118 protein-coding genes, 3 tRNA genes and 1 pseudogene are annotated in these 106,890 nt (G+C 65.6%); 47 read left to right on the top strand and 75 right to left on the bottom strand.

Annotated elements, in window-relative coordinates:
- Positions 1-45 precede the first annotated feature (45 nt).
- Both ACSBP4_RS05820 and ACSBP4_RS05815 read left to right on the top strand, forming a co-directional pair.
- On the top strand, positions 46-891 hold the full coding sequence (locus ACSBP4_RS05820) for a phosphatase PAP2 family protein (RefSeq protein WP_435551623.1): 846 nt from the start codon (positions 46-48) through the stop codon (positions 889-891).
- A 142-nt stretch (positions 892-1,033) separates the two neighbouring features.
- Positions 1,034-2,203, top strand: coding sequence for an ion channel (locus tag ACSBP4_RS05815; RefSeq protein WP_435551622.1), 1,170 nt, complete (start codon positions 1,034-1,036; stop codon positions 2,201-2,203).
- On the opposite strand, the gene ACSBP4_RS05810 is transcribed toward ACSBP4_RS05815, so the two are convergent.
- Positions 2,167-3,174 (bottom strand): AIR synthase family protein, encoded by a 1,008-nt coding sequence (locus ACSBP4_RS05810; RefSeq protein WP_435551621.1) that lies wholly within the window; start codon positions 3,172-3,174, stop codon positions 2,167-2,169. The genes ACSBP4_RS05815 and ACSBP4_RS05810 overlap by 37 nt on opposite strands.
- A gap of 209 nt (positions 3,175-3,383) precedes the next feature.
- Entirely contained in the window at positions 3,384-4,070 is a 687-nt protein-coding gene (locus ACSBP4_RS05805; protein WP_435551620.1) for a helix-turn-helix domain-containing protein, read from the bottom strand.
- Between the two features lie 122 nt (positions 4,071-4,192).
- Here ACSBP4_RS05805 and ACSBP4_RS05800 point away from each other — a divergent pair, with 122 nt between their 5' ends.
- The gene (locus ACSBP4_RS05800; RefSeq protein ID WP_435551619.1) at positions 4,193-4,987 is read left to right on the top strand and encodes an alpha/beta fold hydrolase; all 795 of its coding nucleotides are present in this window, start codon (positions 4,193-4,195) and stop codon (positions 4,985-4,987) included.
- Positions 4,988-5,042: 55 nt separating this feature from the next.
- On the opposite strand, the gene ACSBP4_RS05795 is transcribed toward ACSBP4_RS05800, so the two are convergent.
- The 3 genes from ACSBP4_RS05795 to ACSBP4_RS05785 form a co-directional block, all read right to left on the bottom strand.
- Entirely contained in the window at positions 5,043-6,044 is a 1,002-nt protein-coding gene (locus tag ACSBP4_RS05795; protein WP_435551618.1) for a TIGR04024 family LLM class F420-dependent oxidoreductase, read from the bottom strand.
- Between the two features lie 131 nt (positions 6,045-6,175).
- A complete protein-coding gene (locus tag ACSBP4_RS05790) occupies positions 6,176-6,862 on the bottom strand; it encodes a ferritin-like domain-containing protein (RefSeq protein WP_435551617.1) in 687 nt (228 codons plus the stop codon).
- A 292-nt stretch (positions 6,863-7,154) separates the two neighbouring features.
- The gene (locus tag ACSBP4_RS05785) at positions 7,155-7,931 is read right to left on the bottom strand and encodes an SDR family NAD(P)-dependent oxidoreductase (protein WP_006649717.1); all 777 of its coding nucleotides are present in this window, start codon (positions 7,929-7,931) and stop codon (positions 7,155-7,157) included.
- Between the two features lie 268 nt (positions 7,932-8,199).
- On the opposite strand from ACSBP4_RS05785, the gene ACSBP4_RS05780 reads away from it, so the two are divergent.
- From ACSBP4_RS05780 to ACSBP4_RS05765, 4 genes are all read left to right on the top strand, one after another.
- Positions 8,200-8,931, top strand: a complete 732-nt coding sequence (locus tag ACSBP4_RS05780) for an HAD family hydrolase (protein WP_049966098.1) — start codon at positions 8,200-8,202, stop codon at positions 8,929-8,931.
- 274 nt (positions 8,932-9,205) lie between these two features.
- The gene (locus ACSBP4_RS05775; protein ID WP_435551616.1) at positions 9,206-10,267 is read left to right on the top strand and encodes a phosphotransferase family protein; all 1,062 of its coding nucleotides are present in this window, start codon (positions 9,206-9,208) and stop codon (positions 10,265-10,267) included.
- A 302-nt stretch (positions 10,268-10,569) separates the two neighbouring features.
- The gene (locus ACSBP4_RS05770; protein WP_373631935.1) at positions 10,570-12,522 is read left to right on the top strand and encodes a 3-hydroxyacyl-CoA dehydrogenase/enoyl-CoA hydratase family protein; all 1,953 of its coding nucleotides are present in this window, start codon (positions 10,570-10,572) and stop codon (positions 12,520-12,522) included.
- Position 12,523: 1 nt separating this feature from the next.
- Positions 12,524-12,979 carry a PaaI family thioesterase gene (locus ACSBP4_RS05765; protein ID WP_006649721.1) on the top strand — a complete coding sequence of 152 codons (456 nt, stop codon included), beginning with the start codon at positions 12,524-12,526 and terminating at the stop codon, positions 12,977-12,979.
- Positions 12,980-13,093: 114 nt separating this feature from the next.
- Here the strand turns inward: ACSBP4_RS05765 and ACSBP4_RS05760 are convergent, their stop codons facing one another.
- The 3 genes from ACSBP4_RS05760 to ACSBP4_RS05750 all read right to left on the bottom strand — a co-directional run bounded on the left by ACSBP4_RS05760 (position 13,094) and on the right by ACSBP4_RS05750 (position 17,536).
- Positions 13,094-13,615 (bottom strand): Lrp/AsnC family transcriptional regulator, encoded by a 522-nt coding sequence (locus ACSBP4_RS05760; protein WP_049966095.1) that lies wholly within the window; start codon positions 13,613-13,615, stop codon positions 13,094-13,096.
- Between the two features lie 30 nt (positions 13,616-13,645).
- Positions 13,646-14,500 (bottom strand): alpha/beta fold hydrolase, encoded by an 855-nt coding sequence (locus ACSBP4_RS05755; RefSeq protein WP_435551615.1) that lies wholly within the window; start codon positions 14,498-14,500, stop codon positions 13,646-13,648.
- Positions 14,501-14,713: 213 nt separating this feature from the next.
- A complete protein-coding gene (locus ACSBP4_RS05750; RefSeq protein WP_435551614.1) occupies positions 14,714-17,536 on the bottom strand; it encodes an ATP-dependent helicase in 2,823 nt (940 codons plus the stop codon).
- A 165-nt stretch (positions 17,537-17,701) separates the two neighbouring features.
- Here ACSBP4_RS05750 and ACSBP4_RS05745 point away from each other — a divergent pair, with 165 nt between their 5' ends.
- Positions 17,702-19,054 (top strand): hypothetical protein, encoded by a 1,353-nt coding sequence (locus tag ACSBP4_RS05745; protein ID WP_435551613.1) that lies wholly within the window; start codon positions 17,702-17,704, stop codon positions 19,052-19,054.
- 59 nt (positions 19,055-19,113) lie between these two features.
- Here ACSBP4_RS05745 and ACSBP4_RS05740 read toward each other — a convergent pair whose 3' ends face one another.
- Positions 19,114-19,389 carry a HalOD1 output domain-containing protein gene (locus tag ACSBP4_RS05740; protein ID WP_373631931.1) on the bottom strand — a complete coding sequence of 92 codons (276 nt, stop codon included), beginning with the start codon at positions 19,387-19,389 and terminating at the stop codon, positions 19,114-19,116.
- 356 nt (positions 19,390-19,745) lie between these two features.
- Positions 19,746-20,168, bottom strand: a complete 423-nt coding sequence (locus ACSBP4_RS05735) for an archaellin/type IV pilin N-terminal domain-containing protein (protein ID WP_435551651.1) — start codon at positions 20,166-20,168, stop codon at positions 19,746-19,748.
- 560 nt (positions 20,169-20,728) lie between these two features.
- Between ACSBP4_RS05735 and ACSBP4_RS05730 the strand changes: the two genes are divergently transcribed.
- The 3 genes from ACSBP4_RS05730 to ACSBP4_RS05720 all read left to right on the top strand — a co-directional run bounded on the left by ACSBP4_RS05730 (position 20,729) and on the right by ACSBP4_RS05720 (position 22,240).
- Positions 20,729-20,917: a hypothetical protein gene (locus tag ACSBP4_RS05730; RefSeq protein ID WP_006649727.1), complete on the top strand. Its 189-nt coding sequence runs from the start codon at positions 20,729-20,731 to the stop codon at positions 20,915-20,917.
- 441 nt (positions 20,918-21,358) lie between these two features.
- Positions 21,359-21,775, top strand: coding sequence for a type IV pilin (locus ACSBP4_RS05725; protein WP_006649728.1), 417 nt, complete (start codon positions 21,359-21,361; stop codon positions 21,773-21,775).
- A gap of 3 nt (positions 21,776-21,778) precedes the next feature.
- On the top strand, positions 21,779-22,240 hold the full coding sequence (locus tag ACSBP4_RS05720) for a type IV pilin (RefSeq protein WP_435551612.1): 462 nt from the start codon (positions 21,779-21,781) through the stop codon (positions 22,238-22,240).
- A gap of 921 nt (positions 22,241-23,161) precedes the next feature.
- Here ACSBP4_RS05720 and ACSBP4_RS05715 read toward each other — a convergent pair.
- The 5 genes from ACSBP4_RS05715 to ACSBP4_RS05695 all read right to left on the bottom strand — a co-directional run bounded on the left by ACSBP4_RS05715 (position 23,162) and on the right by ACSBP4_RS05695 (position 26,217).
- A complete protein-coding gene (locus ACSBP4_RS05715; RefSeq protein WP_435551611.1) occupies positions 23,162-23,440 on the bottom strand; it encodes a DUF7563 family protein in 279 nt (92 codons plus the stop codon).
- Between the two features lie 109 nt (positions 23,441-23,549).
- Positions 23,550-23,620 (bottom strand) — tRNA-Pro (locus ACSBP4_RS05710).
- Positions 23,621-23,693: 73 nt separating this feature from the next.
- Positions 23,694-24,602 carry an RNA-guided pseudouridylation complex pseudouridine synthase subunit Cbf5 gene (locus tag ACSBP4_RS05705; protein WP_435551610.1) on the bottom strand — a complete coding sequence of 303 codons (909 nt, stop codon included), beginning with the start codon at positions 24,600-24,602 and terminating at the stop codon, positions 23,694-23,696.
- A complete protein-coding gene (cmk, locus tag ACSBP4_RS05700; protein ID WP_006179983.1) occupies positions 24,599-25,177 on the bottom strand; it encodes a (d)CMP kinase in 579 nt (192 codons plus the stop codon). Before cmk ends, ACSBP4_RS05705 begins: the two co-directional genes overlap by 4 nt.
- Before the next feature lie 101 nt (positions 25,178-25,278).
- Complete coding sequence (locus ACSBP4_RS05695) at positions 25,279-26,217, bottom strand: DUF106 domain-containing protein (RefSeq protein WP_435551609.1); 939 nt, start codon at positions 26,215-26,217, stop codon at positions 25,279-25,281.
- A gap of 210 nt (positions 26,218-26,427) precedes the next feature.
- Here ACSBP4_RS05695 and ACSBP4_RS05690 point away from each other — a divergent pair, with 210 nt between their 5' ends.
- The gene (locus tag ACSBP4_RS05690) at positions 26,428-27,948 is read left to right on the top strand and encodes a DUF7289 family protein (RefSeq protein WP_435551608.1); all 1,521 of its coding nucleotides are present in this window, start codon (positions 26,428-26,430) and stop codon (positions 27,946-27,948) included.
- A gap of 13 nt (positions 27,949-27,961) precedes the next feature.
- Here the strand turns inward: ACSBP4_RS05690 and ACSBP4_RS05685 are convergent, their stop codons facing one another.
- A complete protein-coding gene (locus ACSBP4_RS05685; RefSeq protein WP_049966087.1) occupies positions 27,962-28,597 on the bottom strand; it encodes an adenylate kinase in 636 nt (211 codons plus the stop codon).
- Between the two features lie 59 nt (positions 28,598-28,656).
- On the opposite strand from ACSBP4_RS05685, the gene ACSBP4_RS05680 reads away from it, so the two are divergent.
- The 4 genes from ACSBP4_RS05680 (at position 28,657) to ACSBP4_RS05665 (ending at position 33,390) form a co-directional block, all read left to right on the top strand.
- Positions 28,657-29,097 carry a hypothetical protein gene (locus tag ACSBP4_RS05680; RefSeq protein WP_435551607.1) on the top strand — a complete coding sequence of 147 codons (441 nt, stop codon included), beginning with the start codon at positions 28,657-28,659 and terminating at the stop codon, positions 29,095-29,097.
- A 327-nt stretch (positions 29,098-29,424) separates the two neighbouring features.
- The gene (gene coxB, locus ACSBP4_RS05675; protein ID WP_435551606.1) at positions 29,425-30,408 is read left to right on the top strand and encodes a cytochrome c oxidase subunit II; all 984 of its coding nucleotides are present in this window, start codon (positions 29,425-29,427) and stop codon (positions 30,406-30,408) included.
- Positions 30,408-32,888: a cbb3-type cytochrome c oxidase subunit I gene (locus tag ACSBP4_RS05670; RefSeq protein WP_006651036.1), complete on the top strand. Its 2,481-nt coding sequence runs from the start codon at positions 30,408-30,410 to the stop codon at positions 32,886-32,888. Before coxB ends, ACSBP4_RS05670 begins: the two co-directional genes overlap by 1 nt.
- A 157-nt stretch (positions 32,889-33,045) precedes the next feature.
- Positions 33,046-33,390 (top strand): 2Fe-2S iron-sulfur cluster-binding protein, encoded by a 345-nt coding sequence (locus ACSBP4_RS05665; protein WP_373631921.1) that lies wholly within the window; start codon positions 33,046-33,048, stop codon positions 33,388-33,390.
- A 30-nt stretch (positions 33,391-33,420) separates the two neighbouring features.
- Here ACSBP4_RS05665 and ACSBP4_RS05660 read toward each other — a convergent pair.
- From ACSBP4_RS05660 to ACSBP4_RS05650, 3 genes and pseudogenes are all read right to left on the bottom strand, one after another.
- Positions 33,421-35,033 (bottom strand): annotated as a pseudogene (locus tag ACSBP4_RS05660) (S8 family serine peptidase).
- 69 nt (positions 35,034-35,102) lie between these two features.
- Positions 35,103-35,387 (bottom strand): DUF7410 domain-containing protein, encoded by a 285-nt coding sequence (locus ACSBP4_RS05655; RefSeq protein ID WP_435551605.1) that lies wholly within the window; start codon positions 35,385-35,387, stop codon positions 35,103-35,105.
- A gap of 98 nt (positions 35,388-35,485) precedes the next feature.
- Positions 35,486-36,886, bottom strand: coding sequence for a hypothetical protein (locus ACSBP4_RS05650; protein WP_049906016.1), 1,401 nt, complete (start codon positions 36,884-36,886; stop codon positions 35,486-35,488).
- 148 nt (positions 36,887-37,034) lie between these two features.
- Here ACSBP4_RS05650 and ACSBP4_RS05645 point away from each other — a divergent pair, with 148 nt between their 5' ends.
- Entirely contained in the window at positions 37,035-37,301 is a 267-nt protein-coding gene (locus ACSBP4_RS05645; RefSeq protein WP_006179994.1) for a cytochrome C oxidase subunit IV family protein, read from the top strand.
- Positions 37,302-37,971: 670 nt separating this feature from the next.
- Here the strand turns inward: ACSBP4_RS05645 and secY are convergent.
- The 25 genes from secY to ACSBP4_RS05520 are packed head-to-tail and all read right to left on the bottom strand — an operon-like array spanning position 37,972 to position 52,386.
- On the bottom strand, positions 37,972-39,432 hold the full coding sequence (secY, locus tag ACSBP4_RS05640) for a preprotein translocase subunit SecY (RefSeq protein ID WP_015298766.1): 1,461 nt from the start codon (positions 39,430-39,432) through the stop codon (positions 37,972-37,974).
- 3 nt (positions 39,433-39,435) lie between these two features.
- A complete protein-coding gene (locus tag ACSBP4_RS05635) occupies positions 39,436-39,915 on the bottom strand; it encodes an uL15m family ribosomal protein (RefSeq protein WP_435551604.1) in 480 nt (159 codons plus the stop codon).
- A 2-nt stretch (positions 39,916-39,917) separates the two neighbouring features.
- Positions 39,918-40,385, bottom strand: coding sequence for a 50S ribosomal protein L30 (locus tag ACSBP4_RS05630; RefSeq protein ID WP_006179997.1), 468 nt, complete (start codon positions 40,383-40,385; stop codon positions 39,918-39,920).
- Positions 40,385-41,041 carry a 30S ribosomal protein S5 gene (locus ACSBP4_RS05625; RefSeq protein WP_006179999.1) on the bottom strand — a complete coding sequence of 219 codons (657 nt, stop codon included), beginning with the start codon at positions 41,039-41,041 and terminating at the stop codon, positions 40,385-40,387. Before ACSBP4_RS05625 ends, ACSBP4_RS05630 begins: the two co-directional genes overlap by 1 nt.
- On the bottom strand, positions 41,038-41,586 hold the full coding sequence (locus ACSBP4_RS05620; RefSeq protein ID WP_006180000.1) for a 50S ribosomal protein L18: 549 nt from the start codon (positions 41,584-41,586) through the stop codon (positions 41,038-41,040). The genes ACSBP4_RS05625 and ACSBP4_RS05620 overlap by 4 nt, the downstream gene beginning before the upstream one ends.
- Positions 41,586-42,035, bottom strand: a complete 450-nt coding sequence (locus tag ACSBP4_RS05615) for a 50S ribosomal protein L19e (protein ID WP_006651029.1) — start codon at positions 42,033-42,035, stop codon at positions 41,586-41,588. Before ACSBP4_RS05615 ends, ACSBP4_RS05620 begins: the two co-directional genes overlap by 1 nt.
- A complete protein-coding gene (locus ACSBP4_RS05610; protein ID WP_006651028.1) occupies positions 42,028-42,738 on the bottom strand; it encodes a 50S ribosomal protein L32e in 711 nt (236 codons plus the stop codon). Before ACSBP4_RS05610 ends, ACSBP4_RS05615 begins: the two co-directional genes overlap by 8 nt.
- 3 nt (positions 42,739-42,741) lie before the next feature.
- Positions 42,742-43,275: a 50S ribosomal protein L6 gene (locus ACSBP4_RS05605; protein WP_006651027.1), complete on the bottom strand. Its 534-nt coding sequence runs from the start codon at positions 43,273-43,275 to the stop codon at positions 42,742-42,744.
- A gap of 2 nt (positions 43,276-43,277) precedes the next feature.
- A complete protein-coding gene (locus ACSBP4_RS05600) occupies positions 43,278-43,670 on the bottom strand; it encodes a 30S ribosomal protein S8 (protein WP_006180007.1) in 393 nt (130 codons plus the stop codon).
- Position 43,671: 1 nt separating this feature from the next.
- Positions 43,672-43,860, bottom strand: coding sequence for a 30S ribosomal protein S14 (locus ACSBP4_RS05595; protein ID WP_006651026.1), 189 nt, complete (start codon positions 43,858-43,860; stop codon positions 43,672-43,674).
- A complete protein-coding gene (locus tag ACSBP4_RS05590; protein WP_006180009.1) occupies positions 43,853-44,386 on the bottom strand; it encodes a 50S ribosomal protein L5 in 534 nt (177 codons plus the stop codon). The genes ACSBP4_RS05595 and ACSBP4_RS05590 overlap by 8 nt, the downstream gene beginning before the upstream one ends.
- Entirely contained in the window at positions 44,383-45,081 is a 699-nt protein-coding gene (locus ACSBP4_RS05585) for a 30S ribosomal protein S4e (protein WP_006651025.1), read from the bottom strand. The genes ACSBP4_RS05590 and ACSBP4_RS05585 overlap by 4 nt, the downstream gene beginning before the upstream one ends.
- A complete protein-coding gene (gene rplX, locus ACSBP4_RS05580) occupies positions 45,078-45,434 on the bottom strand; it encodes a 50S ribosomal protein L24 (protein ID WP_006651024.1) in 357 nt (118 codons plus the stop codon). Before rplX ends, ACSBP4_RS05585 begins: the two co-directional genes overlap by 4 nt.
- Positions 45,435-45,436: 2 nt before the next feature.
- Positions 45,437-45,835, bottom strand: coding sequence for a 50S ribosomal protein L14 (locus tag ACSBP4_RS05575; protein ID WP_006180012.1), 399 nt, complete (start codon positions 45,833-45,835; stop codon positions 45,437-45,439).
- Positions 45,835-46,269 (bottom strand): 30S ribosomal protein S17, encoded by a 435-nt coding sequence (locus ACSBP4_RS05570; protein WP_006180013.1) that lies wholly within the window; start codon positions 46,267-46,269, stop codon positions 45,835-45,837. Before ACSBP4_RS05570 ends, ACSBP4_RS05575 begins: the two co-directional genes overlap by 1 nt.
- Positions 46,260-46,667: a ribonuclease P protein component 1 gene (locus ACSBP4_RS05565; protein ID WP_435551603.1), complete on the bottom strand. Its 408-nt coding sequence runs from the start codon at positions 46,665-46,667 to the stop codon at positions 46,260-46,262. Before ACSBP4_RS05565 ends, ACSBP4_RS05570 begins: the two co-directional genes overlap by 10 nt.
- Positions 46,668-46,677: 10 nt before the next feature.
- Positions 46,678-46,902: a 50S ribosomal protein L29 gene (gene rpmC / locus ACSBP4_RS05560; RefSeq protein ID WP_006651022.1), complete on the bottom strand. Its 225-nt coding sequence runs from the start codon at positions 46,900-46,902 to the stop codon at positions 46,678-46,680.
- Positions 46,902-47,849: a 30S ribosomal protein S3 gene (locus ACSBP4_RS05555; RefSeq protein ID WP_435551602.1), complete on the bottom strand. Its 948-nt coding sequence runs from the start codon at positions 47,847-47,849 to the stop codon at positions 46,902-46,904. The genes rpmC and ACSBP4_RS05555 overlap by 1 nt, the downstream gene beginning before the upstream one ends.
- Positions 47,849-48,328 (bottom strand): 50S ribosomal protein L22, encoded by a 480-nt coding sequence (locus tag ACSBP4_RS05550; RefSeq protein ID WP_006651020.1) that lies wholly within the window; start codon positions 48,326-48,328, stop codon positions 47,849-47,851. The genes ACSBP4_RS05555 and ACSBP4_RS05550 overlap by 1 nt, the downstream gene beginning before the upstream one ends.
- A gap of 7 nt (positions 48,329-48,335) precedes the next feature.
- On the bottom strand, positions 48,336-48,758 hold the full coding sequence (locus ACSBP4_RS05545; RefSeq protein ID WP_006180018.1) for a 30S ribosomal protein S19: 423 nt from the start codon (positions 48,756-48,758) through the stop codon (positions 48,336-48,338).
- Positions 48,755-49,477 (bottom strand): 50S ribosomal protein L2, encoded by a 723-nt coding sequence (locus tag ACSBP4_RS05540; protein WP_006651019.1) that lies wholly within the window; start codon positions 49,475-49,477, stop codon positions 48,755-48,757. The genes ACSBP4_RS05545 and ACSBP4_RS05540 overlap by 4 nt, the downstream gene beginning before the upstream one ends.
- Before the next feature lie 2 nt (positions 49,478-49,479).
- Positions 49,480-49,734 (bottom strand): 50S ribosomal protein L23, encoded by a 255-nt coding sequence (locus ACSBP4_RS05535; RefSeq protein WP_006651018.1) that lies wholly within the window; start codon positions 49,732-49,734, stop codon positions 49,480-49,482.
- Positions 49,731-50,483 carry a 50S ribosomal protein L4 gene (gene rpl4p / locus ACSBP4_RS05530; protein WP_049966078.1) on the bottom strand — a complete coding sequence of 251 codons (753 nt, stop codon included), beginning with the start codon at positions 50,481-50,483 and terminating at the stop codon, positions 49,731-49,733. Before rpl4p ends, ACSBP4_RS05535 begins: the two co-directional genes overlap by 4 nt.
- Positions 50,484-50,486: 3 nt before the next feature.
- Entirely contained in the window at positions 50,487-51,506 is a 1,020-nt protein-coding gene (locus tag ACSBP4_RS05525) for a 50S ribosomal protein L3 (RefSeq protein WP_006651017.1), read from the bottom strand.
- Positions 51,507-51,510: 4 nt separating this feature from the next.
- Entirely contained in the window at positions 51,511-52,386 is an 876-nt protein-coding gene (locus ACSBP4_RS05520; RefSeq protein WP_006651016.1) for a putative RNA uridine N3 methyltransferase, read from the bottom strand.
- 312 nt (positions 52,387-52,698) lie between these two features.
- On the opposite strand from ACSBP4_RS05520, the gene ACSBP4_RS05515 reads away from it, so the two are divergent.
- Positions 52,699-52,769, top strand: a tRNA-Gly gene (locus tag ACSBP4_RS05515).
- Between the two features lie 405 nt (positions 52,770-53,174).
- Here the strand turns inward: ACSBP4_RS05515 and ACSBP4_RS05510 are convergent.
- Positions 53,175-53,618 carry a DUF4112 domain-containing protein gene (locus tag ACSBP4_RS05510; protein WP_049966077.1) on the bottom strand — a complete coding sequence of 148 codons (444 nt, stop codon included), beginning with the start codon at positions 53,616-53,618 and terminating at the stop codon, positions 53,175-53,177.
- Positions 53,619-54,053: 435 nt separating this feature from the next.
- On the opposite strand from ACSBP4_RS05510, the gene ACSBP4_RS05505 reads away from it, so the two are divergent.
- The 4 genes from ACSBP4_RS05505 (at position 54,054) to ACSBP4_RS05490 (ending at position 56,524) form a co-directional block, all read left to right on the top strand.
- Positions 54,054-54,407 (top strand): HalOD1 output domain-containing protein, encoded by a 354-nt coding sequence (locus ACSBP4_RS05505; RefSeq protein WP_006651014.1) that lies wholly within the window; start codon positions 54,054-54,056, stop codon positions 54,405-54,407.
- 168 nt (positions 54,408-54,575) lie between these two features.
- Positions 54,576-54,890, top strand: coding sequence for an MTH1187 family thiamine-binding protein (locus ACSBP4_RS05500; protein ID WP_049966076.1), 315 nt, complete (start codon positions 54,576-54,578; stop codon positions 54,888-54,890).
- Positions 54,891-55,016: 126 nt separating this feature from the next.
- Positions 55,017-55,949 carry a methenyltetrahydromethanopterin cyclohydrolase gene (mch, locus tag ACSBP4_RS05495; protein ID WP_435551601.1) on the top strand — a complete coding sequence of 311 codons (933 nt, stop codon included), beginning with the start codon at positions 55,017-55,019 and terminating at the stop codon, positions 55,947-55,949.
- Positions 55,950-55,951: 2 nt separating this feature from the next.
- The gene (locus ACSBP4_RS05490; RefSeq protein WP_435551600.1) at positions 55,952-56,524 is read left to right on the top strand and encodes a hypothetical protein; all 573 of its coding nucleotides are present in this window, start codon (positions 55,952-55,954) and stop codon (positions 56,522-56,524) included.
- A gap of 17 nt (positions 56,525-56,541) precedes the next feature.
- Here the strand turns inward: ACSBP4_RS05490 and ACSBP4_RS05485 are convergent, their stop codons facing one another.
- The 5 genes from ACSBP4_RS05485 to ACSBP4_RS05465 all read right to left on the bottom strand — a co-directional run bounded on the left by ACSBP4_RS05485 (position 56,542) and on the right by ACSBP4_RS05465 (position 62,068).
- Positions 56,542-57,879 carry a glutamate-5-semialdehyde dehydrogenase gene (locus ACSBP4_RS05485; protein ID WP_435551599.1) on the bottom strand — a complete coding sequence of 446 codons (1,338 nt, stop codon included), beginning with the start codon at positions 57,877-57,879 and terminating at the stop codon, positions 56,542-56,544.
- On the bottom strand, positions 57,872-58,705 hold the full coding sequence (proB, locus tag ACSBP4_RS05480; protein ID WP_006651009.1) for a glutamate 5-kinase: 834 nt from the start codon (positions 58,703-58,705) through the stop codon (positions 57,872-57,874). Before proB ends, ACSBP4_RS05485 begins: the two co-directional genes overlap by 8 nt.
- On the bottom strand, positions 58,698-59,486 hold the full coding sequence (gene proC / locus ACSBP4_RS05475) for a pyrroline-5-carboxylate reductase (RefSeq protein ID WP_084813338.1): 789 nt from the start codon (positions 59,484-59,486) through the stop codon (positions 58,698-58,700). Before proC ends, proB begins: the two co-directional genes overlap by 8 nt.
- A 107-nt stretch (positions 59,487-59,593) precedes the next feature.
- Positions 59,594-60,289: a TMEM165/GDT1 family protein gene (locus tag ACSBP4_RS05470; RefSeq protein WP_435551598.1), complete on the bottom strand. Its 696-nt coding sequence runs from the start codon at positions 60,287-60,289 to the stop codon at positions 59,594-59,596.
- A 177-nt stretch (positions 60,290-60,466) separates the two neighbouring features.
- Positions 60,467-62,068, bottom strand: a complete 1,602-nt coding sequence (locus ACSBP4_RS05465) for a GTPBP1 family GTP-binding protein (RefSeq protein ID WP_049966071.1) — start codon at positions 62,066-62,068, stop codon at positions 60,467-60,469.
- Positions 62,069-62,214: 146 nt separating this feature from the next.
- Here ACSBP4_RS05465 and ACSBP4_RS05460 point away from each other — a divergent pair, with 146 nt between their 5' ends.
- Together ACSBP4_RS05460 and ACSBP4_RS05455 are read left to right on the top strand one after the other, a co-directional pair.
- Complete coding sequence (locus ACSBP4_RS05460) at positions 62,215-62,394, top strand: hypothetical protein (protein WP_015298763.1); 180 nt, start codon at positions 62,215-62,217, stop codon at positions 62,392-62,394.
- A gap of 2 nt (positions 62,395-62,396) precedes the next feature.
- On the top strand, positions 62,397-62,654 hold the full coding sequence (locus tag ACSBP4_RS05455; protein WP_435551597.1) for a hypothetical protein: 258 nt from the start codon (positions 62,397-62,399) through the stop codon (positions 62,652-62,654).
- A gap of 200 nt (positions 62,655-62,854) precedes the next feature.
- Here ACSBP4_RS05455 and ACSBP4_RS05450 read toward each other — a convergent pair whose 3' ends face one another.
- From ACSBP4_RS05450 to pyrF, 3 genes are all read right to left on the bottom strand, one after another.
- Positions 62,855-63,250: a PIN domain-containing protein gene (locus ACSBP4_RS05450; protein WP_049966894.1), complete on the bottom strand. Its 396-nt coding sequence runs from the start codon at positions 63,248-63,250 to the stop codon at positions 62,855-62,857.
- On the bottom strand, positions 63,247-63,444 hold the full coding sequence (locus ACSBP4_RS05445; RefSeq protein ID WP_076782722.1) for a DUF7557 family protein: 198 nt from the start codon (positions 63,442-63,444) through the stop codon (positions 63,247-63,249). Before ACSBP4_RS05445 ends, ACSBP4_RS05450 begins: the two co-directional genes overlap by 4 nt.
- Positions 63,445-63,564: 120 nt before the next feature.
- Positions 63,565-64,365: an orotidine-5'-phosphate decarboxylase gene (gene pyrF, locus ACSBP4_RS05440; RefSeq protein WP_435551596.1), complete on the bottom strand. Its 801-nt coding sequence runs from the start codon at positions 64,363-64,365 to the stop codon at positions 63,565-63,567.
- A 157-nt stretch (positions 64,366-64,522) separates the two neighbouring features.
- On the opposite strand from pyrF, the gene ACSBP4_RS05435 reads away from it, so the two are divergent.
- The gene (locus ACSBP4_RS05435; RefSeq protein ID WP_049966068.1) at positions 64,523-64,804 is read left to right on the top strand and encodes a hypothetical protein; all 282 of its coding nucleotides are present in this window, start codon (positions 64,523-64,525) and stop codon (positions 64,802-64,804) included.
- A 103-nt stretch (positions 64,805-64,907) separates the two neighbouring features.
- On the opposite strand, the gene ACSBP4_RS05430 is transcribed toward ACSBP4_RS05435, so the two are convergent.
- Both ACSBP4_RS05430 and ACSBP4_RS05425 read right to left on the bottom strand, forming a co-directional pair.
- Positions 64,908-65,327, bottom strand: a complete 420-nt coding sequence (locus ACSBP4_RS05430) for a VOC family protein (RefSeq protein ID WP_435551595.1) — start codon at positions 65,325-65,327, stop codon at positions 64,908-64,910.
- Positions 65,328-65,416: 89 nt separating this feature from the next.
- The gene (locus ACSBP4_RS05425) at positions 65,417-66,463 is read right to left on the bottom strand and encodes an NAD(P)/FAD-dependent oxidoreductase (RefSeq protein WP_435551594.1); all 1,047 of its coding nucleotides are present in this window, start codon (positions 66,461-66,463) and stop codon (positions 65,417-65,419) included.
- Between the two features lie 169 nt (positions 66,464-66,632).
- Between ACSBP4_RS05425 and ACSBP4_RS05420 the strand changes: the two genes are divergently transcribed.
- Positions 66,633-67,007: a winged helix-turn-helix transcriptional regulator gene (locus tag ACSBP4_RS05420; RefSeq protein ID WP_006650976.1), complete on the top strand. Its 375-nt coding sequence runs from the start codon at positions 66,633-66,635 to the stop codon at positions 67,005-67,007.
- 163 nt (positions 67,008-67,170) lie between these two features.
- Entirely contained in the window at positions 67,171-68,589 is a 1,419-nt protein-coding gene (locus tag ACSBP4_RS05415; protein ID WP_435551593.1) for an FAD-dependent oxidoreductase, read from the top strand.
- A 75-nt stretch (positions 68,590-68,664) separates the two neighbouring features.
- Here ACSBP4_RS05415 and ACSBP4_RS05410 read toward each other — a convergent pair whose 3' ends face one another.
- From ACSBP4_RS05410 to ACSBP4_RS05400, 3 genes are all read right to left on the bottom strand, one after another.
- Entirely contained in the window at positions 68,665-69,348 is a 684-nt protein-coding gene (locus ACSBP4_RS05410) for a haloacid dehalogenase type II (RefSeq protein WP_435551592.1), read from the bottom strand.
- Positions 69,349-69,505: 157 nt separating this feature from the next.
- Positions 69,506-70,462 (bottom strand): AI-2E family transporter, encoded by a 957-nt coding sequence (locus ACSBP4_RS05405; protein ID WP_435551650.1) that lies wholly within the window; start codon positions 70,460-70,462, stop codon positions 69,506-69,508.
- Positions 70,463-70,702: 240 nt separating this feature from the next.
- Positions 70,703-71,503: a class I SAM-dependent methyltransferase gene (locus tag ACSBP4_RS05400; RefSeq protein WP_435551591.1), complete on the bottom strand. Its 801-nt coding sequence runs from the start codon at positions 71,501-71,503 to the stop codon at positions 70,703-70,705.
- Positions 71,504-71,606: 103 nt separating this feature from the next.
- Here ACSBP4_RS05400 and ACSBP4_RS05395 point away from each other — a divergent pair, with 103 nt between their 5' ends.
- The 4 genes from ACSBP4_RS05395 to ACSBP4_RS05380 all read left to right on the top strand — a co-directional run bounded on the left by ACSBP4_RS05395 (position 71,607) and on the right by ACSBP4_RS05380 (position 73,777).
- Positions 71,607-72,299: an SDR family NAD(P)-dependent oxidoreductase gene (locus ACSBP4_RS05395; protein WP_435551590.1), complete on the top strand. Its 693-nt coding sequence runs from the start codon at positions 71,607-71,609 to the stop codon at positions 72,297-72,299.
- A 55-nt stretch (positions 72,300-72,354) separates the two neighbouring features.
- On the top strand, positions 72,355-72,723 hold the full coding sequence (locus ACSBP4_RS05390; protein WP_006650970.1) for a methylglyoxal synthase: 369 nt from the start codon (positions 72,355-72,357) through the stop codon (positions 72,721-72,723).
- Between the two features lie 113 nt (positions 72,724-72,836).
- Entirely contained in the window at positions 72,837-73,496 is a 660-nt protein-coding gene (locus ACSBP4_RS05385) for an HAD family hydrolase (protein ID WP_049966059.1), read from the top strand.
- Between the two features lie 77 nt (positions 73,497-73,573).
- On the top strand, positions 73,574-73,777 hold the full coding sequence (locus ACSBP4_RS05380; RefSeq protein WP_049966058.1) for a hypothetical protein: 204 nt from the start codon (positions 73,574-73,576) through the stop codon (positions 73,775-73,777).
- 9 nt (positions 73,778-73,786) lie between these two features.
- Here the strand turns inward: ACSBP4_RS05380 and ACSBP4_RS05375 are convergent, their stop codons facing one another.
- The 3 genes from ACSBP4_RS05375 to ACSBP4_RS05365 form a co-directional block, all read right to left on the bottom strand.
- Positions 73,787-74,191, bottom strand: coding sequence for a hypothetical protein (locus ACSBP4_RS05375; RefSeq protein ID WP_049966057.1), 405 nt, complete (start codon positions 74,189-74,191; stop codon positions 73,787-73,789).
- A gap of 143 nt (positions 74,192-74,334) precedes the next feature.
- Positions 74,335-74,796, bottom strand: a complete 462-nt coding sequence (locus ACSBP4_RS05370; RefSeq protein WP_435551589.1) for a DUF2240 family protein — start codon at positions 74,794-74,796, stop codon at positions 74,335-74,337.
- 75 nt (positions 74,797-74,871) lie between these two features.
- The gene (locus ACSBP4_RS05365) at positions 74,872-75,513 is read right to left on the bottom strand and encodes a hypothetical protein (protein WP_006650966.1); all 642 of its coding nucleotides are present in this window, start codon (positions 75,511-75,513) and stop codon (positions 74,872-74,874) included.
- A gap of 356 nt (positions 75,514-75,869) precedes the next feature.
- Between ACSBP4_RS05365 and ACSBP4_RS05360 the strand changes: the two genes are divergently transcribed.
- Together ACSBP4_RS05360 and ACSBP4_RS05355 are read left to right on the top strand one after the other, a co-directional pair.
- Complete coding sequence (locus tag ACSBP4_RS05360) at positions 75,870-76,235, top strand: DUF7344 domain-containing protein (RefSeq protein ID WP_049966054.1); 366 nt, start codon at positions 75,870-75,872, stop codon at positions 76,233-76,235.
- Between the two features lie 94 nt (positions 76,236-76,329).
- Complete coding sequence (locus tag ACSBP4_RS05355) at positions 76,330-77,253, top strand: DMT family transporter (protein WP_435551588.1); 924 nt, start codon at positions 76,330-76,332, stop codon at positions 77,251-77,253.
- 7 nt (positions 77,254-77,260) lie between these two features.
- Here the strand turns inward: ACSBP4_RS05355 and ACSBP4_RS05350 are convergent, their stop codons facing one another.
- Entirely contained in the window at positions 77,261-77,536 is a 276-nt protein-coding gene (locus tag ACSBP4_RS05350) for a hypothetical protein (protein ID WP_006650963.1), read from the bottom strand.
- 196 nt (positions 77,537-77,732) lie between these two features.
- On the opposite strand from ACSBP4_RS05350, the gene ACSBP4_RS05345 reads away from it, so the two are divergent.
- The 8 genes from ACSBP4_RS05345 (at position 77,733) to ACSBP4_RS05310 (ending at position 88,062) form a co-directional block, all read left to right on the top strand.
- On the top strand, positions 77,733-78,383 hold the full coding sequence (locus tag ACSBP4_RS05345) for a DUF7310 family coiled-coil domain-containing protein (RefSeq protein WP_435551587.1): 651 nt from the start codon (positions 77,733-77,735) through the stop codon (positions 78,381-78,383).
- A complete protein-coding gene (locus ACSBP4_RS05340; RefSeq protein ID WP_435551586.1) occupies positions 78,380-78,844 on the top strand; it encodes a DUF7311 family protein in 465 nt (154 codons plus the stop codon). The genes ACSBP4_RS05345 and ACSBP4_RS05340 overlap by 4 nt, the downstream gene beginning before the upstream one ends.
- A gap of 31 nt (positions 78,845-78,875) precedes the next feature.
- The gene (locus ACSBP4_RS05335) at positions 78,876-80,819 is read left to right on the top strand and encodes an ATPase, T2SS/T4P/T4SS family (RefSeq protein ID WP_435551585.1); all 1,944 of its coding nucleotides are present in this window, start codon (positions 78,876-78,878) and stop codon (positions 80,817-80,819) included.
- 7 nt (positions 80,820-80,826) lie between these two features.
- Entirely contained in the window at positions 80,827-82,539 is a 1,713-nt protein-coding gene (locus ACSBP4_RS05330; protein WP_435551584.1) for a secretion system protein, read from the top strand.
- Positions 82,540-82,622: 83 nt separating this feature from the next.
- Positions 82,623-83,516, top strand: a complete 894-nt coding sequence (locus ACSBP4_RS05325) for a DUF7283 family protein (protein WP_435551583.1) — start codon at positions 82,623-82,625, stop codon at positions 83,514-83,516.
- The gene (locus ACSBP4_RS05320; protein WP_435551582.1) at positions 83,494-83,970 is read left to right on the top strand and encodes a DUF7285 family protein; all 477 of its coding nucleotides are present in this window, start codon (positions 83,494-83,496) and stop codon (positions 83,968-83,970) included. Before ACSBP4_RS05325 ends, ACSBP4_RS05320 begins: the two co-directional genes overlap by 23 nt.
- Positions 83,967-85,016, top strand: a complete 1,050-nt coding sequence (locus ACSBP4_RS05315) for a DUF7284 family protein (RefSeq protein ID WP_233274348.1) — start codon at positions 83,967-83,969, stop codon at positions 85,014-85,016. The genes ACSBP4_RS05320 and ACSBP4_RS05315 overlap by 4 nt, the downstream gene beginning before the upstream one ends.
- 1 nt (position 85,017) lies before the next feature.
- On the top strand, positions 85,018-88,062 hold the full coding sequence (locus ACSBP4_RS05310) for a DUF7286 family protein (protein ID WP_435551581.1): 3,045 nt from the start codon (positions 85,018-85,020) through the stop codon (positions 88,060-88,062).
- Here ACSBP4_RS05310 and ACSBP4_RS05305 read toward each other — a convergent pair.
- Positions 88,059-89,270, bottom strand: coding sequence for a PQQ-binding-like beta-propeller repeat protein (locus ACSBP4_RS05305; RefSeq protein WP_435551580.1), 1,212 nt, complete (start codon positions 89,268-89,270; stop codon positions 88,059-88,061). The genes ACSBP4_RS05310 and ACSBP4_RS05305 overlap by 4 nt on opposite strands.
- A 201-nt stretch (positions 89,271-89,471) precedes the next feature.
- Between ACSBP4_RS05305 and ACSBP4_RS05300 the strand changes: the two genes are divergently transcribed.
- Positions 89,472-90,761 carry a DUF7125 family protein gene (locus tag ACSBP4_RS05300; protein ID WP_435551579.1) on the top strand — a complete coding sequence of 430 codons (1,290 nt, stop codon included), beginning with the start codon at positions 89,472-89,474 and terminating at the stop codon, positions 90,759-90,761.
- Between the two features lie 44 nt (positions 90,762-90,805).
- On the opposite strand, the gene ACSBP4_RS05295 is transcribed toward ACSBP4_RS05300, so the two are convergent.
- The 8 genes from ACSBP4_RS05295 to ACSBP4_RS05260 all read right to left on the bottom strand — a co-directional run bounded on the left by ACSBP4_RS05295 (position 90,806) and on the right by ACSBP4_RS05260 (position 99,693).
- A complete protein-coding gene (locus ACSBP4_RS05295) occupies positions 90,806-91,528 on the bottom strand; it encodes a MinD/ParA family ATP-binding protein (protein ID WP_435551578.1) in 723 nt (240 codons plus the stop codon).
- Positions 91,525-91,887: a hypothetical protein gene (locus tag ACSBP4_RS05290; protein WP_435551577.1), complete on the bottom strand. Its 363-nt coding sequence runs from the start codon at positions 91,885-91,887 to the stop codon at positions 91,525-91,527. The genes ACSBP4_RS05295 and ACSBP4_RS05290 overlap by 4 nt, the downstream gene beginning before the upstream one ends.
- Positions 91,888-91,971: 84 nt before the next feature.
- Positions 91,972-92,721, bottom strand: coding sequence for a protein sorting system archaetidylserine decarboxylase (locus tag ACSBP4_RS05285; RefSeq protein ID WP_435551576.1), 750 nt, complete (start codon positions 92,719-92,721; stop codon positions 91,972-91,974).
- Between the two features lie 77 nt (positions 92,722-92,798).
- Positions 92,799-95,633: a DEAD/DEAH box helicase gene (locus ACSBP4_RS05280; RefSeq protein ID WP_435551575.1), complete on the bottom strand. Its 2,835-nt coding sequence runs from the start codon at positions 95,631-95,633 to the stop codon at positions 92,799-92,801.
- A 73-nt stretch (positions 95,634-95,706) separates the two neighbouring features.
- The gene (locus ACSBP4_RS05275) at positions 95,707-96,351 is read right to left on the bottom strand and encodes a hypothetical protein (protein WP_435551574.1); all 645 of its coding nucleotides are present in this window, start codon (positions 96,349-96,351) and stop codon (positions 95,707-95,709) included.
- 78 nt (positions 96,352-96,429) lie between these two features.
- Complete coding sequence (locus ACSBP4_RS05270; protein ID WP_435551573.1) at positions 96,430-97,662, bottom strand: ABC transporter permease; 1,233 nt, start codon at positions 97,660-97,662, stop codon at positions 96,430-96,432.
- Positions 97,659-98,942 carry an ABC transporter permease gene (locus ACSBP4_RS05265; protein WP_435551572.1) on the bottom strand — a complete coding sequence of 428 codons (1,284 nt, stop codon included), beginning with the start codon at positions 98,940-98,942 and terminating at the stop codon, positions 97,659-97,661. Before ACSBP4_RS05265 ends, ACSBP4_RS05270 begins: the two co-directional genes overlap by 4 nt.
- A complete protein-coding gene (locus ACSBP4_RS05260; RefSeq protein WP_435551571.1) occupies positions 98,932-99,693 on the bottom strand; it encodes an ABC transporter ATP-binding protein in 762 nt (253 codons plus the stop codon). Before ACSBP4_RS05260 ends, ACSBP4_RS05265 begins: the two co-directional genes overlap by 11 nt.
- Before the next feature lie 582 nt (positions 99,694-100,275).
- Here ACSBP4_RS05260 and ACSBP4_RS05255 point away from each other — a divergent pair.
- Positions 100,276-100,854, top strand: a complete 579-nt coding sequence (locus ACSBP4_RS05255) for a FixH family protein (protein ID WP_435551570.1) — start codon at positions 100,276-100,278, stop codon at positions 100,852-100,854.
- Between the two features lie 354 nt (positions 100,855-101,208).
- On the opposite strand, the gene ACSBP4_RS05250 is transcribed toward ACSBP4_RS05255, so the two are convergent.
- Positions 101,209-101,282, bottom strand: a tRNA-Tyr gene (locus ACSBP4_RS05250).
- Between the two features lie 126 nt (positions 101,283-101,408).
- On the opposite strand from ACSBP4_RS05250, the gene ACSBP4_RS05245 reads away from it, so the two are divergent.
- The 3 genes from ACSBP4_RS05245 to ftsZ all read left to right on the top strand — a co-directional run bounded on the left by ACSBP4_RS05245 (position 101,409) and on the right by ftsZ (position 103,560).
- Positions 101,409-101,993, top strand: coding sequence for a double zinc ribbon domain-containing protein (locus tag ACSBP4_RS05245; protein WP_435551569.1), 585 nt, complete (start codon positions 101,409-101,411; stop codon positions 101,991-101,993).
- 197 nt (positions 101,994-102,190) lie between these two features.
- Complete coding sequence (locus ACSBP4_RS05240; RefSeq protein ID WP_006180079.1) at positions 102,191-102,370, top strand: ribbon-helix-helix domain-containing protein; 180 nt, start codon at positions 102,191-102,193, stop codon at positions 102,368-102,370.
- Between the two features lie 2 nt (positions 102,371-102,372).
- Positions 102,373-103,560, top strand: coding sequence for a cell division protein FtsZ (gene ftsZ / locus ACSBP4_RS05235; RefSeq protein WP_006180080.1), 1,188 nt, complete (start codon positions 102,373-102,375; stop codon positions 103,558-103,560).
- Positions 103,561-103,749: 189 nt separating this feature from the next.
- Here ftsZ and ncsA read toward each other — a convergent pair whose 3' ends face one another.
- Together ncsA and ACSBP4_RS05225 are read right to left on the bottom strand one after the other, a co-directional pair.
- Entirely contained in the window at positions 103,750-104,709 is a 960-nt protein-coding gene (gene ncsA / locus ACSBP4_RS05230; RefSeq protein ID WP_435551568.1) for a tRNA 2-thiolation protein NcsA, read from the bottom strand.
- Between the two features lie 156 nt (positions 104,710-104,865).
- On the bottom strand, positions 104,866-105,585 hold the full coding sequence (locus ACSBP4_RS05225) for an alpha/beta fold hydrolase (RefSeq protein ID WP_435551567.1): 720 nt from the start codon (positions 105,583-105,585) through the stop codon (positions 104,866-104,868).
- Between the two features lie 155 nt (positions 105,586-105,740).
- Here ACSBP4_RS05225 and ACSBP4_RS05220 point away from each other — a divergent pair, with 155 nt between their 5' ends.
- Positions 105,741-106,406, top strand: coding sequence for a DUF7095 family protein (locus ACSBP4_RS05220; protein WP_435551566.1), 666 nt, complete (start codon positions 105,741-105,743; stop codon positions 106,404-106,406).
- A 6-nt stretch (positions 106,407-106,412) separates the two neighbouring features.
- On the opposite strand, the gene ACSBP4_RS05215 is transcribed toward ACSBP4_RS05220, so the two are convergent.
- Positions 106,413-106,778 carry a DUF7344 domain-containing protein gene (locus ACSBP4_RS05215; RefSeq protein ID WP_435551565.1) on the bottom strand — a complete coding sequence of 122 codons (366 nt, stop codon included), beginning with the start codon at positions 106,776-106,778 and terminating at the stop codon, positions 106,413-106,415.
- Between the last annotated feature and the right edge of the window lie 112 nt (positions 106,779-106,890).

Below are 106,890 nucleotides of genomic sequence, written 5' to 3'. Positions count from 1 at the left end.
TCGAAACGAACGTTTAGGTAGCCGACGCGTCACGTGCCAGCCGAGATGCGACTCGAGGCCCAGAGCGAAGCGATACGCGGCGTCGTCCCGAACGAGTACGCGGAGCTCGTCGTCTTCGTGACCGAACTCGGCGGGACGACCGCGCTCATGGTTTTGCTCGCCGTGCTGTTCTGGTGTGTCGATCGCCGCCGCAGCGCGCTCGTGATCAGCTACGCGGTGGCCGGACTGGCGCTGTTGCTCTCGCTCAAGGCGCTGTTTGCCCTCCCCAGACCGCCGGCCGACGTCATGCCGATCCCCCTCGAGGGCGAGCGCGAGGGCTACGGCTTTCCGAGCGGGCACGCCTTCGCTGCGGCGGTCGTCTACGGCGGCCTCGTCTCGGCGTACGACCGGGCGGGTGACCCGCGGGCGCTGGCGGCCGCCGCGGCGCTTGTCGCCCTCGTCTCGCTCTCGCGGGTCGTCCTGGGGGTCCACTATCTGGGTGACGTGATCGTCGGCGCGGCGCTCGGGGTCGCCTTCGTCGCCGCCATGGACCGGGTCACGCGCGGCGATCCAACGATCGGGTTCGCGATCGCGCTCGCCCTCTCGGCGCCCGCGTTCGTCATCGCCGGCGGACGGGAAGACGCCCTGCTCGGTCTCGGGGGCGCGCTCGGCGGGCTGCTGGGCTCGCGGCGACTGTCCGCCCTGCCGGCGCTGCGCTCCCGACTCGAGGCGGCCGTCGTCCTCGTCGTCGGCGTCGGGTTCGTCGCGCTCGTTCGGGGACTCGAGTCCATCGTCACGACGGTCGAACCGCTGTTGGTCGTCCTGTACGCGATCCTGGTCGCTGGCATCTTTCTCGTACCGGCCGCCGTGGGGCAACTCGAGATCGGCCCGCTCGAGTCGACGCGGTCGTGAATCGATCCCGTTCGGGATCGGCGTCCGCGGGACGTTCGTACTGTCGGCAGGCAGTCACTACGACGTCGGTCGCGAACTCGCCCACGTCTCCGGTGTGCCGGGACCGACGGGGATTTACCGCCGGTGCGAGCGTAGGAGCAGTATGCTCGAGGCGTTTCATCCGCGTCGGCCCGGCGGCCGCGTCGCGATCGTGATCGTCACCGTAATCGCACTCACGTCGATCGCAACCGGAATCGGTGCGATTCTCACCCGACCGGCCCTCGAGGGTGGCGGCTCGCTCGCCGATCTCCAGACCGCGGCGGAGTTCAGCGGGACCGTCGTCGGCTTCGCGTTGCTCGTCACCGTCTGGGGAATGCGCCGTGGCTACCGGGTGGCGTATCTCGTTGCCGTGGGCCTCGTCTTTCTCTCCGGGGCACATGGCGTCGCCCAGTTCCGGGCGCTCTCTCTCCCGCTCGTACTCCTCTCGATCGGCGGGCTCGTCGTTCTCGTAACGGCGAGCCGACGGTTCACGCGTGCGAGCCACCTCAACGCGACCCAGGTCGGCGCGCTGCTTGCAATCGTCGGCGTCTGCTGCTACGGAACGGCCGGTGCGTACGCGCTCCGAAGCGGGTTCGACGGGGTCGAGGGCGTCGTCGACGCGGTGTATTTCACCGTCGTGACGGCGAGTACGGTCGGCTACGGCGACGTCCACGCGAGAACCGAGGCGGCGCGGCTGTTCGCCGTCTCGCTGGTCGTCCTCGGTCCGGCGACGCTCGCGGCCACGGCCGGCAGTCTGCTCGGTCCCGCGGTCGAGGCGCGTCTCGCGCGGGCCGGCCGACGCGCGACGAGGCGCGGGAATCGAGCGGTCGGTGACGATCACGACGGGTGGCTCCACGACGGATCGCGGGTCGTCGTCTTCGGGGCCGGCGAGACGATTCGGCCCGTGATCGCGGCGCTCGCCGGACGGGCATCGATCACGGTCGTGACCGACGAAGAGTCGACCGCGGTGCTACCTGACGGTGTCGAGTCGATCGACGGCGACCCGACTGCGGAGCGGACGCTCGAGCGCGCCGCCCTCGACACCTGCAACGCGGTCCTCGTCGGAGCCGGGACGCGAGATCAGACGCGGCTGGTGGCGGCCGCCCGGTCGGTGACGGACGCGCGAATCGTGGCGCTCGCCGACGGTAGGACGGTCGAATCGCTCGAGCGGGCCGGTGCGGACGTCGTCGTCGACCCCGAAGCCCTGGTGGTCGAGGCGACGCTCGGCGCGCTGTCGGACCGCGGCGGGAACGGGAGTCAGTCGTCCGCGTCGGCCCGCTCCCAGAGCGGGTAGAGGTCGTCCTCGATCGGCCCGGTGATCGGCTCGCCGTCGAGGACGAGTGCCGGGTCGCCCCCCTCGAGTCCCCGCACCGTGCCGATTTCGGCGGCCTCGATTCCCGCGTCCGAAAGCGCCTCGAGACGGTCGTCGACGGCGTCGCCGGGAACGGTCGCGACCAGCGCGCCGGAGCCGAAGATCCGCAGCGGGTCGACCCCGGCCGCCTCGCACAGCGTCGCGGTCGCCTCGCGGACCGGTACTGCCTCGCGGTCGACCTCGAGGCGGACCTCGGAGGCGCGGGCCACCTCGAGCAGGCCGGCCGCGACCCCGCCCTCAGTGGGGTCGTGCATCGCCGTCGCGTCCGCGCGGACGAGCCGGGCCTCGGGGGCGACGCTGATCTCGTCGAGGAACGACTCGGCGCGCTCGCGCGTCTCGGGATCGATCCCGAGGTCGTCGCCGAAGTCGGCCGCGAGGACGGCCGAGCCCTCGAGGCCCGCCGCCTTGGTCAGGATCACCGCGTCGCCGGGCTCGGCCCCGCCGGTCGGGACGAACCGATCCGTCGCCCCCATCGCCGTCAGCGAGAGCAGCGGCCGCTCGAGCTGGTCGACGTACTCCGAGTGGCCGCCGACGATCGACGCGCCGATCTCGCCGGCGGCGGCGTGGAGGTCGTCGGCGATCCCCTCGAGGAGGGAGCCGTCGGCACTGCCGTCGGCGTCGCTCGGGAGCAAGACGACGGCGGTCAGCCAGCGCGGGTCCGCGCCGGAGACGGCCACGTCGTTCGAGGCGACGTAGACGGCGAGCGTGCCGACCGCCGAGGCGGCCAGCGAGATCGGGTCGGAGCTGACCACGAGCGTCCCCTCGCCGTCGGGCCAGTCGATCGCGGCGGCGTCCTCGCCGTCCGCGGGCCCCTGTAGCACCGTCTCGTCGGCCGTCTCCGTCCGCTCGAAGACGTGCGCGAGCAGGTCGTCCGGACTCACCTTGCCGGGCATAGCAGGAACTGGGAGGATGCACGGTTTGTAGCTGTCGGAGCGGCCACCGTTCGAGAGGGATCGACGGGAGGCCGGCGCGATCCGGTTCTCGGCAGTGTCCGTTTCGACCACGGATTTCCGGTGCGTACCGACGGCGATGCTACCGGAACGGGAGTCCCGTCGCTCTGCCGGGCAGCGCCTCGAGCAGCGGGGAGCGATTCAGCCGTCCGCTACTCGGGAAGCGGTGGCCACGTCGTCGCGACCGTCTCCTCGATGAGATGCGTTTGAGCGCGGCGAAGCCGCTCCGATACCGACGACGCCGAGATCCCTAATTCCGTCCCGATCGCATCCAAGGACGTCCGGCGAGGAACGTCGAAATAGCCCATCTCGTAGGCCGTTCTGAGTGCCTCACGTTGGCGATCGGAGAGGCCGTCGCCGGGCGGCTCTGACGCCCCGTCGTGAGTGAGACGGCGCAATCGAAACCCCGCGTTTCGTTGCCAGAACGACGAGAACTCGTCGAACGCCGCTCGGGTGGCGAACCACCCCGACTGGCGCCACCCGTCGGCGGTCACTTCGATCCGTTCGATGGTTGCTTCGGCGGTGGCAAGCGCCTCGAGTCCGGCGAGGTCGTCGATGTGATCGCCGAGTTGTTCCGCCAGACTGAGCGCTGGCGTCGCCTGATATCGTCGCGTGGAGCCGGCCGTTCCGATCGCTGCCCACTCGTCGACGTCCTCGGCGTCGGTCAAGGCCGCCTCGACCGCCGTCCGTGAACCGCCCGTCACAGTGACGATAAACAGCGGCCGCTCGCCGTGGTTGAACTGCAGCCTGAGAACGATCTTCGCCTCGGGCGCTGCTCTCGCAACCCCGACGAGCGGAAGCGCATCGCAGTGGATGTCGAACTCCGCGACGAGACCCATACCGCGTCGTTTCCCGCCGTGCAAATGGACGTGTCGAAAAGCGGTCGCATCCCCTCGCCTATTTAAAAGCCCCCATCACTGAGAGAACCGCTTAGCTCGGTCCGCCTCGAACGCAGTGTCGCATGCAGACGACACAGTCCGACGCTGGCATCGAGGTAACGTACGAGCGCCACGGTGACGGCCCGCCGCTGATCCTCCTTCACGGCGGAATGGCCCCTCAGGAATACTGGCAGCCGGTCGTTCCACACCTGGACGGATACGCCGCGATCGTCCCGCAACGCCCGGGGTTCGGGACGTGTCTCGACGATCGAACCGAGACCAGCGCCGACGAGGTACTGGCCCGAGAGGTCGAATACGTACGAACGCTCGTCGACGCACTCGAGGAGGAGCCGGTCCTCTTCGGTCACTCCTACGGCGCACTCACCGCGATCGAAACCGCGACGAAAGCGGCGGTCGCGGCAGTCGTCGCGTATGAACCGGCGATCCTTCCCGACGACTACCGCGCGGACGCCGACCTCGCGGACCGGATGCAGACGCTCATCGACGCGGGGAACCGACGTGAGGCGGTGAAGCGGTACGTCGAACAGGTCCTCCACCCCGACGGGATCGACGACCTCGACGCGTGGCTCGCGGAGTGGCCGGTCTGGCCGGCGTGTACGGACCTCGCCGAGGAGGTCGTCCGGATGAACCGCGCCGTCGAGCGATACCGCCTTCCGAGCAGTCTGGACGTTGCCGCCCCCGTACTCGTCTTGACCGGCACCGACGGCCCCGGGTTTCTCCGAGAGAGCGCCCGCGCGACCCACGATGCGATCCCACACAGCCGCCTCGTCGAGTTCGACGGTGTGAGCCACAGTGGCCCCGCCGAGGCCCCGGACGTAATCGCTGCAGAAATCGACTCCTTCCTGCGGACGCGATAGCAGTTCGCAGCCGACGCAGCTCCGAGGGGAGCCGAAACCCCGTTTCGGAACCGGTTCAGTTCTCGGGCGCGACCGCTTTCATCGTCTCGCGGACCTGTTCCTCGTCGGCCCCGCGCGGGAAGCTGACCGCGATGGCGTCGAGGCCGTCGACGTCCTCGTAGCGCTCGAGTTGCTCGCGGGCGGTCTCGGGGCTGCCGGCCGCACAGAGGTCGTCGAGGATGTTCTCGTCGACCAGCTCGAGGGCGTGTTCGCGGTCGCCGTCCTGCCACGAATCGTAGATCTCGGTGGCCTCGTCGTAGCCCTGTCGCTCGAGGGCGTCGCGGTAGAAGGTACCCATGCCGCCGACGTAGAACCCGATGTGCTGGCGGGCCAGCGCACGGGCTTCCTCGGGGTCCTCGAGCGCGCAGGCGGTGACGCCGGCGGTGACCTGGACGTCGTCGGGGTCGCGGTCGCCCAGATCGGCCCCGCGTTCGATGTCCGCGATGCGCTCTTCCATCCCGTCGGGAGTGAGCATGATGCCGTGCCAGCCGTCGGCGAACCGGCCCGCGAGTTCGACGGCTTTCGGTCCCATCCCCGTCACCTCGATCGGGGGCGAGGTTTCCGGTGGCTCACACCGCAGCCGGAACCCCGAGAGGTCGAACTCGTCGCCGTCGTAGTCGACCGTCTCGCCGGAGAGGACCTGCCGGACGATCTCGACCGTCTCGCGGGTGCGCTTGAGCGGGTTGCCGAACTCGACGCCGTGCCAGTTCTCGATCACGACGGGGCCGCTCGGACCGAGCCCGAGCCGGAACCGGCCCTCGGAGAGTTCCTGCAGCGTCGCCGCCGTCTGGCCGAGCAGGGCCGGCGATCGCGAGTAGGTGTTGAGGATGCTCGAGCCGATATCGATCTCCTCGGTGCGTTCGGCCATCGCCGAGAGGACGGTCACGCCGTCCCGACCCCACGTCTCGGGGAGCCACGCGCAGTCGTAGCCGCCGTCCTCGGCGGTCCGTGCGTAGTCGACGATCGAGTCGATCGTCGGCTGTGCAGCGACCGGAAGGTGGACATCTCTGTCTGTCATCGTTGTCCACAGACGAAACCGTCCCTTTTGGGTGTATGGGAACCGGCGGCGTGGGGACGGCCGTTTACGCGTCGCCGAGGCGGTCGTCCCCGGGCCGGATAAAACCGGGCCGCAAGCGTCGCGTTCGCGCGCTATTCGACGATGAACCCGCTGGCCAACTCCAGGACTTCCGAGCGAGACCGGGGCTGGTCGAAGGCCATCGGGAACCCGATCTCGCCGCTCAGCTCCCGCAGGTAGGAGGCGTGTCGCGCCTCGACGCTGTGGATGCTCAGCGCCGGCGGAATCAGTGCCGCGTTCTCGATCGACGGCGCGGCGCCCGCGTAGGCCGAGACGCCGATGTCCTCGAGCGCGGCGGCGGTGGCGACGAACTCGGCGGGGTCCCGTACGGCCGTTCCGAAGTCGAACTCCGGACTCGAGACGGGATCGCCGCCGAGCGCTTCGATCGTCTCGGCCAGCGTCTCCACGTGCGTGATCTCGTGATCCCGAACGACTCGGAGGCGATTGACGACCGGTGCCCCCTCCGGTCCCAACTGCTCGAGGGCGGCCTCGTCGATGTTCCGGATGCCGCGGGTGTAAAACACCGCTTCGAGGTACTCGAGCGTAAGCGCGTAGTTCAGGATCGCGATGTCGTTTTCGAACTCGTCCGGCACCGCCTCGGGCGGTTCATTGACGGGGTCGTCGGCTGTTTCGTTCGATTCGTTGTGATAGTCGTCGCCGCCCGCCGCCGCACTGCCGGCAGCGCCGGTGGCCAATACGCCTGCGAGTCCGCCGAGGACGGGTCGACGACCGAGGTCGAACCGATCCGAATTGTCTGTCATTAGTGGGTAGTACCCGATCGATCAACTCTCGAGACGCCGCTAAATAGCGAGTAATCGTTTCCGCGTCTAACGTGGAGTTCCGACAGTCGACCTTTCTTGCTTCGGTCACCCTACCCGTATAATGGTGGCGGTACACGAACCGGTCCGTCTCGGACTGAAGAAACCGCTCGTTTTCCGAGACGTGTCGTCGAAAACGCGTGTCCGTCCGCGGGTGAAGACCCCGCGTTCGGCGGTCGTCCGCGGGGCGACCACCGATCGAACGGCCCGGTCTCCGGCGTGCGCGCGTCGCCGGCTACACGTCGTGGTCTTCTTCGATCTGCGGGACGCCCTGGGCCGTGATCGTCTCACCGACGATGTACGACGAGGCCGGACTGGCGAGGAACTGGGTGAGGTCGGCGATCTCCTCGACGGTGCCGATCCGCCGTGCGACGTCCGTGCGGTCGATATCGTCCGCGGAGACGCCCATCTGGCTCTCGACGCCGGGCGTGGCGACGAAGCCGGGCGCGATACAGTTGACCCGAACGTCGTCGTCGGCCCACTCGTAGGACAGCGTCGTCGTGAGGTTGATGACCGCGGCCTTGGCCGCGCCGTAGGGGCTCATCAGCGGTGAACCGCGCTGGCCCGCGACGCTGGCGAGGTTGATCACCGCACCGCCGCCGTCCTTGAGATGCTCCGCGGCGGCGTGGGTGCAGTGATAGGTGCCATTGATGTTGATGTCGACGATCGTCTCCCAGCCGTTCGGGGAGATGTCGTCGAAGCCGGCCATAAAGGAGGCCCCGGCGTTGTTGACCAGCACGTCGAGTCCGCCGAACTCCTCGACGGTGGCCTCGACGAGCGCCTCGACGGCCTCGCGGTCGGTCACGTCGCACTCGACGGCCAGCGCCCGCCCGGGACTGTCGCTCTCGTTGATCCCCTCGGCGACCGGATCGACGTTGTCCTGTTCGCGCGAGCAGACGACCACGTCGACGCCGTCCGCGGCGAACCGCTCGGCGATCGACTTCCCGATCCCGCTCGAGGACCCGGTAATGATGGCGACGTCGCCGTCGACGCTGAATCGGTCGGTACTCATACGCGATCACCGGCGACTGCGTGCGTGTTGGTTTCCATTGTTAGCTCCAACTGGCTATTTGCAGTAACTGTTAATAAAGATGGGTATGAATACCGTACCGTTAAGTGAATGCGAATCACCTGCACACATACTCATCCGACGGCGATCGGTCACCGACCGTCGCCGGGACCCAACCCATGAGAGGAACCACGCGAGCGAGCGGCGGATTCGACCAGACGAGTACGGAGACGGACGAGAGCGAACCGACCGACGGCCAGGGGGCGCGCCGATGAGCAGTGATGGAGCCGATGGCGCGGCTGCCCGAACGGACTCCGAGTGGGAGGCCGTCTTCTGGGACATCGGCGGCGTCATCCTCGGGCTCGAGTCGGTACAGGGCGCCCACGCCGAGTTCGTCGCGCAGCTCTGTGACCGCTACGACCTCGAGACAACCGTCGAGGAGGCCGTCGAGACGTGGCGGACGACCGTGGGCGACTACTTCCGCGAACGCGACGGCACCGAGTTCCGGTCCGCACGCGAGGGCTATCACCGCGCCGTCGCGGCCATCGTCGGCGAGGAGGTCCCCCGCGAGGAATGGGAGCCCCTGTTCGAGGAGATCGTCGCGGCGTCGATCGAGCCGGTGCCGGGAGCCGTCGAGGCGATCGAACGGCTGGCCGAGCGGGACCTCCACGTCGGCGTCGTCAGCGACGTCGACGACGCCGAGGGAAAACGGATGCTCGAGCGGTTCGGCGTCCGCGAACACTTCGACTCGATCACCACCTCCGAGGAGGTCGGCTACACCAAACCCGACCCGGCCATGTTCGAGACGGCCATCGAGAAAGCCGGCGTCGCCCCCGAGCGGTCGCTGATGATCGGTGACCGCTACGATCACGACGTGAAAGGAGCCGACGAGAGCGGCCTGCACGGCGTCGCCTTCGGTGCCGAGGACGGCCCCGCGGTCTCCTATCGGATCGAATCGCCCGAGGAAATCCTCGAAATCGTCGACGGGACACGAGACGGGTAGCGTTCTCGAGCGGCGTATCGATTCGAAACATCGGGCAGGACGTTCCCGACGGTCGCCCCGCCCGGTTCGGACTCGGTTGCCACCGCGTCGTCCGCGAGTCGGTATGTTGCATGGTAACTTCCATCCCGCAAACATTGTAAAAGAGAGTTCGTGGCGTAACTATTTTCGTAAAGGGGGAGATATAGTAGCACACGACAATGCCCACTGCAAAGCGAACCGCCACGAACGACACCGTATCGGCCCGCGACGACGGCCATAGCACCCACCGGTTCCCATGAGCGAGAACTACTACGAACGCCTCGTCGACGAGGACGCGCTGGTCGCGTATCTGGGGGAACACCTCGGCGAGGTCGACGAGTACGACATCGCCCGTCATCAGGAGGGCCACTCCAACGAGACGCTGTTCGTCACCTGGGGCGACCGGGAACTGGTCATCCGCCGGCCGCCGCCGGGCGAGACCGCCGATACGGCCCACGACGTCATTCGCGAATATCGAGTGACAAACGCGGTCGCCGACACCGACGTCCCGGTACCGACGCCGGTGCTTGCCTGTGAGGACCACGACGTCATCGGCAGCGACTTCTACGTGATGGAGCAACTCGAGGGCGACGTCCTCCGGGAGGACGAGCCGGAGCGGTTCGCCGACCCCGATCACCGTGAGCGCGTCGGCGAGGAACTCGTCGACACGCTCGCGACGATCCACGACCTCGACTACGAAGCGATCGGCCTCGAGGAGTTCGGCCGCCCCGAGGGGTACACGCAGCGACAGGTCGACCGCTGGGGTAAACAGCTCTCGTGGGCGTTCGAAGTGACCGAAGACGAACGCGAGGTTCCCGACCTCCACGAGGTCGGCGACTGGCTCCGCGATAACGTGCCCGACGAACACCCACACACGCTCGTCCACGGCGACTACAAGCTCGACAACGTGATGTTCGGGCCGGGGACGCCGCCGGAACTGATCGGCGTCTTCGACTGGGAGATGGCCACGCTGGGCGATCCTCGGGCGGACCTCGGCTGGATGCTGTCGTACTGGCGCGACGCGAAGGATCCCGATCCCGAACTCCCGGAACTGGTCACCCGGTTCATGGAACGGGAGGGGTATCCGACCCGCCGCGAACTGGTCGACCGCTGGGAATCGCGGACCGGCTACGAGTTCGAACACGAGCGGTTCTACCGCGCGCTCGCGGTGTACAAACTCGCGGGCCTCGGCGAGATGTTCTTCCGGCGTTACCTCGAGGGCAACAGCGACGACCCGATGTACCCGTTGATGGAAGACCGCGTGCCGGCACTGGCCGCGCGGGCCAAACGGATCATAGAGGGCGACGAACCGCTGTAGGCTCGCGTCGTCGGGCGGTTTTCTTCGGACGGAACACGCGTTCAGCGGTCGCGATAGCCATCGGACACTGCCGGCACGCCACCACGACGTCGGTCGGCCGGTCCGCGCGAAACGTCGACGCCGCGGAACGGGCGCGTGCGAGCCGGCCGGTCGACCCGTCCGCTCGGCCGCTCCCCGACCGCCGTTACCGACGGTCGCGATGAACGCGAATCGACGTACGTGATGTGCAACGGCCGACAACGGGCTTAACATTGCTAATTCGGTTCGGTGGTATTAAGACGGTTCCCGGCAATGGAACGACCATGTCACTGGACAGCATCGACCGCGTGGCAGTACTCGGCGCGGGGAACATGGGGCACGGAATCACCGAAGTGACCGCGATGGCCGGCTACGATGTCACGATGCGTGACATCAAAGACGAGTTCATCGAGGACGGCTACGAGTCGATCAAGTGGAGCGTCGAGAAACTCGAGGAAAAGGAGATGCTCGAGGACTCCGCCGAAGAGGTCCTCGGCCGGATCGACACGACGACGGACTTAGAGGAGGCCGTCTCCGACGCCGATCTCGTCATTGAGGCCGCGCCCGAGGACCTGGACCTGAAACACGACATCTTCACCGACCTCGAGGAGTACACCAGCGGCGATACGCTGCTGGCGACCAACACCTCGAGCCTGCCGATCTCCGACATCGCGGAGGCCGTCGATTCCTCGGAGCGCGTACTCGGCCTGCACTTTTTCAACCCGCCGGTCAAGATGGACCTCGTCGAGGTCATCTACGGCGAGGACACCAGCGACGAGGCGGCGGAAGCCGGCTACGAGTGGGTCGAGTCGATCGACAAGACGCCGATCTACGTCCGCAAGGACGTCCGCGGCTTCGTCGTCAACACGATCGTCGGCCCCTTCGGTGGCGAACCCGCGTTCATGGTTTCGAACGACGAGGCGACGATCCGCGAGGCCGACGCGACGATGGTCCACGAGCGGGGCTATCCGATGGGGCCGTTCGAACTCGGCGACCTCACCGGTATCGACGTCGGCTACCACGTCCGCAAGGAGGGCGACAGCCCGATCCCGCCGATCACCGAAGAGAAAGTCGAGGCCGGTGACCTCGGCCAGAAGACCGGCAAGGGCTTCTACGACTACGAGGACGGCGACGGCGCCGACTACGAGCCCGAGGACGCGGGCGACTTCGACTGGCTCCGCGTCGAGGCCCGCATGATCAACCGCGCGGCCTTCCTCGTCGGCGAGGACGTCGCAACCCCCGAGGAGGTCGACACCGGCGTCCAGCTCGGGCTCGGCTTCCCCGAGGGTATCTGCCGACGCGCCGACAAGATCGGCCTCGATACGGTCCTCGAGAAGCTCGAGACCCTCTACGAGGAGACGGGCGAGGACCGCTTCGAGCCCCACCCGTACCTCGAGCAACTCGTCGCGGAGGGCAAGACCGGCGAGGAAGCCGGCGCGGGCTTTTACAGCTACGACGACGACAGCCTCGGTCCCTACCACGACCTGAACTACGACCTCGAGGACGGCGTCCTCTCCGTCGAACTCGACCGGCCCTCGCGGATGAACGCGCTCTCGGACGACCTGCTCGCCGAGATCGACGACCTGTTCTCGAACGTCGACACCGACGAAGTCCGCTGTGCGACCATCGAGGGCGCGGGCGATCAGGCGTTCTGTGCCGGCGCGGACGTCTCCGGCTTCAGCGACGCCGACCCGACCGACCTGATGGACGTCACGCCGGCCTTCGAGACGGTCAACGACTTCGAACGGCCCGTGCTGGCGAAGATCGACGGCTTCTGTCTCGGCGGCGGCCTCGAACTCGCGCTGGCCTGTGACCTGCGGGTCGCGACCGAGCGCTCCTCGTTCGGCGCACCCGAGATCAACCTCGGCCTGATCCCCGGCGGCGGCGGTACCCAGCGACTCACCCGCGTCCTCGGCGAGACCCGCGCGAAGGAACTGGTCTTCCGGGGCAACCACATCGACGCCGACCGCGCCGAGGAGTGGGGCCTGATCAACCGCTCGGTCGAGCGCGAGGACTTCGACGACACCGTCTCCGAGTTCGTCGACGACCTGGCCGGCGGCCCGCCGATCGCCCTCAAGATCGCCAAGAAGGTCATGAACGAGGGCGAGGACGCAAGCATCGCGGCCGCCGTCGCCATGGAGAGCCAGGGCTTTGGCCTGCTTTCCAGCACCGAGGACGTCCTCGAGGGCACCGCGGCGTTCGCCGAGGACCGCGAGCCCGAGTTCGAGGGCAAGTGACATGACCGACGGACCGGACGACCCGTCTGCGTGGCCCGAATGGGACTCGTTCGTCCAGAGCCACGGCTACCTGTCGTGGCTCGACATCGGGGTCGACTACCTCGAGGACGGGCGCGCGGTTCTCGTCATCGAGCAGAACGAGGACTTCGAGAACCCCATCGGTACCGACGGGCCGGATCCGGTTCACGGCGGCATCGTCGCGACGCTGATCGATACCTCGAGCGCGTTCGCGCTGCGGAGTACGTTCGAGAACCCCAGTGAGTCCCATCTGACGACGACCGATCTCAACGTCTCGTATCTGCGGCCGGCGACCGGTGACCTCCGCGCCGAGGCAGAGGTCCTCCGGGTCGGCGGTTCGACCGGCGTCACGGACGTGACGGTGACGGGCGACGACGGCGAGGCCGCCGTCGGCCGCACCACCTATCGGCTCTTCCGGGACGGTATCGACAGCGAATAACGCGTCTCAAGCGGCCGTGTCCCGACTCCCGGAGCCGTCGTGGTTCCGGCCGTCGAGACCACTCGTGGGTTCGATTTTCCGCGTGTCGACGGACCGTCGCTGTGAAAGCGAATATCAGTCGCTACGATCCTCGCCCAGTTCCTCGTAGATCCGCGGATCGGTCTGGAACTTGAGGACGTTGTGGATCGCCGAGTTACGAATGTTGGCGATGACTGCGCCGTGTTCGGAGTAGCAGTCGTGGATCCACTGGGACACCTCCTGTCGGTCGCGGAACATCATGATCGTCTTCCACTGGTACTCCCCGTCCGAGAGGAAGAAAAACAGGGTGTGTTTGTCCTGCTTGATGTACTCCATCGCGTCGCGCCAGTACTCGTCGAAGTGTTCGGGATTGAACTTGAACTCGAACAGCGCAAAAATGTAGTACTCCTCGTTGGGGATGATCGCCTCGCGAAAGACGCCCTCGTCGCGCATCCGCCGGATCGACTCGCTGACGGTGACGTGAGAGACGTCGATATCGTACTCCGATTCCAGTACCTGTGTCAGTTCGCGCGAGGACAACTGCGGATCTGCCGAGAGTTCGCTCAGGATCGCGATATCGCGGTCCTTGAACTCCCAGTTCGGTGGGTCGCCGCTCATGTTACCGTGAGTTTCGTTGCGGACATGATTTTATGGTTCCGCTCCCGCGAGGAACTCGCGGAGCCGCTCGGCGTACGCATCCGATCGGTCCTCGGGGACCCAGTGGTAGGCCGCCGACAGCGGCGCGAGTTCGGCGTCGTCGATGTCACCGGCCAGTCGATCGGCGTAGCTGTAGGGCTGCATCACGTCGTCTTCGCCCCACAGCAACAGCGTCTCGGCGTCGATCGCCCCGTAGTCGATCTCGGTCGTGTGGTTCGTGTTCGTTGCAACGGCGTTGCGGACCAGCGACAGGTGGCCCTCGTCGGTCAGCCACGGCGCTTTCATGCCCGCAACGAACTCGGGGTCGGCCTCGCCGTAGGCCCCCTCGACGAACGCCGCGTCGAGGCGGCCCTCGAGTTCATCGCGGTCGATGTCGGCGGTCGCGGGCAGGCCCAGATTCGAGACGAACTCGACGGGCCAGGAGTCATAGCAGACGGCGTTCGAGAGGACGAGCTGATCGACGATCCCGGGGTTGTGCGCGGCGAAACGCAGCGCAACGCCGCCGCCGATGTCGTGGGCGACCAGCGCGATCTTCTCGAGACCGAGATCGTCGAGCAGGGCCTCGAGGACGCCCTCCTGGGCGCGGATCGAGCGGTCGAAGCCGTCGCGCATCGCGGAGTTGCCGTAGCCGGCCATATCGAGCGCGATCGTCCGGCGGTCCTCGGCGACCGGCGGGACGACGTCACGCCAGAGATACGACCAGGTCGGGATGCCGTGGACGAAGACGACCGGCGGTTCGTCGGCGTCGGCGGGACCGGCCTCGTGATAGGCGATCTCGAGGTCGTGGTCGTCGACCGAGACGGTCGTGGCCGACTGTTCGTCGGCCCAGGTCTCGTGGTCGACCATCTACCGATCACCCGGTGTCGCCGTTCGGTTGGGGTCGCGGACCGGCTCAGTACTCCCAGCGCCGCCTCGTATGGCAGAGACTCGCATTATCATTGGTGGCATGCCACCAATTCAGTTTCCAAGATAAAGTCAGTTTGGGAGCAGACTACCGCTGTTAACTCGATCGCCGAACGACGGCGGGGACGCGGTTCCATCGACCGTCCGGGCGGATCGCTACTCGTCGTCCGACCCGGCGGTAATTCCCGCCAGCGACTCCTCGCCGATCTCCTCGAGGACCCGCTCGTGAAACGACTGGAGGGCCGCGCTCTCGTCCTCGGCGAGGACGACGTCGCTGGCCGAGAGCGTGGCCAGCCCGAACGCCCGCGGAGTCGGCGAGTCGAGTAGCTGGCGGGTGATCTCGAGCTCGCCCGCGTCGATCGCCGCGACGATGTCTTCGATTTCGTCGACGTTGAGTTTGTCCGCCAAGATCTCGCGGTAGGTCTCCTCGATGACCGCAAAGTCCTCGAGATCCTCGGCGAAGCCAAGCAGCATCTCGCTGGAGACCTGCTGTTCGCTCGCCGACTTCTCGTAGCCCTTGTAGCGTTTGAGGATCATCAGCGCGCGGGTCGCGTTGATCCGGAAGTACCGCTGGAGCAGGTCGGTCCCCGACAGCGAGGCCCGGAGATCGTCCCGGACCTGGTCGGCCTCGAGGTCGGCGAGGATCCCCTCGAGGTCGACCTTGCGGTTGAGCGGCATCGAGAGGACGAAGCCGTTGTCCGCGACCGCGACGCGGACGTTGGCCGTCGCCTCCTGGGCGCAGCGGTAGGCCAGCAGCCGGGAGAAGCCGTCGTTGACCTTCCGGCCGTACGTCGAGTGGACGTAGTAGTGGCGCTCGTACTCCTCGCGGTCGCGGACGACCTCGACGGCGAGCCGGTCGGGCGTGCTGACGCTTTCGGAGCCGGCGTATCGACACTGGTGGTCGAACAGGCGAGCGATCGCGCGCACGCTGTCGTCGTCGAGCGGGAACTCCCGGAGCCACGCGCGGACCCGCGGCGGCCCGCCGGCCGCGTAGCGCTCGAGGAGGTCTCCCTGAAACGTAAGGATCTCGCGGCCGAGATCGTACGACAGCGGCAGGCGTTCGGAGTACCACGAGGGGACGGTCGGGCGCGCGCTCGTCCGGTCGACGTAGACTTTCGAGCCTCTGCGGTAGCGAAACTCGAAGTGGTCGCCCCCGAGGACGAAGACATCGCCTTTCTCGAGAGTGTCGAGGTAGTTCTCGTCGAGTTGGCCGACCCACTCGTCGCTCGCGCGCGTGTAGACATCACAGGTAAACGAGTCCGGGATGGTCCCGATGTTGGTCATGTAGATGACCCGCGCGAGGCGGCCGCGCTTGCCGATCAGGGGCTCGCCGACGGGGAACGCCTCGTGGTGGTGCTGGCCGCCGGGCGGGTCGTTCTCGTCGCGCCAGACTTTCGCGTAGACGTTTTTCTCCTCTAAGCCGGCGTAGTCGGCGGTGAGATAGCGCATGAGCGACTCGTACTCCGCCTCGGTGTAGTTCCGGTAGGGATACGCGCGCCGGAGCGTCGCTTTCAGGTCGGCCTCGGGGCGGATCTCGGCGATGGCCATCCCGTAGACGTGCTGGGCGGCCACGTCCTGGGCGTTTTCGGGGATCGACACCGAGTCGACGAACCCATCTTCGGCCTTTGTGAGCATGACCGCACACTCGAGGAGTTCGTCCCGATCGAGCGCGATCACGCGGCCGGTGACCGTCTGGCCGACGCGGTGACCTGCGCGGCCGACCCGCTGGAGCAACGCGGCGACCGATTTGGGCGAGCCGACCTGGACCACGAGGTCGACGTGGGGCATGTCGATCCCCAGCTCGAGGCTGGTCGAGGAGGTGACGACGTCGAGGTCGCCCGACTTCAGGCGGCCCTCGATGTCCTGTCGGACTTCCTTCGAGAGGCTGCCGTGATGACAGCCGGAGTTTCCCTCGTCGTAGGCGTCGAACCGCTCGCGGAGGTTGTGCAGGACCCGCTCGGCCCCCGAGCGGGTGTTGGTGAACACGAGCGTGTTCGTGTGGGCCTGTATATGATCGTGGAGCATCCGGTAGAACCGGTCCTGGACGACCTCGCGGGGCGTGTTGATCAGGTCGTCGGTCGGACACTCGAGTTCGATGTCGAACTCGCGGGCGAAGCGGGCGTCGACGATCTCGTAGTCGCGGGCGGACCCACCGGGCTCCCGGCAGCCGACCAAAAACTCCGCGACCTCCTCGAGCGGTTCGATCGTCGCCGAGCAGCCGATCCGGGTGATCTCGCCATGGGCCATCGACTCGAGCCGCTCGAGGCTGACCGAGAGGTGGGTACCGCGTTTCCCCGCGGCCAGCGAGTGGATCTCGTCGACGATGACGTACTCGACGGTGCGGAGCTTCTCGCGGAACTTCGGCGAGTTGAGCAAGATTGCGAGCGTTTCGGGGGTCGTATTGAGGATGTGGGGCGTCTCCTCGAGCATCCGCTGGCGCTCGCTAGAGTCGGTATCGCCGTGGCGGATGGCGTGGCGGATCTCGCCCATCGCCTCGCCGTCGCGGCGGTCGACGACGGACTCGATCCCCTCGAGGGGCACCGTCAGGTTGCGGTGGATGTCGTTAGCCAGCGATTTGAGCGGCGAGACGTAGAGACAGTAGACGGAGTTCTCGAGGCCACCGGGAGACGCCGTCTCCCGAGCAGACGGACTTCGTCCGTCGACGTCGGACGACTCGCGGTCGCGCCGGTAGAGTTCGTCGATGATCGCGGTAAACGACGCGAGGGTCTTGCCCGACCCCGTCGGCGCACAGATCAACGTGTTCGTCCCCGCGTGGACGTTCGGGATCGCGCCCCGCTGTGGCGGCGTGAAGAAGCCGCCGTTCTCGGGGACGAACTCGCCGAACTCCTCGAGCCACCACTCTTGGACGGCGGGCTCGAGCGAGTCGAAGACGTCGCGGTCGGCGATCGTCGTGGTGTCGGGATCGAAGGGCAACTCGGCGTCGGCGACCGGCAACTCGAGGCCGTCGTTCCCGTCCATGCTCGTCGTCTCAGGGGGCGGCGTGTAAGAGGGTTTGGACGGCGCAGTGAAAGTGAAACCGCTGGCAGGGACCGCGCCGACGGCAGTCGCGCCGGGGGCCGACGGCCGATGACAGTCACGGGGGAGCCACAACACAGATATCCCCTCGTTCGTGACTGTCAGGAAATGCTATCGTCGCGAGCCCTGACCGCCTTCGTTCTCGTCATCGGCCTGCTCACCGCGGGGGTCGTGGCGGGAACGACGGTCGTCGACCTCGACGGCGACGGGCGGTCGGTCGTCGCAGAGGTCCGGGACGGGACCGCACCGCTCGAGGCCGACACCGACGGTGACGGCCTCGACGACGACGTGGAGAGCCGGTTGGGAACGGATCCGACTGCGGTCGATACCGACGGCGACGGGCTCGAGGACGGCACTGAGGTGAACGAGTACGGGACCGATCCGACGGCGACCGACACGGACGGCGACGGCCTCGACGACGACGCGGAACTCGACGAGTACGGCACCGACCCCACCGCGGCCGATACGGACGGCGACGGGCTGGACGACAGTGTCGAGGTCGGCGAGTACGAGACCGATCCCACGGTCGCGGATACGGACGACGACGGCCTCACGGACGGCCTCGAGGTCGAGGCTGGCACGGACCCCCACGACAGCGACACGGACGACGACCGGCTGAACGACGCCGCGGAACGCCGTGAGTACGGTACCGACCCGACCGATCCGGATACGGACGGCGACGGGCTCGAGGACGGCATGGAGCGGCACTTGCACGGGACCGATCCGACTGCGGCCGATACGGACAGCGACGGGTTGGACGACGGCGCCGAGGTCGACGAGTACGACACGGATCCGACGGCAGCCGACACGGACGGCGACGGCCTCGAGGACGGCACGGAGGTCCACCGAGGGGACCGTCTCCCCGACGCGGATCCGCTTCGGACGGACGTCTACGTCGAGATAGACACCATGGCGGGGACCGATCTCTCGACGGCGGAACGCGACCGGATCGTCGACCGGTTCGCGGACGCCCCGCTCGACAACCCGGACGGATCGACCGGCGTGGACCTCCATCTCGTCTTCGACGAGACGCTGCCCCGAGAGGACGTGACAGACGTCGACGACCTGACGCGGTATCGGTCCCAGTACTTCGACGGCTCGGGTGCGGGGTATCACTACCTGGTGATCGTCAACGACGTGGCGGGCGGGACGGCGACGACGAACGTCATTGGAAAAGCGACGCTGGGGACCATGATGGTTGAGGCCCAGCCCGAACGCCACGAGACCGGATCGACGGCGATGCACGAACTCGGTCACTCGCTCGGTCTCTCCAACGGGAACTTCGAAGGAATCGACTCCGATCAGTACGCCTTTACACAGTACCCGAGCGTGATGAACTACAACGCGCCGAGCGACTACTACGGCTTCTCCACCGGCGGCGGCGACCGGGACTTCGACGACTGGGGTTATCTGGGAGAGTCCCTGTTCACACCGGACACGACGTCCGTCGCAGTGGAGTAGTCGCTACAGCCGCGTTCGGTACCTCCCGAGAACCGGTGCTGTGAGCGTCCCGTTCCGGATCAGTCCTCGTTTTCGCCCGCCGTCGATTCCGCGGTCGAGACGTCCGCGGAAAATTCTATCTCGCCCGAGTCGTCGATGTGGACACGATGGCCGTGATAGGAGAACTCGACGGCGACCGGTGTCCGCGACCGGTCGTCGACCGACCGACATAGCGTGTCCAGTGCGTCAGTGTCGACGACCGCATGCAATGGCGGCTCGAGATCGATCGGATCGACACCTTCGCGCGCCGCCACCCCCTGTACAACCCGAATGCTGGTCGGAACCGTCGTGGGCATATGTCAGCGGCCAACGACGATGTAAATAAGCCCCTCGATCCTTTGCTGACACACGGCAGACTCACGTCAGACATACATCAGATTTGTGTCAGTAGTGACCCACTCGAGCGATTGTATCCGAACGCATCACCGGAGGTAGAAATCCCAAATACGTTTATACCCGTTCTCCTTACACGTATATAGCCCAGCGGAGCTGGTGTCACGGCCGCCCGGCACCAGTGGGCTGTCAGAGGCATTCCACCCACCGTCGAACGGCCGTCTCTTGGGCGTCACGACGGCCGTTCGGTCACGCTTCCGGGCGTCGCAGTTGTATTCTTTCGGTCGGCTCGGTCAGCGGTTCGAGAGGTCGTCGCCGCTCAGATCGTGATCTCCCGCTCGAGGACGATCGACTCCGAGCGCGACGTGTACGCGACACCGGTGAATTCGATCGTAGTATCCCCCGTGGGCCCCTCTTCGACGGTGAGCCGCTCGCCGCTTTCCGTGACGGTCCGTTCGATCGCCGAGTTCGTCGTCGTGCCGTCGGTGATGTCGTCACCGCCGGTTTCGGCCGTGATCTCAACGCGGTCGCTCGAGCCGATATCGAGGACGACTCCCGTCACCGAGCCGTCGTCGGTGCCGGGCGCGACCTCGGTTTCGACCGCGGCTCGGGCACCGCCGCCGAGCAGGTCGCCGAAGCCGAGGAAAGACGTCCCGATGGCGGCCGCCAAGACGATGACGACCGCAACCATGAGAACGGTCGAGACGACTGGGCTTACCCCCGGTCGTCCGCCCGTCGTGATGGACTGTCGCCGCTAGTCATTGACCCACCCCTGGATCGAGTCGTCGCATGGCCCGCGAGCCCACCCCGGCTCGCGTCGGGCTGCGACGGTGTCGGTAGCGCGGTACGGCGTCGGCCGCCGTCGGCACCCACCAACCGCTGTCGCCACCTGTTCCCCCCGGTCGATCGTCGCGTCCCCCATTTTCCACCCACCCCGCAGCCCCCGGACGGTCCTCCTGCTCGAATCCGTGTCGGCCTCGAGCAATCGTGGTCGAGCCCCCGCTCGAGCCGCGTCAGTTCGGTTCCGTCCGCGACGGCTGCGAGTGTATCCAGCCGGTGGAAGCCACATATAGGTACCAGATAGTGATAGGAATCCGGCCGAGCGATACGGTACGGGCGTTTTCATACGTAATAATCAGGGACCACTGGAGCGGCTACAGCACGGGCTTGAAACGATATAGCCGTTCGATCGGCTCGGAACGTGAGAGACCGACAGGTTCGTTCTAGCAGGGTATAAACGTCCCGCACGACAGTGGAATCAACCCGAACGATTGGCGTCGATGTCCACCCGCGGGGCCAGCCATGGGTGAAGGCCGACCCTCGAGCGGGGACGACCAATCCGACGACGAGTGGTCGGTCCCCGACTGCCCCCGCTGTGGCCGTTCCGTCTGGGTCGTGACCGTTTCCGGACCCGAGCGGGGCGTCGCCTCGCCCTGTGACTGCCCCGTCGCGCCCGATCTGCTCGCGGACGACCCCGGCCGCGAGCGGTAGGGGGTCGGCTAACGGCTCGAGGGGATTTATTCCGGTCGTTCGGTTCATGGGTCCCGTTGGTACCGCCGTCGTCCATCCGAGCGGTGTGCGGTCGTCGGTGGTTCGTCCCAACCGATAGGGAGACGTGACTCAGAATTAACAATTTTAAATCGGTTCCGGGCTCGAGTCGTGGAATCGCGACACGAGGGCGTCTTCAAGACGACGCTGTAGCCCGGATAGCACCCGCTGATTTTCAGTTCTGAAACCCGTATCAGTTCACGAGAAGCTCACGAACCTTTATCTATATATGGTAGCAGTTGCGTCCTGACTACAAGCACCAAACGGAACGGCAGGAAGGCGCGTCGGGTTGGTCGGAGACTCCCAATCCCCCTACGCGCACGAAGTGGTATCACACCACTCTGCATAGGCCTTCCGACCGTTCACTGCGGTGCTGTGGTACATATGGACCTGAAGCAATACAGATCGAAGCTGATCGGAAACGAAGACGAACGGGCAGTATCACCAGTTATCGGCGTGATTCTGATGGTCGCGATTACTGTGATCCTCGCGGCTGTGATCGCGGCGTTCGTACTCGACCTGGGTCAAGGTCAGAGCGCGAATCCGCAGGCAGGTGTTACGACTGAAAACGTTGACACTGACAGTGACGGTACTGACGACGATGTCCGTGTCACGATCAATAACATTCAGCGGGCTGATAAAATCGAGTACCAAGTTGGTGGTTCGGGATGGAGCGAAATTGGATCCTCTAAAGTTGGAGATAGTACTACAGTCGGTGCGTCGAGTGGTGACAATATAATCATCCGTGCTACCTACGAGGGTGAGAGTGCTGTCTTGACCGAAGAGACGGCAGAATTCTAAACAATGGATCTAAAGGACTATAGATCATCGTTGGTCGGAAACGAAGAAGAACGGGCGGTATCGCCAGTTATTGGTGTGATCCTGATGGTCGCGATCACCGTCATTCTTGCGGCTGTGATCGCAGCGTTCGTGCTTGACCTTGGCCAAGGCCAAAGTGCAAATGCTCAAGCAGGAGTAACGTGGGAAACAACGTCAATGGACGATACCAGTACCGCTGACAAAGCAGAAGGTGAAGTGAGAATCACGATCAACTCCATCCAGAGAGCTGACTCTTTCAGTATCTCAGCCGAGAACACTGACAGCGGTTCCACAGAGTCTTCCCCATCGACTTCAGGCACCTCCTCATTCAGTGCGACAGGAGATACAGCAACTGTCAGTAATCTTGAGGACGGCGACGTTGTCACAATTACTGCGGCTTACGATGGCGAGGACACCGTCATCGGGTCCTACACTCACGAAGCGTAACTCCAGTTCTATTTTTTATTCGGTAGTGCAGCCATTGGGATGTCTCCATCTGAGAGCCTAGTCTTGAAGCCCCAGTCATGCGTCGATCTATTCAACTAACTTGAACGACCCTCCCCATCGTCGATGTGACGGTGAGAATGTGAGGGTTGCCGCCGATCTCGCTCACCAACTCCGGCGCGACCTTGAGCGGGATGTGTTCTCGAGACAGACCCTCGGATTGATCGGCGTCGCGATCGTCGTCGCGGTGTTCGCGTTCGGACAGGGTGAGTGGTCGGTCGCGGTCCTGTCACTCCTACTTACTGGGTTCTTCACGTACGGCCCCGGTCGAGCGATCTTCTGCTACTTCGATAGCACGGGGGCGACGATCACCGTGGGACAGAGCAGGCGAAGATCTCGATCGATTCGGATTTTAGTTGATGCTAAGTGACAATATTACGTATTCGGATTATTCTTTTCTCCTCGTGATATCATCCAGAAGGTAAGAAGAAAGCATGCGCCTATGGCACTACCCACCTGCTCACCTGTAACATCGGGATACACGAACATAGACAGAAGAGCGCCAATGCCAACTAAGACTACGACCGGGAAGATTATCTTTTCCCCAGGTGTCAATCCGTACCAGAACGAGGTTTTCTTCTTTTCTCGTCTTGTACCCTGTGGCTTCGATCGCTGATCACATTGTGAGCAAATTATCGGGTCACCACCAAGCTCTTGATACCGAGATGGACGGAGACGAAGGCCGCGCCCACAGTTTTCACAGTCGGTATGAATTAAGCAATCGGGACAGAACGGATCAGAGCCGTACTTCTGAAAGTACTCCGTATTAACTTCGAAGGTACGCCCACACTGGTTGCACTCGACCTTCGCAACGCTCATGTGACCTCTTGTTGCTATTGCGATGGTATAAATCTACGTCGTCGTCTACTCGGCATCAAAAGCGATCTCGGACTCGACTTCGAATGTCATCGCTCGCGTCGATAACGTCTTAGCAATCTCCCGACGCTGCTTGAGCGTGAGGTCATCGCGCTCGAGGACCTGGCGGGCGGCTTGGACGAACTCCGGTACGTCGTCGTCACCACAGCGATGGGCTCGGTCCTCGTCGCCCAAGACGCGACGAAACCGGTCCGTGACGTGGGCCCCGCAGTGCTGGCACGTCGAGTGGTCGACTGACGGCCACGGTGCGACCGTCACGCCGACCACCTCCTGACGATCTGTCGCCCATGAGGTAATATACCAAAACCTAGAATTGGATTTTCGGCCGTCTCAGGGGCACGAGCCGCTAAGAGTTGAACACTTGGAAAATTTCGAGTGGGACCGCCGAGAATTGAACTCGGGTCCTACGGACCCCATCCGCAGAGGATACCACTACCCCACGGTCCCGCACGTGAACCGATGGCCGTCTGCCGCTTAAGGGTGTCGTTTCGGAGGCGGTGCGTCACTCGGTTTCGTCCCCCTAGACGAGTACTCGCTCGAGGTCGACGACGACACCGTCGTCGGCGTCCGGGCTCGCGACCAGTTCGCCCAGACAGACCGCTGCGTCGTCGGGCGTGTAACAGGCGACCAGCGACCCCTGCTCGATCCCGTCGTCGGCCTCGATGACGCCAGGGCCGTAGACCGGCGCGCCCTGTGCGATTTCACGGGCGGCCGACTCCGCGACCACGACACTGGGGATCCCCTCGAGGATGCGTTCGGCGGGGTCGACGACGTCGAACAGCGGCTCTGGGTCGTCGTCCTCGACCCAGAAGGCCAGCGCGTCGAGGAAGTCGTGGGCCGAGTGCAGCGTCCGATCGTCGAACGGATCGGTGGCGGTCCGACGCAGGTGGCCCATGTGCCCGCCGGTGCCAAGCGCCAGCCCCAGATCGTGACACAGCTTGCGGACGTAGGTGCCGCTCTCACAGCGGATCCGCAACAGGAGCCGACAGTCCTCGGCCTCGAGGACCTCGAGGTCGTAGATCTCGCGCACGCGCAGGCGACGCGCAACGGCGCTTTTCCGCGGCGGCTTCTGATAGATCGGCCCCTCGAACTCGGCGACGACTGATTCCGCGTCGGCCGGCACCGGCGCGTGGCACTCGAGGACGGCAGTGTACTCCTTTGCCCCCTCGAGAAACACCTGTGCGAGGCGGGTCGCATCGCCGAGCATGACCGGAAGGCAGCCGGTCACTTTGGGATCGAGCGTCCCGGCGTGGGCGGCGCGATCGATCGTCGCCGCTGCCCCGCGATCGGCGAGCGTCTCCGCGACCGCGTCGCGAAGCCACCCGCTGACCTGATGCGAGGACGGACCGGGCGGCTTATCGAGATTGACAACGCCAAAGGTGAGTAACTCGGCGGGTGATCGCTCCGCCGGTGGGCCACGGAGGCTCATTCGAAGCCGTTCTCGAGTTCGACGCGTGCTTTCCCCTCGTCGCCGTTGGCCGCGTAGCGTTCGACGGCGGTGACGAGCATATCGAGGACCGCCTCGGGCTCCCAGCGGGCCGTGTTCACCGATAGATCGTAGATCGTCAGGTCCCGGATATCGATGCCGTAGTACTCCTGATAGCGCTGGGCCTCGCTGGCCTCGCGGGCCTTCGTCTCCTCGGTTGCCCGGGCCGGGTCCTTCTCCTCGCGCTCGGCGATACGTTCGCCGCGGACTCGTGCCGGTGCGTCGAGCCAGAACCGGAAGTCGGCCTGGTCGCCGGCCAGCCAGCCGGCGAGTCGCGACTCGAGGACCAGATCGTCCTCCTCGACGGCGATCTCTCGCAGTCGCCGGTCGAGGTCGCGATCGATCTCGTCGTTTTCCTCGGCGAGTTTGTTGAACTCGAGTGGGGTATACCCCCGCTCGTCGGCGAGTTCGCGGAAGATGTCGCCGCCGCTGACGTGGTCGAGATCGAAGGCGTCGGCGAGCAACTCCGCGGTCGTACTCTTCCCGCTACCCGGCGGGCCGGAGACGGTGAGTAACATACCTTATCTGGGGAGGGTGGCACTAATGAGACTTTTCGTCTCCGCTGTCGGCGGAATTCCGACGACGGTGGGCGTTCGATCCGAAGCGCGGTGCGGCCGGGCTACGACGGGGACATGTTGATGTCCAGTGCTTTCCGGATAAGCTGATTGCAGGCCATCGAACACAGGAAGTACCAGAAGAGCCACACTGGGATGAATCCCTGCAAGCGGTCGCCCCACGAGACCTCGCCGGCGAGCGGGATAACGACTATCTCGCTGCTGATCCCGCCGTACATCTTCCAGTACATCCACAGGAACATCGGGATCGTAAAGAGCATGATCCAGACCATCGGCCGGAACTGCTCTTTGAACATGCCGAGGTTGTCGGCCATGGCTTCCATCTGCTCTTCGCGTGCGCGTTCGATCTCGTTCTCGAGGCGTTCGATCTCGGCCTCGCTCGCGCCGCGTTCCTCGGCCTCCTTTTTCTCCTGTCGGAGGTCCTTCTGCTCTTCCTGAACGGCTTTCATCCGTTCCTGATATTTCGCCATGATCTCGGGGTTCATCAGGTTCGCCTGGAGCAGCGGGGAGTAGAGGCCGGTGATCAGTGCAACCGAGAGGATCACGGCGTAAAACGGCAACGCCGCGTCGAGGGGTCCGAGCGCGAGGTCGAGCGTACTCCCGACGACGTTGCGGATCGAGTCGAACCAGTAGCCGGGCATCAACAGCAATGCGCCGACGCCGGCGAGTTTGTCCCACTGTGACCAGCTCGATTGCTCCTCGTCGATCTCGATGTCGGCGGCCGCGCCCCCGCCGTCGCCATCGCCGTCGAGCGCCCGGTCGAAGGCCTCGCGGTCGGCGATTTCGAACCCGTCGTCGCCGTCGACTAGAACGCCTTTTTCGATCAATCGCCCCCACTGTCCGCTCGTCAGGTCGTCGCTGACGTCGGCCCATTGAACCTCGCCACCGTTCCTGTCGGCTTCCTCGCGGATGGCCTCGAGGGCCGCCGCCATCGAGGAATCCTCGCGGACGAGGGCGTCGATCTTTTCGGCTGTACGCGTCATCTGCTTGGGCTAGGGCACGTCGGCTATACAAGTGTTTTTCTTCGGTACTCCCGCGAGGACGGATTGGCAATCGGCCGATCGGTGAGCCATACCGACGACGGGACACTCTCAACGTCTCGGCAACTCCATTCGTCGAGTTCGGACCGAGATAAACAGTTTGATCGGTCGAACGTTTTATCATAAGGTTTCCCAAACGGGTAGAGTGTATAAATGGGCTTCCGAAGAGCTGACGGACCGGCCGCTCCGTCACAGCGGGGACAGAGCGCGATACTCGCGCTTGTATTGCTGATCGGAATGGTCGCAACGATCAGCATCGGCATTCTGCTCGTCGCCGGGGACGTTATGACCAGCACGGAACAGCAGGCCGAAAGCGAACGCGTCGAACAGGCGTTTGTCGAGTTGAGCAAACAGATGGCGACGGTATCGAAAGACAGCGATGCACCGCGAGCGATGACTTTCGATGCCGGTGAACGGGGGGCAATAACACGGACCTCAACCGGAAACATCACGATCAAAGCTCGAAACGTTAACGAAACGCTCCGTATGGGATCGATCGAATACGAGGCCGATGACGGGAGTATCCTCGCCTATCAAGCCGGTGGTGTCTGGCGTGAAACCGGCAACGAGACCCGGATAGTCTCGCAGCCCCCCATCACCTACAGTGCCGAGGAACAAACCCTCTCGTTGCCCGTGACCACCGTCAGTGGTGAACACGAACTCAGTTCGGGCGAAGTCGACATTCGTCACAACGACACCGACCCGGTCCGGAACGCGACCGTCGTCGAGAACGATACTGTCACGCTCGAGATCACGAGCAAGTACTATCGCGGCTGGGAGTTGTACTTCGAGGAGGAAGTCGGCGACGCATCTGTCCGGAACGTCACGCAGCTCGAGGGGGACAAGGGATACGTGAAGGTCGAACTCGGCCTGCGCGAACTCGAGGGGGCGTTCGACGACGGTGCAACCGTCTCAGGTGAGGTAAGCGAAAAGAACGAGAAACATGGTTATTTCGACGGTAGCGATACTAAGGAAGGGAAATCAATGCCGCCGCTCGATGGGACAATATATAAACTCGTTGAGGATACGAATACCACTGAAAACGACGAAGGAACGATCGATGGTGGCACATTCACCAACGGGACGTACTTCGCTGACGAAGTCAATCTTGATGACGACGTCACGTTCGATCTTTCAAAAGGAAATGCGACGCTCGTCGTCGATGGGGATGTCAACATAGGTGGGAACTCATTCAAGGTTACGAACGCGACCGAAGACGACCACGTATTGCAGATCTATATGACCGGAGATTTGACCGTTGGTGGGGAAATGTGTGTTGACGAATGTGTAGCTGGAGATGAGGAGAAAATAGACGCAAAACACCTGCAGCTGTATGGGACCTCCGAATCGGTCGTCATGATTGGAACCAGCAAGAACGATTACTTCGAAGGACTTCTCTACGTCGCCGGTGACGAAGAATACTTCGAGGGAGGGAATTACCACAGCCCGAATGGCTGTGAAGATAAGCAGATATGTATACAAAACGGTAACGTTGACGGATCGATCGTAGCTGCGTCCATTGGTACACAGTCTGCTACACCCAAGGACGATTTCACATACGACGGGGACCTCCAAGGATATGAACCTGATCTCTATCCCGCCGGATATGTCAAGCCACAGGATATTACCTATCTCAACGTTGCGGTCCACACGCTTGACGTGAAAAACAAGTAATCGACCCGTTAGGTTACGCAGCGTCTTCGATCGTTGCCTTGACTTCGTCCCAGACCGCATCGGGGGCCTGCTCGCCGTCGATCCGCTCTAAGTCGCCCTGCTCGTCGTAATACTCGATGACCGGCTCCGTGTTCTCGTGGAAGACCGACAGCCGCTCGCGGACCGTCTCCTCTGTGTCGTCGTCGCGCTGCTCGAGGCGAGCCTCGACCTCGGGGTCTTCCGGCGGGTTGTACTCGACGTGGTAGATGTCGCCCGTCTCGGGGTCGAGTCGCCGGCCGGTCAGCCGGTGGACGAGTTCCTCCTCGCCGACCTCGAGATAGAGGACGACGTCGAGGTCGGTCATGTCCTCGAGTTCCTCGGCCTGCTCTATGTTCCGCGGGTAGCCGTCGAGGACGAAGCCGTCGGCCTGGCTGAGTGCTTCGTCGACGATCGCGTTGACGACGTCGTCGGGGACGAGTTCGCCCTGGTCCATGTATTCGCCGGGCGTGTCGTACTCGGTGTCCATGTCGGAGATGTCCATCTCCTTGTTCGATCGCAGCGCGTCGCCGGTCGTGATGTGATCGACGCCGAACTCCTCGGTGATCTTTGCACTCTGGGTGCCCTTCCCTGCCCCGGGCGCACCGAGGATCAGGATTCGTGGCTGTGCCATACGACACCGTTTACGGGCGTCACATAAAGTCTTAAAGAATCGGGCACGTCCGTCGGTGTATGACCCGCTTCGACGCCGCCGAACCCGCCGAGCGCCGGAAACTGTACGTCGACGCCATCACCGCTCATCGTGAGCGAAACAGCGCGTTTTGTACCTTCGAGGTCGACGAGAGCGAACTCGAGGCCGACGCTGGATCGGGAGCGGAAGACACCACGACCGACGAGGCGACCACCGATCCGGGCGTCCCCTGGATTCAGTTCGGTGACGGGACGATCAACCTCGACTGTACCGACGCGGAACTCGAGTCGGTAAAGTCCCGCCTCGAGGCGTTCCCCGCGTTCAAGATCGACGATCTCCACCGTCCCGAGGAGGCCGAGGGAGTCAATGTTCGGATCAGCGCGAAAGCGGATCCGAACCGGATCGCACAGTTTCTCGACGATGTCTTCCTCGAGGTGTACGAGCTGCCGTCGACGGTTCGGGTCTGGGTGGTCGAAATATAAGCGCGGGCGAGAACTGAAGCTGCCGCATCCTGGTTTGATCGGCTCCGTTTCGCGTCCCCTCCGGCACTGGAAGCGAACAAGTTCGCCAAAAGCCACATGTCGAAGAGTAACATGTGCCCAGCAAGACACGATGGCGGTCTATCGGCGATAGAAAGAAGGGTATCGGGCCCAACCCCACAGTGATGAATCGAGACAGTTGGTGGTCGTGTCGTCGCCCGAAACGGGGGTCGGACGTTGCGACCGCCAGACCGTATCAGTCGGGCGGTTTCCAAATAGATAAGTGCCCTCAGCAATCATCCTCCGACATATAACCGGCATTCAAAAGAGATGAACACACTCTACAGCGCACTCATCGCACCGATGCAGCGGACCCGCGTCGACGTGTTCGAGAATATCTTCCTGGTATTCCTCGGACTCGGGACGCTCGTCGGCATCGTCGTGGTCGCGTACACTTTGTACAACGCGTACAAGTACCGCGACACCGGCGAGCCTGCGGGCGACGACGAAGATCTGCCATCGGTCGGGGAGTTACCGACGGGCGGAAAGGGCGGCAAGAAACTGTTTCTCTCGTTCGGCATCAGCGCCGTCATCGTCATTTCGCTGGTGATCTGGACGTACGGGATGCTCCTGTACGTCGAAGGGCCTGACGAGGTGCAGGAAACCACCGAGGTCGAAGTTACCGGAGAAGGCTTCGCCTGGTTCTACGAGTACGAGAACGGGATCGAGGCAAGTGGCACGTTGCGAGTGCCCGCGGGAGACCGTGTCTGGTTGCAGGTAACGTCGGGTGATGTCTGGCACAACTTCGGCATACCCGATCAACGGGTGAAAGCCGACGCGATCCCCGGCGAATACGACAAGACGTGGTTCCAGGCCGATGAACCCGGCAAATCCGAGATCGAGTGTTTCGAACTCTGTGGCGAGTACCACACCTCGATGGTCGGGACGCTCAATGTGATGTCCGAAGACGAGTACGACCAGTGGATGGACAACCAGCTGACGATGCAGTTCACCATGGTCGATGGAAACGAATCCCGAGTCACCGAGGGCTACGAGCTGACCCTCGAGCATCAGGAGAACGACTCCATCGAGGACCGCAGCTTCACGGCCGAGGAGTTCGACAACGGCACGATCAAGATCACCGACATCGAACAGGCCGGCCAATACAACGTGACGATCGAGTCGACCAACGGGCAGTTCGAGACGGTTGAAGACCAGTTCGACATGACTGGTCCGGTCGACGAGAGCTACACGCTCGAGATGAACGAGAGTGAAAGCAATGCAAGCGAAGCGAACGACGGAGGTGAGAACTGATGGGTGACCTTCCGCCGAAACGGTCGATCAAGCGGTGGCTGGTCACGACCAACCACAAAGACGTCGGTATCCTCTATCTGACGACGGCGATGTTCTTCCTGCTGTTCGGTGGCCTCCTTGCGCTGCTGTTTCGCGCACACCTGTGGAAGACCGGCGGCACCGGACTGCTGACGAACGACCAGTACTACCAGGCCGTTTCCGGACACGGACTCATCATGGTCTTCTGGTTCCTCTCGCCGATCGCAAGCGGCTTCGCTAACTACTTCGTGCCGCTCCAAATCGGTGCGAAGGACCTCGCGTTCCCCCGACTGAATGCGCTGAGCTACTGGTTTTACCTGTTCTCTGGCATTCTGATGGGGATTTCGTTCTTCCAGGGTGGCTCGTTCTCCGGCGGCTGGACGATGTATGCTCCACTGAACGTGCCGACCTATACCCCGGCGATGGAGGCGATGACCGGCGGTAACGCAATGGTCCTTGGCTTGGTCTTGTTCTGTATCTCCATCACGATAGGGACGGTGAACTTCCTGACTACGATGCACCGCTCCCGTGCGGAAGGACTCGGTCTATGGAACATGCCGATGTTCTCGTGGTCGTGGCTTCTGACCGCTTGGATGATGCTGTTTGCGTTCGCAGCGCTGCTGGCAGCCGTGCTACTGCTTTCGGTCGATCGGCTGTTCCTCACGCAGTACTTCGCGACTGATCAGGGCTCGAGCCTGCTGTGGGCGCATATCTTCTGGTTCTTCGGCCATCCGGAGGTGTATATCGTCTTCTTCCCGGCTCTGGGGATCATGTTCGAGACGTTCCAGACGTTTACCGGACGACGACTCGTCGGCCGGAAGTGGGTCATCATCGCGATGGTCCTCGTAGCCGTGCAGTCGTTCCTCGTCTGGATGCACCACATGTTCCTGTCGACGATCAACCTCCCGATCAAGACCCTGTTCATGGCGACGACGATCGGGATCTCGTTACCCTTCGACCTGATGGTCTTCGCGCTGATCTACACGATGGTCAAGGGGCGGGTCCGCTTTACGACGCCGTTCCTGTTCTCGCTTGGCGCGCTCGTGTTGTTCATCCTTGGTGGTATCACGGGCGTGTTCCTCGGCGCCGTCGTGCTGGACTACGAGTTCCGTGGCACCTACTGGGTCGTCGCTCACTTCCACTACGTGATGGTCTCGGGCGTCACGGCACTGATGGGCGGCATCTACTACTGGTGGCCCAAGATCTCCGGGAAGATGTACTCCGAACGGCTCGGAAAGCTCAACTTCGCCGTCTATTTCATCGGGTTCAATCTGCTGTACTTCCCGATGTTCATGGCCTGGGAGACGCCGCGTCGCGTCTTCCACTACGGCGAGGGCGCACAGCTCTACCACCAGCTGGCGACCGTCGGGGCGTTCGTGTTCGGGGCTTCGTTCCTGATCATGTTCTACACGCTCGGGAAGAGCCTGATCTCCGGCCCCGACGCGCCCGATAACCCGTGGACCTACTCCCGGACCGCAGAGTGGGCGATCCCATCACCACCACCGCTCGAGAACTGGACCGACCGCCCCAGCTACGCCAGCGGCCGCCTCGAGTTCGTCGACGACACTGCGACCGCGACCGACGGCGGCGTCGCACAGGAAGCGACCAGTGCAGCGACGAGCCACGAGGAGGAACACGCCGACCACGCCAGTATCTGGCCGCTCGGTATCGGTGTCGCGACGTTTACGTTCTTCCTCGGACTCAGCGGTATCACGCCGTACGTCTTCTCGTTCGTCGAGTCGCATATCCACAGCGAGGTCGGTAACTTCGTGACGCTCGATTCGGCACCCGCACAGAACATCATCTATCCGGCCCTCATGGTTCTCGGAGTGGTGATGCTCGGGGTCTCGCTGTTCCAGTTCGGCCGCGAACAGTTCGACGCACCCGAGATGGCGGTCGCCGAACGGTGGCCCTTTGGCGGCGTCAGCAACCAGAAGATGGGCGTCTGGGTCTTCCTGGCCTCGGACGTCGTCGTCTTCGGTGCCGCCATCGGAGCGTATCTCTTCATGCGCATCCACATGGGCTGGGATGCATGGCATCTCGATGCCATCACCGAGGCCGGCCTGTTCAACACCTACGTCCTGCTGACCTCGAGTTTCACGGTCATCCTCGCACACGTGATGGCCGAGCGCGAGAACAAGAAGGGACTGCTCGGCGCGCTGAGCGCGACGGTCCTGCTTGCCCTCGTGTTCATGGGCGTCAAGGCCTTCGAGTACAGCAGCAAGTTCGCTGACGGTCACTACTGGTTCAGCGGGATCGAGTACTCGTTGTACTTCGTGACGACCGGGCTCCACGCCCTGCACGTCATCCTCGGGGTTCTGGTCGCGCTGTTCATGATCTACCGTGTCCTCTCGGTCGATGCCTACCTGGAGGACCACGCGCCCGTCGAGTCCTTCGGACTCTACTGGCACTTCGTCGACATCGTCTGGGTCTTCCTGTTCCCGCTGTTCTACCTGATGTAAGGCCCGCGCCGACGCGGGCTTTCGCCGTGCGGTCGTGATTTTGCGTTCGAACGCTTACGGGCAATCGTGCAGTCTCGATGCTTCCTGTCGCCGGTACCGATTGGCAAGTAGCTCCCGCCACCACTAGCACCACGTACCTCGGGCCCGTACTGCGAGTATGGGCGAGGCCATTCCGGTAACCGTGATCACCGACGAGAGCGAACGCGTCATCGAAGTAGCGTCCGGCACGATCCTTCGGGATGCGCTGCTCGAACACGGGTTCCCCGTTTACGGAACGGTATCACGGGTTGCCAACTGCGGAGGACGGGGTCTGTGTTCGACCTGCACTGTCGAGGTCGACCCCGCACCGGAACCGACCCACTGGCACGACGCTGCGGCGGTCCGGTTCGGCTATCCGCGGCTCTCCTGTTGTCTCACGGTCGAGGAGCCGCTGACGGTCCGCTGTCTCGACAAGCACGTGTGGGGGCAGCTCCTCCCGCGTCGGCCTTCGTCGGAGTCCTGACTGCGTGTCGTCGACCGACAGCCGCCGCGATTACCGGTCGCCCGGTCGATACCGAACCAGAACGACGAGGCCGAGACAGACCGCGAGCAACGCGACGCTCGCGATGACGGCCACAGTCGAGAACGAGTCGCCACCGAGTTCGGTATTGCTCGAGCGTCGGTGGTCGGGCGGCTCGTTCCGCGAACGGGTGCGATCGTGTCCGCGGCAGCGCTGGCGTCGACGATGCCCGCGCCGTAGCGAGTTACGATCGTCTCGCTGTCGGCGTCAGCGGGCACTCGAGCGGTCCGGGTGAGCGCGGCTTCGATCTCCGTCGGCGTCGCGTCGGGTGCGATCGATAGCAACAGGGCGGCCGTCCCGGAGACGTGTGGCGTTGCCATGGACGTTCCCGGAAGCGACTCGTACCCGCCGCCAGGGGTGGCGCTCGTGACGGCGACACCGGGTGCGACGACGTCGGGGACGGTGTACGACGACGGGGCCGTCCAGTCAACCGAGGATCCGACCCACTCCTCGCGGGCGATGTGTTCACCGCCCGAGAACGGCGGGACGGTCCCGGTCGAATCGACCGCGCCGACGGTGAGCGTTTCGTAGACGTTGCCCGGGCTCCCCGAGGTGTCTGGCCCCTCGTTTCCGACCGCGCCGACGACCACGACGCCGCTCGCCCGCGCGTTTCGGACCGGATCGATCAGCTGAGCGTATCGGCCGGTCGCCCCGAAACTCATGCTGAGAACGTCGGCGTCTCGCTCGACGGCCCACTCCATCCCGGCGACGATCTGGGCGAAGGTCCCGCTCGTCTCGTTCAGGACGAGTCCGTGAAGCAACTCGGCGTCGGGGGCCACGCCGATGGCGGTCCCGCTCGCGGCCCCGCCGGCGACCGTGCCGCTGACGTGGGTGCCGTGATCGCCGGTGTCGTGTGGCGTCGACCGGATCCGGTTGCCGGTCGCGTCGAACTCCGCCCAGCCGCCGGGATAGGTCGGATCCGACGGGTCCTCGGTCGCGAGGTCGATGTCGGGGTGGTCCGGGTCGACGCCGGTGTCCAGCACTGCGACGCGGACGCCCTCGCCGCGGGCACCGTACTCGTCCCAGACAGCGGGTGCGTTCACCTGCGCGAGCCCGTTCGTCGTTCGCGACGCGCCCGCGGTCGCTGCCGTCGTCGCGGTCGGCCCTGATGCCGTCGCGTTCGCGCGTGCCGGGGGTTCGGGGACCGAGACCACGATGTTCTCGTGAACCGCCTCGACCGCGTCGAACCGGTCGAAGGTCTCGTACGCTACCCGTTCGGTGTCGACCTCGAGGACCACGGCGTTGGTCAGCCAGAAGCGCTCTTCGACGGCCAACCCCCGTCTGTCGTCGGCGTACTCGAGCAGGGGATCCTGGGTTGCCTCGGCGTGGGCCTCGAGCCGTCGTTCGGCCTCGGCGTCGCTTACACCGTCGGGAACAGTCGGCTCGGTGAGCCTGACGACGACCTCGACGGAGGGGCCGTCAGTCGGCAACTCGTCGTCGATGACGATCGAGTCGTCCGCAGCGGCCGTTCCGGGGTCGGCGGATCCGGCCACCCCGAGGGCAAACGGGGTGCTGAGGGAGACGAGTAGAAGGAAGACGATGACGAGGGTTCCGAGGGCGTCCGGGCGAGGGAAGCCAGCGACCATGTGACCGGTACTGTGTAATCAGCGGGGAAAGAGATTCTGGAGACCGAACTGGTCGGCAAACGGCACGATCTACCCGGCCCAGACGAGCGCGTAGATGAACGTAAACAGGAAGTAGACCAGAAACACCGAAATAGCGGTCTTGAAATGGAAGGTAAACAGGTCGTACTCCTCGTCGTCGCGTTCCTCGTCGAAGGCCTCCTGCTCCGCGTCCGTACACTCCTCGGCGTGTTCGACCCCGACGTGGAAGGTGGCATAGCGGTCGGACTGAAACGGCCGCCCGCAGTACGGACAGGTCGCTTCCGGGCCGTCCGTCGGCACCTCGTACTCCGGCTCGAGCGCGCGTTCGGTCGCCATTCGGTCGGTCGTTACGGCGGCGCGAAGAAGTGATTGCCGGTTCGGAACCCCGCACCGACCGACGGATCATCACAACGGCTCGTCGATCGGACGGGCCGTCAACTCGGGACGTAGGGCGGGCTCATCGAGCCCTGCGAGACGAGATACAGGCTCGCCATCGTGAAAAAGACCATCACGACGATCAGCGGGTACTGGCTCCTGATCGACTGCAGCTTTCCGGGAAACAGGTCGAAGGAGACGGTGTGGCTGACCCACACTGCGAGGACGTGACCCAGCAGGATGCCGGCGATCTCGACGTAGCCGAACCAGCCCGGCAGGGCATAGCGCGTCGGGTTCGGCGGCGGGTTCAGCGGCATCGCTACGGCGTCGACCAGCGACGGCCACAGCGAGAGCCCGAAGCCGACGTAGTGTGCGAGGTGGTAGCCGGCCGCGATGGCAAGCAGCGGGGCGGCGAGTCTGAGCCCGAGATACTCCCGTGAGAGATACGTCTCGGCCCGCTCACGGGTCCGGTCGATGGCGATCCAGTAGACCTTCCAGAAGGCCACGAACCCGCCCGCCAACAGCGCCAGATAGACCAGTCCCGGCGGCAGGCCGATCCCGACCAGCGCCTCGATCGTTCGGACGCCGACCGGCGTGACGATGAAGCCGCTGTAGGTCAGTTCCCAGACCAGCGCCAACACGAAGGCCACGAGCGATCGGTCGGTCACGAGGTCGGCCTCGCTCAAGCGCGCGCCCGGAAACCGCAACTCGAGTCCGTCGTCGGTCCGCTGGATCGGGGCGACGGCCCCGTAACACCGGAACCACAGCGACAGCGGATCCCCGCGACGGAACCACGTCTCCGGGGAGAACACGACCGCGCCCGAGAGGGTAAACAGCGAGTACATGACGATGACGAACGTCAACACCACGGGCGACGACGTCAGCGGCGCGACCACCTCGAGCCAAACGAACGCCAGCAGGGCGATCACGGCGGGCCAGGAACGGTAGGCCTCCGGGTAGGGCTCACCCGCGCTCGGCAGGACCTCGGCGATTCGTCGCCAAGGGTTCAGCGCGGGCCAGGGGTTCCCGACCGTGTACGTGACGATCGTCAACAGCGCGCGGCCGCCGGCGAAAGTCACGAGGACCGTCGCGCTGACCAGCCCGATGTTCGGTCCGAGGACGCCGACGACGAGAATGCCGGCCAGTCCGAGGAGTCCGACGACGCCAAGCAGCAGGCCACCGGCCGACTCCAGCCGCTTTGCAGGTGACTCGAGGGTGCGATCGTGATACGCCCCGATGACCTCCCGGTCGGTGACGAGCATGGTCAGAAGCGCCGAGGCACCGACCGCGCCGCCGCCGGTCGCGAGGTAGAGCCACGTCGGCACGGAGACGTCGCTGCCGCCGGTGAGACCGGCGGCGACGTTGCTGGCGGCGGCGACACCGGCACCCACAGCCAGCGCGACGAACGCGACCGCGAGGCCGATACCGAACCGGCGGACGAAAGCCGACCGTCCACTCATTGGCGGCGATTCGGGCTGGTCGTGCATCTACGTGTCGTTTCCAGTTCCCGGGTACCGCCCACGGCGAGCGGTGGCTACGTCGCGGGGGCACGTTCCGTTGGGGTCATATGAGGAAGGTATAAGTATCCGTCGCCCACATTCACCACCAATGGCGAGCATTCGGACGTACAGCCTGATTTACGTGGCACTGCTACTGCTGGCTACGGGGAAGTTCGTTTTCTTCCACTTCCCGGATATTTTCACCTACGAGATGGCAATAATCGGGACGATGATTCTGGCGGCCATCAAGGTCTCGTTGATCGCCGGCTACTTCCAGCACCTGAAAGACGAACCCCGCTCGATCACCTACATGATGCTCACCGCGGCGTTCATGGTCGTCCTGCTGACCCTCGCTGCTGGGTACTCGATTCAGTAACCGCGCCGTCTCGTCGCAACGATCGGGCACGTCCTTTCTCCCGCCGATCGGGTGGGTTTCGTATCGTCTTTAGCGTCGCTCGAGTGACCTCTCGACCGTCACAGCCACGTTCAAACTCGACATCACCGATTGGTTCTGGAGCCCCACGAATCCGGACAGCACCGTTTTCCACGGGGAGATGAACTGGGTGACACAGGTCCAATCATGACCGACTGAGCGCCGGATAACCGTTCTCAACGTTCGGTACGGACGGCAAACGAGCGCGGTTTCACGTTGCCGAGTTGTATTACTGGGGCCGTCCTCGAGGCCGAATTCGATCGTCCCGGACCCATTATCCGTCACTCGGCTCGAATCCCGTGGCAGCCTGACGACGGAATCCTCCACCCACTCGGGAATCGACTCCAACTGCGTCGCGGAGACAGTCGAGTCGGTCATCGGTTTATACTGACGCTTGCTGATTCCCTGAGAAAGCCGTCTCGACGGCGCTTCGGCGATGCACCGCTCGCGGTGGATCGTCTCGACGAGAGAGAGCTACCACATGCAGAATCGACCCGGCTCGACCCTCTCGTTCGGTCCGGATCGGGTACGAGAAGCAGCGAGCCTCGAGAAGAGCGTCGCTATCGGGCGGTGAAAACGAGGAAAGGCAGGTCGTCGGGAGACGGCGAACGGTTTACTCGTTGCCGAACATCTGGCGCATCATCGGGTGCATCTCCATGAGCTGTTCCTCGGCGATCTCCTCGTACAGCTTGTACGTGATCGAGACCGCGAGCAGCAGCCCCGTCCCGGAGACGGAACCGATGGTACCGAGCATGTTCGCCCAGACGGCCAGCAGGCCGACCAGTGCGCCGCCGATGACGGTCACTTGCGGAATGTACCGCTCCATGACCTTCTCGATGACGCCGACGTTCTGTCGGAAGCCGGGGATCTGCATCCCGGAGTTCTGGATCTGCTTCGCCGTCGATTCGGGCCCCATGTCGGTCGTTTCGACCCAGAAGATGGCGAAGATCGCACCGCCGACGACCATGAACGTGACGTCGATACCGATGCGGATCAGCACTTGCCACCACTCCTGGGAGACGTTCGCCGTGAACCACATCCAGTCCTGCGGCGAGTAGATCGGCGACACGTAGTAGAAGAACCCGCCGTCGGGCTGGCCCTGCGAGTAGGTGCCGAGCCAGGCGGGCATGCCGCTCCACTGCCGGTTGAGGATCTGGCCCATGAACTGGACGTTCGCCTGCACAGCGCGAACGAGGATCATCGGCAGGACGCTCGCGTAGATGAGCTTCACGGGGAAGCGACCGCGAGCGCCTTTGACGCGAGCGTGACTCAGCGGAATCTCGACGCGGACCGACTCCGCGTAGACGACGATTCCGAAGATCAGCAGCGTCGTCAGTAGTGCGATGAGCTGTCCCTCGCCGATCAGCAGCGTCTGGAGTCCGCTCGCCGAAACGAGCGATCCGACGTCGACCTGACCGGTCAGGATGCGATACCAGTCGAAGAGGAACCCGCCCTGTGCGGGCTGGACGAGCCCGGTGACCAGTCGCTGGCTCACGCCGGCGATGATGAACAGGCCGATCCCGCTCCCGACGCCCCACTTGCTGACGACCTCGTCCATGTAGAGGATGAGGATCCCGCCGACGAGGATCTGGGCGAACATCAGGAGCTGAACCTGTGTTCCCTCGAGAGCGAGGCCGCCGAGCTGCAGCGTTTGCTGGGCTGGCAGGAAGCCGCCGGCGAACACCATCGGAAGCCCGGTCAGGATCACCATCATGACCACCAGCAGCTTCTGGAGCCCCTGATAGAGGACCTGGTCCCGCGGATCGTCGGTGTCGAGTCCGAGCAAGTTCGCCCCGCCGAGCAACTGTAAGACGATGCTCGCGGTGACGATCGGGCCGATACCGACCTGCAGCACCGACCCCTGTGAGCCCGCGAGGATCGCGCGGAACTCGCCGAAGAGGTCGTTTGCCCCGCCGGACTGCAGACCGAGCAGCGTGACGTTCGTCAGGAAGAAGTACAACATGAGGATGCCGGCCGTCCACATCAGCTTCCGCTTGAAGGGGACGTGCCCCTCCGGACGGCGCACTGCTGGCATCCGCGTTAGGACCGGTTCAGCGGCTTCCTTCCATCCCATATGTTATTCCTCGTCCTGTTCGTCGTCGGCGTCGTCCTCCTGTGCGCGCTCCGTGAGGACGGCCTCGCCGCCAGCGGCCTCGAGCTTCTCTTCCGCCGCGTCGGAGAAGGCATCAGCCGTGACGGTCAGTTCGTTGCGAACCTGTCCTGAACCGAGGACTTTCACTTTGTCGACCTCGTGGCCGTCCTCGACGATATCGCGAGCGTCGAGAGCGTAGCCACCGTCGGTCTCCTCGGCGAGGTCCTCCGCGACATAGAGGATCGCGTCCTCGTCTAGCTTCTGGACGTCGATCTCCGCGACCGTTTCGCGGATGTCGTGGGGACGCTTGAAGCCGTGTTTGCCCTTCGGTTCGTAGTTGTGGAACTCGTGTTTGCTGCGCCCGGCACGGCCGCGACCACCGCGGTGGCCCGCACCGCGTCGGTTCTTGTGGGAACCGCCGCTGTGGGTCCGCGATCCGCGCTGGCGTCGTTTTTTGCTCGTCATGGTTATCGCATCGATTCTAGCAGGTCGTTAATCTGCCCCGTTGTATGCTTTCCGAGTTGGCCGCCCTCGATGGTCGGCTTCTTGATACCCTCGTGACCCCCCCGCGGTGGGTGGAGTCGAAGCGTCGGTGACAGCCCTTCGTCACGAAGGGTCGTCTCCTCCGCCAGGAGCGCGTCGGCCAGTTCACCGAAGTCGTCGTACTCGGTGTTGTCGGCCAGCCACGCTTCGTCGACATCTGCCTGGTCGCCCTCGAGGGGTTCGGCTCGCTTTGCGAGCAGCGTCTCGAGGACGTCGGCGTCGGGTTCGCCGTGGGCGACGTAGTCGTTGACCTTCGCGATCATCCCCTCGTAGGCGTCGGTCTCGGGGACGAGCGCGCAGTGGTTGACGCTGTGGATGTTGAGCATCTCCAGCGTGTCCTGGACGTCGTCCTGTCGGTTCACTTCGCCGCGAACCTGAACGATCGCCTTCATCACTCGCTCACCTCGGCTTCCTCACGGTTGGGTCGGCGGCGCGGGTGCCGCGACTGGGAGGCGTTTTCGAGTGCGTTGTAGGTCGCTTTCGCGAGGTTGACCGTCGTTCGCGTGTTGCCGTGGCTCTTCGTCCAGGCGTTCTCGATGCCGGCCAGCTCGAGGACGTGACGGACGGTGTCGCTGGCGGCCAGCCCCAGCCCTTCGGGGGCGGGGATGAGCTCGACTTCGACGGAGCCGGCCTTGCCGGTCGTCCGTCGGGTCAGCGAGTGTGGCCGGTCCGAGCGGTCCTCCCAGGAACCCGAACCGCGGGGGACCTGGATCATGTTCAGCTTCGCGATACCGATGGCCTTCTGGATGGCGGAACCGACCTGGTCGTCGCGGCCTTCCGCGTAGCCGATGAAGCCGTCGCGGTTGCCGACGGCGACGACACAGCGGAACTTCACGCGTCGCCCGGAGTCGGTCATCCGCTGGACCATGTTGATGTCCAGTACTTCGTCTTCCAGCCCGGGGAGGAGCTGATCGACGAGTTCGGGCTCCTTCAGCGGGAGGCCCGAGTTGAGGGCGTCCTCCATCGTCTCGATGTCGCCCTCCTGAACCATTCGGCCGAGACGGGTAACCGGTTCCCATCCGCCGTCGTTGTAGTTGTTTCCACTCATTCTAGGATCTCCTCTCGTACCTCGTCGAAGTGTTCGGGGAGGTCAGTCGCGTCGAACTCGCCGCTGTAGAGCGGCTCGTCTAGCTGCTCGGCGTACTCGGCGATGTGTTCGCCGCGAGTGCGCGACCAGTCCGCCAGTACGCTGTCGTTGTGCGGGATCTCGAGGCCGGCGTCGATCGCCCCCTCCTGGACCGCAAACACCTTGTTGCCCGGCGTCGCGGTGTTGAGGCCGATGTCCAGCACTGCCTCCTCGATCCCGGCCTCGACGGCTCGCTGGCCGGCCAGCAGGCCGGTCAGATACGCCGCCGAAATGTTGCTCGTGGGTGCGTCCCAACCGTACTCCTCTAGATCGCTCGAATGTGCGCTTGCGAGCGTCTCGTCTCCCTGAGGTCCGGGAGTGATCAGCTGCGCCGTAGTATGCTTGTTGCTCTTGCGAGCGACGAGGCGGGGCTTGCCCGATTTCAGCAGGCGCAACCTTTGGTGGTAGTCCGTCCGGACCTCACGGCGACGCCGCATCGGTACTTTGTATCGTGGTCCTGTCGCCATTATTGGTCACCGTAGTTGTCGTCGATGTAGTTCAACAGGTACCGGACGCTACGGAACTCCCCACCGCCAGCCTTCTTGTAGAGCTCGCGGTACTGCGTGGGCGAGAGTTCGCCCTTGTCGCGGAGTTCACGCAGCTTCCGACGCTGTGCGCGAATCTTGTCCTGCCACTCGTCTTTCTCGTTCTGGCGTGCGCCTTTCTTGCCGCGGCGCTTGCCCTGGCCTTTCTGGTGGCCGTAGGCGCGTTTCGCGTTGCGCTCGCGGGCGCGACCGCGGGAGTTGCCCGAGGGGTCGTCGGCCTGAATGCGTCCCTCGTCGACGAGTTCGCGGATCTCGTCGCGGGTGATCGCTTCGGCGATGTCGCCCTGGGCGTCGGGGTCGAGCCAGACGCGGTTTTCGCCGACGTCGAGGACGTCGGCTGCCAGTCGCTTCTGTGCGGAGAGATCAGTCATCTGCTTCCACCTCGACTTCCTCGTAGGTCGGGTTCAGGACGCGGACGCCCTGCTCCTCTGCTTGCTCCTCGATGCGTTCGCGCTTGCGCGCGCCGACCGAGGAGGCGATCCGGACCGCTTCGCGGGAGCCGTCGACGCCCTCGAGGTCGTCCGTGTTCTCGACGTAGACTTCCTCGAAGCCGCTCGGGTGCTTCCCGCGGACTTCCGTCGGCGTGCGGTAGCCGGCCTGGACTTTCGGGCCCTTGCCCTTGACGCCGCGGCGCTGCTTGGACAGCGTCCCGCGGGGTCGACGCCAGGATTCCGGCGTCCGCTTTTTCTTGTGGTAGTCCTGCCGGTTGAACTGCGGCTTGCCCTCGCTTTTCCGTCGGTTGAGGAGTCGCTCCTCCTCCTCGGAGAGATCGGGCGTCTTCTCGGTCAGCCCGCGGGGCTGCAGTTCGGTTTCGACGTCTTCGTCCGGCTCTTCCTCTTCGGCGCCTTCGTCTTCGATCTCGGCCTCGGTCTCCTCGGTGACCTCGAGGTCACCGACGTCGGCCTTGATACGGGCCGCAAGCGCGTTGCCGACGCCGTCGGCCTCGGCGAGGTCGTCCTGATCGGCTTCCTTGACGTCCTGAATGGACTCGAAGCCGGCGTCGCGTAGTGCGTCTGCCTTGCTCGCGCCGACGCCGCTGATGTCCTCGAGTTCCTGGGGTTCGTCGTCTGCCATCTATCAGGCACCTCCCTTGGCGGGTTTGTTGGTGATGTAGACCCCGTCCTGGAAGATACGGGTGTCCTTGCCGCTGACCTTCGTCAGCTGCTCGATGTCGGCCGCCGTCTGTCCAACGTCTTCCTTGCTGGGGCCGGACAGGACGAGCTGCTCGTCGTCGACGGTAACCTCCGTCTCACCGTGGATAGTCGTTCGTCGCGGTGCCTTTTCGCCGAGGAAGTTCTCGATGACGACCTCCTCGCCCTCCACGCGGACCTGCATCGGGAAGTGAGAGTAGAAGACCTCCATCTCGTACTCCCAGCCCTCGGTCACGCCGTGGAAGGCGTTGGTGATGTGGCTCTCGAAGGTGCCGACGGTCGAGTTCGTCTTCGCGTCCTCGACGCCGCTTTCGATGACCACCTGGTCGTCGTCTGTCTCGACGGTCACGTCGGGGTACCAGAGGCGCCGCGAAACGGCACCTTCCGGACCTTCGACGGTCACGTCGAACCGATCGACCTCGACGGTTACGTTTTCGGGGATTTCCAGTTCAACTCGCATGGTTAGTAGACGTATGCGATCACCTGGCCCCCAATACCCTGCTCGCGTGCCTCGTAGTGGCTCATGATGCCACTGCTCGTCGTGACGACGAGCGCACCGAAGTCTCGAGCCGGGAGATAGCGCTTCTCCCACTTCTCGAAGTCTTCAGCGCCAACGGCGTAGCGGGGCTTGATAGGGCCGCACTCGTTGATCGCTCCTTTCAGTTCGACCTCGAACTGACCGGCTTTGCCGTCGTCGACGTACTCGAAGCCGTCGATGTACCCGCGGTCGTAGAAGACCTCGAGTACGCTGCCGATCTCGTTCGAGGCGGGCGTTACCTCGTGGGTGAGATGACCCACACTCTCGGCGTTGTCGAGTCCCGAGAGCGCGTTGCTGAGTGGATCGTTTCCGGTCATGTTATCGATACTTCTTGAATCCCATCTCGCGGGCGATCTCGCGGAAGCACTGTCGGCAGAGATTGATGTCGTACTTGCCGACGAGTCCTTGCTCGCGACCACAGCGCTGACAGGACTCGATCTGTCCCGTCCGCTTTGCGGCGTGCTCGCCCGTGCGGTCGTCGTCCGCTTCTGTTTCGCTTTCACTCATCGTCTGCCTCCACGCTGACGTCGAAGTTCGCCCTGATGAACGCGAGCGCGTCCTCGGGGGTCAGTCGGTGCTTCGACGGGATCGACCGGGTGGCCTTGTCGCGCTTGGCGATCCGGTAGCCCGGACGCACCAGGTTGACGGTGACGTCCAGCCCGAAAATCCCGACGTTCGGGTCGTACTCCTGGCTCGGGAAGTCGGTATGTTCCTCGACACCGAAGCTGAAGTTACCCGTGTCGTCGAACTGGGCCGGGGAGAGTTCCGTCAGCGGCAGCGCCTTCTCGAGGAACTCGTAGGCGTCGTCGTCACGAAGGGTGACCTTCGTGCCGATCGGATCGCCCTGGCGAATGCCGAAGTCGGGTTCGGTCTTTTTCGCCTGGGTCCGGACGCTTTCCTGCTCCGTGATCTCCTCGATGATGTCTTCGGCTTTCCCGAGTTCGCGACCACCTTGACCGACGCCCATGTGGACGACGACCTTCTCGACGCGCGGTTCGCGCATCTCGTGGAAGTCGGCTTCGGCTTCGCTCATTCGTCATCACCCGTGAAGTTCTCGTCGATCACGACGACGTACTCCTCGACGGTCTCGAAGCCGCCGTCGTCCGTCGAGACGCCGACGCGGTTCGAGCCGCTGCCCGGCGTGACGTCGATCGCGTCGACCTCGCCGATCTTGCCACCGTGGTTGCCACGGACGGCCGTCACGAGCGCCCCCTCCTCGTAGGGGAAATGGGCGACGATCGATTTGTCGTCGTTGTCGATGACGATCGAGTCGTTTGCCTGGTACTCGTCGTCGTCGACGAGGACGTTGGTCCCGTCGTGCAGCGTGAGCTGCGTGTCGCCGCCGGGAACCTGCTGTTTGCCCTCGATCTTGCCGAGGCGGCTCTGGGCCGACTCCTCGTCGATCTCGGTCAGCGCGAGCCGACCGCCCTCGTCGGGGAAGACGCGGTAGTACTCCCCGCGACCGGGGAACGCGACGATGTCGAACATGCCGATCGGGCGCTGTTCGTCGTTGATCGCGTCGCCGTTGATGAGGATCGCGTCCTCGCTCAGGGCGTACCGTGCTTCCTTCCGCGAGTCCACGTAGCCGAGGACGTCCCGCAGGAGGACGACGAGCGGCACGCCGTCTTCACCGTGGGGACCGGCGTCGGCCTTGACCGTGAAGGTCTCGGTCTTTCGCTCGACCGGCCAGGACTTCGGTACCGATAGTCGTTTCTGGTGTTTCGTCATTCGCTATCACCTTCGAGACGCGCCTCGCGACGCTCGTCCTCGAGGTCGAGGTCCGTGATCCGGACGTTCGACGGGTCAAGCGGCCGCGGCACTTCCTCGCCGTCGGCCGTCTCGACGGTCACGTCCTCGACGTGAATCGTTCCGTCCTCGAGGATCGCGCGGATGACCTCGCCTTCGTCGCCGGCGTGGTCGCCGCGCATGACCTCGACCGTGTCGCCCGCGTTGACGCGGGTTCGACGGGTGTCGTACTCCTCGCGGAGGTCGTCGGACAGCGTCGCGTGCAGCTGCTTCTGTCGCTTGTGCAGCGGCGCGCGTTCCGTCTGCGTTCGCTGTTTGTGTGGTTGCTCGGTCATATCTATACGATCATCGTCGCCGTGCTGGCGATTGCTCCGAAGCGTTCCGCGACTTCGCGGGCGATCGGCCCCTTGATCTCCGTACCACGGGGCTCTTCGTTCTCGTCGATGATGACCGCCGCGTTGTCCTCGAACTTCAGTCGGGTGCCGTCGGGCCGGCGGATCGACTTCCGCTGGCGGACGACGACGGCCTCGAGGACCTGGCGGCGCATCTCCGGGGTACCCTTGGTGACCGAGACGGTCACTTTGTCACCGATCCCCGCCTTCGGCTGGCGGTTCTTGGTGCCGTGGTAGCCCGCGACGCTGATGACCTTCAGCTCACGCGCGCCGGTGTTGTCGGCACACGTGACCAGCGAGCCCTTCTTCAGGCCCTGCGTGACGTCGGCCTTCATCGCCTCCATCACTGATCACCCTCTTCTGCGGCGGCGAGGTCCTCGTCGGAAAGCGCCGGCTCAGGCTCGGCCTGGCTGGTCAGCTCCGCGAGGTCCTCGGCGGTCGCTTCCTCGGTTACTTCGACGACCACGTGCGATTTCGTCTTCGACAGTGGTCGGGTCTCTGCGATCTTGACCGTGTCACCGACCGAGAGCGGCTCGAGCACGCCCGGTACGTGTGCCGGGATGCGCGAGCGTCGTTTCATGTGTCGGTCGTACTTCGGGACCGCCACATCGTACTCTCGCTCGACGACTACGGTCTTGTCCATGTCCGTCGAGACGACCGTCCCCTCGAGGATCTGCCCTCGAACGGAGAGTTCGCCGTAGAACGGACACTTCTCGTAGTCGTATTCCTCCGGGTTCTCTGGTTCCGGAGGGGTGTCAACGTCTAGTCCTATTGCCATGGTGAGTCACCATTCGTTTCCGTGCGTCGGGCGGGTCGTGAGAGCAAGCGCGATCCATCGACCGTAACGTAGGCTACATCCTCGCCGGCGCTATCTACAGCAGCGGCGCAATCGTCCCCCGCTGCAGGTTGAGTGTCGGCCAGTTTGGACGCAGTCCCCGACCCCTTCGTGAGGTCGGCGGCGTCATCTGTGATCGCGAACTCGAACGTCGAGCCCGATTTCGGCACCATCACCACCCGAGACTCGCCGCTGTCACGGATCTCTACGGAGAGGGTCTTGGTCGTCTCGATGACGACGCGTCCCTCTATGCCCACCCGCGAGGAGTCGTCGCTCTCGACGACTCGGACGGGGAGCCCGTTGAGTTCGTGTCGCGGCAGTGTTTCGGGTGTTAGTGCCATTGGTGTGTGGTTATTCGTCGGTCGCTTCGTCCGCTACGTCGCCTTCCTCGCGCTGGATCGTCTTGATCCGCGCGATGGTGCGACCCAGCTCGCCGATGCGGCCCGGGTTCTCCGGGGCCCCACCGGCGGCGAGGACGGACTTCTGGTTCAGCAGTTCGGTCTCGAGTTCCTCGAGTTCTTCCGCCCGCTCGGCGGGCGTCATGTCGCGGATCTCTTCGACGTGGAGGATCGCCATCAGGCGTCACCTCCCTCGTCCGCGTCGTCGTCGGCCTCTTCCATCTCCTCGACGAGTTCCTCGGCCTCGGCTTCGACGTCTTCCTCGAGTTCCTCGAGGTCTTCCTCGACGTCCTCGTCGCCGCCGGGGACTTCGACCTCGTCGAACTCCTCGTCGCCGTCGACCTCTTCCTCGATGACCTCCTCGACGACGTCTTCGTCGAGGTCGGCCTCGGCGTCGGCCTCGTCGGCGTCCGCAGCGTCAGCCTCGGCCTCGGCGGCCTCGGCCTCCTCGGGTTCGCCCTCGAGGAGTTCCTCGACGCCGCCTTCCTCGTTGACCTCGACGGCGTCGGGGACGATCTCTTCGGGGTCCATGTCTTCGTTGACCTCGAAGTCGTCGGGCAGCTCCGCGCCCGGCGGGATGATCTTGACGTCGACACCGATGGTGCCGAGTTTCATGACCGCGACGCCCTGGCCGTGGTCGACGACCGTCTCGGCGGGCTCGCCGTTGTGCTTGATGTAGCCGCGGTTGAACTTCTCGACGCGCGATCGAGCGCCCGTGACCTTCCCCGACAGGACGATCTCGGCACCGAGCGCGCCGGCTTCCATGATCCGGTCGATCGTCGTGTGACCGGCCTTCCGGAAGTACCAGCCACGCTCGAGTGCGTTGGCCAGTCGGTCCGCGACGATCCGTGCGTTCAGGTCGGGTTCTTCGACCTCCTGCACGTCGATCTGGGGGTCCTCGAGGTTGAACCGCTCCTCGAGGGTCGTCGTGACCTTCCGGATGTTCTCGCCGCCCTTGCCGATGACCATCCCGGGCTTTTCGGCCTTGAGGACGATCTGGGTTCCCATCGGCGTCTTGGCGACGTCCATACCACCGTAGCCCGCACGGCCGAGTTCTTCCTGGAAGAACTCGTCGATCTGGGACCGCTGCAGGCCGTTCTCGATGAATTGATGTTCGTCAGCCATTAGCTATCGTCCTCCTCGTCTGTCTCCTGTTCTTCGACGACGATCTCGACGTCGACCTCCGGCGTGTTCCACGAAGACGCACGCCCCATCGCGCGGGGCTTGCGGCCCACGGACTCGCCGATCTTGTGGGCGGCGACGTGGACGATCTCCATGGACTCGCCGTCGAAGCCCTGATGGTCCGCGTTGGCCTCGACGTTCTCGAGCAGGTCGAGGAACTCCCCCGAGACCTTCTCGGGGTACTTGCCGGCGTCCCAGCCATCGACGTCGGAGCGATGCCCCGCGCCGGCGTTGTGGGACTTGAACGGGACCGACTGCTTCTCGTCGATTACGTCACGGAGGTACGCTTGGGCCTCGCCGACGGTCTTGCCCTTGATCTCGCGTGCGACCTCCTTGCTGTGCTTGTGGCTCATATGACGCTCCCGAAGCATGGCTTTCGCCGTGGCGTCGGGATCCGCGTCGACTGAGTAGTTGATTCCCATACGATAATCACTTCAGTGGGACGAACTTCGACGATCGGGTCGCGCCGATGCCGGCCTGACCGTGTTCGACGGAGGTCCGTGTCAGCTGGAACTCGCCGAGGTAGTGGCCGATCATTTCGGGTTCGACGCGAACGCGCTCGAAGGCCTGTCCGTTGTAGACCTCGAAGGTCAGCCCGACGAACTCGGGCAGGATCGGCATGTCCCGGAGATGCGTTCGGATCGGGTTGTTCGCCGTTTCCTCTTCGCCCGCTTCGCGGGCCTCCTCGAGCAGTTTCTCCTTTTCGACGGAGAGACCGCGTTCGATACTTCGCCGCTGTCGTGCGGGGAGCAGTTCCACGACCTCGTCGAGCTCCATCGACTGCAGCTCCTCGAGCGTGTGACCGCGGTAGGTGAACTCACCTTCGCGGCCGGTTCGGTACTCCTGACTCATTTGTTGCCACCTCGACCGGTGCTTCGGGATGCGATGTCACCGACCTTCCGTCCCGGCGGGGCGTCCCGAGAGACGGACTTGGGTTGGCCGGGATGCTGTCGGCCGCCGCCACCGAACGGGTGGTCGACGGCGTTCATCGCGACACCGCGGACACGGGGCCACTTCGTGCCCCGGGCCTTCATCTTGTGGTACTTGTTGCCTGCCTTGACCATCGGCTTCTCCGTGCGGCCGCCACCGGCGACGACGCCGATGGTGGCACGACACTGCGGATCGAGGCGCTTGACCTCGCCGCTGGGAAGCTGAATGACCGCCGCCGACCGGTCGTGGGTGATCAGGTCGGCGTTGGTCCCCGAGGCGCGGGCGAATCGGCCGCCATCGCCGGGGTTGGACTCGACGTTACAGACCGGAACGCCCTCCGGGATCTCGGCCAGCGGCAGCGTGTTGCCGGGCTTGATCTCGGCGGAGACGCCGACCTGCAGTTCCTCGCCGACCGAAACGCCCTCGGGGGCGAGGATCAGTCGCTGGTCGCCGTCTTCGAACTCGACGGCGGCGACCGGTGCGGATCGGGCCGGGTCGTGTTCGATGTCCACGACCGTCCCGCGCACGATGTCGTCGTCTTCCTCTTTCTTGTGGTCGAGCTTCGCCTTGTATCGGTGGGACGGGGCACGGAACGTCGAGGTCCCGCGGCCGCGTCGTTGGCCCTGAATGCGTCGTCCCATGTTCAGAACACCCCGATTCGCGAAGCGACTTCCTGAGCGTCGTCTTCCTCGGAGAGGCGGACGATCGCCTTCTTTTTGCCGTTCATCGTTACCTGCGTGTTGATGTTCTCGACGGAGATTTCGAACCGCTCCTCGACCTCGTCCCGAATCTCGGGCTTGGTCGCGTCCGGATTGACGACGAACTGGAGCTTGTTCTCGAAGTCCATGTCGTTCATCGCCTTCTCCGTGACCAGCGGGTGTTCGATGGCCGAACTCATCGCTCGGCCACCTCCTCGAGCGCGCTTTCGGTCCAGACGGTGAGCCGTCCGGGCTGGGCGCCGGGTGCGAGATCCTCCGCGTTGACCTCGGCGGCCGTCGTCACGTCGGCACCGGCGAGGTTCCGGGCCGCTCGGGACGGGCCGGTCTCGCTGGCGGTGACAAAGAGGATCGACGTCGGCGTCTTGTACTTGCGGCCACGGGCTTTCCCCTGACCGGAGCGGACGCTGCGTCCCTCGTCGGCGCGTTCGATGTCGTCCGCGAGGCCGGCTGCCTCGAGGAAGTCGACGACCTCGCGGGTCTTCTGGAGGTCCTCGAACTCGTCGTCGACGACGACGGGGATCTCGGCGTCTTCGTCGAACTCGTGGCCGCGCTCGGCGACGAGTTCGGCGTCGGTCGTCGCAGCGATGGCGCTGCGGACGGCCAGTTTCTTTGCTTTCGTGTTGATCGATTCGGACTGGTCCTTCTCGGCTTTCGGCGGGTGGGCCTTGCGTCCCTTGACGGCCTGGGGAACGCGGCGAGCGCGACCCTCCTGTCGTGGGACGTGGGCCATCCCGCGGCCGCTACCGAACGATTCGGCCGGCGTTCGGAGGCCGGCGAACTCGTCGGAACCGTAGTCCTGTTTTCGGTTTGCCTGCGCGGCGCGAACGGCACGAGCGATCAGGTCCGGGCGGTACTGGGTCTCGAAGACCGCCGGGAGCTCGATCGTGTCCGCGTCCGAGCCGTCCAGGTTTCGTACTGTTGCGTCCATGTGTTATCCCTGGTTGGATGCGGTGGAGACGTACCGGACCTCGGGATCGAGGCGCGGCTGGTCTCCGGGTCGGATCGCCGGGCGGAAGCGTACGAGACGCTGCTGTGGCCCGGGGAGCGAGCCCTTGATCAACGCGTGCGGGCCGTCGACCTCGCCGTAGTTAACGAAGCCGCCGTCGACCGTCGCGTCAGCGCCCTCGCCGATGTCGACGAGGCGCTTGTTCAGTTCCGTCCGCTGGTGGTAGCCGGTCTGGCCCTGCTGGGGGACCGTCGAGCGGACGCGGGAGGGGTTCCAGGGGCCGAGGTTGCCGATGCGGCGACGCCAGCCCTGCCGGGCGTGTTTGCCCTTGCGTTTCTGGACGCCCCATCGCTTGACGGGACCCTGAGTCCCTTTCCCTTTCGTGACGCCGCTCGCGTCGACGTACTCGCCGGCGCGGAACACGTCGTTCATGACGTGTTCGCCGCCGTCGGCGACGGTCTCGAGGGCGAAGTCGACGCGCTCCTCGACGGAGCCGCCGCCGACGCGGGTTTCCATCACGTCGGGTTTCTTCTTCGGTACCGAGGGAATCTCGGTGGGCACCGTATGCGTGATGACGCGGACGTCGTCGACGCGTCCCTCCGAAAGGAGGCCCCGAAGCTCGTCTTCGGCGGCGTCGACGTCGTAATCGTCACCGGGAATGTCGAGAACCCGATCGAGTTCCGGAACGAACTCGTCGGTCCAGACCTCGGTAATCGGCTTCTTCCCGTACGGTGTGTCTTCGTACGCTCGCAGCGCGACCGCGCGCATCGGCGGCGTCTCCACGATCGTCACGGGGACGGTCTCTTCCATCCCTTCGGTCGGCGAATTCGCTTTATCGTCGACCATGACGACGTGGGTCATGCCGGCCTTGTAGCCCGCGAAGCCCTGCAGCGTCGGCTGTCCGTCAGTGTCCGGCCACGAATTGAAACGCGGGACCTCGCTGGTCGCACGCTTTCGTGGGCCGAACCCGAGTGAGCCTTTGCGTGGTGTATTTGCTTGTGGCATGCTTTCACTCTCGCAGTGAGAGGGACGCGAGGGTAGCGAACAGAGCCTCCTCCGTTCGCACGACCTCGCTTCCCTGATCCGGAACCGTGTTTAGCCAGAGGTCGAACCCCGGATCGGCTGTGGGTTCGACTCCGTCATCCTCGCCGGCGGCCGCGTCCTTCGGGGCCCCGACGGCGGATGCCTCGATTTCGAGGATATCCGGCAGCCCTCGTTCGGGCGCACCGAACGCGACGGTCATCCCATCGCCCTCGATGCGTCCGGCCAGCGTCTCGAGCCGCCCGACGGTGAGTTCTTCACCGAATCGGGAGGCGGCGATACGGACGCCGGCGTCCTCACGGCCGAGTGCTGTCGAAAGGTCCGTCCGCTCGACGGCGAGCCCCGGAAGGGGAACGTCTTCGAGTTTCGCCCGGACCGGTCGTCGCGAAGAGATCCTGACGGTCACGCGCTCCCCCTCCTCGACCGCCATTTTCGGCGGTACGTTGAGGGAGATCGGGTGTTGCAGTCCGCAATTGACCCGGACGCGCCCTTCAGGTCCGACCTCGGTCACGATCCCTTGTCTTGACGACCCCGAACCGTTCGATTCGGAGCCGGTCTGTGACACCGCGCGGAGCGGTGGCAAGACGCCCGCATACTCCAGTTCGTCCCGCATCCCCCACGCCTCGTTGCGGAGGTAGGGGGGCGTCGCGGCGTACCGCAAGACGGTTTCCACGAACCCGCCGTCGAACCGCCCCGTCTCGCCGTCCCGGTCGGGATAGACGAGCAGGCGGTCGGCCCGGAAGACCGTCGCCGCGCGGGCGACGTATCCGAGTTTGCGAGTAGCCTCGCGTTTGTCCTCGGCTTCCCGGCTGAGCGACGACGGCACGAGTATGCTGACGGTCATGCCGAAACGCTTCGGCGCCGCGTCACTAGACTGTAGCGATGTATTGCGGAGAGGGTCTTAAAAGAATAGCGGATTCGATCCCGGCTGTCAACGGCTCACACCGACGAATTCGTGCCGAACGGACACACACTCGCGTGTGACGACTAGTCACGATCGACCGACGTCCGACCCGGCCCATGTTGCCGCCTTTGGGGCGGAACTGTCGGCCCGATAACTCGAGAATCGCCATGCTGCAGCATGGCGATGCGGGTTCGATTCGCAACCCTTATACATCCATCCGACAGTAGGTATGAGTGCAGCGAGGCGCTGCGGGCGCTGGTAGTGTAGTGGTATCACGTGACCTTGCCATGGTCACAACCTGGGTTCAAATCCCAGCCAGCGCATTTTCGCTGAACACCAACGACGACGAGCGAAGCGAGTCGTCTGTTCAGCGAAAATCGTTCTGGGCTTGAATCAGACCGAGGTTCTGCGAGCAGAGCGAGCAGGTTCTCGAGCGTGGTTCAAATCCCAGCCAGCGCATTTCTGTCGTACTCAACTCCGTTAGTGACGGAGATCGTCCTGAATCTTAACGAGAGATGTCTCAGTCCGCGAGCGAGCGGAACCGTCTCCGTGTCGTTCGAACTCCGGCCAGCGCACTTCTCCGAAGCCGACGCCTCGAGCGGCCGCGATACGCAATCGTGCGGGTGCGGTGAGTTCGGAACACCTCCTCGAGTCGGCGCGGCTCCGACGGATCGGCACACGGAGAGTCGTAGCGACCGTTCGTGGGCGACGGCTTCGGCGGCGGCCAGCTAGTCGATCGTCACGACGTCGGGCCCGGTGTCAGTCTCACCGCCCTCGGCGGCGAGGTCCTGCAGGGCCAGTTTCAGGTTCCATTTGTTGGCCTTCCAGACGGCGTCGAAGGCGACGCCGAGGACGGGAACGGAGCCGATGACGGTGTCGACGCCGACGTTCGCGATCATGCGCACCAGCGTCGATAGCGAGACGCCGAGCCGTGCGGCCTCGGCGACGAGATACAGCGAGACGGCCCCCGCGACGGTGTCGCCCGCGCCCGGGAGGATGCCGACGATCGGGTCGAGACCGATCCTGAAGTCCGTTCCCGGAACCGGCACCCCCTCGTCGAGGGCGTGTGCGACGACGCGCATTCGCGTGACCGCCGCGTCGTCGACGGCCGCAGGGAGGTCGTCGATAAGTGTCTCCAGGTCCGAACGCCGCTCGGTTGTGTCGGAAGCCATGGGAACGATTGGACGCCCGTGTGGATAAGGACGCGGACGGACGTGGCAAGCGGGCATGGATATTGATGGGCATCGTACCGGCGACGGGTCGGGAGCCGATGGCCGGCAGGCGTCGCGAACGCGCGGACGGATCGCCGCGCTCGAGCGAGACGGTCGCGATCGGCGTTCGACGCCAGTCCACCGGCGGAGATCGACGAGCCTAACCGGCGCTTTCGCGGGCAAAGTTCGAATTTGCCCCGAGACAGCGGACGGGAACCGGTGCTTACCCCCGCTCGAGCGGTCGTGAACGACCGTGATAGACGGATGCCAGCGTATTTTCATTCAATTACTAATCCGCGGACGTATTTCACGTATGAGTACTATTGTCGCCTGCGAGTGGCTTTTATACTATGAGTAACTACAGTCTAATACACGATTGAACGATCAGATATAGCAATGCAGACAGAAATCTCACCCGCAGCGGGCACGGACGATCTCCAGTACGACCAGCCCAACGATCGGTACGTCTTCCACCACGATCCCGACGGTACCGCGACGATCACGACGACGATCGTCCACGCGCTCGCGTCGATCGCGGAGACCGACGTCTCCCAGGGGGAGTTCTCCCTCTACGACAGCGTCGACCCGGACGCACTCGATCGAATCTTCGGCACGAAGGCCGACGGCACCGAACGTACCGGCGGCCACATCGCCTTCACCGCCCTCGAACACGAGGTGTACGTCTACGCGAACGGCGACGTCATCATCTACCCACCTGCGGAGACGCCTCGAACCCCGACGACGAACTGAGGTCACACGTCCCGTCCTGATCGTTTTTCCGGCGACGCTCACTCCCCAGCGCCGCGACCGGCCGAACCGACGAGCGTCCGCGATCGAACCGATGCTCGAGCGGGCGATCAGCGGCGAAGCCGGCCGCATGGCACGGCTTTAGGGTACTCCCGATCATCACCGCCGCCCATGACGGTAGTCGCGCTCTTGAGCGTCGCACCGGTGATCGAGGACAGCATGGCCGGCGAGGTCGCGAAGGCGGTCGACGCCCTCGAGGACTTCGACGTGAGCTACGAGACGAATCCGATGGGGACGGTGATCGAGGCCGAGAGTACCGACGAACTCTTCGCGGCCGCGCAGGCGGCTCACGACGCGGTCGACGCCGACCGCGTGAGTACCGTCCTGAAGATCGACGACAAGCGCACTCGTGAGGTCGACGCCGCGGAGAAGGTCGCGGTCGTCGAGGACCACCTCGGCCGACCGGCCCGAAGCCGGGAGGAGTGAGCGATCGACGACCCGGTCGACGGTAGGTTCTCGAGGCGGAACACCCGGCACCGATCTGACAGCCGTCAGCCACTGGTCGGACACGAACGGACAAACGGTTTTACCCCGGAGGCTGAATCCCGCCCCATGGAAAGTCTCAATCGCATGGCGATCGAGCTGGTCGACGAGGCCCTCGACTACGCCGAGGAGTTGAACATCGGAGGCTACGACCTCGAGAACGAATCGACCGTCCTGGACTTCGGCCTGGAATTCGACGGCGGTATCGAGGCCGGCCTCTTGCTGACCGAGATCCAGACCGCCGGGATGGCGACGCCGAGCTACGAACTCGGCGAACTCGGGGACGCGTCGATCCCCTACGTCGAACTCTCGACCGACCAGCCGGCGCTCGCGCTGCTCTGCTCGCAGAAGGCCGGCTGGGAGCTGACGACCGAGGACTTCGAGGGGCTGGGCAGCGGTCCGGCCCGGGCGCTGGTCGCCCGCGAGGAGGAGTTCCGCCGGATCGGCTACACCGACGCCTTCGATCTGACGGCACTGGCCCTCGAGACCGAACAGGAGCCGACCGCGGCCGCGGCCGACCAGGTCGCCGACCTCGCGGAGGTCGAGACGAGCAGCGTCTTCCTGCTTGCCTACCCGACCGCGAGCCTCGTCGGCTCGATCACCAACGCCGCCCGCGCGGCCGAACTGGCGACCTTCCGGCTCTCGGAACTGGGCTACGACCCGCTTGATATCGTCTCCGCGACCGGGCGCGCGCCCGTCGCGCCCGTCGCGGGCGACGAGCGCACGGCCATCGCGCGCACGAACGACGCCATCGCCTACGGCGGCCGCGCCCACCTCACCGTCCGCGAGGACGCCGACGTCTTCGACTCGGTGCCCTCGACGGCCGCGGAGGACCACGGCCGTCCCTTCGGCGAGGTCTTCGACGACCTCGACTGGGACTTCGAAGAGGTGCCGTCGGATCTCTTCGCGCCCGCGACGGTGACGATCGACGTGATCGGCGGGCCCACCTACGTCCACGGCGAGACCGACGAGGACCTGCTCGTCGACTCCTTCGACCTGTAGCCGTGCGGTTCAAGCCGGTCCCCGAGCCGCCCGCCGACTTCGAGACCCTCGAAACTGTCTACCGCGCCCTCCCCGCGGCGGTCGACGACGTCGACGACTGCTGTGCCCACCTCGTCGAGGAGACGCCCCTCGAGGACCGCGAGGAAGCCGCGACGTGGCTCACCTTCCTGCGTGCGCTCGAACTCGCGGTCGAAGAGTCGGGGAGTTTTCGCCGCCGTGAGACGGGTTCGAGCGGGGACGCGGCCGAGCCGGCGGTACTCGAGCGCGGGCGGCTCGGCCGATCGTTCCGGGCACGCGTCGACGGCGCCGACGCGGTGTGTACCGCGCTCGAGGACGCCGTGGAACGCGGTTCCACGAGCCCCGACTCGCAGGCTCGACGGGACGCCGACGAGCCGCTGACCGTCGCCGAGGTCGTCGAACGGCTCCGCGAGGATGGCTCGAGCGCCGATCGGCGGCGGTCCGGCCGCCCTCGAGTCGATCCGGAGCGGACCGAGCGGCTCCTCGAGTGGGCGGTACTGCTGGGGCTCGCCGAGCGAGTGGACGACGGCTATCGGGTCGCGCTCACGCGCGAGTAAAAAGGTCTCCCGAGGCGTTACTCGTCCGAGAGCCGGCCGGGCGACCACTCGGCGTCGAGTTCTTCGTGGGTGTACGGCTTCGCGTCCTCGCCGGCGTAGGTCGCGACGAGCTGGCCGTCGCCCTCGAGGTGGTACTTGTAGGTGGTCAGCCCCTCGAGCCCGACGGGACCGCGGGCGTGGATCTTGCCGGTGCTGATGCCGACCTCGGCACCGAGCCCGAATCGGTAGCCGTCGGCGAAGCGGGTCGAGGCGTTGTGGAAGACACTCGCCGAGTCGATGCTGCGCATGAACGTCCGCGCGCGCTCGTCGTCCTCGGTGACGATCGACTCGGTGTGTTTCGAACCGTGGGTCGTAACGTGGTCGATCGCGGCCTCGAGCGAGTCGACGACCCTGATCGAGACGATCAGGTCGCCGTACTCGGTGTTCCAGTCGTCTTCGGTCGCGGCCGCGACGTCGACGATCTCGCGCGTGGCCTCGTCGCCGCGGATCTCGACGTCGGCGGTTTCGTAGCGGTCGGCGATCGCCGGCAGGAACTCCGCGGCGACGTCTTCGTGGACCAGCAGGGTCTCGACGGCGTTACAGACGGCGGGGTACTGGACCTTGGCGTCGTAGGCGATGTCTTCGGCCATCGAGAGGTCGGCCGCGTCGTCGACGTAGACGTGACAGATCCCCTCCGTGTGGCCCAGCACGGGAATGCTCGTGTTGTCCTGGATGTAGCTGACGAACGCGGAGCTGCCCCGTGGCATCAGGAGGTCGATCGAATCGTCCATCTCGAGTAGCCGATCGACGTCCTCGCGGGCCTCGATGTGCTGGGCCCAGCCGTCGGGGATCCCGGCGTCGGCCGCGGCCTCCTCGATGGTCTCGAAGAGGATCCGGTTGGAGTGCAGCGCCTCGCTGCCGCCCTTGAGGATCACGGCGTTGCCCGATTTCAGGGCCAGTGACGCGATCTGGACGAGCGCGTCGGGCCGGGACTCGAAGACGGTGCCGACGACGCCGATCGGGACTGCGACCTTGTACAGCTCGAGGTCGTCGTCGAGTTCCCGCGCTGAGAGGGTCTTCCCGAGGGGGTCGTCTTGCTCGGCGACGCTGCGGACCATGTCGGCGATGCTCTCGATTTTCGACTCCGAGAGCTTCAGTCGGTCGACCAGCGCCTGCGTGTACTCGCCTTCCTCGAGCAGCCGCTCGCCCTCTTCGACGTCTTTCTCGTTTTCGGCGAGGATTTCGTCGGTTCGGGCCTCGATGGCGTCGGCGATCTCGTACAGCGTTGTCTTCCGCTCCTCGTCGGACAGTTTCGCCAGCTCGAGGGCCGCGCCCTGTGCCTCCGCGACGTCGGCTTCGATGTCGGTTTCAGTCATCGCTCACACCGTTGATGGGAACGAATATGGTACCCACGGGCTTGGCAGTAGCGATCTTCTCGAGGACGTCGGGCGCGGTCGACTTCGCGATGACCGCCGGGACGCCGTGTTCGCTGACGTCGCGTGCCCCCTCGACCTTGGTCTTGATGCCGCCGAAGCCGTCGGACGTGGTCTCGCTGATGATCCCTTGAACGTCGTCGTAGTTGGTGCCGACGGCGTCGATGCGCTCGGCGTCGTCGTCTTCCTTCGGGTTGCCGGTGTAGACGCCGCCGACGTCGGTCAGCGTCACTAACAGATCGGCGTCGACGCCCATCGTCGTCGCCGCCGAGAGCATGTCGTTGTCGCCGATTCGGATCTCCTCGGTCGCGACGGCGTCGTTCTCGTTGATGATCGGGACGACGCCCCAATCGAGCAGCGTCTCGATCGTATTCCGCAGGTTCGTGAAGCGTTCGGGGTTCTCGAGGTCGTGCTGGGTCAAGAGCAGTTGTGCGACCTTTCGGCCGTAGCGGTCGAAGCTCTCCGTGTAGCGGTGCATGAGGAGGCTCTGGCCGACGGTCGAGAGGGCCTGGGACTCCTCGACGGTGCCGCTCGACTGTTCGATTCGACCCGTCCCGGCCCCGATCGAGCCCGAGGAGACGAGAATGACTTCTTTGTCCCGCTTCAGGAGGTCCTCGAGGTCGTCGACGAGCTTGTCGAGTTTCCCGTCGTCGAGATTCGAGTCCTCGTCGGTCAGGGAGTTGGTCCCGGCCTTGACGATCACCCGGTCGGCGTCGGCCGCCAGCCGTCGTGCTTCCTCGACGCCCGACTCCTCGAGTTCCTCACGCATCGTTCTCATCGCCGAACTCGGCGGCCAGTTCCGCGGATCGTTCTTCGGCCGCCCGGACCGCCGCGGTGACGTCCGCGTCGGCGTCGCTGTCCCACAGGACCTCCATGCCCTCGATGGTCGTCCCGTTGGGTGAGCAGACGGCGTCGATCAGTTCCTCGGTGCTGCGGTCCGACCGGAGGACGGTCTCGGCCGCGCCCTTGAACGTCTGGGCGGCCAGCGTCTCCGCGTCCGACTCCTCGAGACCGCCTTCGACGCCGGCCTCGGCCATGGCCTGAATGAGATAGAAGACGAACGCGGGGCCGCTCCCGTTGACGGCGGTCGCGATGTCCATCTGTCCCTCGTCGATTTCGGCGAACTCGCCGACGTCGTCGAGCAGCTGCCGCACCTCGCCGGGGATGTCGTCACCGGTGACGGCCGCGGCCATATCGCCCGTCTCGGCGGCGAGGTTCGGCATGATCCGGACGACGTTCGCGTCGGTCCGGGCCTCGACGTAGTCGGTCGGGACGCCCGCGGCGATAGAGAGCAGCGTCTGGTCCGGCGAGAGATCGAGATCCGAAAGCACCGCGCCCACGATGTCCGGCTTCACGGCAACGACGACGACGTCGGCGTCGGTCACCGCTTCGGAGACCTCCGAAGTCGTGTGATCGACGTAGTCGGCGACCGACTCGAGTGCGTCGGGATCGAGGTCACACGCGGTCACCGTGTGATTCCCCGATCGATGGAGGCCCTTTATCAGGGCACTCCCCATGTTGCCACAACCGATAACGCTCGTCTGTACCATCTTGCTCTAACGGAGGAACCGAGGCGGTCATACCAACTTTGGTTTCGTTCGGTCGAGAGGACCGTCGCGTTTCCGGAGCCGACGGCGATCGTCTCGTCCCGGAGCGGTCAGCCGAGCCCGAGGATGACCGTCGAGATTCCCTCGACGATCGTCTCCCAGACTGAGAACCCCGTCAGGAGCTGTAACAGCGTGTCGAGCCCGAAGAAGAGGAACAGTCCCGCACCGGCGAAGTGGGCCAGCCTGGCGTCGAAGCGGTGGGAGAACCGGTGGAAGAAGTACGCGTTGGCCGCGCTCACGGGGACGATCGCGAGCATCTCGCCGGCCCAGATCGCGGGCCGGGCCCCGTACTCGATCGCCAGCCCGATCGTGACGAGCTGGGTCTTGTCCCCGAACTCCCCGATGGCCATCAGGACGAAAATCGGGACGAACCCCCGGAGGTACGGCGGCACGTCGTAGCCGAGCAGCGAGACGTCGACCGCCTCGCCCGTCGCCGTACCGCCGTTTGTCGCCACCCGTCGCCGACTCGTGCCGGGTGCCGACCGGACGAGCAGCACCGCGAAGGCGAGGAACAGCCCCGCCGTGATCACCTCGAGGTAGACGGCGGGCACCGCGCCCTGGATCGCCGCGCCGAAGGCGATCTCGAGGGCCGTCCAGCCGGCGAAGGCCGTCGCTGCGGCGGCGACCACGATCCGGGGATCGTATCTGGTCGCCAGCCCGGCGATGATGAACTGGACCTTCTCGCCGGGCAGCACCGACAGCTGCAGGACGAACGCGGCGACGAGAACCTCGAGCCAGCCGGTCATGCGAGTCGCGACGGCTGCGAGCGCTCGACGACGATCCCAATCACGTCGTGGTTTAGCCGCGTCTAATTAATACGTTTTGCGGACGAAAGGGAGCGAAACCTGCCCGATCGGAACGCTGCCCGAGCGAACCCGGCCATTCGGCCGCTCGAGCGGGGCGAACGAAACCCGAACGCCCGGTCACTCCATCGGGGTGACGTCGGTCACCGTCCCGACGCCCTTGCTGCGGCCCTCGCGGAAGACGAACTTCTGGCCCTCCTCGACGAGGTACGGGCGGAACTTGAACCGGACGGTCGTCGTGCCGGAATCGCCCGGCAACAGCCGGCCGTTCTCCGGATAGAAGGCCGCGGCCTCGCCGATCGTCTCGAGGTGGACGACGGGTTCGTACCCCTCGCCGATCCGGGTGGGGTGGTTCAGCACCATGACCTCGGCCTCGAACTCCCGGACGGGGTCGGGGTCGGCCTCGCGGGGCAGCAAGACCATGCCGCGCTCGATGGCGCTCTCTTTGATCCCCTTCAAGGCAATGCCGACGATCCGGCCGGCCTGCGCTTTGTCGACCCGATGGTAGTGCATCTCGATCGATCGGACCTCGACTTCCTGAAAGCGGCCATCGGCCATCGGCCCGATCAGGAGTTCGTCGCCGGCCTCGACTTCGCCGGCCATGACGGTGCCGGAGGCGACCGCGCCGACCCCCGTAACCGAGTAGCTGCGGTCGACGTACATCCGGAACTCGCCGGTGTCCTGGGACGTCTTGGGGAGTCGGTCGAACAACTCATCCAGCGTCTCGAGGCCGTCCATGGTGATCGCGCTGGTCTCGACGATCGGAACGACACGCTCGCTGATCTCGTCGACGGCGGCGTCGACGCCGTGACGGGAGACGCGAAGCGGCGACTTGTCGACCTCCCGGAGGAGCCGCTCGACCTCGCGTTCGACCTCGTCGACGCGTTGCTGGTCGACGGTGTCGGTCTTGGTGATCGCGACGATCGTCGGGAGGTCGGTCGCGAGCAAGACGCCGAGGTGTTCCCGCGTGGTGCGGGTGGGGCCGTCGTCGGCGGCGACGACCAGCAGGCCGTAGTCGAGTTTCTGGCCGACGAGTCCGCGGATGGTCGTCCGGAGCCACGGCTCGTGGCCGACCGTGTCGACGAAGGAAACGAGCCGGTCGGCGTTCTGGACGACGTCCGCGCGGTCGGCCTTGCGATTCGGATTCCGGACCCGGACCGGCCCCTCATCGTCGAAGCCGTAGACGGCGTAGGACAGATCGGCGGAGAGGCCCCGCTCGACCTCGTGGGGCTGGACGTCGAGGAAGGCCCGTGTCGCGCCGTCCCCGTCGTCGGCTTTGCCCGTGACCAGCGACCCGACGAGCGTACTCTTCCCGTGGTCGACGTGGCCGGCGGTCCCGACGACGACGTGTTCGTCGTCGGTCTCGAGGACGCCGCCCTCCCGGACCTGTGCGACGCCGACGAGCCCCTCGTTTATGCCCCACGTCTGGACGTCCTCGATGTGGGCGTCGGCCTCCTCCGCGAGCAAGGAGAGGACGTCCATCGTCTCGGAGAAGGTGTCGGGATCGATACCGGCGAGACCGCCGTCGTCGGTGACGCCGACGACGTAGGTCGCCTCGCCGTCGCCCGAGAGGAGTCGATGTCGCAGTTGCGCGGCGAGGCTCTCCCGCCGCCCACCCTCGAGGTGGACGTCCCGTGACAATCGCTCTTTGAACTCGACGTTGCCACCGTCCTGTTCGCCACGGTCCAGGGCCCGCTCGAGGAGGGCCCGGTCACGGCTCATGTCCACTGGTAGGCAGGCACACGGCAAAAGCCTTCCCGTGGTTTGGGACAGTATAGCACAGTAGGCCGCCCGATTCGGGACGGCCGACGTCTGCCAGTCGAACGTGCCGGGCCCGGTTTCAAGCCCCTCGAGCGCGTACCCTCGCTATGAGCGTTAGCGGCCTCTGTCAGATCTGTGAGTCCCGGCCCGCACAGGAGCGGTGTTCAAACTGCGGGACGCTGGCCTGCGAGGTTCACTTCGATGAGAGCATGGAGCTGTGTGCCGACTGCGCGTCGCAGGCCCAGCCGGGGCCGGGCAACGACGACGTGGAGATCAACCGGTTCTGAGCGTGACCTCGATCCGCGACCTGCTGGGCGAGGCGGTCGGCGTCGGGCAGCGGTACCGCCTGCGCCTCGAGGAGCGCGACGGCGTCCTCATCGCCGCCCACCCGAACGACTCGAGTCCGATGGATATCGCCGTCGTCGAGGGACTGGACCGGCTCGAGGAGCGACCACCAACTGACCCGGTGACGGTCGAGATCGTCGATCGGGTAGTCGACGGGCGGATCGCGGGGCGGGTGGTCGCGTCCGATCCTCAAGACGCGTAACGTTTTGCCGTTCTCGTTGCTGTGTCCCGGACTGTCGCTCCCCCGATACTGCTCGAGGACGGCCTCGAGATCGTCCCAGTCACTCGAGTCGAATACGGACAGTGGAACGATCGAAGCGATAGACAGTGGCCCATGTTCGACGAAGGACACGTCTCAAACGATACGGTCGGCTTTCGTCGTCTATCGTACTGATCGGTCGCTCACTCTTCGTTGTGAAGGTTCGTAACGTCCATCACGTCCTCGAGCGGCCGGATCTCGAAGTCACTATCGGCAACCACGTATTCGTCCCCGGTCGAACGTGCAGTTGCGGCGATCATGGCGTCTCGGTGGGACAGTTCGCTTCCGTCCTCGATAGCCTCATTCTGTAACCGTGAGGCTTCCAAAGCCAGCTGTTCGTTGAACTCGAGCGCCTGCACACCGCTGAATTTCTGCCGTTCTTCGGTCGGGTCGAAGTCCGGCGATCCCGCGGGCCCGTTCAGGACCTCGAACACGCAAATCGTCGACGTCCACCACGGCTGTCGTTCATCGAGATACTCGATGACAGTTCGGTCGTTCCGCAGGTATTCGATGATGGTCGAACTGTCGAGAAACGTCATCGCCAGTTCTCCCGAGACTTCCTGATCGACTCCTTTGCCCGTTCTGCTTGCTCGTCCGACCATGCCCCGGCTTCGATCGGTTCTTCAGTAGCGGTGACTCGTTCTAAGAATTCGTCCCAGGTTTCGCCGTCTCGCTTCAATCGGTCCAACCGTTCTTTGGTGGCCGAATCGACCGGAATAGACGTTCGACTCATATGAATTCATAGTGAATTCATCTTTGTAGGTGTTTCGCCGGCGCGAGGAGTACGCCGACCACCGCTGTACCGACGACGATCATTGACTCGAGATCAGTGCGATCGCCTCGAGCGCGCCAGCTACTCTCGGTACTGATTGAGCCGCTTCTTGAGTCGCTTCGCGGCCTGCCCGCTGGCCCTCGCGAAGTCTTCCCCATCGTTTTCCCCGGCGAAAATGATTCCTCGTGAGGAGTTGACCAGTCCAACACCGTCGGCCAGTCCGTACTCGACGGCTGCCTCGGCGTCGCCGCCCTGCGCGCCGATCCCGGGCACGAGGAAGGGCAGATCGGGCACCTGCTCGCGCAGTTCCTCGAGTTCCTCGGGCTTGGTCGCGCCGACGACGAGCCCGACGTTGTCGTTCTCGTTCCAGAGGTCCGCGAGCGCGGCGACCCGCTCGTAGACGGGTTCGCCCGTCTCGAGTTCGAGGTCCTGAATGTCGGCCCCGCCCGGGTTGGAGGTCCGACAGAGGACGAAGACGCCGGCCTCCTCGTTCGAGAGGAACGGCTGCAGCGAGTCCCGGCCCATGTAGGGGTTGACCGTGATCGCGTCGGCCTTCTCGAGCAGTTGGGCGTACTGGCGGGTCGTGTTGCCGATGTCGGCCCGTTTGGCGTCTAACAGAACCGGCACGTCCTTGCCGTGGGCGTAAGCGATGGTTTCCTCCAAGGCGGCCCAGCCGTCCGGGTCCTCGTAGAAGGCGGCGTTGGGCTTGAACGCGGCGGCGTGTTCGTGTGTCGCGTCGATGATGCGGCGGTTGAACGCCCACCGGGTGAGGTCACGATCCTGCAGGTGGTCGGGGAGTCGCGACGGGTCGGGATCGAGCCCGACCGAGACGACGCTGTCGACCGTTCGGATGCGGTCGTGCAGGCGATCGAAGAAGTTCATGGCGGGAGTGGCCCCGCGACGGTCGAAAAGGTTGCTATCCGGGCCGCCCGAACCGGCGGTCTGCCGACCCACACGCTGCGAGCGACGGCCGCGTCCCGACGCCGTTCCAAATCCTTCAGGCATCACGTACTTCGTTCGTATCCTGATCGAACACTGTATGGATAGCCGACGGAAATCGCAGTCGCTCTCGAGTCGCCTCCGCGAACGGGTCCGATCGACGCTGCTGGTGCCGGGACGCTCGCGGGACACGGAGACGGACGGTGGCACCGACGCGGCGGAAGCGTCGGCAGGAGACCGCGGCGGGGACCCGGACGCGCCCGGCAACCTGTTTCACTGTTCCAAATGTGGGATCGTCTACATCGACGCCGAGAAGCGGGTCTGTTCGCAGTGTGAAACCGACGTAGAACGGGTTCGATCGACGCTCGCCTGTAACCGGTAGGCCGCGAGCGCACTGCCGGCGGTCAGACGGTCGACTGTACGTCACTGACGGTGCAACCGCAGAGCGTCGCGGTTGCACCGGGACATCGTTCCAGCGAACCGTATCAGGCCTCGAGGATCTCGATCAGGTTCCCCTCGGGATCGCGCAGGAACATGATCGTGGTGCCGCTCTCGGTCGTCCGCGGCCCGCTGATCGTCGGCACGTCGTCGGGAAGGTCGGCGGCGAAGGTTTCGAGATCGTCGATCGAGAGTCCGACGTGGGAGGCACCCGGCTGGTTGAGTCCCGCCGCCGGCGAGCCCCGGGCTTCCGGCTCGTACTCGACGAGTTCGATCCGGACGCCGTCGGCCTCGAGGTGAGCGAAATCGGCGCTCGCGCCCTCGACTCCGACGGCCTCGGCAAAGGCCTCGCCGCCGACGCCGAACCGATCGACGACGGTGAGACCGAGCGTATCGCGGTAGAACGCGAGCGTCTCCTCGAGATCGCTGACCGTGAGGCCGACGTGGTGGGCACTGCAGTCTGTCATGAGTCGGTCGTCCCAGCGCGAAGAAAAAACGCTTCCGTCTGCGGGCAGCGGTCGGGGGCCGGCGCGGCGGCGTCCACCGCTTTACGCCATCAGTCGTCCGCCATCGAAGCGAGGTCACTCGCCTGCTGTCGCAACGCGGCCGGCATCGCGGGAACGTCGCTCGCCGAAACCGCCCCTTCGGCCTCGAGTTCGTCGAGGGACTTCGGGAACGCCCGCAGTTCCGTGTGGATCGCGAGGCCGGCCTTCGCGCCCTGGCCCATCGCGACGGGGATCTGGTTGTGGCCGGGCGTCAGGTCGCCGACGGCGTAGAGTCCGTCGACGCTCGTGCGCCCGTGGTCGTCGACCGCAACCGTACCATCGTCATTGATCGCAGCGCCGAGTGACGCCGCAAGGTCGTTGTTGTAGTCGCTGCCGTACATCGCGAAACCGCCCCGGTACTCGCGGACGCTCCCGTCCTCGAACTCGAGCGCCTCGAGCCAGCCGTCGTCGCCGTTGCGGACCCCGGTCACGTCCTCGTGAACGATATCGACGGGGTGGCCCTCGAGCAGCGCCGCGGTCTCGTCGCTCCACGTCGGCTCGTCGCCCCGGAGCAACAGGTCGACGTCGTCGGTGAAGTTGAGCATGATCATCGCGACGTGGGCCGCGCTCTCGCCGTGGCCCATCACGTAGACCGGTTCGTCGACGAACATGTAGGCGTCACAGTGGAGACAGTAGTGCAGTCCGCGGCCGGTCCGGGGCAGCGGCGGGTCGGGCCGCTCGTCGCTGAAGCCGGTCGCGAGGACGACGCGGTCCGCGACGGCGGGCCCCTCGGTCGTCTCGAGGTCGAACGAGTTGCCGGCGCGTTCGATACCGGTCACGAACTCCCGCCGGTAGTCGGCCCCGTAGGACCGGAGCTGATCGACGGCCGTGGAGAGGAACTCGTTGCCCGACACCGACTCCGGGGTGCCGATGACGTTGTGCGTGTCCTGCATCATGGCCGCGCGGCCGCCGCCGCGGTCGAAGACGGCGGTCTCGTGGCCGAGCCGCGCGGCGTACAGCGCGGTCGTCAGTCCCGCCGGGCCGCCGCCGACGACGGCGACGTCGTACCGGCGGTCCGCTGCGATCGAATCGCGGGTCGTCCCATCTGACTCACTCATGGTAACTCGGTTACGACCGCTCACGTATAACTGTCAGCTATCGTTGAGGTAACCCGGTTACTGGCCGGTAAGTGACCCGCGCCAGCCCGACTATCTGGGTCGAACGGTAACTGATAGTAAGTCAGTAACAGGTGGTAACTATAAACGACTCCAGCACCAACTCACATGCATGGAAGAGTCGACGCGGGAACTCGAGGTCTGGTGTGCTGGCGAAGAATGGTGCCCGATCACCTCGACTGCGACGCTGCTGGGCAAGAAATGGCATACTGTTATCATTCACCGCTTGCTCGCCAACGGCCCGCTCGGGTTCAACGCCCTCGAGGCGGAGGTCGACGGCATCTCGAGCAAGGTCCTCTCGGACGCCCTGGAGGATTTGGAGGAGAAACGGCTCGTGAACCGCGAGATCGTCAGCGAGAAACCGGTCCGCGTCGAGTACTCGCTGACCGACCTCGGCCAGTCGCTCGAGCCCGTCATCACGGAGATGCGCGAGTGGGGGCGCGAACACCTCGCGGCCGCGGCGGACGAATCGGAGTCGATCGCCTGATCGGGCTGCTGGAACGATGTCCCGGTGCAACCGCAGGCAGTCACGGTTACATCGGAAACGACCGACGGTAGTCCGCTAGATCCGGCGTCCCTGCGGTCCGGTTCGGTGCCGGGCCGAGACAGTCCGGTCAGTAGTTATGTAGCTCCCCAACGATACGGTCGGTATGCGCGATCCGTTCGTCGTCGTCGGCGGTGACGCAGCCGGAATGTCCGCGGCGAGCAAGGCCAGACGCGAGGCACCGGACCGCGAGATCGTCGTCTTCGAGAAGGGGGAGTGGGTGTCCTACGGAGCCTGTGGGCTGCCCTACTACGTCAAGGGGGAGATCCAGTCGCTCGAGGACCTCGTCTCGGTCACGCCCGAGGAGTTCCGCGAGGAGCGCGACATCGACCTCCGGACGGGCCACGAGGTCGTCGCGATCGACACCGAGGCCCGGACGGTCACCGCCGAGAGCGAGTCGGAGACAGTCACGCAGACCTACGGCGACCTCCTGATCGCGACCGGTGCGGAAGCCGTCGTCCCGTCGATCGACGGCACCGACCGCGAGGGCGTCTACACGCTCGGCTCGATGAGCGACGGGAAGGAACTCCGCGAGTACGTCGCCCGCGCCCGCGACGGCGAGGGCCTTCAACAGCCCGATCGGGGGCCGGCCTGTCGCTACCTCGAGGACTGTACCGGGCCGGTCGGCGTCGTCGGCGGCGGCTACATCGGGATCGAGATGGCGGAGGCGCTGGCCGAAAACGGGTTCGAAGTGAACCTCTTCCAGCGCGGCGACCGCGTACTGAAAGGCTTCAGCGACGAGACCAGCGAGTACGTCGCCGATCACCTCCGGGACGAGGACGTCGCGCTCCATCTAGGGGCGGAAGTCAGGGAACTCGCGGGCGGCGACCACGTCGAGGCCGTCGTCACCGCCGACGACCGGATCGAGGTCGAGATGGTCCTGCTCGGCACCGGCGTACGACCCCGAACTGATCTCGCCGAAGACGCCGGGATCGAACGCGGCGAGACCGGCGCCATCGCGACCGACGCCTACCGCGAGACGAGTGCGCCCGACGTCTACGCCGCCGGCGACTGCGCGGAGGCGACCCACGTCGTTACGGGCGAGCCGACCTACGTCCCGCTCGCGCTGACGGCCAACCGCCACGGGCGCGCGATCGGGCAGACGGTTACCGGAACCCCGACCGAGGGCGGCGGCGTCGCCGGCACGGCCGCTGTCAAGGCCTTCGACGTCGAGGCCGCCCGTACCGGACTCGTGGACCACGACAAGGCCCGCGCGGCCGGTTTCGATCCCGTCAGCGAGACGGTGACGGCGAAGTCGCGGGCTGGCTACTACCCCGACGGCGGGAACGTCCGGCTCACGCTGACCGCCGACCGCGACTCCGGACGCGTCCTCGGGGCCAGCCTCGCCAGCGAGTACGGCGAGGGCGCGGTCCATCGGAGCCACGCCGTCGTCGCCGCGCTCTCGGAAGGCGCGACCGTCGCCGACGTGGAGAACTACGACCTCGCGTACGCGCCGCCCTTTAACACCACCTGGGACCCCGTCCTCGTGGCGGCGAAGGTCCTCGGCGGGACCCTGCAGGACTGAGTCGCTCGAGTCGGTCGGCGCTCGACCCGTTTCGCCGGCGATCACGCGAGGAAAACGAGGGGGCTCGTCGGATCGTCAGCAGCCAAGTGCGTCGGCTAGGTCGTGGAACGACGTGACGGTCAGGTCCGGATCGCCGGCGATCGCCTCCCACGGGCGCCCCTTCCGATCGACCCACGCGCCCTGCATGCCGGCGTGTTTCGCGCCCATGACGTCGTACCAGCCGGCGGTGACGTGGACGATCCCGTCGATCGGGGTGCCGGTCCGGGCGGCCGCGTGGCGGTAGAGTTCGGCGGCCGGCTTGAACGTCTCCACCTCGTCGGCGCTGATCGTGTCCGCGAGGAGGTCGCCGACGTCGGCGTGGGCGACCATCGAGGAGAGCATATCGGGGTCGCCGTTCGAGACGACGTAACAGTCGTAGCCGCCCTCGCGGAGCCGCTCGATACCGTCGCGGACGTCGTCGAAGACCTCGAGTTCGTGATAGACCGCGAGGATCTCGTCGCGCTCGTCGGGGTCGACGTCGACGCCGTGGACGTCCAGCGCGTACTGCAAAGCGTCGCGGTTCATCTCGTAAAACGGCTGGTAGGCGTCGAGGACGTTCGCGACGAGCGTGTACTCGAGCGATCGGAGCCGCCAGAGCCGCGAGATCGGTTCGGGATCGTCGACCCGGTCGGCGAGCGCCCGTTCGGCCGCGTTGACGTCGACGATGGTGCTGTACGAGTCGAACGTCACGGTCTCGACCGCGTCGGGATCGAACGCCATGGGTCCCCCTACGTCCCCGGGCCGGTAATTCGTGTGGTCGGCGGGCAGCCCGGCCCCGATCGAAGTCGAACGCTTGCTCGCCGTCGAGCCCCATCCGTCGGGGAGTCGTCCCAGCGAGGGAGAGCTGTGGGCTGACTGTGGACAGCGGCCGGCGCGGTCACTCCCACATAAAATCGCTCACGAGACCGGGAACAACCGTCTTCGCGAAGTGGGAGGCGAGGACGACGACGATCGGCCCGAGGAACAGCCCCCACCAGCCGAACGCGAGCGTGCCGAGGAAGTAGCCCAGGAGGACAAGCCCCATGTGGACGCCGCTGCGCGCGGAGAGGAACGACCGCGCGAAGAAGTCGGGGATGGTGTCGACGACGACCAGCGTGAGCGCGAAGAAGACGAGCGGGTGCCAGAGCGGCTTCGGCGTCGTCAGCGCGACCCCGAGGAGGACCAGTCCGTAGGGCACGTAGACGATCTTCATGCCGACCGCCGGGACCAGCGTCCCGATGCCGATGAGCAGGGCGAGCAGGACGGGCGTCGGGACGACTGGGCCGCTCGAGGCGACGAAGTTGAGGCCGTAGTAGACGACGACGGCCGCACCGGCCGCGACCACGATGACCGCCAGATTGCTGAGAAAGACCGTCTCGAGGTCGTCGTCGACCGCCTGCGTGTACGAGACGATGTCGTCGTCGTGGTCGACGCTCTCGTAGAACCACTGTCGCAGCTTCCAGTCGTCGCGCAGGAGATAGAAGAGGAAGGTAAGCATGAGGAAGAACCGCGCGAGGACCCCGAAGACGGCCGCGGCGACCGACTGCAGCCGGCCGATAACCCCCGGTAGGTCCTGCCGGAGGACGCTCGTGACCGAGCCACCCGAACCGGAGGTGATCGCCTCCCGAAGCTGATCGATATTTCCCCGTCTGGCCACCCGCAGATACGGCTGGAGCGTCGACCGGACGACCTCGAGGTCGCTCGTGGAGAGGAACTGATCCAACTCCCTGAGTCCGACGACGATCGCGTAGCCGACGACGGCCAGCATGGGGAGGATGACGAACAGTATCGTCGCCGTCGCCGTCACGTTCGGGTGGTCGATGACCCGATCGATCTGCCGGTAGAGCGGCCGAATAGCGTAGTATAGGAATACCGCGAAGAGGAGGGGGGCCGATATATCGGAAGAGAGCGAGCCCGATCAACGCCGCGAGGACGAGTCCGAGTACGACCCAGGCGACGCGCTTGCCGTCCCAACTATCGAAGACGCCCATGGGAACTGCCACAGGGGTCAGGGCCAAAAACGCCCGTTACGGGCCGTGTCACTGTAATTAGTTCGTGACCGTCACCTCGAGGTATCGGATCGGGAACGGCGACGCTACGCGACGACGGCCCGGACCTGAAGGTACTCGACGCGGATCGCGTTGTCACCGAACCAGTCCTCGAGGGCGGCGACGGCGTCCCGTCGGAGCGCGGCCCGGGCCGCGTCGTCGCCCATCCGCCGCAGGACCGGCGAGAGCGGGCCGGACTCCTCGGCGAACTCCCGCCAGAAATGCCGCGGCGTGGCGTAGCGAAAGTCGAGCAACCGTCGCTGGAAGGAGAGATCGGCCACATCGGCGAACTGCTCGCGGACGAAGTCGGGCTCGCCCCACTCGAGGTGGGCCCACGGATCGCTCGGCGGTGCCGTGACGTGGTCGGTCAGGACCTCGGTGAGGTCCCCGACGACGCCGGTGGGCGACCACGCGGTGAAACAGACCCGGCCGCCGGACCTCGTGACCCGCCGGAGTTCTGCCCCGGCGCGGGTCGAGTCCGGCGCGAACACGTGGCCGAAGTTCGAGAGGACGACGTCGAACGCGTCGTCGGGAACCGGGAGCGTCTCGGCGTCGCCGACGAGCCAGCCGATGTCGTCGTGGCCCGCGAGTCCGGCGTTGTCACGCGCCAGCTCGAGCATCTCGGGGGCGAGGTCGAGACCGACCACGTCGGCACCGGCCCGGCGGGCGGTCAACGCGGCGTTGCCGGTTCCACAGCCGACGTCGAGGACGCGGTTGCCCGGATCGATGCCGGCGGCGTTGACCAGTCGTGCGATGGCCGGTAGCATGTTCGGTGCCATCGCGGGGTACCGGCCGGCCGACCAGACGTGTCTCGCCGATCGGTCGTCGGCGTCGGTCGGATCCTCCATGACCGATGGTCGGTCGCCACGCACAAAAGTCGATAGCCGGCCCGACCGCCCACCCCTTCCGTGTCGGGGCCACTGTTTTGTGGCCCGCTCCCGTGGCACTGCTATGACGAGAACGGCCGTCATCGCCGGCGTCGGTCCCGGACTCGGTGCATCGCTCGCCCGCAAGTTCGTCGACGAGGGCTGTCGGGTCGGGCTGTTCGCCCGCTCGGACGACTCCCTCGAAGCCCTCGCAACCGAGCTGGGCGACGACGCGCTCGCGGTCCCGACGGACATCACGGACCCCGAGGCGGTCGCGGCGGGGTTCGACGCGGTTCGCGAGGCGTTCGGCCCCGTCGACGTCCTGATCAACCACGCCAGCGGCGGCTCGTGGAAGGGACTGCGAGAGATCTCGCCGGACGAATTCGAACGCGCGTGGCGCGTCTCGGCCCACGGTACGTTGCTGTGTTCGCAAGCGGCCGTCGACGACATGCTCGCCGGGGACGGCGGAACGATCGTCTTCACCGGCGCGACCTCGGCGGTTCGGGGCCGCGACGGTGCGATCGGCTTCAGCGCGGCGAAGTTCGCTGTCCGGGGGATGGCCGAGTCCATGGCTCGAGAACTGGGTCCCGAGGGGATCCACGTCGCCCACGTCGTGATCGACGGCGGGATCCGTCCGCCCGAGATGGACGACGCCGCCGAGGCATCGGGGTATCTCGATCCGGACGCCATCGCGGACTCCTACTGGCACCTCGTGACCCAGGACCGGTCGGCGTGGACGCTCGAGTTGGACCTGCGACCCCACGTCGAGGCGTTCTGAATCGGGCGTCTCGAACACGGACCAGCGTTATTGTCGCGGCGGTCGTCCGTGCGGTATGACTCGCGTCGCACTGATCGCCCACGACGAGACCAAGCCCGATCTCGTCGAGTTCGCCCAGACCCACGAAGCACAGCTCCGAATGTACGACCTGGTCGCGACCGGGACGACGGGGAAGCGGCTCCGCGAGGAGACGGACCTCGAGGTCGAGCGCAAGGAGTCGGGACCGCTCGGCGGCGATCTGATGATCGGTGCCGAAGTCGCGGCGGGGGAACTCGACGGGATCGTCTTCCTCCGGGACCCGCTCCGGGCCCAGCCCCACGAGCCCGACATCTCGGCGCTGTTGCGGATCTGTGACGTCCGCGATGTCGCGCTGGCGACGAACCGCTCGTCCGCGGAGTTCCTCATCGAAGGGCTGGCCGAGTAGCCGGCCGACCGCCGGGCCGCGGGGGCGGTATACTACCACGACCCGATACGGCAGAGCCACGACGGTCGCCCGGAAGGGATAGTTTCAACCGGCTCGAGCCCCCTCACGTATCCATGCCACGCGCGGTCGTCTTCGACCTCGACTACACGCTCGCCGTCCCCCGGCGGGACCGGACGACCATCCTCGAGGAAGCCGCGACCGCGACGGGCGCGCCCTCGCTCTCCCGCGAGGCCTACCTCGAGGCCCACCGCCGGAACCTCACCAGCGAGACGCGCGAACCCATTTTCGAGGACTTGCTCGCGGACACCGACAGCGACGCCGATCCGGCCGCCGTCGCGACCGCGTATCGGGAGACGATTTCGGACTCGCTCGAGCCCCTGCCCGGCGTCGAGGCCATGCTCGCCGATCTCCGAAGGAGCTACCGCGTCGGCCTGCTGACCAACGGCCCCGTCCGCGCCCAGCGGGACAAACTCGAGACGCTGGGCTGGGAGGACGCCTTCGACGCCGCCCTGGTGACCGGCGAACTCGAGGCGGGCAAACCCGATTCCCGCGCCTTCGAGGCGATCACGGACGAACTGGACGTTGCGCCCGGCGAGGCGGTCTACGTCGGCGACGAGGTCGAGGCCGACGTCCAGGGCGCGACCGAGGCCGGGATGGCGGCCGTTCAGGTGCTGCTATCGGACGGACCTGCGCCGGATTCGAGAGCCGTCGCACACCTCGAGCAGGCCGATCTCGCGGCGGCGTTGCCGGGTGTTCTCGCGGCTCTCGAGTGATCGGGCACTGAATCCGCAGGTCGTTTCCCCTGATCTGTGAGTAGAAATTAGTAAGTCATAGATGGCGAACTAACGGTATGGACGACGCGACTCGAGTGCAGTTCAAGCGACTCTTCGCCGGCGCGGTACTCATGCTCGTCGGGATAGAAGTCGTTCAGATGGGCGGAATGAACAGGAACCTCACCACGCTCGCGCTTTACGCCGTCATTTTCGGCGCGGGGGTGTTCGCCCACGGCTACTTTACGCCCACGTCACAGTCGACTCGAAACGAGCGCGAGTAGCCCGTCGCGTCACGTCTCGGCTCGGTCGTCGGCCTCCTCGAGCGCCCGCCCGACCCGCTGGACCACGTCGGTCGCCCGCTTGACGGCGGCCCCGCTCTCGAGGAAGACCAGCGTCTTCGGCGGCTCGGTCGCCTTGGGTCGGACCCGAAGCTCGAGGTCCGTTGCCGTGTCGGCCGCTCGGTCCTGTGCCGCCTCGAACTCGAGGCGGGCCCGGTCCTCGTGAACGAACACGCGGGCGAGACGCTCGTCGCGGTAGGTGACATCGTACGCGCGAGTGCCGTCGGCCGACGGCTCGACGTCCCGGTCGGCGTTGGTCACGGCGACGCGCTCGAGCAGGCCGTCCTCGCGGCCGTCGAGTTCGCTCGAGAGGAGTTCGGCGATGCGGCGACCGTCGGTGATCCGGTCCTCGACCATATCCAGTCGGTCGTGACGGCGGGATTTAGTACCAACTGAAACGGGTTCCACGCTGCTCGCACGCGAAGTCGCTATGAGCGGCCGAACTCGGCCGCTCATAGCCGGCGTATCGCGAGCAGGTGGGCGATGACTTTCAGTCGGTACTAACAGTCCCCTTCGGTGTCGAAGACGGCCTCGCGGGCGACCGGGGCGAGGTCGTCGACGTCGATCCCCTCGCGGCGGGCGTAGACCACCGCGGCGGCCTCGATGGTCAGTCCCAGCTCCCCCTGGAGGGTGTTGATCGCCCCGACGGCCTCGTGTTTCTCCATGCCCTCAGCGACCAGCGAATCGAGGACGCGTTCGAACGCCGACCGTTTCCGCAGGAGGTCCTCGTCGGGGTCGAACTCCTCGGGGATCGTCACCTCGCCCGGCTCGAAGGTCGCTGCGAGTCCGTCGTCGGTTCGGTCCAACAGCCCCTCCTCCGTCGCGATGTCGATCAGTCGCTTGGCCTGATCGGGTGAGAACCAGTCCCGATCGAGCGAGAGTGCGACGACGAACTCGTTTTCCTCGAGCCGACGGCTCCCGTGCTGGATGAACGGGGCCGCGACCGCGACGCGGAGACTCATCGGCGACGACTTGCTCGAGCGGCGAGAAAACGATGACGGTTCGGACGGTCCGCGCTCGAGGGCGGTCGCCGGCGATCAGTCGGAGGCGCGGCCGCCGCCACTGCTGTTGCGGTCGGCCCGGGACGGCGGCGGGAACTCGCCGGCGGTCGACTCCGACGTTTCGGGAAGCACGCAGCGGGCGGGCTCGCGGTTGACGTGGCGGTACTGGTCGGGCGCGTTCGCGAGCGGGTGGGCGGGGTTCTGATCGCTGTCGATGCGGGCGGCCCGCACCTCGTCGAACCCGTTGAGACGGGCGCGGATGCCACGCCAGTGATACTGTGTTGCGGTCGGGACGGAGACGGGACGGGGCGATTTCCCGTCCGGATGGCGCGTCGCGAGGATGGTGCTGTTGACGTTGCTGGCGAGCGCGTCGTGGTCGAGGAGGACGCCGACGGAGGCGTCCCGCGGCGCTCGAGCGGCCAGTACGTCGAGCCCGAGATGCAACGCCCGATACTCCGCGACGTTGTTGTCCGGCGGCGTATCCGCGGTCGCGATCCGTGCGACGCGGGTACCGTCGCGGGTTTCGATAACGGCACCCAGCCCGCCACCGGCCTCCCGGAAGGACCCGTCGGTGGCGACGTAGAAGTCTCGGTGGTGAGTCCGCGGGGGATGGGCGATGTGAGGCGTGGGCGACTCGTCGAACAGGTCCCGCAGTGCGGGCCGGCCGTGAGCGGCCATACGCCCACGTAGGCCGGTCGCCGACTTAACTATTCTGTCCCTGATAACATGTGCCAAACAGACGCATACGGAGACGAATCGGCACCGAACCGTCGTTCTCGGGTCACACTCGAGTGTTCTTCGTCGCGACGAGCTGGGCGAGCGACGACGACAGTCGAACCCCGGCCGATCGGTATGGTATTGCTGCACGTTCGAAATCGAGACTGTCACGAAACGGTGTACGAACGGCTAATTCGGCGGTATCGTCCGATACGTGGCTCGTACGACCGACACCGGAATCGAGGGTGAATCGGGACTCGAGCGGACCCAATCTGTATTGGCAGTAGGTGTAATACCACTGGGTGCCTGCTCGACGTATGAACCAGACGAACGCGAGCCGGATGGAAGCGGCCTGTTCCCTTCTCGCCGAGTCCGAACGCCGGTATCTCCTCTATCAGCTGGCCGAGGACACCACCGCGAACCTCGAGGACGTCGTCACGCAGGTCGCCGCTTGGGAACTCGACGCCCGTCCCGCGACGATCGGGAAGGAACAGCGCCAGCGGATCTACGTCTCGCTGGTCCACAACCACCTCCCGCGGCTCGCCGACTACGATATCATCGATTACGACCTCCGCAGCGGCGACGTCGTCCTCGATGACGGGTTCGACGACATCAAACCCCTGCTCGAGCAGTTCAAACAGACCGAGGAGAAAGTCGAGATCCGCGAACTGCCCTCGCTCTGAGACCCCGCCCGGTGGCGGCCGATCGACCGCTGGAGTCGCCGCCGGCGTCGACTCGAACCGAAATTCATAGGCACTTTCTCACGGAACAGTCACCGTGAGCCGATATCAGACCCTCTCGCTCTTTCTGGTGCTTGCAGCGTTGTGGGGAGCAGCGTTCGTCGCGATCAGCGCCGGGCTGTCGCATCTCCCGCCGATACTGTTTGCGGCGCTTCGATACGACATCGCCGGGCTCCTGATGCTCGGCTACGCGGCCGCCGTCGCCGACTGGCGACCGCGCGATCGGGCCGGCTGGTGGCAGGTCCTCGTCGGTGCCGGGCTCCTGATCGCGGCCTACCACGCATTCCTGTTCGTCGGCCAACTGCACACGACCGCCGCGGCGGCCGCCATCGTCGTGAGTCTCTCGCCGGTCCTGAGTACTGGGTTCGCTCGGGCGCTCGTCCCCACGGATGCCCTCTCTCCCGTCGGTCTCGTCGGCGTCGTCGTCGGACTCGTCGGCGTTGCTATCGTCGTCCGCCCCGATCCGAGCAGCCTGCTCGCGGCGGACGCCGTGGCCAAGGGACTGGTCTTCTGTGCCGCGCTGGCCTTTGCCCTCGGTAGCGTCCTCACCCGCCGCATCGACGCCGACCTCCCGATCGAGACGATGGAGGCCTGGTCGATGCTCGGCGGCGCGGCCATGCTCCATCTCGTGAGTCTCGCGCTCGGCGAACCGATCGTGCCGGCCGATTGGATCCACCCCGAGGCGATCGGCGCGCTCGCGTACCTCTCGGTGGGGGCCAGTGCCGTCGGCTTCCTCATCTACTTCGAACTGCTCGAGCGGCTGGGTGCCGTCGAGATCAACATGGTGTCCTACGTCGCTCCGATCGTCGCGGCCGTGGTCGGCTGGCTCTACCTCGGCGAGGTCGTCGACGACGCCGCACTGGTCGGGTTCGGCGTCATCGTCGTCGGCTTCCTCCTCGTGAAACGCCGGGCGATCCGCCGGGAGCTGGGGCAGGTCCGGTCCCGAGAGGCGAGCGAGTAGGCGGCCCCTACCGGCGATGGGCGTGACCGACGTACAGCGATAGCAAGTTGCCGGCGAGCAGGCCGAGAAAGAGCCCGCCCTCGAGCGCCGAGGAGAGACCGGTCGCGAGCAGGGGGAGGTAGGCTGCGGGGAGAACGATCGCCGCCCAGAACCCGACGGCGCGAATCGGCGTCGCCAGTCCTGGGACGGCCCGCTCGAGGAGGCCGTGGTCCTCGTCGGAGCGGCCGTCCGGCGCGTTCGGGCCCGCGGATCGTCGGTCGTCGAGGGAGGGAGGACTCGCCATCGAACTCGTCGATCGATCGTTGCCCGCCGCGGTGCATATACCGGGTCGACCGTTTCGTCGGTTACCCCGGATTCAGCCGGACTCGGCCGACGGAACGGTCCGTTTACCGACGGAAACGACTCGTTCATCGTCACGATGAGCGGTCCCGAACGAACCCGGTCGGAGGTTTATCCGTGATCGCGGGGCAACGCTCGCCATGAGCGACATCGAACGGATCGAACAGCGGCTGTCGGCGCTCGAGCGCGCGGTCGTCGACGGCGACTCCGAGGTACCGGCGCTCGAGGACCGCGCGTCGCTCGCCGCCGACCTCGAAACGGCCGTCGAGCGCCTCGAGGCACACGACCGACGGCTCGCCGACCTCGAGGGACGCGTCGACGCGGTCGAGGGTGCCGTCGGCGGCGTCGAATCGGTTGACGACGCGGTCGAACGGCAGGCAAACGCGGCCGTGGCGGCGGTCGACCGGCTCGAGTTCCGCATCGACGGCCTCGAGCGAGCCCTCGAGGGCCACCACGATCGAAACGGTTCGCGGTCCGGTTCCGAACCGGGAGACGAGGGGACGGCCGAGCGAGCAGCGCCGAAATCGACGGCCGACGCTCGAGACGAACGCGAGTCGGGGAGCCCGCCCATCGCGTCGACGGACGCGGTCGGGGAAAGCGGTGAACGCCCCGGCGTCGAACGGACCGTCGAGGCGATCGTGTCGACGGCCGACGACGACGGACGCTCGAGCGACGACCCGCTGTCGGAGGGCGAGGTGGACGGAGCGGCGGCCGCGGACGGAGCGGCAGCCACGGACGAGGCGGACGGGACGACCGGCATCCTCGGATCGCTCCGGGACAGACTCCCGTGAACCGCTACGTCGTCGCCGCCGTCCTGACGGTCGCGCTCGCTGCGCTCGCCGCACCGGCGATCGAGCGGGGCGCGACGATGAACACGCACCGGCAGGTCGAGACCGGGATCGCATCGATCGACGACGCCGCGACCGATCTCGTCGCCACTGAGGAGCCGTCGCCCGACGGCCACCCGAACCCCCGACGAGTCGTCGAGTTGACGCTCCCGCGTCGCTCGCTTACGACCGTCGCCGTCGACCACGTTCGGATCGTTCCGCAGGCCGACCGACGCGCCACCGTCGTCCGGTACGCGCTCGCGGACGGACGGGTCCGTGAGACGATCATCGACGAACGCATCGTCGGGGGCGATCCCGACGACACCGAGCCGTTCGTAGTCCGTGAGCGTGGCGAGAACAGGCTCGCGTTGACGCTTCGGACCGACGCGGACGGGAAGCCGGTCGTCGTCGCGAGCCGCCTGTGAGTTTAAATCGGATGCCGCGGCCAGCGCCGGTATGTTACAGAACCCACCCGAGCGGCTCCGCTCGGTCGTCGATCGCGTCGACGGCACGCGGCTCGGTCTCGGGGGCCTCTTCGACAACTGGGGCGACGAACCGGACGCCGGGTGTACGTGTCGAACGGCCGTCGAAGCGGAGACGCTCCGGATCGACGCGAGCGACTGCGACGGCCGCCTCGAGTCGGCCGTCCCCTGTCGCCGGACCGCGATCGAGGCACTCGCCGACCGCGAAGCGAACGCGATCGTCGTGCGATCGAACGGCCTCGAGCGCCGGTACGCAGACTGCGGCGTCGCCCTGCTCGGTTCGGCCGGCCGGTTCGTCGCGCTGCGTGGCCATCGCGACGACCGGCTGGCGTCGGCCGCCGCTCGGGACCCGCTCGCCGTCGGCGAGGAACTCCGGACCCGAGTCGGTCCGATCGCGGACATCGGCGTCGAATCGGGACTCGTGGCGGCTGCCGAGCGCGCCGAGGGCTACGAGTCGGCCCTGACCGCGACCGTCGGACTCACGATCGGTCACTACTTCGTCGATCGGTCGATCGCCGACGGAGCGCGTCTCGTCGATGCGCGCTCACTGTCGACCGGCAGCGAGGCGCGGATCTACGACCGCCCCGACGAGACGCCGCAGTACGCCCTCGAGATCGTCGATACGACCCTCTCCGAGAGTGACCGCCGGCTCCTCCTCGAGGGCTACGAGGCGATCGCCGAGGGGGTCGTCGAGGGGGACCGGGCGGGACCGCGGGCGATCGAACGCGCGAGCGGGGAGCCGGCCACCCCCCAGCTAGCAGGCGTTCTCACGAAGCATACGGCCGGCTACGGCGTCCTCGAGGACCTGTTCGCTGACCCGCGCGTGACCGACGTCTTCGTCACCTCGCCGGTCTCGGCGAACCCGATCCGGGTCGTCGTCGACGGGGAGTCGATGCCGACGAACGTCTCGCTCACTCGAGCGGGCGCACAGGCACTTGCGTCCCGGGTTCGACGCACCAGCGGCCGGGCCTTCTCCCGGGCGAGCCCGACCGTCGACGCGACGGCCGCGCTCGAGAACGGGACCGGCATCCGGGTGGCCGGCGTCACCGAACCGGTCGCCGACGGAATCGCGTTCGCGTTCCGGGAGCGGCCGGACGAGCGGTTCACCCTCCCCGCGCTGGTCGCGAACGGAACGGTATCGGCGGCGGCCGCGGCGTTGCTCTCGGTGGCCGTCGAGCGAAACGCCGCCGCCCTGATCGCCGGGACGAGAGGGGCCGGCAAGACGACGCTGCTTGGCACGCTGCTGTACGAACTTCCGCCGGCGACGCGGACGGTCCTGATAGAGGACACGCCGGAGCTGCCCGTCGACACGTTACAGTCGGTCGGTCGGGACGTACAGGCGCTCCGGACCGGTACTGGTGACGGGCCCGAAATCGCCCCGGACGAGGCGCTCAGGACCGCCCTCCGGCTGGGCGACGGCGCGCTCGTCGTCGGCGAGATCCGCGGCGAGGAGGCGGAGGTCCTCTACGAGGCGATGCGAGTCGGGGCCAACGCCAACGCCGTCCTCGGTACGATCCACGGCGACGGGGCCGACGATGTCGCCGAACGGGTCGTCACCGACCTCGGCGTCGAACCCTCGTCGTTCGCCGCGACGGATCTGATCGTGACCGTCCAGACCCACCGGACCCCCGACGGCCGAACCCGCCGCCTCGCCGCCATCGAGGAGGTGATCGACGACGGCGACACCCACCGGTTCGAACCGCTGTACGAACTCGAGGGCGAGGACGCGGTCGCGACCGGTCGGATCGACCGCGGCGAGAGCCGGCTGGTGGACCGGCTCGCCGGACCGACCGAGTCCTACGCCGACGTACGCCGGGCGATCGCGGCCCGGACTGACCTGCTCTCGCGGCTCGCCGGCGAGGGCCGAACGAGTCCCGACGCGGTCACGCGAGCCTACGCGGACCGGACCGACGAGTGATCTCGCGATGACGTCCGTGCCCGTCGTTCGTACGCTGGCGGCGCTGTACCCGGCCGAGGTCGACGCCAGTGACGGCCTCGCGGAGTCGCTGTCGTTTACCGGTTCGCCCCACGACCCCGAGACGGTCGTCAGAGCGGGATACGGGGCCGGAATCATCGCCGCCGTCCTCCCGCTGGGACTGTTGCTGACGCCGGCACCGCTCCCGTTCGTGGCGTTTTTCGTCCTCGTGGCCCCGATCGCGGCGATCCACACGGTTCACTCGATCCCCCATCTGCGGGCGGCGTTTCGACGGACCGAAGCCCTCGGCGACACCCCGAACCTGATCGGCCGGGCGGTGTTGCGCATGCAGGTCCAGCCCGCCCTCGAGAGCGCGATCCGGTTCGCAGCCGACACCGGCTCGGGCCCGCTGTCGCGGAGTCTCGACGCGCACATCGATCGAACGATGGGCACCGCGGGGACGGGGCTGCTGGCCTTCGCCGAGGAGTGGGCCGAGTGGTTCCCGGCGTTACGGCGGTCAGCACACCTACTCGCGACCGCCCAGGACGCTCCGGAAGCCGAGCGGTTGCGGACGCTCGATCGCGCGCTGTCAGCCGTCCTCGACGGCACGCGTAGCCAGATGGCCGAGTTCACGTCGGCCATTCGTGCGCCGGCGACCGGACTGTTCGCCTTCGGGATCATGCTCCCGCTCGCGCTGGTTTCGCTGGTCCCGGCGGTGCCGATGGTCGGCTATGCCGTCAACATCTGGCTCGTCGTCCTCCTGTACAACGTCGTGCTGCCCGGTGCGCTCGTCGGGGCCAGCCTCTGGCTGCTCGTCCGCCGGCCGGTCGCGTTTCCGCCGCCGACGATCGGTCACGACCACCCCTCGCTCCCCGATCGGCTCCGACTGCGGCCGCTCTGGGGTGTCGCCGCCGGCGGCAGCAGCTATCCCGTTCTCGTCGCGGTCGGTCCTACACACCTCGCGCCCGTCGCCGCCGTCGGTCTCGGGCTCGGGGTCGCGCTGCTCGTTACCTACCGGCCGATCCTCGCGGTCAGACACCACGTCCGCGACGTCGAGGCCCACCTCACCGACGCGCTGTACGTCGTCGGCCAACAGGTCGCCGAGGGGGAATCCGTCGAGTCCGCCGTCGAACTCGCCGGCGACCGGGTCCCCGGCGAAACCGGCGCCGTCTTCGAACGCGCGGCCGGCCTCCAGCGACGGCTTCAGACCGGCGTCAGGGAGGCCTTCCTCGGCGAGTACGGCGCGCTCCGATACGTTCCCAGCCCGCGCGCTCGCGGGACCGCCGCCCTGCTTGCGATCGCGGCCGACGAGGGGAAACCAGCGGGTCGCGCCATCGTCTCCATGGCCGACCACCTCGAGGAACTCGAGACCGTCGAGGCCGAGACCAAGCGGAACCTCGAACAGGTGACCGGGACCCTCGACAACACCGCGGCGTACTTCGCGCCGCTCGTGGCCGGTGCCACCGTCGGCATGGCCGACATGATGGCCAGCGACGCACTCGTCGCGTCTGGCGAGGTCGACGCGGCCGCCTTCCCCACGGAGTCGTTGGGGATCGTCATCGGGGTCTACCTGCTACTGCTGTGTGTCATCATCACGCCGCTCTCGATCGCGCTGCGTCACGGGATCGACCGTGCCCTCGTCGGCTATCACGTCGGTCGGACGCTCGTCTCCGCGATGGTGCTGTACGTCGTGACGGTGGCCCTCATCGGTGCCGTCCTCTGACCGCTCGCTCCCACTTCCGTCCGGCCCGGGTCGGCTCCCCACCGCGACTGAGGTTTAAATACGAACACGCGGCCAGCGAGGGCATGCACCTGGAAGCACCGATCGACGGCTGGTACGTCTGGCTCGCCGTCTCCATCGTCAGCGCCGCCGTCGGTACCGTTGCGCTCGGTCTACCGACCGGCCCGCCACCGGACGCGAACCGAGCGGCGAACGCCATCGAGGAGACGGCTGGCAGTCCCTACGAGGCGAGTTCGACCTACGACCACGACGCGACCGCGATCAAGGTCACCGGCCGCACCGTCGCGATGCGAAACGAACACGGCACGACGCGGGCGACGCTCACCTACGGCCATGTGGTCCCCGTCACGGGGAACGAACGGCTCGAGAACGTCTCCGCCGGCCGTGCCGTCGAGGACGAGTACGCGGCGGCGGTCGAGGATCCGAGTCGGAACGCGATCGATGCCTTTCTCGCGGACGTCGAATCGGCATACGAGAGGAACGGCGACGAGTGGCGGCCCGCGGACGGGCCGTTACGGACTCGGACCGTCGCGACGAGGCCGCTTCCAACGGTCAGTGTTGCCGTCGATATCGAGCGCGTCCCCGGCGACCAGACCCACGAAGTAACCCTCGAGTACGAATCGACCGCGGAAACCGGGATACGACTGCGGGCAGACGGGAGTGGCGATCGAGGACGCATCGACGAAACGGTCACCGCGACATCGACGAGGAAGACCGAGACGATCGTCCACGACGAGTTCGAGGGAGCGCCCGCGATGTCGTTCCCGATCGACGTGCGGGTCGAAGCCGGCGGCACCGAGCTGTGTACCGTAACCGTCCGCGCCGATCGAGGGGACGAGACCGTCGCGGTCTGTCCGCCCGGCGGGGAGACCCTCGAGACGACCGGTGTCGACGATCGAGGCTACGTACGCCGCGATACGGAGGCCGATTCGTTCTATGTCACGCTCGTCGATGTCTGACCGGGGACAAACCGATCCCCTCGCCGCACTCGTCGCCGTCTCGGCGCTTATCGCCGGGATCGGTCTCTACGGGCTCTATCTCACCGATACCCTTCCCGGAACGACCGATCGAACCACCGAAACGACGGCGCTCGAGCGGATCGCCGACGACCTCGAGAGCGACGGCGTCGTTCGCGCCTACGACGGCGATCTCGCGGACGGAATCGAGACCGGATCCTTGCCACACGGCCGGAACGTCTACGTCCGACTCACGATCGTCGCCGACGGTCGCGAAACCGTCGTCGGAACTGCCGTGTTCGGAACCGACGGAACGTCGAGCCCGGACGCGATCGATGAGGCGGAACTCGACGGTCCGCCCGAGGAGGCCGGCGTGGCCGAGCGCTCGGTCGCCGTGGCGACTGCTCCCGGCGACGTACGCGGCGGCACGCTGCTCGTGGGGGTGTGGGACGGATGAGGTCGGATCGAGCGGTAAGTACCGTCATGGACGTCGCGATGGCGCTGCTGCTCGTCAGCGCGAGCGTCCTGTTGCTCGGTACCCACCTGTACGGGACCACGCCCGACCCCGACGGGGACCGGGCCGACCACACGGCCGCGGTACTCGGCGCAACGACCATCAGCGTCCAGTACAGCCTCGCCGACGCCGATCCAGTCGCCGAACGACCCGGCGGATACCACCGGACCGAGTACGGGTCCGCGACCGGCCTGCTCGCGGACGCGGCCGTCGCGAACGCCCGCATCGACGGGACGCCGATCCGCCCCACGGGCGACGAGTTCGAGGCCGCCGTCGACGCCGCCATCGGGAGCGCACTGATCGGGTCCGACCGCGAGTTCTACGCCGTCGCCGAGTGGGAACCCTACGAGAACGCCTCGATCAACGGGACGGCGACCGCCGGCGAACGGCCACCACCAACCGCGGACGTCTCGAGCGTGACGCTGACCGCTTCGAGCGGACTACCGGCCGTCGACGCCGACGAGATCGAACGCGCGTCCCTCGAGGGCGGGACCGACTGGAACGACCGCCTTGGGGATCGAACCGACCTCGTTGCGGATTCCGACTCGGCCGGTTTCGAAGCCGCGGGTATGGTCCTCGGGGACGCGATCGTTCGCGGCTACTTCCCACCCGAGGAGACGCAACTGGCACTCGAGAGTCAGGGGCTGTCTCACGACCTCGCCGTCTTCCAGTACGAGCGCATGGTCGCGCCACTCGAGTACGAGTTCTCCGGGACGACGAACCCGGCCCATCACGGCCCGCTCAAACGCGAGAAAGCGGACGCTCTCGAGGCGAACGCACAGGTTCGCCGCGGGATCGCTGACGCGGACCGATTCGGCCGGGACGGGCTCGGAGAGTGGCTCTCAGAGGACCTGCAGGACGCCTTCGCCGAGGAAATCGCGACGATCGACGACGAATACAGCGGCGCCGCCCGCGACGAGCGGATCGCAGCGCTGCTCGCCGACGAGGTATCGACCGCCGACGTAACCATCACGATTCAGACTTGGTAAGATGACCGACAGTCAACCCACAGTTTCGATCGCAGCAGACGACCGCGCCCGAGTTCCGTTCGCCCTGATCGCAGTTCTCCTGTTGATCAGTAGCATCGCCATCGTCGGCGTCCTCGGCTCCAGAGACACACCCGAGGTCGAGACCGAACAAGCAGTGGCCATCGACCGCGCCGAATCGGTCGCCGTCTCGGAGTTGCGGCGATCGGTCCTCCGAGCGACCGAGGCAGCCGCAAGCGCACCCGTCACGTCGACCGACGGTGCGAGCCCGACCGTCGAAGCAGCGTTCGACGACGACGAACCCGTCTTCGACCAATACCTCAAGCTCCTCGTCTACCGGGAGGTAGCCGAATCGTTCGCGACCACTCCGCAACAGGTCGGCCACGATACCGCCGCTGGCGTCACCATCGACCGTATCGACTGGAACGACAGCGACGATCTCGCAGCCGCGATCGACCGTATCTCGCTCGAGCGACCCGACACCGGCGTCCTTACCGTCGAGGTCGCGGACGTCGAACTCACCGGCAACGTAAGCGACGGTGTGCCGATCACCGAACGCCGCGATCTGACCGTCTCGGTCGCGACCCCGCTCTACCAGCTCAAGGACCGAACCGACGAGTTCCAGCGCCAGCTCAACACCGGCTTTTTCGAAACCGACGAGTACGACGGCCTCGGTCGATATACGGCTGCCCGGCTGTTCCCCTACACCTGGGGCAAGGCCTACTACGACCGCCTCTCGAGCGGCCAGCCGGCGTTCGATAACCTGACGCCCAACGACCACACCGAGGTCATGGTCAACGACGCTATCTTCGGCCTGCAAGAGCGAACCTTCGGCACGACCGACCCCTACAAGGACCGCGCCATGCTCCAACCGACGCTGTGTATGGCCGGCGATCTCACCTCGAACGCGGGCGACATCGAGACCGAGGACTTCGTCGCTAACGACAGTGCCCTCGCCAACGAGACCGACCTCTGTAACACCGACCTACTCGATCAAGACGGTGCGCTACCTGACCCGCCGACCGTTCAGGAGATTGCACTGACGATGCTCGAGGACAACGTCGAAACCGACGTCGAGATTCAGGCCCATCCGTTCGCCGATTTGGGGTATATGCAGATGGCGGCTGGGATGGATATGTCGCAGATCGAAGACGGGTTTAATGACTCGCTTGAGAAAACAAATCGGTTTAATGGGTATTATCTTGAGGACTATTTCTCTAACAACTTAGATAATCAGGGAATAGCTGAGGATGTAGGTAATTTCAAAGCTGAAAAGGACGATACGATGACTGATATTAGACGGACGATTTCGAGAGAATATCCAGTTAGTGACGATATACAGAACATCATACAAGACGTATATCTGGTAGAATTGAGTACAGGAGAAAACGGACCGTTCAGCTATACTCAATTGCCAGATCCATCTCCACCTGAAAACTGGGCTCGAAATCCAGGTAACTGGTCTGGACCATTTAACGTAACCCGATACGCGAGCGCTTCGCAAGCAGATGCTGATGTATCGATTGATATAGTGTCAGAAAACAGTACTGGGTTTGAGGGCAGAAAATTTGCGGACGTTGATATTCGGTATGAAAACTCGATTGGTGTCAGTGCTGATTGGGAACACGAAGACGAAAATCGATCTTCGCATACGAACTGGAACTGGAAGGACAACATTACGTATAGTGTGAGCTATACGATCAGCGGAGATCTTGTTTCTGAGGATATCGACGTTGAACGAGAAAGACGAGGAATCGAATCACCGTTCCGCTCTGATTCGTGGAATGAGGACTATAAATCCGTTAGGAGCTTCGAGGGAGCCAAAACGAGAGCAGTCGAGGAAACATTTGATCTCGAGGCGACGACTGTCCGTTCACAAGAACGAGAACTCGAGCGGGAACTCGAAGGTTCGAGTACGTCGATAATTACGGAGAGTGACTTTGAGAGTGAAATACCTTATACGGCCGACCCAGACATCGATATCAGTCCCCGAAACAAAGACGAAATCTACGAATGGGTACTCTCCGAACTCAATCACACTCACTACGAAGTCGTCACACGCGCTGAACCCCATCAAACCGATATCTGGAACATGGTCGAACAACCGAGTCCGCTCGAGAAAACCGAAAGCAACGTCCGTGACTTAGAGCGTGAACTAGTGTACCAAAACGCGTCTGAACCGTACGCGAACACCGCGGATCTCCTGCGAGCGGAAGTCCGCAAACAGTACTTCGAGAACACGTACGATAATATCGAGAAGGTAAGCGGCTGGCACGACACGACGCTGGGCGAGAGCAGTGCGATACTCAACGATCTCCTCGGGGGACTGCTCGATACCAGCAACGACCTTCTCGGGGGACCGGTAGACTTCGTCGACCGAACGATGGATCCCGAAACGCGACCCGAGGACACACAGGGGTCGCTCGAGAAGTCCCCACTGATAGAAGACGTGAATTACCAGATCGAAGGATCACCGACGTACCTCTCTTTGGAGACGGTCAACCGAACTGAGGTGCCAGCAGTACGCCCCGACAGTGGTGAGATTCTTTCGATCGACGAGATCAACGAGACGAAACACGCACCTATGGGTGCCGGGTATCTCGATGGAATCGGCCATCCAGGATTTCCCCTCATGCCGTGGCCGTCGTTGTTTTACTTGCAACTCGATGCGTATTATCTCGATGTGCAGGGCGAATACGCACGGTTCGAAGTGCGAACGACCGACGGTGATCCGACCAGTGCTACTGGGTTGACGTACGTCCGGCAAGATACTGAGGCGACAATCGATACACCTGCATGGGCAACTAAAGACGAGCTTGCAGTCGGTTCTGTCGAAACGATATCATTCGAGAACGAACTCGTAGTTCCGATAGTCGTTCCGAGTCCACAGTTACTAACGAAAGGATCCCCGGGTGTTGGCGATACATGGCGATATGGGGCCTCAAATTCGCCGCAGAAGGATTGTTCGACAGCCTGGAACGAAGTCGGTGCTGGATTCGAGAACAGTAGCAGCTGTATCTCGAGTGGAGAACTTCCAGTAAATAATTAATCATTTTCTACAGCATAGATGTTCCCTTCCGATGTGGGAATGTAGAGCGATTCGTTGGAAATAGCAGGAGGTGCCCTAATGGACTCGCCATCGTCTTCTCCAAATTCTTTGAGACGCCATTTTACAGCCCCGTCGTCTGCATCAAATGCTAATAAATCAAAATAACTAGACACGTACACAATATCATCGGTAACTATTGGTTTTGCCGTCACACTGTACCGAAGATCTTTTGGACCCCAATAATTAGTCTGACTTTCAATATCAATAGCAAAAAAGTCCTGAGATCCGGTCCCACCACCACCGAAATAGACTGTGTCCTCTGTAATCGTCGGACTAGATACTATTGGTTCGTCAATTTCTAGACTCCATCTTTCTTCGCCCTCTTTGATTGCGTATAGATGTTGATCTTCACCACCAAGATAGACTGTACCATCTACGACTGCTGGATTACTTTCTCCTAGTGGCTTTTCTGTCGTATTCTCAAACTGCCACTGAATTCTGCCGTTTTCAATATCTACTGCATAGACCGTATTTTCACTAACAAAATATGCATTTCCGTTATCAACTGCAGGAACGTCCGTATAGGGACGGCCACCCTGATGTTCACGCATATCATGAAGCGTATGTTCATCGCCATTTTCGCGATCGAAATAATGAAGAAATAGGTTTTCCGTCCCGACCACACCATCATTCACCGGCACGGGATTGACGCTACTGATCCCAATGTCGTTCCGCCATCGTATTTCGCCGTCCTCGAGATCGGCCGCAACGATCCCATCTCTCGTGCCAGCGAACACTCGGTCATCGCCAGCAGCGGGATGCGCCGCAGGAGACGCGTTGACTTCTTTTTGCCACTCGAGTTCCTCCGTTTCTAGATCGACCGCGTATAAGTGAGTATCCGCAGCGACATAGAGCGTGTCGTCGACGATGACGGGGCTGTTACTGATCGATCCCTCGCCTTCGAAGACTTTCCGCAATCGCACTTCGTCACCGGTTGGACCGGTCGCCGTCGGATGATACCCCGTGTTCTGTGGGTCAACGCCGTACATAGGCCACGTGTCGGCTGAAAGCGCGTCGTCGTTCTCGGGTTCGTCCTCGTTCGTTTCGGAACTGTCGCTCGTACAGCCAGCGAGGACCGAAACGCCGGCAACGGTACTGGCACAACTCGCCAGCCAGGTCCGGCGAGTTCGGTTCGGTTTCCAACTCATAGTATAATCTCAAAATTAAACTCATAATGTAAAATCTTTATCCTCTATCCGAGCTGTGATTTCCGAGAGGTAACACCAGCCCGTGACGGACCGACAGATGATACGCGGATCCGGCAGCACTGAGCGAGCGACCGAAACCAACTCGAGAACGGCGAGACGGAGCGGGCGGACGTTCAAAAAGGAAGCCGCGGGACTGTCGCTATGATCGCTATCGCAGGAGCGAAAGGCGGCTGTGGAAAGACGGTGACGACGATCGGACTCGCGGAGGCGGTCACACGGGAGACGACGACGGCGATCGCGGTCGATGCCGACCGCCAATTACCGAACCTCCACGTGGCCGGTGGCGTCGATCGGGAGCCGACGCTCGCGGCGCTCGAGTCCGAGTCGGCCGTCGCCGAGACGGTCGTCCAGTCGAGCCCGCGGACGGACGACGCGGGGCTGGTCGCGGCACCGGAGCCGTCCGACCGGGTCGACTTCGAGGCAGCGTTCGATCGGCTCGAGAAGGCGGCCGAGCGGGCGTTCGTGGATTGCCCGTCGGGTGCGGGCCCGGACGTCGTCGAAGCGCTGTCGGCCGCCGACGGGGTGATCGTGGTCACGACGGAGACGGAACGCAGTCTCACGGCCGCCGAGACGACGATCGAGATGGCGCGCCGGCTCGAGGTGCCGATACTCGGCGCGGTGGTGAACCGGTGCGACCGCGTGCCGGAGGCGGTCGACTCGTGGACGCGAGTCCCGGTTCTGGGGCGGGTTCCGGAGGGGGAAGCACCGCTGACTGACGAGGCGACGCGGGAGGCCTACGAGGGGATCGCACGGACGATAGAGCGACGATTGGCTCCGGATCGGACGCCGGTAGCGTACGACGAGGAGTTGCTGCCGACGGGGATCGACGCGCTCGATCGCGCGCTCGGGGGCGGACTGGAACCGGGATCACTCGTCGCGGTGGTCGCGGAACCCGCCAGTCAGTCGGAGCAGTTGCTTTACGGAACGACCGCCGTCCGCGGGACGCTCTATCTGTCGACCGAGCGGTCGACGGCGAACGTAACGCGGGCGCTCGAGGCCGCGGCGATCGAGACCGGGAACCCGACGGTACGCCGCCTCGGTGGCGAGACCGGGCTCGACGACGCGGCGGCGTTGCTCGAGACGCTGCCGGCGTCGTCGACGCTCATCGTCGATCCGACGAATGCGATGGAGACCGCGGACCGGGCGACGTACGTCTCCTTTCTCGACGCGCTCACGGAACGGCTGGTTGCGACGGAGAGCATCGGCCTGTTGCACTGTCTCGAGGGGCCGGCGGTGCCGGCGAACCGGACGGCGACGCTTCACGCCGCCGACGCGGTCTTCGAACTCGAGTCGGAGCCGGCAGCGGATGGGACCGACCATACACTGTCGATCTCGAAGTTCAGAGGTGACAACGCGGGGACCGAACGGATCCGGCTCGCGTTCGACGGCCGGTCGCCGGCGTCGATCGAGGCGACCGACAGCCGATCCTGAGAGCCGAGTCCAGTTATCGGCTGGACGGTCGGTATCGGGTTATGCTAGTCCAGCACGGCCGGCGATCGATCGTGAGCGTCGCTCCGATCGGGATCGTGCGTCGTACAGCGCTCGAGCCGCCGGGCGAGGGCCCGAAGGGGTTCGACCGCCGGGCAGTCGGGAGCGACGGCGGCAACGGGACGTCCGCGCCGCTGTGCGTCGGCAACGGCCGACCGCTCCTCAAGGGTGCGTACCGGGGCGCTGACGGTTCGTTCGATGCGCTCGGCGATGCCGTCGGGGACCGCTCCGGACGTCCTGTTGAGGGCGACGGCGGCGACCGGCGTCTCGAGGTCGAGTGCGACCTGTCGCGTTCGCATGGCGTCGGTGAGTGCGGGTTCGGTCGGGGTCGTGACGAGAACGGCCGCGTGGGCGCTCGCGAGTTGTCGGCCCACGTCGCGTGCCAGCCCGGCGGGGCAGTCGATCACGACGCGGCCGAACTCGCGTTCGAGCCGTCGAACGATCCGCGGGAACGCCGACAGATCGGCCGCGCGGGCACCGGCGAGCGTTCGGCCGCAGGGAAGCAGCCGAACCGGACCGCGTCGGTCGACCGCCTCGAGCGGGTCGGTACGGTCGGCCAGGACGTCGTGCAGATCGGGGCCGCCGCCGCGCGGGAGGTCCGCGGCCGCGAGGTCGCCGTCGACGACGACCCCGTCGAGTTCGTGCGCGAGGTTCAGCGCGAGCGTCGACTTGCCGACGCCGCCTTTCCCGCCGCCGACCGCGACGATCATCGCTCCCGTCCGACGACGGTCGGCGTCGGTTTCCACTCGGTCAGCGAAGCGAGGACGGCCGCCGGCCGCGGGGAGCGGTCGCTCGAGACCGGTCGGTGATCGGTCACGGCCAGCGGCGGCTCGACCGGCGACGCCGGGCTCGCGAAGCCGATTCCGCGACGGCGGTCGGGTTCGATCACGCCCTCCCAGACGGCGTCGGTCCACGCCGCGGGCCGGTCGCCGTCCGTCGGGGGCCAGACCGGGCCGTCGAGTCGGCTCTCGAGTCGGACGCGCTGTGGGGTCGTCGCGGCGGTTTCGATCGTCGCCGACACGAGCGTCACGCCGTCGATGCGGTCGGTCTCCCAGTCGAGGTCGATCACGGCCGCGTTGGCCGCCCGCTGTCTGATAAATGTCCGCTCGATCGCGACCGCGTGGAACCGGTCCGAGTGCGGTCCGCGACGTCGTTACTCGGCCCGACCGTCGGGACCGGATCCCGAGCCGGTCTCGAGGTCGAACCCTCCGAGGTCGCCGGGACTCGACTCGAGGACGACGGTTTCGCCGGCGGTCATCGAGTCGCCGATATCGACGGCGACGTCCTCGACGTCGACGGTCGGCGGAAAGAGCAGGTCGACGCGGCTGCCGAAGGCGATATGGCCGATGCGGTCGCCGCGCTCGAGGGCGTCGCCGCGCTCGGCGTAGGGGTGGATCCGGCGGGCGAACGCGCCGGCGATCAGGGTCACCTCGGCGTCGGAGTCGGGTTCATCGGGATGGGACGTCGACTCGTCGGTCTCGACCGCAGCGGAGTCGGCGTCTTCGGGGGACGGCAGGTTCGGCGAGTCGGTCTCGAGGCGGACGTGGACGCGTTCGTTGCGGTCGGACTCCTTCGAGAAGGCGGGGCGGTTGGCACCGGAGACGTGTTCGACATCGGTAACGCGGCCGGCGAAGGGGGCGCGGACGACGTGGACGTGCCAGACGTTCATGAAGATTCCCAGCCGGACGCGGTCGCCCTCTTCCCGGAGGACCGAGACGTTCCCGTCGGCCGGCGAGACGACGCCGGTCGGCGGCGGGGTACGGTCGGGATCGCGGAAAAAGGCGAGAGTACCGGCGCCAACCGCGAGCGCGACGAGGCTCGCGGTGACGCTGATAACGAGTGCGAACGGGGCGGCGAGTAGCGGAACGATAGCGTACTTCCAGGCCCCCGGCGCGACGTTCATGGGAGAACTGAGGCGACCGACTCGTATGGCCGTTACGGATGGCACGAGCCGGACAGCGGGTACAGACGAAGGGGCGTTCAGTCCCAGAACGACTGGGTCCGGGCGTACTCCCGCTCTTTCGAGAGGATGTCGCGATAGAACTCCGCTTCGTCCTCGCGGAGTTTGTTGATGATCTGGGCGGCGTTGTGCGGCCCGACCCCGCGGGCGGTCATCGCGATCACGGCCTGCTTGCCGTGACTCTGGACGAGGCTCGCGGCCCGGAACGCGCGTTCGGTCATCTTCTGCTGTTCCTCGTCCTTTTCTTGCGCTCGGACGGCCTGTACGACCTCGTCGGCCCACGGGTTCAGCGAGGCGATCCGGGTCGAGCCACACTCCGGGCACTCGGGCTGGTCGGCCACCCGCTTGACTTTCGTCTTCACCTTCCACTCCGTACAGTGGGTACACAGCAGGATGACCCGATCGTTCTGCAGGCGCTCCCGGACCGTCTCGATGACGCTGGCGTCAGCGTTTTCGGGTGCGAGCAGTTCCTTGCCGCCTGACGACCGGCCCCCCTTCCCGATCGGCGTGTGGCCGCGGTGGGTCACCAGTTCGAGGTCGCCCGACTGGAGCCGCTCGAGGACCGCACTCGCACGTTCGATATCGAGGTCCTCGTGGAACACCTCCCGGATCGCTTCCTCGTACATGGGGGTGTCCTCCAGGGCCGCCAGCAGGCGATCGTTCGAGAGTCGGCCCGAGCCCTGCCAGCGCTTTAACGCGCCGAACTTCGCCGAGACCTGCGCCAGCCGGAAGGCGAGCGCGTCGGAATTTTTGAGTCCGAGTTCGATGATCGACTCGACGTGATCGGGGTCGGTCTCCTCTACGACCTCGAGTACCTCGCTGGTCGCGATCGAGTTCGGGACCTCGAGTTCGATCCGGTAGGGATCGGTCTCGAGGCCGACAGAGGAGCCGGCCCGCTGGCCCAACAGTGCCGACAGCACCCGACCGAGCGTCTCGTTTGCCGCGTGACCGAACGGCGCGTTGAGGACGATCGTCCGTCCCCGGCGCTCGAGGACCAGCCGGTCGGCCGTCGGCATCGGCGCGTCGGCCTCGACCTGTTGTGCGAGTTGCGTGCAGGCCTCGGTCAGCGTGTACTCGTCCGCGGGGTACCGGTGAGCGAGTTCCCGGGCGACCGCGGCGGCGTCGGCCCCGGCTGTGAACTGGGGTTCGGCGACGGCCCGGATCTCGCCGACTTCCCCCGCGACGGCGGCGGGGACGGGGATCTCCTGGCCGATCCACGAGGGGACTTCGCCCGCGGGATCCTCGATCGGGCTGACCTTGACCGTCCCCTCCTCGTCGTCGATCTCGGCGATCCGCCACATCTCGCCCCGTTGGATGAACACCTCGCCGGGCTGGGCGAAGTTGACGACGAAGCGCTCGTCCAGGGTCCCGATCTGGCCCCCCGAGGCGATGTCGTGGACCTCGTAGGTCTCCTCGTCGGGGATCATCGAGAGGTTCGCGTAGACGTACTGCCACGTACCGCCGGTGGTCTCGATGCGGTCCTCGCCCTCGTCGAACCAGAGGATTCGATTGCGGTCCAGTTCCCCTGCGATCTCGCGGATCGTCGCCTCGGGGACGTTTCGGAACGGATAGGAGCGAGTGATCGTCTCGAGCGCCTCGTCGAGGGACGTGTCGCCGCGGCTCTGGACGATCGCGGGCAACTGGTTGGCGACCACGTCCAGGCTCCCCTCGTGGATCGCCGCCGGTTCGACCTCGCCGTCGCGGGCCCGTCGGGCGATCGACAGCGCCTCGAAGGTGTCGTCCGGGCGGGTCGTCACGATCGTCCCGCTCGAGACCTCGTCCTGTCGGTGCCCCGCGCGGCCGATCCGCTGGAGGAGTCGGGTGACCTGTCTGGGGCTCTTGTACTGGATCACGTGATCGACCTGTCCCACGTCGATGCCCAGTTCCATCGACGAGGTACAGAGGAGCCCGTCTATCTCGCCGGCCTTGAACCGATCCTCGACGTCGATCCGGGCCTCCTTCGAGAGCGATCCGTGGTGGACACCGATCGGGAGGTCGAGTTCCTTGAATCGCGACCCAAGCGCCTCGGCGGTCTGGCGGGTGTTGACAAAGATCAGGGTCGACTCGTGATCGGCGACCAGATCGCGGATCAGCCGGACGTGGCTGGCGGTATCGGCTTCGGTCATCAGTTCCCCGGCCAGCCGCTCGTCTTCCTCCGTAATCTCGGGCTCGCGGACCGTCACGTCGACGTTGCTCCCCACGTCGATCTCCCGGATCTCGCAGGGTCGGCCCCCCGTCAGGAACTGCCCGACCTCACCGGGATCGCCGACCGTCGCCGAGAGTCCGATCCGCTGGAACGGGCCGGCGAGATCGCGCAGTCGCTCGAGGCCGATCGCCAACTGCGCGCCCCGCTTGGAGGCGGCGAGTTCGTGGACCTCGTCGATCACGACGTGGGAGACGTCGGCGAGCGCCTCGCGCAGCCGCTCGCCGGTGAGCATCGCCTGGACCGTCTCGGGCGTCGTGATCAGCACGTCCGGCGGGTCCTCGGCCTGCTTGCGCCGCTGGTAGTCGGTGGTGTCGCCGTGGCGGACGTCGACTGCGAGGTCGAGGTACTCGCCCCACCACTCGAGGCGCTCGCGCATGTCGCGATTGAGCGCCCGCAGCGGGGTGATATAGAGTGCGCCCAACCCCTCTGGCGGTCCTTCCTCGGCGACCAGATGATCGAAGACGGGCAACATCGCCGTCTCGGTCTTGCCGCTCCCGGTGGGCGCGATCACCAGCGTGTTCTCGCCGGCGGCGAGCGGCGGGATCGCCAGCCGCTGTGGTGCCGTCGGTTGCGAAAAGCCGCGTTCGGAGAGCGCCCCGCGGACCGTCGCTCCGAGGTGCGTAAACGCCGCGACGTCCCCGTCAGTCATCGGAATACGGTAGGGACGAGCGGCGGATAAGCACCACGTTTCCGGTGACTCCGAGGGCCCCTCGAGGGTCGTCTCACTCCTCGGGTTCGTCGGCGTCGATCTCGTCGGCGAGGTTCTCTGCGACCCCCTCGTCGACCGCCATCTCGCCGGGTTCCACGGGTTCGTCCCCGGCATCGGGCTCGATTCGTTCGGCGATCCCCGCGTCGGAGAGATCGCCGTCGGTGGAGTCGGCCGTTGCCTCGCCGTCGTCGATGGCGGCGCCGCTCGAGTCCGTCTCGGAGCCGCCGGATTCGGTTTCGCTGTCGCCCTCGAACCCGGTCACGTCGTCATTTCCCTGTTCCTCTTCGGACGGGGTGACGCCGGGGTCGAACGCCGAGGCCTCGCTTCGAGGGCCGTCGATCGTCGTCGGCGTGACGTCGCGATCGGTGGCCTGCATGCGGTTCCGTATCGTGTCGACCGACGAGTCGTCGGGGACGGCGTCGGCGGCACGGTCCGTGACCCCCTCGGGGAGTACCTCCTCCATTTCCTCCTTCGCCTCGTCGACCGACTGGATCGGGACGTCGTCTCGCGGCCCGAGTAGTCGCAACACGGCGTACGTGACGGTGAGCAGGCCGATTGCGGTCAGGAGATGGCGGGCGAGCCCCCGCAGGCGTGACGCGGTCGTCGATCCCGCGCCGGCCGTCCGCTGTCGCTCGCTATCGGGTGTTCGTACTCGCATCGCGACCCGTACGGCTCCGGCCACCAAGTGGCTTCGGCGTGGATACGCCGGCAGGGGTTGTCGGACTCGAGCCATTACTCAGGCCTCGAGGTGTTCAATGCGGGCGTAGCGGCCGGCCCGCCAGCCGGCAACGAGCGCAACGACCGTCCCGACGGCCAGCGCGAGCGCGAGGCCCCCGGCGTAGACCGCGGGCGGCGTCCGGAGCAGTTCTTCGAAGCCCAGCACTGATGCGGAGAGCCGGTTCAGCCCGATCACGGCCGGCGGCGTCGCCGCCAGTCCGAGGAGGCCGCCGAACAGCCCGATCAACAGCCCCTGTGTGCCGATCACCCCGGCGAGCAGCCCGCGGGAGAGCCCGATCGCCCGCAGCGCCGCGAGCTGCTCGCGTTGCTGGTGGGCGACCAGCGCGAACAGGTTGGCCGTCAGGACCGCCCCGCCGAGGACGGCCAGCCCGACCAGCGTGATCCCGCTGGCGAGGACGATCGATCGCTCCTCGAGGACGGACTGGATCTGGTTATCGCTGGTCCGAACGTCGTACTCGGGGTACTCGGCATCGAGGTCGGCGGCGACGGTCTCGCGGTCGGCATCGTCCGCCACGTCGGCGGTGATGAACGTCGCCCGATCGGTCCCGTCGGTGCCGGCGACGGCCTGCAGGTCGCCCAACGGGACCGTCACGGCCGGCGAGCCCAGATACTGCGAGTAGTAGCCGGAGATTCCGATCACCGTGAACTCGTGGTTCGCCGCCGTCTCCCGGCTGGTGCCGACGTGGATCGTGTCGCCGACCGAGACGCCGAGGTCCTCGGCGACTCGCGGATCGATCACGATCTCCTCGCGCTGGGGGTCGTCGGGCGGCGGCGTCGCCGCAGTTTCCGGATCGACCTCGAACCCGTTGCCGGCCTCGAAGTCGAACCCGTCGTGGGTCTCCTGGACGCCGACCGCGGGGTGGCGCTGCAAGTTCGAGGGCTCGGTTCCAACGTAGACGTCGTACATCGCGATCGGCGACGCGGCGTCGACGTCCTCCCGTGCGGAGAGTTCGGCCGCCCTCGCGTGTGCCCCCGAGATCGGGTTCGCCGTCCCGCTGGCCGACGGATCGACCGGTTCCCGCGAGATCCAGATGTCCCGTCCGGCGTTGTCAAGCCCCTGCTCTCCCTTGTCGACGACGCCGACGCCGAGGCTGGCCAGGACCGTCACCGACAGCACCGCGAGCGTGACCGCGAGGACGGTCAGCGTCGTCCGGCCGGGCGCGCGTCGGAGCTGTGCAAGCGCCAGTCCCGTAACAGCCCGAAGCCGGACGATCGCCCCGCGAACGCTCATCGTCCCACCTCCGCCAAGACCGAGGTCCGCGCGGCCACCGCGAGTGGGTACGGCACGGCGACCAGTCCCGCCAGGAGGGCCACGGCGATCCCGTAGGGAACGAACAGCGGATGGAACTGCGCAACCGCGCCGGGCGCGACGGTCGCACCGGCGACGGCGTTGACGCCAGCGATCCCCGCCGCGCCGAGCGCGACACCCACGACGGCCCCGACGAGCGTGGTGAGCCCCGTCGAGACGGCGACGACGGCCAGCCGGCCGCCGACGGGGACCCCGACCGACTCGAGGACCGCCAGGGTCCGCCGATCCTCGTCGACGGCCATTCCCGCGGTCGTCGCGACGAAGGAGGCACAGATCGTCAGGCCGACGAGCAACGCCACGGCGCTCGCCGCGAACGCCAGCCCGTCGTCGAACAGCGCGGCCGGATCCGTGCTGCCGGCCACCGTCACCGACGCGTCGGGATAGGCGTCGTCGGCGGCCGACTCCGCCGCGGCGGGCTCGCCCCAGACGAGGACCCGATCGGCGAGTTGGCCATCGTCGGCACCCGACAACGACTGCAGTTCGCTCAGGTGAACGAGCGCAACCGGTGCATCGCCGGCAGCCCCGTCATCGGCAACGGCCGCGACAGTCACCGTTGGGGTGGTCGCGGGCGTGTTCGCTTGATCCTGCCCCGGCATCGATACCGCCACCTCGTCGCCCTCTGCGGCCTCGAGGCGCTCGGCCGCGGTCGGCGAGAGGACGATCCCGCCCGCCCGCGGGCCGTCGTAGGAGCCGTTGGCGTAGTGGGGATCGCCCGCTTCTAAGGCCGCCGTCGGCAGCCCGGCGACGGTCCGGGACTCCCCGTCGGGGACGACGCCGACCACCCGGACGGGCCGGGGGTCGCCCCCATCGGACTCGAGGCGGACCGTCTCGACCAGCACGGGCGAGGCGTGATCGACCCCCGGCGCCGATCGAAGTTCGCGGGCGCGGTCGTTGCTCGCCCCGAGCCGCAGCCCCTCGACTCCGTCGACCGCGGAGAGCGTACTGCCGTCCTCGGCGGTTATCCGCACGGTCGCGTCGTCGTCGCTCGCCGTCCCGCCGTCGGCCAGCGCCAGCGCGACGCCGGTCACGACGAGCAGGAAGGCGACGGTCAGCGCGACGGTCGCGATCGTCGACGCGATCCGACCGCCCGTCGTTCGGGTCGCCCGCTGCCACCACCGCGTGGCCGTCAGACCGACGAGTCCCCGCCAGCGCGTCCGTCGCCGTGATCCGTCCGGCGACACGTCGTCGCCCTCATCGGACATCGTCCACCCGTCCGTCGCGCAACGAGACGATCCGGTCCGCGACCGACAGCGCCCCCTCGTCGTGGGAGGCGACGATCACCGCCCGATCGCGCCCGACGTCGGTCAACAGCTCGAGGACGGTCCGACCGGTCGCCGTGTCGAGTTCGCCGGTCGGCTCGTCGGCCACGATCACGTCGGGATCGGTCGACAGCGCCCGCGCGATCGCCACGCGCTGGCGTTCGCCGCCGCTGAGTTCCCCCGGAAGATGCGTGGCCCGATCGCCGAGCCCGACCGCCTCGAGCAGCGACTCCGCCCGGTTCCGGCGATCGGCGCGGGGAACCCCCGCCTGCACGAGCGGCAGGGCCACGTTCGCGCGGGCCGACAGCGACGGCAGGAGATAGAATCGCTGGAAGACGATCCCGATGTGGCGCCGTCGCAGTCGGGTCCGCTCCGCGTCCGACAGCGCCGTCAGGTCGGTTCCCGCGACCTCGACCCGGCCCGCCGTCGGGACCAGCAGCCCCGCGACGGCGTGCAAGATCGTCGACTTCCCGCTTCCGCTCGGCCCCTCGAGGCCGACGATCGCTCCCCGCGGCACGTCGATGGATACCCCCCGGAGCGCGGTCACTGTCCGGTCCCCACCCGAGCGGAACCGTCCCCCCGTCGAGCCGTACTCGTGTCTGACGTCCGCGAGGCGAACGGCGCTGGCCGATTCGCGGTCGTCCGTCCGATCCCTCACCGACGATCGCGAACCGCGTACTGACTGGTTTGACATCCTCGGCGATCTCACCGACAGCGACGCCGTCCCGGCTCATTGTTTCGACCCGTCTACCCCAGTCAGCCCCGTGTTACAGGAATTTTCGCCGACACGAGCGGGCCTCGGGGTCGCTCGAGCGGCCGGGCTCGGGAACTGTCCGGGCCGTTGGAATCGGATCCGCGATCGACCCGCATCGGCCGACGATACCGACCCGTAGGCAGGGATTGTGCGGGCGGGACCCCGCGAAAGGGTGCCGTACAGATCAGTGACGATTGACGTTTGCGGCCGCGATTCAATCGTCGCGCCCACGGGACCTCGATATCGTCCCATGGATGGCGGTGTGTTCGATCCACGTCGATCGCGTTTCGGTGGAACCCGTCCCCTCCCCCCGGATTATCAGGACACTGATTCCGTCTCGTACCACCCGTCCGCTCCTCGGGTCCGTAGGAGCGACACCGACTGCGTTCGTAACAGAACTGACCACATCTGCAAAATACGCGAGTCGTGTTCGGGTATTCACACCACCTTTCGAGTACTAAACCATATTTTCGACGTATGGGCCAGATAGTACATACCTCTACTCGGCGAATCGATTCATGAATGTCGATCAAAAAGCCGCTGTTCGCGCTCGTAGCACTCAGTGTGTTACTCACCGGTATTGCCACACCGGTACTGGCACACGAAACACAGGCCGTCGACGGGTACGACGTCACCTTCGGTGGGGCGGACGAACCCCTCATCACCGATGAACGGATGTGGCTCGAGTTCGAGATCGTCGACACCGAGACCGGCACGCCAGCGGCGGGCCACGCCGAGAACCTAACCGTCTCCGTCCAGACGTCCGAGGCCGAGAAAACCCCGCTCGAACTCAGCGAAAAACACGGGGAGCCCGGCGTGTACGAAGCACCGGTCGTCTTCGCGGAACCGGGCGACTACGTCGTCCACCTCGAGGGACATCTCGACGGAGTCGACGTCCACACTCACTTCGAAAAGTCGGTCACCGATCGTGCCGAGTTGGAATACCCGGCCAGCGAATCGGAAGCCGCCGGCAACAGTACTGACTCCCAACCCAACGACGAGCGGCCCGACGAAGCTGGGTTCGGTTCCGGAAGTATCGCTCTCGCCGGACTCGGTCTCGGCACCGTTATCGGTGCAGTCCTCCTGCGGAGACGACGCTAACCCGCCTCACGTTTCGCGACGGACAGCCCCGATATCCGTCTCCGAAAGCGGTCGTCAGACAGTCGGACTCTCCCGAACGCGACCGCCGCGTTGAACTCGAGTGGAAGGGGCGCCACCGAAATGCGACGCTCTGTACGGGCGTCGATGACGCTGCTATCGAGTGCCCTGGCATGATCGTCACGCTGACCACCCCGACGACTCCAAAATTCGCCCGCAGACGTCTACCCGGCACTGGAACCAAGTTCCACTCCGAATTTGGCCTCCGATATTGGAAACGCGAAACCAGCAGTAAGGCCGCTATGAGTGACGAAAACGCCAGTATCCGGTTCGACTGTGCTTCGGCGAGAATCCGAGTCCGCCCTCCCCGATTTGAACGGGGGGCAAGTCGATCTACAGTCGACTGCTCTACCAGTCTGAGCTAAGGGCGGGCACTCCAACGTAGCCGCCCTCGTACACATAAGGGTTATTATTCGCACCGGCTGCGACGTGTCACGAAGCGTGAACGGCAGCATGATTGATATGGGATGCGTGGCAACAGGGGAGGTAGTTCGAGCATGAGCAAGATCACGTTCCGCGCGGACGACGACCTCGTCGACCGACTCGAGGCCCTCGAGGTCTCCAAGAGCGAGGCGATGCGGGAGGCGCTCCGGGCGTACCTCGAGGGGGACCGCGGCGAGTCGGCGTCGGAGCGTGACGGGGAGACGGCGATCGACGACCTGGTTCGCGCACGCGTGGACGAACGGCTCGACGCCCGACTGCGGGAGTTGGGGCTCGAGGCCGCGGGCTCGCGCGTGTCCGACGGCCACCGGGACGTGACCGTTTCGGTCTCGCTGACGGGCGCTCACGGCGAGTCGGTCGACGACGTCCGACTCGAGGCCGACCGATCGCGCGACCCGGCGTCGGACGACGCCGAACACAGACAGTTGGAGCCACGCGAGGAGACGGACGCTGCCTGTACCCAGTGTGGGGAGACGCTCGAGGGCGATCACGTCTACTGTCCGAACTGCGGCGAGAAGGCCGCCCGACGGCTGTTCTGTGACTGCGGCGACGAGGTCCGCTCGGACTGGTCGTTCTGTCCGGGTTGTGGTCGTCGGACGCCGGCAGCGGACGTTCTCGAGGCGGACACTCGCCAGCGCTGACCGGTGTAAGACACTGAACGTCAGTCTCGGGGAAAGTTTTATTATCTGTGCCAAACATCGACTTAGTCGCGTAAGACGGATTGTCTTACACCCGTCGACAAGACGGGAAATCGCCCGACTTCGGGTGGTTTCGACGTAAGACACGCCGCGTCTGACAGGGGCGCGCCACCGTCTTACCCCCAACGGGGAATACAACCATGGAGCGTGTGACACTGCGAATCCCGAAACAGCAGATCGAGGAAGTAGAGCAACTGGTCGACGCGGGCGAGTTCCCGAACCGGAGCGAGGCGATCCGGTCGGCCGTCCGCGAGATGATCAACGAACAGCGGGAGGCTCCCAACGAGCAGTCCGGCAAACGCAACTGGGCCAAGGTGTAACGATGCAGGATATCGTTCAGGACGCCTTAGAGAACGCGGAGGAAGAGGCCCGGGAGATGGACGTCTCGATGGACGACGACGAGTTCGGCGATCCACGGATCGTCATCGTCGGCTGTGGCGGTGCCGGCAACAACACCATCAACCGCCTGTACAACATCGGCGTCGACGGTGCCGACACGATCGCGATCAACACGGACAAACAGCACCTCAAGATGATCGAGGCCGACACGAAGATCCTCGTCGGCAAATCCCTCACCAACGGGCTCGGTGCCGGTGGCGACCCCTCGATGGGTGAACGCGCCACCGAGATGGCCCAGGGGACGATCAAGGACGTCCTCGGCGATGCGGACCTCGTGTTCGTGACCGCCGGGATGGGCGGTGGCACCGGCACGGGTGCCGCCCCCGTCGTCTCGGAGATCGCCAAAGAGCAGGGTGCGATCGTCGTCGGCATGGTCTCGACGCCGTTCAACGTCGAACGTGCCCGCACGGTCAAAGCCGAGGAAGGCCTCGAGAAGTTGCGCGAGCAGGCCGACTCGATCATCGTGCTGGACAACAACCGGCTGCTCGATTACGTCCCGAATCTGCCGATCGGGAAGGCGTTCTCGGTGATGGATCAGATCATCGCCGAGACCGTCAAGGGGATCTCGGAGACGATCACCCAACCGTCCCTGATCAATCTGGACTACGCCGACATGTCCACGATCATGAATCAGGGCGGGGTCGCAGTCATGCTGGTCGGCGAGACCCAGGACAAGAACAAGACCGACGAGGTCGTCAAGGACGCGATGAACCATCCGCTGCTTGACGTCGACTACCGCGGCGCGAGCGGCGGGCTCGTCCACATCACCGGCGGCCCCGACCTCACGCTCAAAGAGGCCGAGGGAATCGCCGACAACATCACCGAGCGCCTCGAGGCCTCGGCGAACGTGATCTGGGGCGCGCGCATCCAGGAGTCCTACAAGGGCAAGGTCCGGGTCATGGCGATCATGACCGGCGTCCAGAGCGCGCAGGTACTCGGTCCCACCACCCAGAAGCAGGCCGACAAGTCCCGCGCGAGCATCGAGGGCATCAACGAGGCCGACTTCGACGCGAGCAACAACGTCGAGGCCGGTGGCTCCGGCTTCGGTGCCCAAAGCGACGGCGGCCGCGAGAAAGTCGACCGCCAGAACGGCGTCGACGTCATCCGGTAATCGCGACGGGACCACGACCGACACACCACCGCCGATCGGTTCCGTTTTTGACCGGCTTCGCTTCCGATTCTCACGGGGAGTGGCGACGGATATCGCAGTCTCAGTACAACGTATCGGCTTTCGTCGTCCACAACCGCTGTTTACGGCCGTATACGGAGCGAACGCGACGAACGGATCGGCGGACTCGAGTCAGGCCAGCGACTCGAGCAGCGAACACTTCCGACAGACCTCGCGCGTCGTCGTCGAGCCACACTCGACGCACTCCTGTAGGTCGGCACCGTCGTCGCCGCTGTACTCGTCGGCGGCGATCGACGCGAGATCCTCGTAGCCAGCCAGGATCGAGTGACGGGTACCGGGGTGGTTCTCCTCGAGATCGTACAGCAGTTGCTGGATCTCGCCGCGATAGGCCTCGCTGGCGTGGGGACACTCGGTGATGTGGGCCGGCAGGTCGTTGATGTGGGCATAGAGGGCGACCTCCTTCTCGGGAACGTCACGCAGCGGTTTCGCGCGCGGGACGAACTCCTCCTGTTCGCCCCGTTCCGAGAGGGGGCCGAGGCTGGCGTCGAAGTGTTTCGCGATCTGTTCGACGTCGCCCTCGAGGAAGTTCATCAGCGCGGTCTGGGCCTCGTCGTCGAGATTGTGGCCCGTCAAGAGGAGATCGGCCCCGAGTTCCTCGGCGTACTTCTCGAGGAGATCTCGCCGGAAGACGCCACAGTAGGCACAGGCGGCCATGTTTTCGGGGTCGTCCTCGACGACCTCGTCCATACGGACGCCGAACTCCTCGGCGTAGCTGACGAGTTCGTGGCGGATGCCCAACTCCTCGCTGAGCTCGATGCAGGCGTCGACGGACTCGTCGCGATAGCCCTCGATGCCTTCGTGGATGGTCAGCCCGACGAGTTCGATGCGGGGGTCCTCGGCGAACGTTTCGTGGAGGATCTGCGTGAGGACGACGCTGTCTTTCCCGCCGGAGAGGCCGATCACCCAGGTCTCGGGGTCCTCGGGCGTCGCGTCGTGTGAGACGAGATCGTCCCGTCGGACGCGCCGCCGGACCCGCTTTTCGACCGACTCGCGGAAGTGATCCGCACAGAGATGGGAGCCGGAGTAGGCGGCGTGCATGACCGCGTCCTCGTCGCATCGGGTACAGTCCATTAGCGGCCCGTTGTCGGTCGCCGCCAATCACGGTTTCGTCTGCCGGAGCGCGGCGGCCGTCTCGAGCGGTGAGCGGGCGTCCGTCCCACCGCCGCTTCTGGCAGCCGTCTCGGTCGACACACGTCGCGGCCTATCCGGATCGTTCCGTCGACCGGATCAGACGGGAACTCGTTCCCGGTCCTCGACGGCATCGGCCCCGTCCTCGAGCGCGGCCAGCAGGGGGTCGACGTACCGGTCGCGGCCCGGCGAGGAGAACAGTTCGTGGCCGCCATCGTAGAGGACGACGTGGTCGGCGGGCACCCGCTCGCCGATCGGTCGCAGGTCGATGACGGGATCGCGCAGCGAGCAGAAGACGACGGCGTCGTGATCGATCGTCAGCAGCTCCCGTTGTGCGCGGCGGGTCTCCCGAATGAAAGCCGGCGACACCCACGACGGGGTCGTCTCGAGCTGGTGATCGGTCGCCTGCTGACCCAGGTCCTCGCGGTCGAAGCCGCCGGTCGGGAGACAGGGGAACGCCGTCGGGAGCTTCGAGACGGCCTCTAACACCGGTTCCGGAAATCCCTCGCCGTACCCCCACCACGGGCTCAGATAGACGTGGTTGTCCGCGCCGTCGAGGGCCTGTGCCACCAGCGAGCCGGCGCTGTGGCCAAGCAACTGATAGCCCTCGAGGTCGCGGACGTACTCGGCGACGGGCTCGAGCCAGTCGGCTTTGAAATCGTCGATGTTCGTCGGGAGTTCGAACGCGTGGACCCGATAGTCGGCCGCGGTCAGCTGTCCGATGAGCCAGCTGACGTTCTCGTGGGTCCAGCGGTTGCCCCAGCCCATGACGAAGACGAGTTCCGCGTCGCCGTCCTCGTTGAAGATCCGGTGTCGCATGGGTTTGCGTTCGCCGCGAACCGGTAAAAAACCTGATCTCTCGAGCCACCGCTCGTGACGGTCGTGGCCGCTGACCGCAGGTCGGTCGCGGGTCCGGACAACGATGCGGTCGCGACTGAGAAACGACTTTGCGCGTCCGGCCCCAACGGCGACCGATGAGTGGATTCGATCGGGCGAGAGCGGTCGACCGTCTCGAGGACCTCGTGGAGACCGTCGCGAGCGAGCGGATGCCGGTCCCGGTCCGGGAGGTGTGGACGTTCGGCGACGTCGCGTTGGGTCTCGATCCCGTCGAGCGGCTGGACGTCTACGTGACCAAGGACGTCCTCATGCGCGACGACAGCGACAACGGGGCGGTAGACGCCGACGCGATCGCCGCCGAATACGGCGTTGAGGGGATCGGCAAGTCGGTCCGGGCCGACTGGGCCGCCGACCACCCCGAGTATCTGCGAGCCAACGCGAACGGCCACGCCGCGCCCGAGCAGTGTCTCGCCGCCCACCTCCTCGAGGAGGACGAACCGGTCCATCTCGAGGTCTGTAACGCCGCCTTCGAGGACAACGTCACCCAGCGGCTGCGCGGCGCGCGCCTGCGGGAGGACTACACGCAGTTGCTCGATCCCCGCGGCGTCTGTCTCTGGGCCGAGGGCACGCGAAGCGACGAGGCGATCCGGAAGCTCCGGGAGGGCGAACTGGCCCTGCCGACGCTATCGGCGGCCCTCGAGATGCTCGGACTGGACGACGCCGAGGCCGAGACCGCGGCGCGGGAACTCCACGCGTGGCGAGAGCAACAGGACGGCGTGACAGTTCGTGGCGACGTGGTCTGACGACTGTTAGCGATCGATCGAAGCGCCCTGTATCTCAGCGACCGTCTCGCGGAGCAACTCGAGCCGGTCGGCGATCCGCTCGCGGTCGGCGTGGACGACGCCGCTGTCCCGCTCGTACTCGAGCAGCCCGGCGTCTTCGAGTTTCGGCAGGTGGAGGTGGCGCAGTTCCGTCGCGACGGTCCGCCGATCGAGGTCGTCCGCCGCCGATGCCCGGTCGACGATGTAGTCGGCGATCTCCGCGTGGTCGAGACGCGTCGTCTGCGTTCGCATGGCGTACCGGCAGACGGATCGGCGGTACGGATCGCTTAACGCGGCGAGCGACCGATCGATCAACGGCTGTGCTTCGCTACTCGCCCCGTCCCGGTGAGTCATCGTCCGTCACTGGGACAGCCCGTCGGATAGTTGCGGCGCGGCAGTATTCACGCTATTTATCAGTCCCTGGCGTGCGTTCGGCCGAAACCGAGAAACGGCACGGTGTCTTACG

The organism is Natrinema sp. CGMCC1.2065 (assembly GCF_051225675.1).
GTDB classification, from domain to species: domain Archaea; phylum Halobacteriota; class Halobacteria; order Halobacteriales; family Natrialbaceae; genus Natrinema; species Natrinema thermotolerans.
The sequence above is the reverse complement of the archived record's forward strand: the minus strand, read 5'-3'. Positions and strand labels throughout refer to the sequence as shown.

What these genes read in the sequence shown, in the direction of transcription:
- ACSBP4_RS05650 (WP_049906016.1), bottom strand. Translation starts at nt 36,886, where the DNA reads ATGAGTGGACGGTCGGCTTTCGTCCGCCGGTTCGGTATCGGCCTCGCG.
- ACSBP4_RS05460 (WP_015298763.1), top strand. Translation starts at nt 62,215, where the DNA reads ATGAGCGTTAGCGGCCTCTGTCAGATCTGTGAGTCCCGGCCCGCACAG.
- ACSBP4_RS05590 (WP_006180009.1), bottom strand. Translation starts at nt 44,386, where the DNA reads ATGAGCGAAGCCGAAGCCGACTTCCACGAGATGCGCGAACCGCGCGTC.
- ACSBP4_RS05550 (WP_006651020.1), bottom strand. Translation starts at nt 48,328, where the DNA reads ATGGGAATCAACTACTCAGTCGACGCGGATCCCGACGCCACGGCGAAA.
- ACSBP4_RS05215 (WP_435551565.1), bottom strand. Translation starts at nt 106,778, where the DNA reads ATGACTCACCGGGACGGGGCGAGTAGCGAAGCACAGCCGTTGATCGAT.
- ACSBP4_RS05375 (WP_049966057.1), bottom strand. Translation starts at nt 74,191, where the DNA reads ATGGTCGAGGACCGGATCACCGACGGTCGCCGCATCGCCGAACTCCTC.
- ACSBP4_RS05320 (WP_435551582.1), top strand. Translation starts at nt 83,494, where the DNA reads ATGTCACGCTCGTCGATGTCTGACCGGGGACAAACCGATCCCCTCGCC.
- rplX (WP_006651024.1), bottom strand. Translation starts at nt 45,434, where the DNA reads ATGACCGAGCAACCACACAAACAGCGAACGCAGACGGAACGCGCGCCG.
- mch (WP_435551601.1), top strand. Translation starts at nt 55,017, where the DNA reads ATGGAAAGTCTCAATCGCATGGCGATCGAGCTGGTCGACGAGGCCCTC.
- ACSBP4_RS05385 (WP_049966059.1), top strand. Translation starts at nt 72,837, where the DNA reads ATGCCACGCGCGGTCGTCTTCGACCTCGACTACACGCTCGCCGTCCCC.
- ACSBP4_RS05245 (WP_435551569.1), top strand. Translation starts at nt 101,409, where the DNA reads ATGAGCAAGATCACGTTCCGCGCGGACGACGACCTCGTCGACCGACTC.
- ACSBP4_RS05775 (WP_435551616.1), top strand. Translation starts at nt 9,206, where the DNA reads ATGAGCGAGAACTACTACGAACGCCTCGTCGACGAGGACGCGCTGGTC.
- ACSBP4_RS05575 (WP_006180012.1), bottom strand. Translation starts at nt 45,835, where the DNA reads ATGGAGGCGATGAAGGCCGACGTCACGCAGGGCCTGAAGAAGGGCTCG.
- ACSBP4_RS05815 (WP_435551622.1), top strand. Translation starts at nt 1,034, where the DNA reads ATGCTCGAGGCGTTTCATCCGCGTCGGCCCGGCGGCCGCGTCGCGATC.
- ACSBP4_RS05485 (WP_435551599.1), bottom strand. Translation starts at nt 57,879, where the DNA reads ATGACTGAAACCGACATCGAAGCCGACGTCGCGGAGGCACAGGGCGCG.
- ACSBP4_RS05770 (WP_373631935.1), top strand. Translation starts at nt 10,570, where the DNA reads ATGTCACTGGACAGCATCGACCGCGTGGCAGTACTCGGCGCGGGGAAC.
- ACSBP4_RS05745 (WP_435551613.1), top strand. Translation starts at nt 17,702, where the DNA reads ATGCTATCGTCGCGAGCCCTGACCGCCTTCGTTCTCGTCATCGGCCTG.
- ACSBP4_RS05350 (WP_006650963.1), bottom strand. Translation starts at nt 77,536, where the DNA reads ATGGCGAGTCCTCCCTCCCTCGACGACCGACGATCCGCGGGCCCGAAC.
- ACSBP4_RS05810 (WP_435551621.1), bottom strand. Translation starts at nt 3,174, where the DNA reads ATGCCCGGCAAGGTGAGTCCGGACGACCTGCTCGCGCACGTCTTCGAG.
- ACSBP4_RS05665 (WP_373631921.1), top strand. Translation starts at nt 33,046, where the DNA reads ATGGGCGAGGCCATTCCGGTAACCGTGATCACCGACGAGAGCGAACGC.
- coxB (WP_435551606.1), top strand. Translation starts at nt 29,425, where the DNA reads ATGAACACACTCTACAGCGCACTCATCGCACCGATGCAGCGGACCCGC.
- ACSBP4_RS05645 (WP_006179994.1), top strand. Translation starts at nt 37,035, where the DNA reads ATGGCGAGCATTCGGACGTACAGCCTGATTTACGTGGCACTGCTACTG.
- ACSBP4_RS05510 (WP_049966077.1), bottom strand. Translation starts at nt 53,618, where the DNA reads ATGGCTTCCGACACAACCGAGCGGCGTTCGGACCTGGAGACACTTATC.
- ACSBP4_RS05800 (WP_435551619.1), top strand. Translation starts at nt 4,193, where the DNA reads ATGCAGACGACACAGTCCGACGCTGGCATCGAGGTAACGTACGAGCGC.
- ACSBP4_RS05315 (WP_233274348.1), top strand. Translation starts at nt 83,967, where the DNA reads ATGAGGTCGGATCGAGCGGTAAGTACCGTCATGGACGTCGCGATGGCG.
- ACSBP4_RS05525 (WP_006651017.1), bottom strand. Translation starts at nt 51,506, where the DNA reads ATGCCACAAGCAAATACACCACGCAAAGGCTCACTCGGGTTCGGCCCA.
- ACSBP4_RS05610 (WP_006651028.1), bottom strand. Translation starts at nt 42,738, where the DNA reads ATGGCAGACGACGAACCCCAGGAACTCGAGGACATCAGCGGCGTCGGC.
- ACSBP4_RS05630 (WP_006179997.1), bottom strand. Translation starts at nt 40,385, where the DNA reads ATGAAGGCGATCGTTCAGGTTCGCGGCGAAGTGAACCGACAGGACGAC.
- ACSBP4_RS05740 (WP_373631931.1), bottom strand. Translation starts at nt 19,389, where the DNA reads ATGCCCACGACGGTTCCGACCAGCATTCGGGTTGTACAGGGGGTGGCG.
- ACSBP4_RS05415 (WP_435551593.1), top strand. Translation starts at nt 67,171, where the DNA reads ATGCGCGATCCGTTCGTCGTCGTCGGCGGTGACGCAGCCGGAATGTCC.
- ACSBP4_RS05435 (WP_049966068.1), top strand. Translation starts at nt 64,523, where the DNA reads ATGGATAGCCGACGGAAATCGCAGTCGCTCTCGAGTCGCCTCCGCGAA.
- ACSBP4_RS05705 (WP_435551610.1), bottom strand. Translation starts at nt 24,602, where the DNA reads ATGAGCCTCCGTGGCCCACCGGCGGAGCGATCACCCGCCGAGTTACTC.
- ACSBP4_RS05635 (WP_435551604.1), bottom strand. Translation starts at nt 39,915, where the DNA reads ATGACGAGCAAAAAACGACGCCAGCGCGGATCGCGGACCCACAGCGGC.
- ACSBP4_RS05595 (WP_006651026.1), bottom strand. Translation starts at nt 43,860, where the DNA reads ATGAGTGAAAGCGAAACAGAAGCGGACGACGACCGCACGGGCGAGCAC.
- ACSBP4_RS05330 (WP_435551584.1), top strand. Translation starts at nt 80,827, where the DNA reads ATGACGTCCGTGCCCGTCGTTCGTACGCTGGCGGCGCTGTACCCGGCC.
- ACSBP4_RS05585 (WP_006651025.1), bottom strand. Translation starts at nt 45,081, where the DNA reads ATGACGAAACACCAGAAACGACTATCGGTACCGAAGTCCTGGCCGGTC.
- ACSBP4_RS05520 (WP_006651016.1), bottom strand. Translation starts at nt 52,386, where the DNA reads ATGACCGTCAGCATACTCGTGCCGTCGTCGCTCAGCCGGGAAGCCGAG.
- ACSBP4_RS05785 (WP_006649717.1), bottom strand. Translation starts at nt 7,931, where the DNA reads ATGAGTACCGACCGATTCAGCGTCGACGGCGACGTCGCCATCATTACC.
- ACSBP4_RS05395 (WP_435551590.1), top strand. Translation starts at nt 71,607, where the DNA reads ATGACGAGAACGGCCGTCATCGCCGGCGTCGGTCCCGGACTCGGTGCA.
- ACSBP4_RS05310 (WP_435551581.1), top strand. Translation starts at nt 85,018, where the DNA reads ATGACCGACAGTCAACCCACAGTTTCGATCGCAGCAGACGACCGCGCC.
- ACSBP4_RS05400 (WP_435551591.1), bottom strand. Translation starts at nt 71,503, where the DNA reads ATGGAGGATCCGACCGACGCCGACGACCGATCGGCGAGACACGTCTGG.
- ACSBP4_RS05670 (WP_006651036.1), top strand. Translation starts at nt 30,408, where the DNA reads ATGGGTGACCTTCCGCCGAAACGGTCGATCAAGCGGTGGCTGGTCACG.
- ACSBP4_RS05780 (WP_049966098.1), top strand. Translation starts at nt 8,200, where the DNA reads ATGAGCAGTGATGGAGCCGATGGCGCGGCTGCCCGAACGGACTCCGAG.
- ACSBP4_RS05420 (WP_006650976.1), top strand. Translation starts at nt 66,633, where the DNA reads ATGGAAGAGTCGACGCGGGAACTCGAGGTCTGGTGTGCTGGCGAAGAA.
- ncsA (WP_435551568.1), bottom strand. Translation starts at nt 104,709, where the DNA reads ATGGACTGTACCCGATGCGACGAGGACGCGGTCATGCACGCCGCCTAC.
- ACSBP4_RS05505 (WP_006651014.1), top strand. Translation starts at nt 54,054, where the DNA reads ATGCAGACAGAAATCTCACCCGCAGCGGGCACGGACGATCTCCAGTAC.
- ACSBP4_RS05690 (WP_435551608.1), top strand. Translation starts at nt 26,428, where the DNA reads ATGGGCTTCCGAAGAGCTGACGGACCGGCCGCTCCGTCACAGCGGGGA.
- ACSBP4_RS05300 (WP_435551579.1), top strand. Translation starts at nt 89,472, where the DNA reads ATGATCGCTATCGCAGGAGCGAAAGGCGGCTGTGGAAAGACGGTGACG.
- ACSBP4_RS05685 (WP_049966087.1), bottom strand. Translation starts at nt 28,597, where the DNA reads ATGGCACAGCCACGAATCCTGATCCTCGGTGCGCCCGGGGCAGGGAAG.
- ACSBP4_RS05545 (WP_006180018.1), bottom strand. Translation starts at nt 48,758, where the DNA reads ATGAGTCAGGAGTACCGAACCGGCCGCGAAGGTGAGTTCACCTACCGC.
- ACSBP4_RS05750 (WP_435551614.1), bottom strand. Translation starts at nt 17,536, where the DNA reads ATGGACGGGAACGACGGCCTCGAGTTGCCGGTCGCCGACGCCGAGTTG.
- ACSBP4_RS05600 (WP_006180007.1), bottom strand. Translation starts at nt 43,670, where the DNA reads ATGACCGGAAACGATCCACTCAGCAACGCGCTCTCGGGACTCGACAAC.
- ftsZ (WP_006180080.1), top strand. Translation starts at nt 102,373, where the DNA reads ATGCAGGATATCGTTCAGGACGCCTTAGAGAACGCGGAGGAAGAGGCC.
- ACSBP4_RS05450 (WP_049966894.1), bottom strand. Translation starts at nt 63,250, where the DNA reads ATGACGTTTCTCGACAGTTCGACCATCATCGAATACCTGCGGAACGAC.
- ACSBP4_RS05620 (WP_006180000.1), bottom strand. Translation starts at nt 41,586, where the DNA reads ATGGCGACAGGACCACGATACAAAGTACCGATGCGGCGTCGCCGTGAG.
- ACSBP4_RS05445 (WP_076782722.1), bottom strand. Translation starts at nt 63,444, where the DNA reads ATGAGTCGAACGTCTATTCCGGTCGATTCGGCCACCAAAGAACGGTTG.
- ACSBP4_RS05430 (WP_435551595.1), bottom strand. Translation starts at nt 65,327, where the DNA reads ATGACAGACTGCAGTGCCCACCACGTCGGCCTCACGGTCAGCGATCTC.
- ACSBP4_RS05255 (WP_435551570.1), top strand. Translation starts at nt 100,276, where the DNA reads ATGTCGATCAAAAAGCCGCTGTTCGCGCTCGTAGCACTCAGTGTGTTA.
- pyrF (WP_435551596.1), bottom strand. Translation starts at nt 64,365, where the DNA reads ATGAACTTCTTCGATCGCCTGCACGACCGCATCCGAACGGTCGACAGC.
- ACSBP4_RS05390 (WP_006650970.1), top strand. Translation starts at nt 72,355, where the DNA reads ATGACTCGCGTCGCACTGATCGCCCACGACGAGACCAAGCCCGATCTC.
- ACSBP4_RS05305 (WP_435551580.1), bottom strand. Translation starts at nt 89,270, where the DNA reads ATGAGTTGGAAACCGAACCGAACTCGCCGGACCTGGCTGGCGAGTTGT.
- ACSBP4_RS05360 (WP_049966054.1), top strand. Translation starts at nt 75,870, where the DNA reads ATGAACCAGACGAACGCGAGCCGGATGGAAGCGGCCTGTTCCCTTCTC.
- ACSBP4_RS05755 (WP_435551615.1), bottom strand. Translation starts at nt 14,500, where the DNA reads ATGGTCGACCACGAGACCTGGGCCGACGAACAGTCGGCCACGACCGTC.
- ACSBP4_RS05540 (WP_006651019.1), bottom strand. Translation starts at nt 49,477, where the DNA reads ATGGGACGACGCATTCAGGGCCAACGACGCGGCCGCGGGACCTCGACG.
- ACSBP4_RS05730 (WP_006649727.1), top strand. Translation starts at nt 20,729, where the DNA reads ATGGGTGAAGGCCGACCCTCGAGCGGGGACGACCAATCCGACGACGAG.
- ACSBP4_RS05370 (WP_435551589.1), bottom strand. Translation starts at nt 74,796, where the DNA reads ATGAGTCTCCGCGTCGCGGTCGCGGCCCCGTTCATCCAGCACGGGAGC.
- ACSBP4_RS05285 (WP_435551576.1), bottom strand. Translation starts at nt 92,721, where the DNA reads ATGAACGTCGCGCCGGGGGCCTGGAAGTACGCTATCGTTCCGCTACTC.
- ACSBP4_RS05220 (WP_435551566.1), top strand. Translation starts at nt 105,741, where the DNA reads ATGAGTGGATTCGATCGGGCGAGAGCGGTCGACCGTCTCGAGGACCTC.
- ACSBP4_RS05500 (WP_049966076.1), top strand. Translation starts at nt 54,576, where the DNA reads ATGACGGTAGTCGCGCTCTTGAGCGTCGCACCGGTGATCGAGGACAGC.
- ACSBP4_RS05555 (WP_435551602.1), bottom strand. Translation starts at nt 47,849, where the DNA reads ATGGCTGACGAACATCAATTCATCGAGAACGGCCTGCAGCGGTCCCAG.
- ACSBP4_RS05805 (WP_435551620.1), bottom strand. Translation starts at nt 4,070, where the DNA reads ATGGGTCTCGTCGCGGAGTTCGACATCCACTGCGATGCGCTTCCGCTC.
- ACSBP4_RS05365 (WP_006650966.1), bottom strand. Translation starts at nt 75,513, where the DNA reads ATGGCCGCTCACGGCCGGCCCGCACTGCGGGACCTGTTCGACGAGTCG.
- ACSBP4_RS05280 (WP_435551575.1), bottom strand. Translation starts at nt 95,633, where the DNA reads ATGACTGACGGGGACGTCGCGGCGTTTACGCACCTCGGAGCGACGGTC.
- proC (WP_084813338.1), bottom strand. Translation starts at nt 59,486, where the DNA reads ATGGTACAGACGAGCGTTATCGGTTGTGGCAACATGGGGAGTGCCCTG.
- ACSBP4_RS05605 (WP_006651027.1), bottom strand. Translation starts at nt 43,275, where the DNA reads ATGCGAGTTGAACTGGAAATCCCCGAAAACGTAACCGTCGAGGTCGAT.
- ACSBP4_RS05535 (WP_006651018.1), bottom strand. Translation starts at nt 49,734, where the DNA reads ATGAGTTCGGCCATCGAACACCCGCTGGTCACGGAGAAGGCGATGAAC.
- ACSBP4_RS05470 (WP_435551598.1), bottom strand. Translation starts at nt 60,289, where the DNA reads ATGACCGGCTGGCTCGAGGTTCTCGTCGCCGCGTTCGTCCTGCAGCTG.
- ACSBP4_RS05225 (WP_435551567.1), bottom strand. Translation starts at nt 105,585, where the DNA reads ATGCGACACCGGATCTTCAACGAGGACGGCGACGCGGAACTCGTCTTC.
- ACSBP4_RS05275 (WP_435551574.1), bottom strand. Translation starts at nt 96,351, where the DNA reads ATGCGAGTACGAACACCCGATAGCGAGCGACAGCGGACGGCCGGCGCG.
- secY (WP_015298766.1), bottom strand. Translation starts at nt 39,432, where the DNA reads ATGGGATGGAAGGAAGCCGCTGAACCGGTCCTAACGCGGATGCCAGCA.
- ACSBP4_RS05325 (WP_435551583.1), top strand. Translation starts at nt 82,623, where the DNA reads ATGCACCTGGAAGCACCGATCGACGGCTGGTACGTCTGGCTCGCCGTC.
- ACSBP4_RS05625 (WP_006179999.1), bottom strand. Translation starts at nt 41,041, where the DNA reads ATGAGTGGAAACAACTACAACGACGGCGGATGGGAACCGGTTACCCGT.
- ACSBP4_RS05240 (WP_006180079.1), top strand. Translation starts at nt 102,191, where the DNA reads ATGGAGCGTGTGACACTGCGAATCCCGAAACAGCAGATCGAGGAAGTA.
- ACSBP4_RS05260 (WP_435551571.1), bottom strand. Translation starts at nt 99,693, where the DNA reads ATGTCAAACCAGTCAGTACGCGGTTCGCGATCGTCGGTGAGGGATCGG.
- ACSBP4_RS05335 (WP_435551585.1), top strand. Translation starts at nt 78,876, where the DNA reads ATGTTACAGAACCCACCCGAGCGGCTCCGCTCGGTCGTCGATCGCGTC.
- ACSBP4_RS05655 (WP_435551605.1), bottom strand. Translation starts at nt 35,387, where the DNA reads ATGGCGACCGAACGCGCGCTCGAGCCGGAGTACGAGGTGCCGACGGAC.
- ACSBP4_RS05345 (WP_435551587.1), top strand. Translation starts at nt 77,733, where the DNA reads ATGAGCGACATCGAACGGATCGAACAGCGGCTGTCGGCGCTCGAGCGC.
- cmk (WP_006179983.1), bottom strand. Translation starts at nt 25,177, where the DNA reads ATGTTACTCACCGTCTCCGGCCCGCCGGGTAGCGGGAAGAGTACGACC.
- ACSBP4_RS05425 (WP_435551594.1), bottom strand. Translation starts at nt 66,463, where the DNA reads ATGAGTGAGTCAGATGGGACGACCCGCGATTCGATCGCAGCGGACCGC.
- ACSBP4_RS05565 (WP_435551603.1), bottom strand. Translation starts at nt 46,667, where the DNA reads ATGGCACTAACACCCGAAACACTGCCGCGACACGAACTCAACGGGCTC.
- rpl4p (WP_049966078.1), bottom strand. Translation starts at nt 50,483, where the DNA reads ATGGACGCAACAGTACGAAACCTGGACGGCTCGGACGCGGACACGATC.
- ACSBP4_RS05615 (WP_006651029.1), bottom strand. Translation starts at nt 42,035, where the DNA reads ATGACTGATCTCTCCGCACAGAAGCGACTGGCAGCCGACGTCCTCGAC.
- ACSBP4_RS05765 (WP_006649721.1), top strand. Translation starts at nt 12,524, where the DNA reads ATGACCGACGGACCGGACGACCCGTCTGCGTGGCCCGAATGGGACTCG.
- ACSBP4_RS05380 (WP_049966058.1), top strand. Translation starts at nt 73,574, where the DNA reads ATGGACGACGCGACTCGAGTGCAGTTCAAGCGACTCTTCGCCGGCGCG.
- rpmC (WP_006651022.1), bottom strand. Translation starts at nt 46,902, where the DNA reads ATGGCGATCCTCCACGTCGAAGAGATCCGCGACATGACGCCCGCCGAG.
- ACSBP4_RS05270 (WP_435551573.1), bottom strand. Translation starts at nt 97,662, where the DNA reads ATGAGCGTTCGCGGGGCGATCGTCCGGCTTCGGGCTGTTACGGGACTG.
- ACSBP4_RS05720 (WP_435551612.1), top strand. Translation starts at nt 21,779, where the DNA reads ATGGATCTAAAGGACTATAGATCATCGTTGGTCGGAAACGAAGAAGAA.
- ACSBP4_RS05725 (WP_006649728.1), top strand. Translation starts at nt 21,359, where the DNA reads ATGGACCTGAAGCAATACAGATCGAAGCTGATCGGAAACGAAGACGAA.
- ACSBP4_RS05265 (WP_435551572.1), bottom strand. Translation starts at nt 98,942, where the DNA reads ATGTCCGATGAGGGCGACGACGTGTCGCCGGACGGATCACGGCGACGG.
- ACSBP4_RS05410 (WP_435551592.1), bottom strand. Translation starts at nt 69,348, where the DNA reads ATGGCGTTCGATCCCGACGCGGTCGAGACCGTGACGTTCGACTCGTAC.
- ACSBP4_RS05680 (WP_435551607.1), top strand. Translation starts at nt 28,657, where the DNA reads ATGACCCGCTTCGACGCCGCCGAACCCGCCGAGCGCCGGAAACTGTAC.
- ACSBP4_RS05790 (WP_435551617.1), bottom strand. Translation starts at nt 6,862, where the DNA reads ATGACAGACAATTCGGATCGGTTCGACCTCGGTCGTCGACCCGTCCTC.
- ACSBP4_RS05570 (WP_006180013.1), bottom strand. Translation starts at nt 46,269, where the DNA reads ATGGCAATAGGACTAGACGTTGACACCCCTCCGGAACCAGAGAACCCG.
- ACSBP4_RS05465 (WP_049966071.1), bottom strand. Translation starts at nt 62,068, where the DNA reads ATGAGCCGTGACCGGGCCCTCCTCGAGCGGGCCCTGGACCGTGGCGAA.
- ACSBP4_RS05760 (WP_049966095.1), bottom strand. Translation starts at nt 13,615, where the DNA reads ATGAGCGGCGACCCACCGAACTGGGAGTTCAAGGACCGCGATATCGCG.
- ACSBP4_RS05795 (WP_435551618.1), bottom strand. Translation starts at nt 6,044, where the DNA reads ATGACAGACAGAGATGTCCACCTTCCGGTCGCTGCACAGCCGACGATC.
- proB (WP_006651009.1), bottom strand. Translation starts at nt 58,705, where the DNA reads ATGCGTGAGGAACTCGAGGAGTCGGGCGTCGAGGAAGCACGACGGCTG.
- ACSBP4_RS05695 (WP_435551609.1), bottom strand. Translation starts at nt 26,217, where the DNA reads ATGACGCGTACAGCCGAAAAGATCGACGCCCTCGTCCGCGAGGATTCC.
- ACSBP4_RS05820 (WP_435551623.1), top strand. Translation starts at nt 46, where the DNA reads ATGCGACTCGAGGCCCAGAGCGAAGCGATACGCGGCGTCGTCCCGAAC.
- ACSBP4_RS05295 (WP_435551578.1), bottom strand. Translation starts at nt 91,528, where the DNA reads ATGATCGTCGCGGTCGGCGGCGGGAAAGGCGGCGTCGGCAAGTCGACG.